The 90,851-nt window shown below is 60.3% G+C and carries 81 protein-coding genes and 5 pseudogenes (1 of these 86 only partly in view); 37 read left to right on the forward strand and 49 right to left on the reverse strand.

The features are described from left to right. From FHT29_RS08025 to FHT29_RS08060, 8 genes are all read left to right on the forward strand, one after another. Positions 1 to 127: the 3' portion of an aldehyde dehydrogenase gene (locus FHT29_RS08025; protein WP_037192230.1), read on the forward strand. Its footprint begins 1,325 nt before the window's first position; only the last 127 of its 1,452 coding nucleotides appear in the window; its start codon lies off the left edge, out of view; the stop codon is at positions 125 to 127. Between the two features lie 79 nt (positions 128 to 206). Then, entirely contained in the window at positions 207 to 1,520 is a 1,314-nt protein-coding gene (locus FHT29_RS08030) for an ABC transporter substrate-binding protein (protein ID WP_037192228.1), read from the forward strand. A gap of 7 nt (positions 1,521 to 1,527) precedes the next feature. Continuing rightward, on the forward strand, positions 1,528 to 2,280 hold the full coding sequence (locus FHT29_RS08035) for an ABC transporter ATP-binding protein (protein WP_047638507.1): 753 nt from the start codon (positions 1,528 to 1,530) through the stop codon (positions 2,278 to 2,280). After that, a complete protein-coding gene (locus FHT29_RS08040) occupies positions 2,277 to 3,005 on the forward strand; it encodes an ABC transporter ATP-binding protein (RefSeq protein WP_168597373.1) in 729 nt (242 codons plus the stop codon). Before FHT29_RS08035 ends, FHT29_RS08040 begins: the two co-directional genes overlap by 4 nt. Next, the gene (locus tag FHT29_RS08045) at positions 3,002 to 3,898 is read left to right on the forward strand and encodes a branched-chain amino acid ABC transporter permease (RefSeq protein ID WP_168599529.1); all 897 of its coding nucleotides are present in this window, start codon (positions 3,002 to 3,004) and stop codon (positions 3,896 to 3,898) included. Before FHT29_RS08040 ends, FHT29_RS08045 begins: the two co-directional genes overlap by 4 nt. Further along, the gene (locus FHT29_RS08050; protein ID WP_047554798.1) at positions 3,895 to 4,914 is read left to right on the forward strand and encodes a branched-chain amino acid ABC transporter permease; all 1,020 of its coding nucleotides are present in this window, start codon (positions 3,895 to 3,897) and stop codon (positions 4,912 to 4,914) included. Before FHT29_RS08045 ends, FHT29_RS08050 begins: the two co-directional genes overlap by 4 nt. Before the next feature lie 41 nt (positions 4,915 to 4,955). Continuing rightward, a complete protein-coding gene (locus FHT29_RS08055; protein WP_037192217.1) occupies positions 4,956 to 5,741 on the forward strand; it encodes a coniferyl-alcohol dehydrogenase in 786 nt (261 codons plus the stop codon). Positions 5,742 to 5,767: 26 nt separating this feature from the next. Then, complete coding sequence (locus tag FHT29_RS08060; protein ID WP_047554801.1) at positions 5,768 to 7,213, forward strand: aldehyde dehydrogenase; 1,446 nt, start codon at positions 5,768 to 5,770, stop codon at positions 7,211 to 7,213. A gap of 79 nt (positions 7,214 to 7,292) precedes the next feature. Here FHT29_RS08060 and FHT29_RS08065 read toward each other — a convergent pair whose 3' ends face one another. Both FHT29_RS08065 and FHT29_RS08070 read right to left on the reverse strand, forming a co-directional pair. Then, a complete protein-coding gene (locus FHT29_RS08065) occupies positions 7,293 to 8,123 on the reverse strand; it encodes a p-hydroxycinnamoyl CoA hydratase/lyase (RefSeq protein WP_168599530.1) in 831 nt (276 codons plus the stop codon). A 47-nt stretch (positions 8,124 to 8,170) separates the two neighbouring features. Continuing rightward, on the reverse strand, positions 8,171 to 9,742 hold the full coding sequence (locus FHT29_RS08070; RefSeq protein ID WP_168599531.1) for an AMP-binding protein: 1,572 nt from the start codon (positions 9,740 to 9,742) through the stop codon (positions 8,171 to 8,173). A 204-nt stretch (positions 9,743 to 9,946) separates the two neighbouring features. Between FHT29_RS08070 and FHT29_RS08075 the strand changes: the two genes are divergently transcribed. After that, complete coding sequence (locus tag FHT29_RS08075) at positions 9,947 to 10,390, forward strand: MarR family transcriptional regulator (RefSeq protein ID WP_092573624.1); 444 nt, start codon at positions 9,947 to 9,949, stop codon at positions 10,388 to 10,390. 80 nt (positions 10,391 to 10,470) lie between these two features. Next, the gene (locus FHT29_RS08080; protein ID WP_037192206.1) at positions 10,471 to 11,184 is read left to right on the forward strand and encodes a FadR/GntR family transcriptional regulator; all 714 of its coding nucleotides are present in this window, start codon (positions 10,471 to 10,473) and stop codon (positions 11,182 to 11,184) included. Here FHT29_RS08080 and FHT29_RS08085 read toward each other — a convergent pair. After that, positions 11,156 to 12,583: an aspartate ammonia-lyase gene (locus FHT29_RS08085; RefSeq protein ID WP_112440360.1), complete on the reverse strand. Its 1,428-nt coding sequence runs from the start codon at positions 12,581 to 12,583 to the stop codon at positions 11,156 to 11,158. The genes FHT29_RS08080 and FHT29_RS08085 overlap by 29 nt on opposite strands. A 271-nt stretch (positions 12,584 to 12,854) precedes the next feature. Here FHT29_RS08085 and FHT29_RS08090 point away from each other — a divergent pair, with 271 nt between their 5' ends. Together FHT29_RS08090 and FHT29_RS08095 are read left to right on the forward strand one after the other, a co-directional pair. After that, on the forward strand, positions 12,855 to 14,306 hold the full coding sequence (locus tag FHT29_RS08090) for an amino acid permease (RefSeq protein ID WP_037192201.1): 1,452 nt from the start codon (positions 12,855 to 12,857) through the stop codon (positions 14,304 to 14,306). Then, positions 14,303 to 15,265, forward strand: coding sequence for an asparaginase domain-containing protein (locus FHT29_RS08095; protein ID WP_168599532.1), 963 nt, complete (start codon positions 14,303 to 14,305; stop codon positions 15,263 to 15,265). The genes FHT29_RS08090 and FHT29_RS08095 overlap by 4 nt, the downstream gene beginning before the upstream one ends. A gap of 71 nt (positions 15,266 to 15,336) precedes the next feature. Here the strand turns inward: FHT29_RS08095 and FHT29_RS08100 are convergent, their stop codons facing one another. Further along, on the reverse strand, positions 15,337 to 15,582 hold the full coding sequence (locus tag FHT29_RS08100; RefSeq protein WP_037192196.1) for a hypothetical protein: 246 nt from the start codon (positions 15,580 to 15,582) through the stop codon (positions 15,337 to 15,339). Positions 15,583 to 15,609: 27 nt separating this feature from the next. Beyond that, complete coding sequence (gene aceA / locus FHT29_RS08105) at positions 15,610 to 16,899, reverse strand: isocitrate lyase (protein WP_168599533.1); 1,290 nt, start codon at positions 16,897 to 16,899, stop codon at positions 15,610 to 15,612. A 208-nt stretch (positions 16,900 to 17,107) separates the two neighbouring features. Between aceA and FHT29_RS08110 the strand changes: the two genes are divergently transcribed. The 7 genes from FHT29_RS08110 (at position 17,108) to FHT29_RS08140 (ending at position 24,554) form a co-directional block, all read left to right on the forward strand. After that, a complete protein-coding gene (locus tag FHT29_RS08110; RefSeq protein ID WP_168599534.1) occupies positions 17,108 to 18,520 on the forward strand; it encodes an XRE family transcriptional regulator in 1,413 nt (470 codons plus the stop codon). 168 nt (positions 18,521 to 18,688) lie between these two features. Beyond that, on the forward strand, positions 18,689 to 19,525 hold the full coding sequence (locus FHT29_RS08115; protein WP_037192190.1) for a transporter substrate-binding domain-containing protein: 837 nt from the start codon (positions 18,689 to 18,691) through the stop codon (positions 19,523 to 19,525). Between the two features lie 29 nt (positions 19,526 to 19,554). Then, positions 19,555 to 20,304 (forward strand): amino acid ABC transporter permease, encoded by a 750-nt coding sequence (locus FHT29_RS08120; protein WP_168597385.1) that lies wholly within the window; start codon positions 19,555 to 19,557, stop codon positions 20,302 to 20,304. After that, positions 20,301 to 21,074, forward strand: coding sequence for an amino acid ABC transporter permease (locus tag FHT29_RS08125; RefSeq protein ID WP_112440354.1), 774 nt, complete (start codon positions 20,301 to 20,303; stop codon positions 21,072 to 21,074). Before FHT29_RS08120 ends, FHT29_RS08125 begins: the two co-directional genes overlap by 4 nt. Positions 21,075 to 21,083: 9 nt before the next feature. Next, entirely contained in the window at positions 21,084 to 21,872 is a 789-nt protein-coding gene (locus tag FHT29_RS08130) for an amino acid ABC transporter ATP-binding protein (protein ID WP_047554828.1), read from the forward strand. Between the two features lie 11 nt (positions 21,873 to 21,883). Continuing rightward, complete coding sequence (locus tag FHT29_RS08135) at positions 21,884 to 23,224, forward strand: MmgE/PrpD family protein (RefSeq protein ID WP_168599569.1); 1,341 nt, start codon at positions 21,884 to 21,886, stop codon at positions 23,222 to 23,224. 31 nt (positions 23,225 to 23,255) lie between these two features. Next, the gene (locus FHT29_RS08140) at positions 23,256 to 24,554 is read left to right on the forward strand and encodes an LLM class flavin-dependent oxidoreductase (RefSeq protein WP_168599535.1); all 1,299 of its coding nucleotides are present in this window, start codon (positions 23,256 to 23,258) and stop codon (positions 24,552 to 24,554) included. A gap of 45 nt (positions 24,555 to 24,599) precedes the next feature. Here FHT29_RS08140 and FHT29_RS08145 read toward each other — a convergent pair whose 3' ends face one another. The 14 genes from FHT29_RS08145 to FHT29_RS08210 form a co-directional block, all read right to left on the reverse strand. Then, entirely contained in the window at positions 24,600 to 26,321 is a 1,722-nt protein-coding gene (locus FHT29_RS08145; RefSeq protein WP_168599536.1) for an ABC transporter ATP-binding protein, read from the reverse strand. 224 nt (positions 26,322 to 26,545) lie between these two features. Further along, on the reverse strand, positions 26,546 to 27,505 hold the full coding sequence (locus FHT29_RS08150; protein WP_168599537.1) for a sugar kinase: 960 nt from the start codon (positions 27,503 to 27,505) through the stop codon (positions 26,546 to 26,548). Between the two features lie 64 nt (positions 27,506 to 27,569). Then, a complete protein-coding gene (locus FHT29_RS08155; RefSeq protein ID WP_037192174.1) occupies positions 27,570 to 28,385 on the reverse strand; it encodes a carbohydrate ABC transporter permease in 816 nt (271 codons plus the stop codon). Position 28,386: 1 nt separating this feature from the next. Next, positions 28,387 to 29,322, reverse strand: a complete 936-nt coding sequence (locus FHT29_RS08160) for a sugar ABC transporter permease (protein WP_168599538.1) — start codon at positions 29,320 to 29,322, stop codon at positions 28,387 to 28,389. After that, complete coding sequence (locus FHT29_RS08165; RefSeq protein ID WP_037192170.1) at positions 29,322 to 30,653, reverse strand: sugar ABC transporter substrate-binding protein; 1,332 nt, start codon at positions 30,651 to 30,653, stop codon at positions 29,322 to 29,324. Before FHT29_RS08165 ends, FHT29_RS08160 begins: the two co-directional genes overlap by 1 nt. Before the next feature lie 51 nt (positions 30,654 to 30,704). Continuing rightward, positions 30,705 to 31,364 carry a GntR family transcriptional regulator gene (locus tag FHT29_RS08170; RefSeq protein ID WP_037192168.1) on the reverse strand — a complete coding sequence of 220 codons (660 nt, stop codon included), beginning with the start codon at positions 31,362 to 31,364 and terminating at the stop codon, positions 30,705 to 30,707. A gap of 21 nt (positions 31,365 to 31,385) precedes the next feature. Beyond that, positions 31,386 to 32,270 carry a dihydrodipicolinate synthase family protein gene (locus FHT29_RS08175; protein WP_168599539.1) on the reverse strand — a complete coding sequence of 295 codons (885 nt, stop codon included), beginning with the start codon at positions 32,268 to 32,270 and terminating at the stop codon, positions 31,386 to 31,388. A gap of 227 nt (positions 32,271 to 32,497) precedes the next feature. Next, entirely contained in the window at positions 32,498 to 33,790 is a 1,293-nt protein-coding gene (locus FHT29_RS08180) for an amidohydrolase family protein (protein WP_168599540.1), read from the reverse strand. A gap of 15 nt (positions 33,791 to 33,805) precedes the next feature. After that, on the reverse strand, positions 33,806 to 34,747 hold the full coding sequence (locus FHT29_RS08185) for an ABC transporter permease (RefSeq protein WP_047554847.1): 942 nt from the start codon (positions 34,745 to 34,747) through the stop codon (positions 33,806 to 33,808). Then, positions 34,744 to 35,793 (reverse strand): ABC transporter permease, encoded by a 1,050-nt coding sequence (locus FHT29_RS08190; protein WP_037192159.1) that lies wholly within the window; start codon positions 35,791 to 35,793, stop codon positions 34,744 to 34,746. The genes FHT29_RS08185 and FHT29_RS08190 overlap by 4 nt, the downstream gene beginning before the upstream one ends. After that, complete coding sequence (locus FHT29_RS08195) at positions 35,783 to 37,309, reverse strand: ABC transporter ATP-binding protein (protein WP_047554851.1); 1,527 nt, start codon at positions 37,307 to 37,309, stop codon at positions 35,783 to 35,785. Before FHT29_RS08195 ends, FHT29_RS08190 begins: the two co-directional genes overlap by 11 nt. Next, a complete protein-coding gene (locus FHT29_RS08200; RefSeq protein ID WP_037192155.1) occupies positions 37,306 to 38,730 on the reverse strand; it encodes an amidase in 1,425 nt (474 codons plus the stop codon). The genes FHT29_RS08195 and FHT29_RS08200 overlap by 4 nt, the downstream gene beginning before the upstream one ends. A gap of 12 nt (positions 38,731 to 38,742) precedes the next feature. Beyond that, a complete protein-coding gene (locus tag FHT29_RS08205) occupies positions 38,743 to 39,729 on the reverse strand; it encodes a BMP family protein (protein ID WP_037193134.1) in 987 nt (328 codons plus the stop codon). A 194-nt stretch (positions 39,730 to 39,923) separates the two neighbouring features. Next, positions 39,924 to 40,505 (reverse strand): TetR/AcrR family transcriptional regulator, encoded by a 582-nt coding sequence (locus FHT29_RS08210; protein ID WP_037192153.1) that lies wholly within the window; start codon positions 40,503 to 40,505, stop codon positions 39,924 to 39,926. A 69-nt stretch (positions 40,506 to 40,574) separates the two neighbouring features. Here FHT29_RS08210 and FHT29_RS08215 point away from each other — a divergent pair, with 69 nt between their 5' ends. From FHT29_RS08215 to FHT29_RS08225, 3 genes are all read left to right on the forward strand, one after another. Further along, the gene (locus FHT29_RS08215; RefSeq protein WP_047555054.1) at positions 40,575 to 41,006 is read left to right on the forward strand and encodes a VOC family protein; all 432 of its coding nucleotides are present in this window, start codon (positions 40,575 to 40,577) and stop codon (positions 41,004 to 41,006) included. Between the two features lie 118 nt (positions 41,007 to 41,124). Then, positions 41,125 to 41,331: a KTSC domain-containing protein gene (locus FHT29_RS08220; RefSeq protein WP_034506791.1), complete on the forward strand. Its 207-nt coding sequence runs from the start codon at positions 41,125 to 41,127 to the stop codon at positions 41,329 to 41,331. 194 nt (positions 41,332 to 41,525) lie between these two features. Then, positions 41,526 to 42,836 carry an MFS transporter gene (locus FHT29_RS08225; protein ID WP_037192147.1) on the forward strand — a complete coding sequence of 437 codons (1,311 nt, stop codon included), beginning with the start codon at positions 41,526 to 41,528 and terminating at the stop codon, positions 42,834 to 42,836. A 114-nt stretch (positions 42,837 to 42,950) separates the two neighbouring features. Here FHT29_RS08225 and FHT29_RS08230 read toward each other — a convergent pair whose 3' ends face one another. The 5 genes from FHT29_RS08230 to FHT29_RS08250 all read right to left on the reverse strand — a co-directional run bounded on the left by FHT29_RS08230 (position 42,951) and on the right by FHT29_RS08250 (position 50,112). Beyond that, positions 42,951 to 44,138 carry a galactarate dehydratase gene (locus FHT29_RS08230; RefSeq protein WP_047554856.1) on the reverse strand — a complete coding sequence of 396 codons (1,188 nt, stop codon included), beginning with the start codon at positions 44,136 to 44,138 and terminating at the stop codon, positions 42,951 to 42,953. A gap of 97 nt (positions 44,139 to 44,235) precedes the next feature. Beyond that, positions 44,236 to 45,957: an ABC transporter ATP-binding protein gene (locus FHT29_RS08235; protein ID WP_168599541.1), complete on the reverse strand. Its 1,722-nt coding sequence runs from the start codon at positions 45,955 to 45,957 to the stop codon at positions 44,236 to 44,238. 7 nt (positions 45,958 to 45,964) lie between these two features. Beyond that, positions 45,965 to 47,086 (reverse strand): ABC transporter permease, encoded by a 1,122-nt coding sequence (locus FHT29_RS08240; protein WP_168599542.1) that lies wholly within the window; start codon positions 47,084 to 47,086, stop codon positions 45,965 to 45,967. A 9-nt stretch (positions 47,087 to 47,095) separates the two neighbouring features. Next, positions 47,096 to 48,082, reverse strand: coding sequence for an ABC transporter permease (locus tag FHT29_RS08245; RefSeq protein ID WP_112440394.1), 987 nt, complete (start codon positions 48,080 to 48,082; stop codon positions 47,096 to 47,098). Positions 48,083 to 48,168: 86 nt separating this feature from the next. Further along, positions 48,169 to 50,112 (reverse strand): ABC transporter substrate-binding protein, encoded by a 1,944-nt coding sequence (locus FHT29_RS08250; RefSeq protein ID WP_168599543.1) that lies wholly within the window; start codon positions 50,110 to 50,112, stop codon positions 48,169 to 48,171. Positions 50,113 to 50,324: 212 nt separating this feature from the next. On the opposite strand from FHT29_RS08250, the gene FHT29_RS08255 reads away from it, so the two are divergent. The 4 genes from FHT29_RS08255 to FHT29_RS08270 all read left to right on the forward strand — a co-directional run bounded on the left by FHT29_RS08255 (position 50,325) and on the right by FHT29_RS08270 (position 53,822). Then, entirely contained in the window at positions 50,325 to 51,038 is a 714-nt protein-coding gene (locus FHT29_RS08255) for a FadR/GntR family transcriptional regulator (RefSeq protein WP_047638529.1), read from the forward strand. 83 nt (positions 51,039 to 51,121) lie between these two features. Next, a complete protein-coding gene (locus FHT29_RS08260) occupies positions 51,122 to 52,042 on the forward strand; it encodes a dihydrodipicolinate synthase family protein (protein WP_168599544.1) in 921 nt (306 codons plus the stop codon). Positions 52,043 to 52,068: 26 nt separating this feature from the next. Then, positions 52,069 to 52,524: an amidase family protein gene (locus tag FHT29_RS08265; RefSeq protein WP_280518145.1), complete on the forward strand. Its 456-nt coding sequence runs from the start codon at positions 52,069 to 52,071 to the stop codon at positions 52,522 to 52,524. 164 nt (positions 52,525 to 52,688) lie between these two features. Next, the gene (locus FHT29_RS08270; protein ID WP_168599545.1) at positions 52,689 to 53,822 is read left to right on the forward strand and encodes an NAD(P)/FAD-dependent oxidoreductase; all 1,134 of its coding nucleotides are present in this window, start codon (positions 52,689 to 52,691) and stop codon (positions 53,820 to 53,822) included. 307 nt (positions 53,823 to 54,129) lie between these two features. On the opposite strand, the gene FHT29_RS08275 is transcribed toward FHT29_RS08270, so the two are convergent. Beyond that, positions 54,130 to 54,723 carry a class GN sortase gene (locus FHT29_RS08275; RefSeq protein WP_246703011.1) on the reverse strand — a complete coding sequence of 198 codons (594 nt, stop codon included), beginning with the start codon at positions 54,721 to 54,723 and terminating at the stop codon, positions 54,130 to 54,132. Positions 54,724 to 54,743: 20 nt separating this feature from the next. After that, the gene (locus FHT29_RS08280) at positions 54,744 to 57,002 is read right to left on the reverse strand and encodes a marine proteobacterial sortase target protein (RefSeq protein WP_168599547.1); all 2,259 of its coding nucleotides are present in this window, start codon (positions 57,000 to 57,002) and stop codon (positions 54,744 to 54,746) included. Positions 57,003 to 57,171: 169 nt separating this feature from the next. Here FHT29_RS08280 and FHT29_RS08285 point away from each other — a divergent pair, with 169 nt between their 5' ends. Beyond that, positions 57,172 to 57,939 (forward strand): helix-turn-helix transcriptional regulator, encoded by a 768-nt coding sequence (locus FHT29_RS08285; RefSeq protein WP_168599570.1) that lies wholly within the window; start codon positions 57,172 to 57,174, stop codon positions 57,937 to 57,939. 119 nt (positions 57,940 to 58,058) lie between these two features. On the opposite strand, the pseudogene FHT29_RS34425 reads toward FHT29_RS08285, so the two are convergent. Then, positions 58,059 to 58,265 (reverse strand): annotated as a pseudogene (locus FHT29_RS34425) (type II toxin-antitoxin system VapC family toxin); the annotation flags it as partial. A gap of 404 nt (positions 58,266 to 58,669) precedes the next feature. Between FHT29_RS34425 and FHT29_RS08295 the strand changes: the two are divergent. Next, positions 58,670 to 60,487, forward strand: a complete 1,818-nt coding sequence (locus FHT29_RS08295; RefSeq protein WP_168599548.1) for a GGDEF and EAL domain-containing protein — start codon at positions 58,670 to 58,672, stop codon at positions 60,485 to 60,487. Positions 60,488 to 60,544: 57 nt separating this feature from the next. Then, positions 60,545 to 61,912 (forward strand): LLM class flavin-dependent oxidoreductase, encoded by a 1,368-nt coding sequence (locus FHT29_RS08300; protein ID WP_168599571.1) that lies wholly within the window; start codon positions 60,545 to 60,547, stop codon positions 61,910 to 61,912. 157 nt (positions 61,913 to 62,069) lie between these two features. Here FHT29_RS08300 and FHT29_RS08305 read toward each other — a convergent pair whose 3' ends face one another. Continuing rightward, entirely contained in the window at positions 62,070 to 62,429 is a 360-nt protein-coding gene (locus FHT29_RS08305; protein ID WP_037200491.1) for a chemotaxis protein CheW, read from the reverse strand. A gap of 249 nt (positions 62,430 to 62,678) precedes the next feature. Here FHT29_RS08305 and FHT29_RS34430 point away from each other — a divergent pair. After that, positions 62,679 to 63,007: pseudogene (locus FHT29_RS34430) on the forward strand (LysR substrate-binding domain-containing protein); the annotation flags it as partial. Between the two features lie 108 nt (positions 63,008 to 63,115). Here the strand turns inward: FHT29_RS34430 and gabD are convergent. Together gabD and FHT29_RS08315 are read right to left on the reverse strand one after the other, a co-directional pair. After that, positions 63,116 to 64,576, reverse strand: coding sequence for an NADP-dependent succinate-semialdehyde dehydrogenase (gene gabD, locus FHT29_RS08310; protein WP_047554882.1), 1,461 nt, complete (start codon positions 64,574 to 64,576; stop codon positions 63,116 to 63,118). 119 nt (positions 64,577 to 64,695) lie between these two features. Beyond that, positions 64,696 to 65,031 (reverse strand): hypothetical protein, encoded by a 336-nt coding sequence (locus tag FHT29_RS08315; RefSeq protein WP_047554885.1) that lies wholly within the window; start codon positions 65,029 to 65,031, stop codon positions 64,696 to 64,698. A 79-nt stretch (positions 65,032 to 65,110) separates the two neighbouring features. On the opposite strand from FHT29_RS08315, the gene FHT29_RS08320 reads away from it, so the two are divergent. From FHT29_RS08320 to FHT29_RS08330, 3 genes are read left to right on the forward strand one after another with little or no spacing between them, the layout of a single operon-like run. Continuing rightward, the gene (locus FHT29_RS08320) at positions 65,111 to 68,386 is read left to right on the forward strand and encodes an adenylate/guanylate cyclase domain-containing protein (RefSeq protein ID WP_047554888.1); all 3,276 of its coding nucleotides are present in this window, start codon (positions 65,111 to 65,113) and stop codon (positions 68,384 to 68,386) included. Between the two features lie 23 nt (positions 68,387 to 68,409). Next, positions 68,410 to 68,628: a hypothetical protein gene (locus FHT29_RS08325; protein WP_131511906.1), complete on the forward strand. Its 219-nt coding sequence runs from the start codon at positions 68,410 to 68,412 to the stop codon at positions 68,626 to 68,628. Between the two features lies 1 nt (position 68,629). Beyond that, positions 68,630 to 69,310 carry a peroxiredoxin-like family protein gene (locus tag FHT29_RS08330; RefSeq protein WP_037200486.1) on the forward strand — a complete coding sequence of 227 codons (681 nt, stop codon included), beginning with the start codon at positions 68,630 to 68,632 and terminating at the stop codon, positions 69,308 to 69,310. A 94-nt stretch (positions 69,311 to 69,404) separates the two neighbouring features. Here FHT29_RS08330 and FHT29_RS08335 read toward each other — a convergent pair whose 3' ends face one another. The 9 genes and pseudogenes from FHT29_RS08335 to FHT29_RS34435 all read right to left on the reverse strand — a co-directional run. Further along, positions 69,405 to 69,737, reverse strand: coding sequence for a cytochrome C oxidase subunit IV family protein (locus FHT29_RS08335; protein WP_047554890.1), 333 nt, complete (start codon positions 69,735 to 69,737; stop codon positions 69,405 to 69,407). A gap of 10 nt (positions 69,738 to 69,747) precedes the next feature. Beyond that, a complete protein-coding gene (locus FHT29_RS08340; RefSeq protein ID WP_037200512.1) occupies positions 69,748 to 70,470 on the reverse strand; it encodes a heme-copper oxidase subunit III family protein in 723 nt (240 codons plus the stop codon). A gap of 12 nt (positions 70,471 to 70,482) precedes the next feature. Continuing rightward, positions 70,483 to 71,187, reverse strand: a complete 705-nt coding sequence (locus tag FHT29_RS08345; RefSeq protein WP_047554892.1) for a cytochrome c oxidase subunit 3 — start codon at positions 71,185 to 71,187, stop codon at positions 70,483 to 70,485. Further along, entirely contained in the window at positions 71,184 to 72,962 is a 1,779-nt protein-coding gene (locus tag FHT29_RS08350; protein WP_037200480.1) for a cbb3-type cytochrome c oxidase subunit I, read from the reverse strand. Before FHT29_RS08350 ends, FHT29_RS08345 begins: the two co-directional genes overlap by 4 nt. A gap of 56 nt (positions 72,963 to 73,018) precedes the next feature. Then, complete coding sequence (locus tag FHT29_RS08355; protein WP_037200479.1) at positions 73,019 to 73,834, reverse strand: cytochrome c oxidase subunit II; 816 nt, start codon at positions 73,832 to 73,834, stop codon at positions 73,019 to 73,021. Between the two features lie 234 nt (positions 73,835 to 74,068). After that, positions 74,069 to 74,455, reverse strand: a complete 387-nt coding sequence (locus tag FHT29_RS08360) for a cytochrome c family protein (RefSeq protein ID WP_037200477.1) — start codon at positions 74,453 to 74,455, stop codon at positions 74,069 to 74,071. Between the two features lie 103 nt (positions 74,456 to 74,558). Beyond that, positions 74,559 to 75,374, reverse strand: a complete 816-nt coding sequence (locus tag FHT29_RS08365; protein WP_047554895.1) for a DUF2189 domain-containing protein — start codon at positions 75,372 to 75,374, stop codon at positions 74,559 to 74,561. A gap of 218 nt (positions 75,375 to 75,592) precedes the next feature. Then, entirely contained in the window at positions 75,593 to 76,744 is a 1,152-nt protein-coding gene (locus FHT29_RS08370) for an ROK family transcriptional regulator (RefSeq protein ID WP_168599549.1), read from the reverse strand. Between the two features lie 218 nt (positions 76,745 to 76,962). Beyond that, positions 76,963 to 77,085: pseudogene (locus FHT29_RS34435) on the reverse strand (pyrroline-5-carboxylate reductase); the annotation flags it as partial. A gap of 247 nt (positions 77,086 to 77,332) precedes the next feature. On the opposite strand from FHT29_RS34435, the gene FHT29_RS08375 reads away from it, so the two are divergent. Continuing rightward, complete coding sequence (locus FHT29_RS08375; RefSeq protein WP_244655269.1) at positions 77,333 to 77,704, forward strand: hypothetical protein; 372 nt, start codon at positions 77,333 to 77,335, stop codon at positions 77,702 to 77,704. Between the two features lie 133 nt (positions 77,705 to 77,837). Here FHT29_RS08375 and FHT29_RS08380 read toward each other — a convergent pair whose 3' ends face one another. The 7 genes from FHT29_RS08380 to FHT29_RS08410 are packed head-to-tail and all read right to left on the reverse strand — an operon-like array spanning position 77,838 to position 85,145. Beyond that, a complete protein-coding gene (locus FHT29_RS08380) occupies positions 77,838 to 78,338 on the reverse strand; it encodes a DUF995 domain-containing protein (protein ID WP_047554901.1) in 501 nt (166 codons plus the stop codon). A 32-nt stretch (positions 78,339 to 78,370) separates the two neighbouring features. Beyond that, the gene (locus FHT29_RS08385; protein WP_047554906.1) at positions 78,371 to 79,309 is read right to left on the reverse strand and encodes a glycosyl hydrolase; all 939 of its coding nucleotides are present in this window, start codon (positions 79,307 to 79,309) and stop codon (positions 78,371 to 78,373) included. A 15-nt stretch (positions 79,310 to 79,324) separates the two neighbouring features. Then, entirely contained in the window at positions 79,325 to 79,864 is a 540-nt protein-coding gene (locus FHT29_RS08390; RefSeq protein WP_168599550.1) for a DUF995 domain-containing protein, read from the reverse strand. A 1-nt stretch (position 79,865) separates the two neighbouring features. Next, on the reverse strand, positions 79,866 to 81,278 hold the full coding sequence (locus tag FHT29_RS08395) for a UDP-glucose/GDP-mannose dehydrogenase family protein (protein WP_168599551.1): 1,413 nt from the start codon (positions 81,276 to 81,278) through the stop codon (positions 79,866 to 79,868). A gap of 29 nt (positions 81,279 to 81,307) precedes the next feature. Next, complete coding sequence (locus FHT29_RS08400) at positions 81,308 to 83,149, reverse strand: glycosyltransferase family 2 protein (protein ID WP_047554915.1); 1,842 nt, start codon at positions 83,147 to 83,149, stop codon at positions 81,308 to 81,310. Continuing rightward, positions 83,146 to 84,132 carry a UDP-glucose 4-epimerase GalE gene (gene galE, locus FHT29_RS08405; RefSeq protein WP_047638545.1) on the reverse strand — a complete coding sequence of 329 codons (987 nt, stop codon included), beginning with the start codon at positions 84,130 to 84,132 and terminating at the stop codon, positions 83,146 to 83,148. The genes FHT29_RS08400 and galE overlap by 4 nt, the downstream gene beginning before the upstream one ends. Continuing rightward, positions 84,132 to 85,145: a UDP-glucuronic acid decarboxylase family protein gene (locus FHT29_RS08410; protein ID WP_168599552.1), complete on the reverse strand. Its 1,014-nt coding sequence runs from the start codon at positions 85,143 to 85,145 to the stop codon at positions 84,132 to 84,134. Before FHT29_RS08410 ends, galE begins: the two co-directional genes overlap by 1 nt. A 337-nt stretch (positions 85,146 to 85,482) precedes the next feature. On the opposite strand from FHT29_RS08410, the pseudogene FHT29_RS08415 reads away from it, so the two are divergent. Next, a pseudogene (locus FHT29_RS08415) lies at positions 85,483 to 85,945 on the forward strand (IS5/IS1182 family transposase); the annotation flags it as partial. Positions 85,946 to 85,973: 28 nt separating this feature from the next. On the opposite strand, the gene FHT29_RS08420 reads toward FHT29_RS08415, so the two are convergent. After that, positions 85,974 to 86,270, reverse strand: a complete 297-nt coding sequence (locus tag FHT29_RS08420; protein ID WP_092573558.1) for a hypothetical protein — start codon at positions 86,268 to 86,270, stop codon at positions 85,974 to 85,976. 443 nt (positions 86,271 to 86,713) lie between these two features. On the opposite strand from FHT29_RS08420, the gene FHT29_RS08425 reads away from it, so the two are divergent. After that, positions 86,714 to 87,724, forward strand: coding sequence for a FecR domain-containing protein (locus tag FHT29_RS08425; protein ID WP_168599553.1), 1,011 nt, complete (start codon positions 86,714 to 86,716; stop codon positions 87,722 to 87,724). Between the two features lie 35 nt (positions 87,725 to 87,759). Here the strand turns inward: FHT29_RS08425 and FHT29_RS08430 are convergent, their stop codons facing one another. Next, positions 87,760 to 89,931 (reverse strand): adenylate/guanylate cyclase domain-containing protein, encoded by a 2,172-nt coding sequence (locus FHT29_RS08430; protein ID WP_174157170.1) that lies wholly within the window; start codon positions 89,929 to 89,931, stop codon positions 87,760 to 87,762. 638 nt (positions 89,932 to 90,569) lie between these two features. Between FHT29_RS08430 and FHT29_RS34440 the strand changes: the two genes are divergently transcribed. Continuing rightward, the gene (locus tag FHT29_RS34440) at positions 90,570 to 90,731 is read left to right on the forward strand and encodes a hypothetical protein (protein ID WP_348644859.1); all 162 of its coding nucleotides are present in this window, start codon (positions 90,570 to 90,572) and stop codon (positions 90,729 to 90,731) included. A 13-nt stretch (positions 90,732 to 90,744) separates the two neighbouring features. On the opposite strand, the pseudogene FHT29_RS08435 reads toward FHT29_RS34440, so the two are convergent. Next, positions 90,745 to 90,851 (reverse strand): annotated as a pseudogene (locus FHT29_RS08435) (IS5/IS1182 family transposase); the annotation flags it as partial.

Consider the following 90,851-nt stretch of genomic DNA (forward strand, 5'->3'; position numbering starts at 1 on the left):
GCAAATGCCGTTCGGCGGTGTCAAATCGAGCGGCTACGGCCGCTTCGGCGGCAAGGCGGCCATCGATGAATTCACCGAGTTGCGCTGGATCACGCTTGCATCCGGCAAACGGGAGTATCCGATCTGAACGGTCGCAAGACGGCAGGTCGGCAAAGACAAAGGCATGCGGAGTAAGAGGGCTCCGACAAAAAAGGGAGGACTATTTCATGACTGGTAATTTCAACAGACCTATATCCGGCGCCGCACTGACGCGTCGCAGATTCATGACCGCCACGGCAGCGGGCACCGCCGCGCTGGCCTTCGGCGGACGGTCGGCATTTGCCGCCGACGATACGCTGAAGGTCGGCTTCATCAGCCCCCGCACGGGACCGCTTGGTGGCTTCGGTGAGACGGACGGCTACGTTCTGGAGTTGGCGCGCAAGGCGCTGGCAGGCGGATTGCAGGCCGGCGGCAAGACGTGGAAGGTGGAAATCCTCGATCGCGACACGCAATCCGATCCGTCGCGCGCCGGGCAATTGGCGAAGGACCTGATCAACAATCAGGCTGTCGATCTGATGCTGGCGGTCTCGACGCCGGAGACGATCAATCCAGTCGCCGATGCCTGCGAGGCGGCGGGCGTGCCCTGCCTGTCGACGGTCATGCCGTGGGAGGCCTGGTATTTCGGCCGTGGTGCCAAGCCCGGCGCGCCGTCGCCGTTCAAGTGGACCTATCACTTCGGCTTCGGCGTCGGTGAATTCCTCAAGACCTATATTTCGCAGTGGAACCTCATCGAGACCAACAAGAAGGTCGGCGTCATGTATCCGAACGATGCCGACGGCAACGCGATCCGCGCCAATCTGGCACCGGCGCTTGCCAAGGCGGGCTTCACCATCGTCGACCCCGGTGCCTATGAAACCGGAACGACCGACTTCTCCTCGCAGATCGCGCTCTTCCGGCAGGAGGGCGTGGAGATCTTCAACAGCTTCCCGATCCCGCCGGATTTCGCAGCCTTCTGGCGGCAGGCGGCGCAGCAGGGTCTTACCCAGCAGATCAAGATCTGCCAGGTTGCCAAAACAGGCCTCTTTCCATCTGACATTGAGGCGCTGGGCGACCTCGGCATGAACGTCAGCAGCGCCGCCTATTGGCACAAGGCCTTTCCTTACAAGTCGTCGCTGACGGGTGTTTCCGGCAATGAGCTGGCCGATGGCTATGAGGCGGCAAGCGGCAAGCAGTGGACGCAGCAGCTCGGCGCCAGCCTGTCGCTGCTCGACGCCGGCTTCGATGTGCTGAAGGCAGCGTCCGACGTCAAGAGCAAGGCAGCGGTTGCCAAGGCGATGAGCACGCTGAAGACCACGACGATCGCCGGCAAGGTGGATTTCACCAGCGGCCCAGTCGCCAACGTCTCTCCGGGGCCGATCATCGGCACGCAATGGGTCAAGGCGCCGGCCGGCTCGAAATTCGCGCTCGACTATGTCGTGACCGAGCACGCTACCGATCCGAACGTGCCCGTCGGCGCCAAACTCATCGCTTACAACGGGTAACGGCATCGTGCAGGTCAAAGAGCAACAGCGGCCGGGACAGGACTTTCTGGCGGCCAAGGGGATCCACAAGCGCTTCGGGGCGCTTGTGGTTCTGGAAAACCTCGATTTTTCAATGGGCGATGGCGATGCCGTTGGCATCGTCGGCCCGAACGGGGCTGGCAAGACGACGCTTCTCAGCGTGCTGGCCGGTGCATTTCCACCGAATGCCGGAACCATCACCTTCGGCGGACAGAACGTCACGGCGCTGACGGCGGCCGACCGCTGCCGCTCCGGTCTCGTCAGGACGCACCAGATCCCGAAGCCCTTCAGCGGCATGACGACGTTCGAGAACGTCTTTGTCGCTGCTTCGCACGGCAAGACATCCGGTCGCGACGAGGCCTATGGACGCGTCGTCGATTCCCTGCGGCTCTGCGGCATGCTCGGCGTTGCCAATCGCCGCGCCGATACGCTTGGCCTGCTCGATCGCAAGCGGTTGGAACTTGCGCGAGCCCTCGCAACCGGTCCACGGCTGCTGCTGCTCGACGAGATCGGCGGCGGGCTGACCGATGGCGAGGCGAGTGAGCTGGTGGAGACCATTCTCGAATTGCGCCGCCGCGGCATCGGCATCGTCTGGATCGAGCATATCGTCCATATCTTGCTGCAGGTCGTCGAACGGTTGATCTGCATGGATGCCGGCAAGATCATTGCCGACGGCAATCCGAAGACTGTCATGAGCGATGCCGAAGTCGTGCGCGCCTATCTTGGAGGAGCGCCCGTATGAGCACGCTTTCCATTCGAGATCTGGATGTTCGCCATGGTCTGTTGCAGGCGGTGCGCGGCGTGAGCTTCGACCTTGCCAAGGGCGACGTGCTCGCGCTCGTGGGTGCCAATGGCGCCGGCAAGACGACATTGCTGCGCTCCATCGCCGGTGCTCATCTTCCGGTCGGCGGCCAGATCCTTCTCGACGGCGAGGATGTCACCGCCGTTCCCTCACACAAGCGCATCGTCAGGGGCATTGCCCTGGTGCCGGAGGGACGGCGGCTGTTTTCGCAGATGACGGTGGAGGAAAATCTGCTGCTCGGCAAAAGCGCCGGCCGCAAGGGGGAGTGGACGGTCGAGCGGGTCTTCGACGCCTTTCCGAACCTCAAACCGCGCCGCCATGCCAAGACCGGACATCTCTCGGGGGGCGAGCAGCAGGCGACCGCGATCGGCCGGGCGCTGATGAGCAATCCCGACATTCTGCTGCTTGACGAAGTGTCGCTCGGCCTGTCGCCGCTGGTGGTCGACCGCGTCTATCAGCAGCTTCAAAGCCTGTTGTCGTCGGGCACGACGATTATTCTCGTCGAACAGGATCTGACCCGGGCAATGAGCGTCGCAAGCCGTGTCATCTGCATGCTCGAAGGCCGCATCGTGCTCGACAGGCCGGCAGCCGGCGTGACGCGCGAGGATGTCACCCGGGCCTATTTCGGACTGCATCGGGCAGCCGCTGAAAGGAGCGCGTCGTGATCAACACCTTGCTTCAAGGCGTCCTGCTCGGCGGCTACTACGCCGTCATCGCCTGCGGACTGTCCTTTATGTTCTCGGTCATGCGCATCATCAATCTCGCGCATGGCAGTCTTGCCGTCGTTGCCGCCTACGGTCTTTGGCTGCTGGCGTCCAAACTCGCGATCCCACCCTTTGCCGGCCTGCTGATCGTACTGCCCGTCATGGCCATGCTTGGCTGGCTGTTGCAGAGGTTCGTGCTGGAGCGCAGCTCGCGCGGCGGCACGCTGCTGCCGATCCTGACGACCTTCGGTCTGTCGATCGTGATCGACAATCTGCTGTTCGAACAGTTCGGAGCCGACACGCGCTCACTCGCGCCGTTCATCGGCAATCTCTCCTACGCCTCCTGGCAATTGCCCGGCCATATCTTCGTCGGCAAGCTTGCCGTGCTGATGATGGTGACCGCCATCGTCATCCTCGGCGGCCTTCAGCTCTTCCTCAGCCGTTTCGCGCTCGGCCGTTCGATCCGGGCCACGGCGGAAGATCCGGATACCGCAGGGCTTGTCGGTATCAATGCCCGTAGGGTCAACGCGGTTGCGACCGCGATCACCATGGTCACGGTCGGCATCGCCGGCGCATTCCTGGCGATGCGGGCGACCTTCAATCCCTATTCGGGCGGGCCGCAATTGCTGTTTGCCTTCGAAGCGGCTGTCATCGGTGGCGCCGGCTCGCTATGGGGAACCCTGCTTGGCGGCATCGTTCTCGGTCTGGCGCAATCGATCGGCGCCCAGATTCATCCGCAAGGCTTCCTGATCGGCGGCCACATCGCCTTTCTGCTCGTCCTCTTCGTTCGGCTCCATCAGTTCGGCATGCCCGGACTCGGCAGGATCCGCGCTCTTCTTCGGAGCCCGACATGACCGTGATCGCACCCGGAATATCCGTCGAACGCTGGACGGCTTCGTCCCGCCTGACATTGGCTGTGATGACAGTCGTGGCGATCCTGCTGGCGGCCTCGCCTGCCTTCATGGGAGCCGGTGTCATCGACCGGATGACGGCTCTCTTCATCTACGTGATCCTCGCCGCCATGTGGAATGCCCTGGCGGGCTTCGGCGGCCTCGTTTCCGTCGGCCAGCAGGTCTTCTTCGGTCTCGGCGCCTATTTCACCATCCGCCTGGCTGATGCAGGGCTCGATCCCTTCGTTTCGCTCTTCGTCGCTGCGATCGTCACCGGCATTCTTTCGGTTCCGCTTTCATGGTTCATGCTGCGGCTGAAGGGCGGGGAGTTTGCGATCGGCATGTGGGTGATCGCCGAGCTCGCCCATCTGCTCGTCAATCTCGACCGGCTCATCCAGGGGGAAACGGGCACCTCGCTCATTGCACTGAACGCCTATGACAGCGGCACGCGGCGGGTGACGATCTACTGGCTGGCGCTTGCCGCCATGATTGCCCTGCTCGGCGCCCTCTTTGCCCTCATGCGCAGCCGCGCCGGCGCTGCGATGCAGGCGATCCGTGACAATGAGGATGCGGCAACCTCCGTCGGCGTGCGGGTTGCCGCCACCAAGAGATTGCTCTTTGTGCTGGCTGCCTTCGGGATCGCCGTCGCCGGCGGCCTCTGGCTGGCAACGGCCACCACCTTCCAGCCGAAGACCTATTTCAGCGTGCAGTGGACCGCTTATATGATCTTTATGGTCCTCGTCGGCGGCATCGGCAAATTCGAGGGGGCAATCCTCGGCGCTGTGCTCTTTTTCGTCATCGAGACCGTCTTCGGCGGAACGGGGGTCTGGTATCTGGTCGGCCTCGGGGCCGCAGCGCTGCTCTTCTCCCTCTATCTGCCACAGGGCCTCTGGGGCGCGATCGAGCGACGGTTCGATCTGCAACTGCTGCCCGTCGGCTACCGGCTGACGTTTTCAGATCTCTTCAAGGACAAACAGTAGCGGCGACGTCCGTCGTCGCATTTCATGAGAAAGGTGAAATCATGCTTTTCGGCAAGACCATCCTCGTCACTGGGGTCGCTTCGGGTATCGGCGCGCGCACCGCCGAACTTGCGGGGCAGATGGGCGCTGACATTATCGGCGTCGATGTCCGCGAGCCGTCGTCGGGCATCAGTTCCTTCATCAAGGGCGATATCTCGACCGCCGAAGGCGTAGCGGACATCGTCCGCCAATTGCCCAACCGCGTCGATGCTCTGGCCAATGTCGCAGGGCTTTCCGGAAGCACCGGCGTCGCGGCAACGCTTGCAGTCAATTTCTACGGTTTGCGTACGCTTTCCGAGGCGGTCGCACCCCGCCTGCGCGAGGGCGGGGCGATCGTCAATGTCGCCTCGATCGCGGGCTATGGCTGGCGCGCCAATCTGGAGCGAGCAAAGAAGCTGACGGCAATCGAAGGCTTTCCTGATGTCGCCGGTCTCGTCGCGGAGCATGGTTTGAAGAACGAAGAGGGCTATCCGCTGTCCAAGGAGCTGCTGCTGCTCTGGACCATGCGGGCCGCACATCAAGCGCTCTTCAAGGATCGCGGCATTCGCGTCAACGCCGTCAGCCCTGGTCCCGTCGAAACGCGGATCCTCAAGCAGTTCCGCGCCGTGCTTGGCGACGCCCGCGTCGACAGCGATATCACGCGCGTCGGCCGGGCGGGTACTTCAGCCGACATCGCCCCTGCCATCCTGTTCTTGTGCTCGGACGGTGCGCGCTGGATCAATGGCGCCAATCTCCCCACCGATGGCGGGCTTGAAGCCTCCATCAATGCCGACGTGCTCGGCTTCTAGATATCATTCGCATCAGGAGACAAGAGATGAACATTTCCCTTCTCATCAACGGCGTCGACAGGCCGGCCGCCAGCGGCCGGACCTATGACCGTCTGGACCCCTTTACCGAAAAGCTGGCAAGCCGAGCGCCGGCGGCCGGCCTCGAGGACGTGGCGGCTGCGATCGAAGCCGCATCCAACGCCTTCCCAGCCTGGGCGAGCACGGGCCCCGGCCAGCGCCGCGCGATCCTGGCAAAAGCGGCCGATATCATGGATGCCAAGGTCGGCGAGTTCACGACGCTGATGATGGAGGAGACGGGAGCGACCGCGCCTTGGGCCGGCTTCAACGTCATGCTTGCCGCCAATATCCTGCGCGAAGCGGCCGCCATGACGACGCAGATTGGCGGCGAGATCATTCCTTCCGACAAGCCCGGCACGCTCGCCATGGGCATCCGCCAGGCGGCCGGCGTTTGCCTGGCGATCGCGCCCTGGAATGCGCCTGTCATCCTGGCGACGCGGGCCATTGCCATGCCGATCGCCTGCGGCAACACGGTGATCCTGAAGGCTTCCGAACAATGCCCCGGCACGCAGCGGCTGATCGCGACGGCCCTGACGGAAGCAGGCCTGCCGGCTGGCGTCATCAACGTCATCACCAATGCGCCCGAGGATGCGCCCCGGATCGTCGAGGCCCTGATCGCGCATCCCGCAGTGCGCCGTGTCAATTTCACCGGCTCGACCAAGGTGGGCAAGATCATCGCTGAACTCAGCGGCAAGCATCTGAAACCGGCTCTGCTGGAACTCGGCGGCAAGGCGCCGCTGGTGGTGCTGGAGGATGCCGATATCGATGGTGCCGTCAACGCGGCAATCTTCGGCGCCTTCATGCACCAAGGCCAGATCTGCATGTCGACCGAGCGCATCATCGTGCATCAGGCGATCGCCGACGCCTTCGTCGCCAAGCTTGCGGCGCGCGCCAGCGCGCTGCCGGCGGGCGATCCGCGCGGCCATGTGGTGCTGGGTTCACTGATCAGCCTCGATGCAGCCAAGAAGATGGAGGAGTTGATCGCCGACGCGCAGGCCAAGGGAGCCAAACTGATAGCCGGCGGCAAGCGCAGCGGAACGGTGGTGGAGGCGACGTTGCTCGATTTCGTCACACCGGATATGCGCGTCTATGCGGAAGAATCCTTTGGGCCGGTGAAGCCGATCATTCGTGTGGCAAGCGAGGATGAGGCGGTACGGATTGCCAACGACACCGAATACGGCTTGTCGTCGGCCGTCTTCAGCCGCGACGTACAGCGCGCGCTTGCCGTTGCCGGACGCATTCAGTCCGGTATTTGCCATATCAACGGCCCGACTTTGAACGATGAAGCGCAGATGCCGTTCGGCGGCGTCAAGGGCAGCGGCTACGGCCGCTTCGGCGGTAAGGCTGCGATCGCCGAATTCACCGATCTGCGCTGGATCACCATCGAAGATTCCGCGCAGCACTATCCCTTCTGATCAAACGACGTTGCGGCGGCCAGTTCCCGCTGGCCGTCGCGAATTATAGCATCAATCCATGTATTCGCGCCGACAACGGCTACCGCTTGTAGGCACCGAGACCCGGCCGATAGGCCTTGTCGTCGAGGAACTGCTTGAGGCCCTCGTCGCGTCCTCCCGTTTTGTCGAGAAACAGCATCTGCTCGAGCTTGGCATAGATGTAATCATCGGCCAGATCCCAGGGCAGATTGCGCACGCGCTTGAACGTGTCCTTGGCGGCTTTGAGCACGACCGGGTTCTTCTTGAGGAGGATAGCGCAAATAGCGCGCACGCGGATTTCGAGCTGTTCCAGCGGCACGGACTCGTTGACGAGGCCCATGTCGCGGGCCTTCTGTCCGCCAAAGGTTTCTCCGGTCATGATGTAGTAGAGGGAGTCGCGGTGGTTCATTACTTCGGCAACGGCGCGGGTAACGTTGCCGCCGGGCAGGATGCCCCAGTTGATTTCGGAGAGGCCGAAGGTTGCTTCGTCGGCTGATATCGCGAGATCGCAGGCGACCAGCGGCGTGAAGGCGCCCCCGAAGCACCAGCCGTTGACCATGGCGATCGTCGGCTTTTCGAAATACATCAGCCGGCTCCACCAGCCGCCTGATTGCCTGCGGCTCTTCAGCGTCGCATCGCGCGGCTTGCCGTCATTGTCGCGGAAGTATTCCTTGAGATCCATGCCGGCCGACCAGGATGAGCCTGCTCCGCGCAGGACCAGAACGCCGCACCGCTCATCGCCTTCAAGATCGTCCAGGACTTCGAGCATGCGCCTGTTGAGCGCAGGATTCATCGCGTTGCGTTTATCGGGGCGATTCAACGTCACGAAGGCGATGCCATTGTCGAATTCGACAAGCACCGGATCGACCGTGGTCTTCTCAATTTCCGTCATCTGTCTCTCCTGCTCATCTTTGTTGTTTCAGTCATGCCTGCCGACCGTCAAAACGGCTTCGGATCGGTGTCGGTATGTGATTGTCTGAGGATATGCTTTTGCGCCTTGCCGGATGCGGTGCGCGGAATGGCTTCAAGGAAGATGACGCGTAGCGGGCGCTTGTAGGTAGCAAGGCGGCTGGCGCAATGGCTGAGAATGTCCTCGGCAAGCGCTTCGGGGGAGGCCGGTACGACGAAGGCCACGCCGCTCTCGCCCCATCGCGGATCGGGAATACCGATGACGGCGACATCACGCACGGCCGGATGCGTTGCGATGACAGCTTCGACCTCGGCCGGGAAGACATTCTCGCCGCCGCTGATATACATGTCCTTCAGCCGGTCGGGTATGTAGAGCAGACCGGTTTCGTCGCGCCTGCCGAGATCGCCGGTTCGATACCATCCGTCGACGAAGGCGCTGGCCGTTTCCTTCGGCTTGTTCCAGTAGCCGGGTGTCACCGCCGGCCCGCGCAGCCAGATCTCGCCGACGTCGCCATCGGCGGCATCGGTTCCATCCGATGCCATGAGGCGGATCTCGGTGAGCGGGGCGGCGAAGCCGACGCTGCCGGGATGGGCCGATATCAGGTCCTTGTCGAGCGGCATGTGCAGGACGGTGCCGGCCTCGCTCATGCCATAGCCGTTGACGAGGGCAACGCCGTCTTCGAGGAAAGACTCAATCAGGGCCGGCGAAAGCGGAGCGCCGCCGATGAAGATCGCTTTCAGAGCCTTCAAGGCAGCGGGATTCCAATGGGGCGATGCGCGCAATGCCGAGGCCATCTGGGGAATGGCGAAATAATGCGTTATGCCGAGGGCCGTATCGCCGAGGACAGAGAGGGTTCGCTCAGGCTGGAAGCGGTCCGAGATGACCAGCCGTCCGCCCATGAGAAGCGTCGTTCGTGCGATCGCGATGATGCCGATCGTGTGGAAGAACGGCAGGTCGCAGAGGGTGACGGATTGCGACGTCACTTCTCCGACTAGCGCGAAATTGATTGCCGAGAAGAAGGCGTTGCGCCTGGTGATGATCACGCCCTTCGGAGTACCGGTCGTGCCTGACGTGTAAAGGATGATGCAAGGCGTATCCGCCGCAATTCGCCCGCCGGCACGAGGGCGCGCGCCCTGCAGACGAGCAAGAAAACCAGCCTCACCCTCCACGACCAGTTTTGGTGGCAGGAGGGGACCGGTTTCGCCGGCGATTTCGCTGAATTCCCGATCCACGATCAGCATGTGCGGGCGGCAATCCGCGAGGATCTGCTGAAGTTCGGTTGCGCTCAAACGCCAATTGAGCGGCACGAAGACCGCGCCGAGGCGCTGGCAACCGAGGCATGCGATGATTTCGGCAATCGAGTTACGGCCGAGATAAGCGATGCGCGGATGATCCTCGCCGCCCGGCAGGACCTTTGCCAGCCACCCGGCGCAGCGTGAGCCCAGTTCATTCAGCTCGCCATAGCTCAAATGCCGGCCTGTCGCCACCTCGATCACCGCTGGCCGGTTCGGGCTGACTTTGGCCCGAAAGATAAGCGGATCGTCGGTCTCCAGCCCCACCGCGCCGATTGCCTCACCTATGTGCTGCGAGACCTGTTGCATTTGCTCCTCCACCTCGCCACTCCCATAGCGAAATTTGTATGCAACACATACAATATTTTACCTGCTCTCCTCAAGGGAAATTTGCTGCCGGCATGGAATTGTGCTTCTAAGACTGCCAGGCGCATTGACTGTGCCGGGCAGGGAGGAGTGATGGCGGTCGGAAATCGTGGGGAAAAGGCGCAGAGGCAGGATGGCGCTGACGACATGCGCCGGATTGACACCAGCTCCTTGGAGGACATCCTCGGATTTCACCTGCGCATGGCCAATGTTGCGCTCTATCATGATTTCTCGCGAGCCATGGAAGACCTCGGCCTGACACAGAAACAGGTCGCCGTGCTGGAACTGATCGCGCAGAACGAGGGGGCGAGCCAGATCGATATAGCGGCAACTCTCGGCATGGATCGTGCGACGATGATGTCGCTCGTCAATAGGTTGGAGGATCGCAACCTGGTTGCGCGCCGCCCGTCTCCCGTCGACCGCCGTCGCCAGCAGCTGATCCTGACGGGCGAGGGTCAGGAGATCCTTGCAGCGTGCCGCGATCTGATCGCGGCCCACGAGCGGAAATTCACCGGGCGCTTCTCCAAAGAGGAGCTGAAAACCTTTGTCGGCTTTCTGAAACGCGTCTATGCCGGCGACAGTTCGGGTTGAGGCTGGCGCGCCGGGACAGGGGCTGTCTTTCCAAGCCTCGTTTGTTGACAAGCATGGAATGTTTATAAAGGTTGGGTGTCATGAGTGAGGTGGCTGATTGGTTATCTTATACAAGGCCGATCAGTCGGAAGAACGCCGCTGAGGCGGTGTTCGACGATATTCGTTCGGCAATTACATCGGGACGGTTGGCGGTCGGGACGCGGCTGCCCGCCGAGTCGCAGCTTGCCGGACACTATGGGGTGAGCCGCCCCATCGTCCGCGAGGCGCTCCGCTCGCTGCAGACCTTGGGTTTCACGCAAACCCGCACCGGCAGCGGCACCTTTGTGGTCACGTCCACGCCCAGTCCGGAGTTGCACTATGGCGGCTATTCGGCGCGTGATCTGATCGAGGCGCGGCCTTTCATCGAGGTGCCGGCGGCCGGTTGGGCGGCGCTGCGGCGCACGGACGCGCAATTGGCGCGATTGCTGGGACTATGCGACGAGATGGACAGGCAGGAAGACCCCTATAAATGGGTGCAGCTCGACTCTGAATTTCACAGCATGATCGCAGAGGCCTCCGGTAATGCCGTGTTTGCAAAGATCGTTGCGGATGCCCGCGACGCGCTGATGCGCCAATCGGAACTGGTCAACATGATGGCGCAGCGGCGTGTGGCCTCGAATGTCGAGCACCGCCAGATCGTCGAGGCGATCGTGGCGGGCTCGGAGCAGGCGGCCATCGCAGCGATGGAGGCCCATCTCGGTCAGGTCGAGCGCGTGGTGACGACCATCATCGGCGAGGATCAGCCGCAGCGTTGACCACAATGGGCAGGTTGGCGAGCCTTTCCGGCCGGAGCGCCTCGAAAAGTTGCTCGGCGGTCAAATGGCCATGCTGCAGCACGATTTCCGGCACGGTACGGCCGGTTGCCAGCGCCTCACGGGCAACCTGTGTCGCCGCCTGATAGCCGATTAGTGGGTTGAGCGCTGTCGCAAGGCCGAGCGATTCCTGCAGACGCTGTGCCATGATGGCGGGATTGGCGGTGATGCCGTCGACGCAACGTTCGGCAAGGATATGGCAGGCCGCCGTCAGATGCGTGATGCTCTCCGACAGCGAGCGCACGATGATCGGTTCGAAGGCATTGAGCTGCAGCTGACCTGCCTCTGCAGCCATGGTCACGGTGATGTCGTTGCCGATCACCGAGAAGGCGACCTGATTGACCATCTCCGGGATCACCGGATTGATCTTGCCCGGCATGATGCTCGATCCGGCCTGCATGGCCGGCAGGTTGATCTCGCCGATGCCAGCTCGAGGGCCGGAAGACAGCAGACGCAAATCATTGCAGGTCTTCGACAATTTGACGGCCACGCGCTTCAGCACACCCGACAGATGGACGAATGCGCCGGGATCCTGCGTGGCTTCGATCAGGTCGCTAGCTGTCACAAGTGGACGTCCGGTCAATCGCGCGAGATGAGCGCAGGCAAGTGCTGCATAGCCGGCCGGCGCATTGAGGCCGGTGCCGATGGCGGTCGCGCCGAGGTTGACCTCGTGCAGAAGGGCAGCGGATTCGATGAGGCGGGATCTGTCTTCGCCGAGCATCACGGCAAAGGTCCGGAACTCCTGGCCGAGCGTCATCGGCACGGCATCCTGCAATTGGGTGCGACCTACCTTCAGGATGCTGTCGAATTCCTTGGCCTTGCGTTCGAAAGCCTCCTGCAGCATCTGCATCGCCGCCGCAAGCCCGTCGATCGCTTCGATCAGCGCGACATTGACCGCCGTCGGATAGGCGTCGTTGGTCGACTGGCTGAGATTGACGTGATCGTTCGGATGAAGGCGGGCATAGTCGCCCTTGGCGTGGCCGAGGAGTTCGAGCGCTCGGTTGGCGATGACCTCGTTGGCGTTCATGTTGGTGGAAGTGCCAGCGCCGCCCTGGATGACATCCACCACGAATTGCTCATGAAGCTCGCCGGCACGAATCTCGCGGCAGGCCCGCACGATGGCGTCGAGCCTTTCCTTGTCGAGCAGGCCAAGCTCGTGATTGGCAAGGGCGGCGGCCTCCTTGACGAAGGCAAGGCCACGGATGAGATGCGTGTAACGTCCGATCGGCGTGCCCGTCACCTGGAAGTTTTCCAAGGCTCTGGCGGTATGCACCCCCCAATAGACAGTGGCCGGAATATCCTTCGAACCCAGTAAATCATACTCGCTTCGCGTCGTGTCCACATTATCCTCCTATGGCGTAGATCGAGCTAAATCTGTCAAGCTGTATGACAGATTTAGGGAGCTGTTATCTGCTGCGGCAAACAACGTCAATAAGCCAGTGCGCGACTTGACCTCCGCCCCACAAAATGTCTATGAGGAAAATCTGTCATACAGCATTACAGGATGGCTGGCGATCATAACCTGCCGATCGATGGTCTGATCAACTGAAAGGCATCCTGTCGGGTACGAGACCCGGAACTGTCTACGGAAAAAATGGCTCAAGGGAGGAGCAATGTCAGTCGAACCTATTCAGAATGTGCCGGCGGACCGCCGGCCACCGGTCGATGAAGATCTCGGCTACCACAAGGCGCTGAAGCCGCGGCAGATTCAGATGATCGCCATCGGCGGCGCGATCGGCACAGGGCTTTTCCTCGGTGCTGGCGGCCGGCTCGCCGCGGCCGGTCCGGCCCTGATCTTCGTCTATGCGATCTGCGGCTTCTTCGCTTTCCTGGTGCTGCGTGCGCTCGGCGAATTGATCATGCACCGTCCGAGCTCCGGCTCCTTCGTTTCCTATGCCCGCGAGTTCTATGGCGAGAAGATGGCATTTGCGGTCGGCTGGATGTATTGGCTGAACTGGGCCATGACCTCGGTTGCCGATGTTACGGCCGTTGCCCTCTATATGAATTTCTTCAAGCATTATGTGCCCTGGCTCGCCGGCATCGACCAATGGGTATTCGCGCTGATTGCGCTCATGGTCGTGCTGTTCATGAACCTTTTGTCGGTCAAGGTCTTCGGCGAGCTGGAATTCTGGTTCAGCCTGGTCAAGGTCCTGGCGCTCGTCAGCTTCCTGATCGTCGGCATCTATTTCGTCGTCTCCGGAACCCCGATTGCCGGTCATTCGGCAGGCTTCAGCATCATCCGCGATAGCGGAGGCTTCTTCCCGAGCGGCATTCTGCCGGCCTTCGTCATCATTCAGGGCGTGGTCTTCGCCTATGCCTCGATCGAACTGATCGGCACGACTGCGGGCGAGACGGAGGATCCGCGCAAGGTCATGCCGCGTGCGATCCGCACGGTGGTCGCCCGCCTTCTCGTCTTCTACGTCGGTTCGGTGCTGCTCCTATCGCTGCTTCTGCCCTATACGGCCTATAAGGCAGGCGAGAGCCCCTTCGTCACCTTCTTCGGCGCCATCGGTGTCGAAGGTGCCGATATCATCATGAATCTCGTCGTACTGACGGCCGTGCTTTCCTCGCTGAACGCCGGCCTCTATTCGACCGGCCGCATTCTGCATTCGATGGCCGTCTCCGGTTCGGCGCCGGCAGCGCTTGCCAAGATGAACAAGGCCGGCGTGCCCTATGGCGGCATCGCGGTCACCGCCGCCGTCACCGTCATCGGCGTCGCGCTCAATGCCGTCGTTCCGTCGTCGGCTTTCGAGATCGCGCTGAACCTTTCGGCTCTGGGCATCATCTGCGCATGGGGCGTCATCGTGTTGTGTCAGCTCAAGCTGTGGAAGCTTTCGCAGCGCGGCGAGATGGCGCGGCCGGATTTCCGCATGTTCGGTGCGCCCTATACCGGCATTCTGACCCTCGTATTCCTGTTTGCCGTACTGGTGCTGATGGCGCTGGATTATCCGGTTGGCACCTGGACGATCGCCTCGCTTGTCCTGATCGCCCCGGCCCTGGTGATCGGATGGTATCTGCTGCGCGACCGTATCCAGCAGCTGGCGGTCGAGCGGGGTGAGGCGTGACCGCAGGAAAGACCAATCCGCTGGTGGTGGTCATTGCCACCGGCGGCACCATCGCAAGCGAGCGTGCCGACAACGGCGCCAGCAAGCCGTCTCTGACGGGAGAAAGCCTGCTGTCGCTGCTGCCCGACATGCCGGTGATGCTGAGGCCCATCGAGCTGATGGCGAAGGATTCGGCGAGCCTCACGCTCGCCGACATGCAGGAGATCAGCGACAGGGTCGGCGATTTGCTTGACGACGCCGATGTGAGCGGCATCGTCGTCCTGCACGGCACCGATGCGATGGAGGAAACGGCGCTGCTCGTCCATTTGCAGCATGAGTTGAACAAGCCCGTCCTGTTCACCGGCGCGCAATTCACGGCGGACCATCCCAAAGCTGACGGGCCTGCCAATCTCACAGCCGCCATTGCGGCCGCCGCCGATCAGGCCAATATGGGGCGCGGCGTACTCGTCTGTTTTGGCGGCAGGCTGCTGCCGGCCTGGGGGCTCTATAAATATTCCTCCGATGTCGTGGATGCTTTCCGACAGGCGCGACCAATCGACAATCCGGCAAGTCCGCGCTTCGCGACATCGCTCGGCAAAGTTCGCGTCGACATGGTTGCGATCTATCCGGGTTGCGATTCCGTGCACGTGGATGCGAGCCTGAGGGCAGGGGCCGACGGCATCGTGCTTGCGGCCCTCGGCTCGGGCAATGCCAATTCCCGCCTGGTCGAAGCCGTCAAGCGTTGCGAGGGCGCCGGCGTTCCCGTCGTCGTGTCGAGCCGGGTGCCGGATGGCCTGCTGATGTCGAGCTATGGCGGCGGCGGTGGCGGACATGATCTTGTCGAAGCCGGAGCTATCCATTCCTCGACGTTGAGACCCGGGCAGGCCAGGATCTTGCTTGCCGCTCTTATCGCTTCCGGCGCAACGGCCGAATTCACGGCGCAGGCATTCGATGATTTCAATCCGGGCGCAACCGTATAGGGCGCCAATGGTAAGCGGGCCGGCCCTCGGATGAGGTCACAGCCCGCAGATGGTTGACCGATGCTCCTGACCTAAGCCGGCCGTGCCGCGTTGGCGACGACGACGGGGATCAGCAGGTCGCCCCAGTTGCCATCGCCGCCATGGTGGCGGGCCGAGCGGACGAGCTCGACGGAGACGCCGGCGTCGACCGCATTCATGACCGCCTGGTTGAGGCGATGCAGCTCGTTGGCCAGCATGCGGATAACGGCCTGCTGGTCGGCATTCATGGTGAGAGATTGCTCCTCGGCTCTCTCGCGAACGCGTGCTATGGATGGCATGTCATTCTCCTCCTGTTGAGCTCAATATTACTCTGCTGCCGGCTTGAACTGGGCGTGTTCGGTCGATCCGTGCATGGCCGTAGTCGATGACTGGCCGCCGGTGATTGCCAGCGACACTGCATCGAAATAACCGGTGCCCACTTCTCGCTGATGCTTGGTTGCGGTGTAACCATTAGCCTCGGCGGCGAATTCGGCCTGCTGCAGTTCGGAATAGGCGGCCATCTGGCGGGCCTTGTAGCCGCGGGCGAGTTCGAACATGCCGAAGTTCAGCTGGTGGAAGCCGGCAAGCGTGATGAACTGGAATTTGTAGCCCATCGCGCCGAGTTCGCGCTGGAACTTGGCGATCGTTGCGTCGTCCAGGTTTTTCTTCCAGTTGAAGGACGGCGAGCAATTATAGGCGAGAAGCTTGCCCGGATGGGCGCGATGCACCCCTTCTGCGAACCTGCGCGCCTGTTCGAGATCCGGCTTCGACGTCTCGCACCAGATGAGGTCGCAATGCGGTGCGTAGGCGACGGCGCGGGCGATGCAGGGGTCGATGCCGTTCCTGACCTGATAGAAGCCTTCGACCGTGCGGCCGGCATCGTAATCGACGAAGGGCTGGTCGCGCTCGTCGATATCCGAAGTCAGAAGCTTGGCGGCCTCAGCGTCGGTACGCGCAACGACCAATGTCGGCACGCCCATGACGTCGGCAGCCAGGCGGGCGGCGTCGAGATTGCGTATATGGGCTGCCGTTGGGATGAGAACCTTGCCGCCGAGATGGCCGCATTTCTTCTCCGACGCCAGCTGATCCTCGAAATGGACGCCTGCGGCCCCGGCCTCGATATAGGCCTTCATGATCTCGAAAGCGTTGAGGGGACCACCGAAGCCTGCCTCGGCATCGGCAACGATCGGTGCGAACCAGGTGTCGACAGAAAGACCCTTGCCCTCGGCGGTCTCGATCTGGTCGGCCCGTTGCAGGGTCCGATTGATGCGCTTGGCCAGTTCCGGGCCTGCATTGGCGGGGTAGAGGGACTGGTCGGGATACATGGCCGAGGCAGTATTGGCATCGGCTGCGACCTGCCAGCCCGAGAGATAGATCGCCTTCAGCCCGGCGCGGACCATCTGCATGGCCTGATTGCCCGAGAGCGCGCCGAGCGCGTTGACGAAATCCTCTTCATGAATGAGCTGCCACAACCGGTTCGCTCCCGTCTCTGCTAGGGAATGGCGAATGGTGATCGATCCGCGCAGCCGCTTCACATCCTCGACCGTATAGGGCCGCTCAACACCATCGAAGCGTCCGCCAGGCGCGTTCGGAACCAGTTTGTAAAAATCTGTCATGCGAATCTCCCAAGGCTGTTCTGCTGATCGTTTGATCGATGTGGATTGCGTGACGATTTTTACAAGATAGCAGCGCCAGACACCAGAAGAACCGGAAGAACGCATTAGATAAAAGGGTTATGATGTGCTATCGTTGACGGCGGCTGTCAGTAAATTTGTAAATTTTGTAAAATTTGGGTGAAGCGAAAATTTGTAAAGGGAATGACAAATGGCTGAGCGCAAGATCTTTGCCGGGCCGCGGGTTCGGCGCATCCGCATGGGTCTCGGCCTGACGCAGACGACCATGGCGCAGGCGCTGGATATTTCGCCGTCCTATCTCAATCTCATCGAGCGCAATCAGCGGCCGCTGACCGTGCAGTTGCTTTTGAAGCTGTCTGGTGTCTACAAGATCGACCTTGACGAATTACAGGGCGAGCAGGGCGGTAGTGCCGGGCAATTGCGCGAGATCTTTGCCGATCCGCTGCTGGTCGGCGAGATTCCCGCCGATCAGGAGTTGATCGAGCTTGCTGAGGCCGCGCCAAACGCGGCAAACGGTATGATCCGGCTCTATCGCGCCTATCGCGAGCAGGCGGCCAGGCTGTCCGATCTCGCCGAACTCCTGGCCCGCGAAGGCCGGGTTGCTGATGTCGCCGGCCCGCGTCTGCCGCTCGACGAGGTGCACGACCGGTTGCAGGGGCGGCCAAATTTCTTTGCCCGCATCGAGGATGCCTCAGAAGCGTTCTACTCACGTCTTGCACCCGGCGACGACATGGCGGGCACCCTGAAAACGTGGCTGAAAAGCGAGCACGGCATTGCCGTGCGTCTGCTGCCGGTGCGCGCCATGCCGGGCCTGCGCCGGCGTTACGACCGCCATTCGATGCGCCTGTTTCTTTCCGAGCGCTTGTCGCCTTTCGACCAGCTACGGGAGATCGCAACCGAGGTCTCGCTGCTGGCATTGCGTGACGAGATTGCCGCTGAACTGGACTCGCTCACTCTCTCGACGCCTGAAGCCAAGCGGATCGCCCGTTTCGAGCTGGCGCGCTATGCTTCGCATGCTCTGCTGATGCCTTATGGCGCCTATCTTTCGGCAGCGCAGCGCCTGCATTATGACATCGATGGGCTCGGCACCCGCTTCGGGGTTTCCTACGAGCAGGCCGCCACGCGTCTGACGACCTTGCAGCGCCCCGGCGCCTCGGGCGTCGCCTTCTTCCTGATGGAAATCGACAGCGCCGGCCATCGCCTGCGCAAGGCGGGTGCGCAGGGCTTTCCGCAGGCTCGTTTCGGCGGAGGCTGTCCCAAGCTCAATATTCACGCCGCCTTCGCCCAGGCAGGGCAGATACTGGTCGAGGCGACGGAAATGCCCGATGGTGCAGGCTTTCTGACGATATCGCGCACCGTTGAAGGTCCTCAGGCGGACTTTGGCGAAAGGGTGCGCCGCACGGCACTTCTCATCGGCTGCGACATTGCCCATCGCGATGAGGTCATCTATGGCAAGGCGCTAGGTTCGACACCGGTGACGATCGGTCCGGCCTGTCGACTGTGTGAGCGTCAGGGCTGTCTGGCGAGAGCCGAACCACCCGTGACGCGCCCGCTTGGCCTCGACGAAATGGCGGCGGGCCTCAGTGTCTTTGATTTTCAATGATCGCATTGGCTGTCGTTATCGGCGCCGGCGTAATGGCAAAGGAAGCATGTTAAAATCTATGGTTTATATAGGCAATTGTTGCGCCGATCCCTCTATAAATAGCATTTGATTCCTCGCGTGGTGCGCTCGCCCTCTCTAGGTTCCGCGCAGACAAGGAGCCTGACATTCATGAATTTTGCCAAGCGAACATCTGCTGCCATTTTTGCCGCTGCTCTTTCCTGCGGCGCGCTTTTTACCACGATCGCCCACGCTGATGCGACGCTCGATCGCATCAAGGGGCGCGGCGCGCTGACGGTCGGCGTCATCCTGTCAGGTGCGCCTTTCGGCTATATCGATCCGGCAAGCCAGGAGCAGAAGGGGTATAACCTCGACATCGCCAAGGCGCTCGCCGACAAGCTCGGCGTCAAGCTGGAAACGGTGACGGTGACGCCGCCGAACCGGGTGCAGTTTCTGCAGCAGGGCAAGGTCGACATCCTGATTGCCAACATGCAGTACACGGAAGAGCGCGCCAAGATCCTTGATTACGTGCCGACGCCCTATGACCGAAGCGGCGGCGCCGCCGTCGGCCGCAAGGACAGCGGTTTGAAGGACTGGAGCGACCTGAAGGGCAAGCCGGTTTGTGTTTCTCAGGGCTCGAACTACACCCAGCCGCTGATCGAACAATACGGCGCCGAAGTGAAGGCGCTGCCGAGCCAGCCGGAATCGCTTCTGGCGCTGCAGGGCGGCAATTGCGTTGCGGCCGTGCATGTCGGTGCGACGGTCGGCCTGCTTCTTCAGGATCGCCCGGAAGACTGGAAGGACTACAAGATCCTATTCCCCACTGAGCTCGTTCCGTCGGATTCGGTGATCTGGCTGCGCAAGGGCGAAGGCGACACGAGTGCTGCGCTCGACAAGGCAATCCTTGAGCTGCATGCCAACGGCAAGCTTCTCGACTATGCCAAGGCGAACCGCCTGCTCAACACGACCTTCCTGGAAGAAGAACACAAGAAGCTCGAGGCCAAGTGACCTTGTCGGTCGCTTGAGGAGCTGATTGCATGGGGAATTCGATTCTTCAGACCTTCATCGACTGGACTGGCAAGATTGGGCTCCACTACGAGTTCCTGGCCAGCGGCTATGAATCGCAGATCTGGCGTGGTGGTTTCATCACCACGCTTTATCTGATTGTGCTGCTCATTCCGATCAGCCTGCTTTTTGGCCTGATTTTTGCCGCCATGCTGACGTCCGGCCGCAAGGCCTTGTCCGCGCCGGTCAGAGCTTTCATCGAAGTCACCCGCAATACGCCGACGCTGGTGCAGCTGATGTTCAGCTTTCTCGTGCTGAACACGCTCGTTTCCAATGGGCTCGGCGGTGCGCAGCATAATCCTTTGACGCCGTTCTTCTGGGTGGTCGCGGTCGTTGGGCTGCATGTGGCAGCGCTTCATGCCGATGCGCTTCGCGCCGGCATCGAGGCGGTGCCGGAGCAGACGGTGGAGGCAGCCCGCGCGATCGGCTTTACCCGCCTGCAGATCCTGCGCTTCGTAGCCATACCGCTTGCCGTCAGGGCCTCGCTGCCGGCGATCGTCAACAACATGATCAATCTGGTGAAGCTGACCACCGTCGGCAATGCGATCGCGGTAAGCGAGATCACCTATGCCTCGATCATGGTCTGGACCCAGCGCGACAACGTCGTCGAGCTGATGATCGTCATTCTGCTGTTCTTCAGCGCCATCAATCTTGCGGTAGCCAGGATCGGGCGCTGGGTCGAGAAGCGGCTCGCTGTGCCGGGCTTCGGGGTCGGCACATGAGCGTCGCAAAACTCTCCTCCGCTCCTTCGAGCAACTGGTTGGTCTGGGCGTTTGGCGCTCTGGTCGTGGCGGCTGTCGTTTGGCTGCTTGCCGATCTCTCGCTGCTGCATGTGCTGATCGAATGGCTGCCCTACCTCGGCAGCGGCTTCCTGATGAATATCCTCATCAGCCTACTCGCTATGGCGGGCGGGACCTTATTGGGCGTGGCGCTCGGCATTCTCGAGCTGACGCCGCTGAAGATCGTCCGCTATCCGGTCGTTCTCTATGTGCAGGTCTTCCGCAACGCGCCGCACTTGGTGCTGATCTTTGCCACGACCTATATCTTTCCTTTCGAAATCGTCGTGTTCGGCCACTATCTGCCCTTTCCCGACTGGCTAAAGGCGGTGATCGGACTTGCCATTCCGGCCAGCGCCTATGTCGCCGAGATCACGCGCGGGGCCATCCAATCGATCCCGACGACGCAATGGGAAGCGTCAAAGGGGCTCGGCTTTTCCCGGCTGCAGGCGCTGCGCTGGATCATCCTGCCGCAATGCGCCCGCCGCTCGCTGCCACCCTGGATGAACCTCTTTGCCTCGATCACCATGGCGAGCGCGCTCGCCTCGCTGGTCGGCGTGCATGAGTTGCTGCATGCCGCGACAGACGCCAGTACTGCCGTGCGCCGGTTGGATTTTACCGTTCTTGCCTATTTAGTAGTGATGACGGCGTTCTTTGCCCTCTGCTATCCCATTTCCAGCCTGACGCGCCGCCTCGAGCGTCGCCTCAAAGCATAAGGAGCCGGCATGAGCCAAGCTCAGACCAATCCGATCGTCGAACTGGCTAACGTGCATCTCGCCTTTGGATCCACCGAGGTCCTGAAAGGCATCGACCTGACGGTCGCCCGGGGACAGACTGTTTCGATCATCGGTCCTTCCGGATCCGGCAAATCGACGATCCTGCGCTGCATCAACGCGCTGGTTGCGCCGCAGACCGGACACATTACGGTCAACGGCGTGCGCGTCGATCAGATGCGCAACGAGGCCGAGCGCATCAAGCTGCGGCAGAAGATCGGGATCGTCTTCCAGCAGTACAATCTCTTCCCTCATCTGTCCGTGCTCGACAACATCACGATCGCGCCGATCCGCATCCTCGGCGTCGATCGGGCAGAGGCCGAACGTCACGCCAGGGATCTTCTGGCACGCGTGCGCCTATCCGAAAAGGCGCAGATGTTTCCGGGGCAGCTTTCCGGCGGGCAGCAGCAGCGCGTGGCGATCGCGCGGGCTCTTGCGATGCGGCCGGATCTCGTCCTGTTCGACGAGGTAACCTCCGCGCTCGATCCTGAAACTGTCGGCGAGGTGCTTGCCGTCATTCGCGATCTCGTCAAGGAGGGCATGACCAGCATCCTCGTCACGCATGAAATGCGCTTTGCCGAAGAGATCAGCGATGTCGTTGTTTTCACTGAGAACGGCCTGATCGTTGATCAGGGGTCTCCGGAGGATATCTTCCAGAAGTCCACGAACGCGCGTATCCGCCGTTTCGTCAACGGACTTGCCGGCGGGCGTGCCTCGCTGGAAGACGGCGAAGGCATCTGAAGGGATCGATGATGGAAAAGACCTTTCCGCTGACCACAGCTTTCGCCGAGGCCATCGTATCAGCCGAACCGCTGAGCGATGGAGCCGCCGTTGCGGCGGCACGCAAGGCGATCGTCGATTGGCTGGCCTGCGCTTTCGGCGGCGCATCCGATCGCACGACGCGCATCCTGCTGGAACAGCTGCCGGCGGGTGCGGGCGAGGCCGTCATTATCGGGCAGGGGCGTCGCACCGATGCGCTGACGGCGGCGTTGATCAATGCCCATGCTGGCCATGTGCTCGATTATGATGATGTGCATGCGAGCGTCCGAGGTCATCCGACGACCGTCATCGTGCCTGTGCTGCTTGCGCTGGCATCGGAAGAGCGCCTGTCGGCCGACCGATTGATCGCCGGCTATATCGTTGGTCTGGAAGCCATGGCGCGCCTCGGCCTCTCGCTCGGGATGCGCCATTACGAGAACGGTTTCCACGCGACCGCGACGCTCGGCACCATCGGCGCTGCGGCGGCCGTTGCTCATGTGCTCGGCTACTCGGTCGCCGAGACCGCCACTGCACTGGGACTTGCCGCCACCCATTCGAGCGGCCTGCGCCTGCAGTTCGGCCATGATGCCAAGCCCTATCACGCCGGCATGGCGGCTCGCTCGGGCCTGCTGTCGGCCAGGCTTGCCAAGGCCGGCTTTGGCGGCGCCAGGGATTTCCTCGACAATCCGATCGGCTTCTTTTCGGCCTTCGCGTTTGGCGAAGAGCGGCCGCGGATGGCGGTGGAGGGATGGGGTTCGCCATGGCAGATCGTCGCTCCGGGTCTGACGCTCAAGGCGTTCCCATGCTGCACCGCAAGCCATCCCGTCGGCATGATCGGTCTTCAGCTTCATGGGGAAAAACTGGATGCCGGATTGATCGACGAAGTCCTCCTTACCTTTCCGCCGGGCGGTGATGCGGCGCTGGTCGTCATAAACCCCACCACTGGCATCGATGCCCGCTTCAGCGCCGAATATGTCTTTGCCACGGCATTGGTCGATGGTGCGCTGAAGATCAGCCATTTCGGTGAGACGCCGGTGCGCGACGACCTGATTGCGATCGCGCGGCGTGTTCGCCGCCGGCACCATGAGGCGGCCCCGCGCATGTCGAATGATCCGAAGACACGTTTCGTGATTGCCGAGATCAAGCTCAAGGATGGAAGCCGTCTGGTCCGCGAGTTCAAGGGCTTGCCGGGCTTGAGCGATCCGACCGAAAAATTCCGCGATGCGACCGATAACCATCCGTCCGTATCGGCTATTCCCGACCTTGTGAGGACCATGCGCAGCGAGGACGATCTTCATCGCCTTATCGCGCTTTTGGCCCACAGTCTGAATTGATCTTCTTCCAAGAAACGCAAGGCATGTATCCATGAGCACGACACGCAAGATCCATCTCGGCCTTTTCCTACAAGGTGCTGGCCATCACGTGTCCGGCTGGCGCCACCCGGAGGCGGAAGCCGGCAGCGAGAACTTCGATCTCCTGCGCCGGGTCGCGCAGATTGCCGAGGCTGCCAAGTTCGACATGCTGTTCCTGGCCGACGGCCTGACGAGCGGCCTCGATGCCCATCCGTCGATGATCGCCCGTTTCGAGCCGCTGACCCTGCTTGCCTCGCTCGCCATGGTGACCGAGAAGATCGGCCTCGCCGCGACCGCCTCCACCACCTATGGCGAACCCTACCATCTGGCTCGCGCCTTTGCCTCGATCGATCATCTGAGCCATGGCCGCGCCGCCTGGAATATCGTGACGACGTCCTATGCGCGCACGGCCGCCAATTTCTCCAAGAGCCACCCGGAGCATGACGAGCGCTATGCTGTGGCCGAAGAGTTCGTCGACGTCGTGCGTGGCCTCTGGGACAGCTGGGCAGACGATGCCTTTCCGAAGGACAAGGAGAGCGGCGTCTATGCCGACCCCGCCAAGGTGCGCGTGCTCGATCACGCCGGCAAATATTATTCGGTCAAGGGTCCTCTCAACATCCCGCGCTCGCCGCAGGGCCATCCGATCCTGATCCAGGCCGGATCCTCGGGTCCAGGCCAGGATCTTGCCGCCCGCACGGCCGATATCGTCTTCACCGCCCAGCAGAGCCTCGACGAGGCGCAGGCCTTCTACAAGAGCCTGAAGAGCAGGGTGGTCGGCTTTGGGCGCAGCCCCGATGACGTCGCCGTCATGCCGGGCTTCCTGCCTGTCATCGGCAGGACCGTTACCGAAGCGCGTGAGAAGCTCGACGTGCTAAACCGCTGGACTGACATCAAGAGCGCCATGCCGCTGCTGGAAGAACGGATTGGCCATAGTCTGGCCGAGTATGATCTTGATGGCCCGCTGCCCGACCTGCCGATCTCGGACCAGCTGCGCAGCCGTGCGGAGCTCTTGACCGAGCTTGCCCGCCGCGAAAAGCTGACGATCCGAGAACTGGCGCTGCGCGTTGCGGCCGGCCGCGGCCATCACATCGTGCTCGGCACGGCCGAAGAGATCGCTGACCGCATGCAACTATGGTTCGAAAACGGCGCTGCGGACGGTTTCAACGTCATGCCGCCATTCTTCCCGGCCGGCCTTGAGGATTTCACGCGCGAGGTTGTGCCGATCCTGCAGGACAGAGGCCTCTTCCGCCGTGAATACGAAGGTACGACGCTGCGCGATCATCTCGGTCTCACGCGGCCTGCCTGGGCGTGACGGTCGCCGAGGCATAAAGCCTCGGCTCCAGGTTACATCGACAAGTCAGGCATAGAGGCCAAACTGCGCGTTATGCAGTCGGGCATAGGCGCCGCGACGGGCCAGTAGCTCATCATGCGAGCCCTGCTCGATAATCCCATTGTCGCCCATGACGATGATGCGGTCCGCATTGCGGATGGTCGACAGCCGGTGCGCGACGACCAGCGTCGTGCGGCCTTTCGCCAGCTCCAAAAGCGCCTGCTGGATCGCATATTCCGTCGCCGTATCCAGCGCCGAGGTCGCCTCATCAAGGATCAGGATGGGCGGATCCTTGAGGAATATGCGGGCAATCGCCAGGCGCTGCTTCTGTCCGCCCGAAAGTTTGACGCCGCGCTCGCCCGTCGGCGTATCGAGCCCAGCGGGCAAGGACCGGACGAACTCGTCGAGCGAAGCGCGCTGCAACGCCTTCATGATGTCCTCGTCTGTCGCGCCGAGCCTTCCATAGGCAATATTCTCGCGAATGGTCGAGCCGAACAGGAAGACGTCCTGCTGCACGATGCCGATCTGGCTGCGCAGCGAGGCCTGGGTCATGTCGCGGATATCGACGCCATCGATGGTGATGCTGCCAGCCGTCACGTCATAAAAGCGTGGCAGCAGCGAGCAGATGGTCGTCTTGCCAGTGCCGGAGGCGCCGACGAATGCCACGGTCTCGCCAGCCGCGATCGTCAGATTGAGATCCTTGAAGATCGTGGTCTGATCGGAATAGCCGAAGGCGACGCCGCTATAGGCGATATCGCCCTTCAGATGGTCGACCGCAATCGCATTTGGTCTGTCGGCAAGGTCCGGTTCCGTGTCGATCAAGGAGAGGAAGCGTTTGAAGCCGGCAATGCCCTTGGGGTAGGTCTCGATAACAGACGTGATCTTGTCGATCGGGCGGAAGAAGACGTTGATGAGCAACAGGAAGCTGACGAAGCCGCCATAGCTCAGCTCTCCCGATATGACGAACCAGGTTCCGGCCATCATGACGACGAGCTGCACCAGGCGCGTGCTGAAATAGCTGAGCGCAATGCTCGCCGTCATATAGGCATAGCCATCGAGCTTGGTCGCCTTGTAATCCTCGTTGTCGCTGGCAAACAGCTGGCTTTCGTATCTCTCGTTGGCGAAAGCCTTGACCACCCGGATGCCGCCTACGGTTTCCTGCATCCGTGTGTTGAAGTTGCCGACCTTGCCGAACAGGCTGCGCGAATTCAGGGTCATCTTGGAGCCGTAGCGGCTGACCAGCCAGGTCATGAACGGCACGATGGTCGTCGTCAGCAGCGCGAGCTTCCAGTGCACGCTGAACATCAGCAGGAAGGCGCCGACGAAGGTCATGATCGCGATGAACAAGTCCTCGGGGCCGTGATGGGCGATTTCGCCAACTTCCTCGAGATCCTTGGTGACGTGGGTGATCAGGTGACCGGTGCGGTTGTTGTCGAAATAGCGGAAGGAGAGCTTCTGGATATGGTCGAAGGCTTGGCGGCGCATATCGGACTCGATCGAAATGCCGAACGCATGGCCCCAATAATTGACCACTGCCGAGAGGCCGGTGTTCATCGCGTAGACGACAAGCAGCAGCGCGGCGGTGCCGAAGATCAGGCCCCAGTCACGGCTTGGCAGCAGCTGATCGATGAAAAGCTTGACCGCCAAAGGAAAGCCGAGTTCCAGCAGGCCGGCAAGCACGGCGCAGCCGAAGTCGAGGAAAAACAGCTTTCTATAGCGCGCATAATAGGAAAAGAAGCGACGAAGCATGAATGCCCTCCATGGGCACTGAAGAGGATATGAAAGGACAAGAAGGGACTGAACAGCAGCCCGAATTCGGCGTCGCCGTTCAGCGCTAGTGGGTGCTGAAATTTCTCATCTGGCGATCCTCCTGCTTGAGTCGCGGGAATTCATATAATCCACGCGTGCATCGGTGTCACCCTATAAACAAGGGGTGGCGGAGCTCTATCTCAAGAAGTGAGCGTTGCGATCTACTAGAGGCTTGATGCTTCATGTGAGCCCAAGCGCGCGATGACATCAGTGCGGGTCGGCGCCCCTGATCGCCCTCCAAATGCCTCGCATTTGATAGCCGCAGCTATGGAAGAGAGCTGGATGGCCTCCGCGGGCGTTTTCCCCTCGGCGATGGCAAGAGTGAAGGCGCCATGGAAAATATCGCCGGCGGCCAGCGTGTCGACGGCCTTGATGGCAATAGTCGGGCTGTGTCTGACGTCATTGCTGTGATCGTCGCACCAGAAGCTGCCGGCAGCACCCGCCGTGACGCAGATGAAGGAATTGCCGAACCTTCGCTTCAACAGACGCACCATCTCAGCGAAATCTTCGATTCCGGTGAGACGTTGTGCTGCGGGTTCGGAAAAGACGATGTGAGTGGCTTCAGGCGCCAACCGCTCGATGATGCCATCCGGCGCGACATCGCCGTCGAGGATGGCTGGCTTACCCATGCTTCTTGCCGCTTTCAAAACCCTGAGCGCCAATGCCGGCCAGCGGACATCGACGAGGACGGCATCGACGTCGGCCAAATCTTCCGGCGTGAAGGCTTTCGTCATGTGGTGCAGTTTCGGATCGTAGAAAGGGACGATCAGCCTTTCCCCGTCGTCATCGATCAGAATTGTCGAGACAGCGGAGCGGGCGCCTTCGACGCACAGCATGCCTCCGGTGACAATCCCGGCACTCGCGAGTTCGCGAATGATCCGTTCGCCGGTCTCGTCATTGCCGACGGCTCCCCATAGGCTCGCCTTGCCGCCGAGGCGTGCGACTGCGTAAGCAGCACTTGAGGCCATGCCCTCGGCGATCTGCAGCATATCATACGGCAGCACCTTACCCTGGCCGGTTGGAAGCGTGTGGACGCGAAAGAGGGTGTCGAGAACCGCGGCGCCGACACAGAGGACATGCTTCGGGGCGCCTGCCGGCGGATCGAAAACAGATGAGGACGTCAAGGCCGCTCCCCGCTCCCTATGTCTGCGGATGCCAGGAAAGGGATGCTGTCAAAAGGAAGATAGGTCATTTGACGGCGCCGGCGGTCAGGCCCGCGATGATCTGCCGTTGTGCGAACATTGTGAGGACAAGGACCGGCAGCGTGACGATCAAGGCGGCGGCCGCAAGCGGTCCCCAGCTCACCTGTTCGAAGGAGAGCATGTTGTAGACGGCGACAGGCAGCGTGCGGGTCTCGCGGCTGGCAAGCACGATGCCGAAGACGAAGTTGTTCCAGGAGAAGATGACCGAGAGGATGAAGGCAACGACGATGCCGGGCCGCGCGATCGGCAAGGCGATGAGGCGAAAGACCTGCCAGGGGGTGGCGCCATCGATGCTTGCGGCCTCCTCCAATTCCATCGGGGTGGTCTCGAAATAGCCGATCATGATCCAGACGACGATCGGTACGGTGACGACGAGATGGATGATGATTTGCGGCCAGAGCGTTCCCAACAGATTGAGCCATTGGAATAGCAGAAACAGCGGAATGAGGAAGGAAAGGCCCGGCGTCATGCGGGCGATCATGATGACGATCGCGGATTTTTCCGCCTTCAGCCGCGCGATGCCATAGCCTGCCGGCACGCCGATGATGAGCGCGAGCAGGGTGGCCGCACCCGTCACCAATACCGAGTTCCAGAAGTAGAGGAAGAAGTTGTTTTCCTGGAATACCTGGACGTAGTTCGACCAGGCGAAGCGATCCGGGATGAGGATCGGCGGATAGGCGCCGTTGTCGATCTCGTATTTCAGCGACAGCGAGATCATCCAGAGGAAGAACAGGACGACCGGCGAAACCATGACCAGGGCCACGAAGAGTAGGCCGATGCGGTTGAGTGTCGAGCGTTTCATGTCAATGCCCCTCCGCGTCGGTCCATTTTGTGCGCTGGCGCATCATCAGAAGCATGAAGGAGAGCGCGACGATGACGATGAAGAACACCACCGCCATGGCCGAGCCGTAGCCGATGTCGTAATAGGCAAAGGCGGTGTTGTAGAGATAGATGTTGATGGTCTCGGACGCCGTTCCCGGGCCGCCTTGCGTCATTGCATAGATGATGTCGAAGCTCTTGATCGCATCGATGCCGCGGATGATGACGGCGATCATCAGGAAGGGTGATATCATCGGCAGCGTCAGATAGCGGAACTTCTGCCAGGCGTTGGCGCCGTCGATCTCGGCGCTCTCATAGGGTTCGCGCGGCACGGAGGCGAGACCCCCGAGCACGATCAGCATGACCAGCGGCGTCCATTGCCAGACCTCGACCAGAACGAGCGAAGGAATGACGCTCACCTGATTGTAGATCCATTCCTGCGGCCCAATGCCCACAAGCGACAGCAGGTAGTTGAGCACGCCGAGCTGCGGATGAAACATCATCGTCCAGACCAGCGCCACGGCGACCGGCGTCGCCATCATCGGCATGACGAAGACGCCGCGCAGGAAGCCGCGCAGCGGAAAATTCGTATCGAAGATCAGGGCCGCCAGCGTTCCGAATATCAGCGGAGCGACGACGGAGAGTACGGTATAGAGGACCGTGTGCCAGAGCGATTCCCAAAAGCGCTGATCGGTCGCCAGCCGGACGTAGTTGTCCCAGCCGATGAAGCTCTGCGATTGGCCGAGCGTCCACTTGTTCACGCTCATCCACAGGGTGAAGACCCAGGGGAAGACGATGACGGCGGCGATCACGATCAGTGCGGGAATGACGAAGGGCCAATAATTTGGAACAAGCCTTTTCGGCTTGCTCCTCTTCTCAGCCTTCGTCGCCCTCGTATCTTCGATGCTCACGGAGGCCATTATCCCTCGCTTCGTGCCAGTACCGGCTCGAATTGCGCCGTTGCCGTTTTCAGTTCGCTTGCCGGGTCGGCGCCGCCGATCATGTTGGTCAGCGCCACGCCGTAGATGTCGCGAAATTCCGTGACCGGAATGATGACGGGCAGGGCGAGCTGCGAGACCTTGGCGGAGCCGGCGACAGCGTCCAGCCATGGGCCAGGCATCTTGACGCCCTCGCGGACCTTCTGATCCTCCAGAATGGACTGGCGGAACGGAACGCCGGCGCCGGCCTGCAGCAGGCGTGCGCCCATGTCATGGGAGATCGCCCATTGGCAGAAGAGATAGGCGGCTTCCTTTTTCTGGCTGGCGGCGGTCACGCCGATACCGTCGCCGGTCGTTGCCGCAGCCTGCGCGCTCGGTCCCTTCGGCATGACGCCGTAGCCGACCTGGCCGACCACGCGGGACTTTTCCGGATTTTCGATCGGCGGCGCGAAGCCGACGCCATCGAGCCACATGCCGATCTTGCCCTGCAGGAAGGCCGACTGTGCCTCGGCCCAGTTGAAGCCGGAAACGCCGGGAGGAGCCGATTTCGTCATCAGGCGCTGATAGAGCGTCGCAGCGTCCACTGCTCCCTGCGATGTCGTCTGCAACTTGCCGTCGGCCGAGAGGGGCGTTGCGCCATAGCCGAGCATGAAGGTCGTCCAGACCGGCGCATTGGCATTCTTCAGGCCGCGGGCGACGAAACCGTAGGTATTGGTCGACTTATCGGTCAGCGCCTCCGCGGCTTTCGCCATGTCCTCGAAGGTTTCGGGATAGGCAAGGCCCTTCTTTTCGAACAGGGTCTTGTTCCAGTAGACGATCCAGTAGTCCACCGAGAAGGGCAAGGAGCGCATGACGCCGGCGGGGTCCTTGGCGAATTTCAGGCCGGCCTCGGCAAAATCGCTTTCCGTGAGCGACGGATCGGTCAGCGACGGGTCCTTCAGGAAGCCGCTGATATCGGCAAGCCAGCCGCCTTTTTCGAACTGCCGTTTCTGGACGTGATAGCTCAGATGGACGACGTCGAAGCTTGGCTTGCCGGTGCTGAGTTCGATCGTCGTCTTCTGGCGCTGCTGCTGCTCAGGCGTCGCCTCGGCGTTGACCTTGATCCCCGTCAGCGCTTCGAACTCGCTCAGATATTTGAGGATCGTGTCGCTGCGCGGGCTTTTGATCAGGTTGACTTCGAGCGTCGTGCCGGAAAAGCGCTTCCAGTCGACGGCCGCCGATGCGGAGCGCACGCCCAGAAGGCTTGCCGCTCCAAGGGCAGCCGTGCCGGCCATGAAGCCGCGACGCGTCGGATTGAAAAATGATGATGACATCCTGTTCCTCCTCCTTTGGCCGAAAATCTCCTCATTTGCGGCCTTGTTTATTCAAATCTTCAATGCGCGGTCCCGTGCTCCGTTGATGTGGGAAGCGAGAGCGGCAACCGCCTCCTCGGCCGAGCGTCGCTGGATCGCTTCGAGCACTTTCAGATGTTCGTGCATCACGGGGCCCACATGTCCGTTGATGCGGAACCTGTCCTGGCTGATCAGGCGCATCTTGATGGAATTGACCCGGTAGGCGTTCGAAATGATGGTATTGCCGAGTGCGTCGATGAAGGCGTCGTGCATGCCCCAATCGACCGACTGCGCATGCAATTCGAGCTCCGGCGACGCGTCGCCGGCCCGGATGGCGTCGGCGATGTCGCGATGTTCCTTCATAAGCTTGGCAATCGTCTCGTCCGAAGCCGAATAGGTGAAAAGTGCGACCGCTTCCTTCTCCAGGAAGATGCGAAGCTGGAAGGCCTCGCGGATGAGGTCGAGATCGATGTGGGCGATCTGCAGCCCGCGCTGTGGAACCGTCTTGATCAACCCTTCCGCCTCCAGTCGGGGGATCAGCTCGCGGATCGCTCCGAGCGTCAGTCCCGTCAGCTCGACGAGCCGTCGCTGCGAGATGAACTGGCCCGGCCGAACGTCGCGCGCCAGCAGATGGCGCGTGAAGCTCTCATAGGCCTTCTCTCTCAACGTCGGCTGTTCGCCAGTTCCATCCATCGGCGGCTCCGGGCAATTCGGCTAGGCGGCCTTAGCGCGAAACAAGGCGCCGAAGACAGCAAAGAGCTTGTCAAAATCGTCCTTGCTCATTGGCACAAGGGGCGGGCGCACGGCAAGCCAGCTTTCGTCACCCGTCATGCGGGCGAGGATCGCCTTGATGGACGGGATGACGGGATAGCGCAGCAACTCCCCAACGAAACGTTCGACATTGGCATCATCGACCCCCTTTTCCGCCATGGCCTGCACTTCGCGGGGAAGCAGGTTCGCCATGCCGGAGATGGCGCCCTGTCCGCCGAGACGTACCCCGCGTGCCAGATGCCGCTCATCGCCAATGAGAATAATGAGATCGCCATGGGTCTTCAGCAGCGTTTCGGTATAGGGCCAGTCGCCGGAGGAATCCTTGACGCCGACGACGGTATCCGGAAAGGCGGCGCGCAAACGGCCGACGAGAGAAATGGAGAGCGACACCATCGTCACGGAAGGAATGTTGTAGACGATCACGTCGCGCGCATGTGTGCCCAGCATGGCGAAGACGGCCGCGAACCACTTGAAAAGCCCATCGTCGCTGACGTTCTTGAAATAGGAGGGGGGTGCCAAAAGAATGTTGCGGACACCATGCGCAAGAGCCTCCCTTGCCTGCGCGGCAGCATCCTCGGCTGCATCGACCAACACACCCATGACGATCTGCGAGGGAGCGATGCCTGCAGCCATCATCGCAGCCAGCACCTGCTGGCGCTCCTGCATGCCGATCGAGGCGCCTTCGCCGGTTGTGCCGAAAAGGGTGACGCTCTTGCAACCATTGGAAAGGCAGTGCCTGGCCTGCGCGATCACGCCCGAAACGGCAATCTCGCCATCGGCGTCAAAGGGCGTTGCCAAGGCGGCCGACAGGCCAAAACTCTCTCTCATCCAATCCTCCCGATCTTGTGAGATCAGGCGTATCACGCTGACATGTTAGTTGTAAAGCAAAGTTTGGTTCAGTTGGTCATGGCTGAGTTTCACTTTGTGAATAAGCATGCCGATACCAGTGCCGACCATGTGAATTCGGCCAGGGATTTCGGCGATCCGACTTGTGAGCAGCAGAAGGCGCGTCGGAAAGTAAGGTTTCCCACGCCTGCCGCGATGCAGCTAGCGCGCTACTTCTGAACGGGCACGTAGTCGATCCCGCCGTCGATCCGCGACGGTCTGCCGTCGAGGAAGAGTTCGCCAATGCGTGGCGCCGAGCGGGCGATCACCTTGCCGCCCTTGATGACGGCCAGACGATTGGGCTTCAGGCGCAGCGCCTCCACCGTGTCGACCGCCTGCAGCACCACGAGATCGGCGTTGCAGCCCTTTTCCAGCCCGTAGCCTTCGAGGCCGAGCGTTTTGGCGGAGTTCACAGTCAGCGCGTCGAAGATTTTCTTCTTGTCCTCGATGCCGGCCATCTGGGCCACGTGGATCGCCATGTGACCGACTTCCAGCATGTCGCCCGAGCCCATCGAGTACCAGGGATCCATCACGCAATCATGGCCGAAGGAAACGTTGAGGCCGGCGTCCATCAGTTCGCGCACGCGCGTCATGCCGCGGCGCTTCGGATAGGTGTCGTGCCGGCCCTGCAGCATGATGTTGATCAGCGGGTTGGGGATGACGTTGATCTTCGCTTCCGCCATCAGCGGGATGAGTTTGGAGACATAGTAATTGTCCATCGAATGCATCGAGGTCAGATGCGAGCCGGCGACCCGGCCCTGTAGGCCGAAGCGAATGGTTTCGGCGGCCAGCGTCTCGATGTGGCGTGACATCGGATCGTCGGTTTCGTCGCAATGCATATCGACGGGAAGGCCGCGGTCGGCGGCAATCCTGCAAAGCGCTTCCACCGAGGCCTTGCCTTCGTCCATTGTGCGCTCGAAGTGCGGGATACCGCCGACGATGTCGACGCCCATGTCGAGGGCGCGCGCCAGCGACGTCACACCGTCCCTGGCGCGATAATAGCCATCCTGCGGGAAGGCGACGAGTTGCAGGTCGATATAGGGCTTCACCTTCTCCTTGACCTCGAGCAGCGCCTCGGCCGTCACCAGCTTCGGGTCGGAGGTATCGACATGACTGCGGATGAAGAGCAGACCTTGCGTCACGGCAAGGTCGCAATAGCGCAGAGCGCGCTCAACGAGCTCTTCCTTCGTGACGATCGGACGCAACTCTCCCCAGAGGGCGATGCCTTCCAGAAGCGTGCCTGACACATTCATGCGCGGCAGGCCGAGCGACAGGGTCGCGTCCATATGGAAATGCGGATCGATGAAGGGCGGGCTCACCAGCCGATTGGTCGCATCGATCTCGTCCTTCGCCTCGGCGGCAATCGAGGCTTCGATGGCGGTGATCTTGCTATCCTTCACCGCGATATCGAAGCCCTTGCGGCCATCTGGCAGATTGGCGTTGCGAATGATCAGGTCGAACATGAAAAGCTCCTCGGATTATCTTTCGCCGCGGCGGTAGGGCTGCATCAGTGCCTGCGGCACACGGGCGCGCCGGCTCATGACGGCGAGCGCAACGATGGATAGGATATAGGGTGTCATCAAAAAGATCTGGTAAGGCACGCCCTGCACTGCAGTCTGCAAGCGTAGCTGGAAGGCATCGAAAAAGGCGAAAAGCAGCGCTCCGAACAGCGCTCGACCCGGCCGCCACGACGCAAAGACGACGAGCGCGATGCAGATCCAGCCGCGCCCCTGCACCATGGTCGGAAAGAAGCTGTTGAAGGCCGAAAGTGTCAGGAATGCACCGCCCATTCCCATCAAGGCGCTGCCGGCAACAACGGCGCCGTAGCGAACTTTCATCGGGTTGACGCCCTGGGCTTCGGCGGCATGCGGATTTTCGCCTGTCATCCGGATGGCAAGCCCGACCGGCGTGCGAAAGATGATGTAGGCCATGACGAGCGCCACGAGGATCGCAAGATAGGTCGGCGCGGTCTGCGTGAAAAGGGCAGGGCCGATGAAGGGCAGGGTCGAGAGCCCCGGAATAGCGATCGGCTGGAACGGCGTGATCGTCGGCGGCGTCCCGGCGACCGGCACGATCAGCCGGAAGACATAATAGCTGAAGCTGGAGGCGAAGAGCGTCACACCAAGGCCGGACACATGCTGCGACAGGCCGAGCGTCACCGTCAGCGCCGAATGCAGCAGGCCGAAAATGCCGCCGGCGAGCGCGGCGATCAGAAGTCCGGTCCAGAGATCGGCGCCGTGATAGACCGAGAGCCAGCCGATCATTGCGCCGAAGGTCATGATGCCCTCGATGCCGAGATTGAGGACGCCGGCGCGCTCGCACAGGAGCGCTCCGAGCGTGCCGAAGATCAGCGGTGTGGCTATGCGCAGTACGGCTGCCCAGAGCCCGGCGGAAGCGATGATGTCGACCAGCGTGCTCATCGGCGGATCCTGTATTGCGTGAAGAACAGCGCGATCAGCATGGTCAGCAGCGACAAGGCAACCGTGACGTCAGCGATATAGGTGGGAATGCCGAGGCTGCGGCTCATCCCATCGGCGCCGACGAACATCATCGCCGTGAAGATCGCGGCCAGCACCACGCCGAGCGGATTGAGATTGGCAAGCATGGCGACGACAATACCGGCATAGCCGAAACCCGGCGACAGATCCGTCGTGACATAACCCTTGACGCCCAGCACCTCGATTGCGCCGGCAAGGCCCGCAAGGCCGCCCGAAAGGCAGGCGACCTTGACCAGCGTCGATCCAAGCCGGACGCCGGCAAAGACGGCACCCGACGGATTGAGGCCGGCGGCACGAGACTGCATGCCGAAGACGGTGCGTGACTGGATGAAATACACGAGTGCTGCAAGCGCGATGGCGATCGCAAAACCGATATGCAGGCGGGAGCGGGCGATCAGTTTCGGCAGCATGGCATGATCGACGACGGCCTGGGATTGCGGCCAGCCGAAAGCGGTCGGATCCTTCAGCACGCCATCGATCAGCATGGACACGAAAAGCACGGCGATGAAATTGAGAATGAGGCTGGTAACGACCTCGTCGACGGAAAAGCGAAGTCTCAGCCACAGGGGAATGAGGATCAATACCATGCCGGCAATGGCGCCGATGACCAGAAGCAGCGGAATCAGGATCGGAGCCGGCAGGCTGGCAAGCAGTTTCGAGCCAAAGGCTGCGACCGCGATCGCGCCGAAATAGAACTGTCCCTCGGCGCCGATATTCCAAAGGCGGGCGCGAAAGGCGACTGCGGCCGCCAGCCCCGTCAGGATCAGCGGCGTCGCGCGTGTCAACGTCTCGGTCGCGGAAAGCCGCGAGCCGAAGGCACCCATCAGGATGCGCCAATAGGCTTCGAGAACGGGCGCGCCGGCAATGGCGATGAGTATCCCCGCCAGCGCCAGAGCCGCGACGATCGCCAGCAACGGCGCGAGGACCATCATGTAAAGAGGGCGATGTTCGCGCCGTTCAAACCGCATGGCCGGCCTCGCTCCCGCTTTTCCATTCTCCGGCCATCATCAGCCCCAATGCGCGCGCATTCGCCTCGTCCGCATCGATGGGCGCTGAGAGCTTGCCGCCGACGATCGCCTGAATGCGGTCGGCCAGGGCAATGACTTCATCCAGGTCCTCAGAAATCAGAAGCACGGCCGTTCCCTGCCGGCGCGCCTCCAATATGCGGCCGTGAACGGCCGCCACCGCCCCTTCGTCCAGGCCGCGTGCCGGCTGGGCGGCGACAAGGACGCGCGGCCGTTCATGTAGATTGCGGCCGAGGATCAGCTTCTGCATGTTGCCGCCGGACAGAAGCCGGGTGCGGCTCGCCGGGTTGCCGCCGCGCACATCGAATGTATCGATGATCTCCTGCGCAAAGGCCATGCCGGCCCTGCGGTCGACCAGCCCGTGCTTCGAGAAAGATGGCAGGCGCTCCAGCACGGCATTTTCCCAGATCGCCATTTCGCCGATCGCGCCGTCCCGGTTTCGGTCTTCGGGAATACGCCCGATGCCGGCGCCAATGATCTCGGCCACATCTGGATTATCGATGGGCTCGCCAAAGAGCAGAAGCTCGCCTGATGTGCGGGCCAGCGTGCCGGACAAGATTTGTCCCAGCGCCGCTTGGCCATTGCCGGATACGCCGATAATGCCGAGAATCTCGCCGGCGCGCAGGTGGAAACTGATCTTCTTCAATCGCTCGACATCGCCGATCTTCACGGTGATATCGCGCGCCTCCAGCGCAATTTCGCCCGGCGTGCTCGCTTCGCGGGTTGGCCGAGTGACCCGGTGGCCAACCATGAGTTCCGCAAGCTCTGCCTTGTTGGTCTCGGTCGCCCGCCGTTCGGCCTCAACCTTGCCGCCACGCAGGACGACGATACGATCGGCTGTCGCCATGACTTCATCGAGCTTATGCGAGATGAAGATCAATGACAGGCCCTGTGCTGCCATCTCCTTCAGCGTTGCGAATAGCCGTTCCGCTTCGATTTGTGTGAGCACTGCCGTCGGTTCGTCGAGGATCAGGATACGCGCATCGTTATAGAGCGCCTTCAGGATTTCCACTCGCTGTTGCTCGCCGACCGAGAGGTCACCGAGGCGTGCGTCCGGATCGACCTTCAGGCCGAAGCGCTCGGCAATCGCCATCAATTTTCTGCGCGCGGCCCCGGTCTGCGATCGCAGGGACCAGAGCGTCTCCGTGCCGGTCATGACGTTTTCGAGCACGGTCAGATTGGGCGCGAGTGAAAAATGCTGGTGCACCATGCCGACCCCGGCCCGAATTGCGGCGCGAGGTTTGCCGCGCGGCAGCTCGGCGCCATCGACAAGGATGCGCCCGGCGTCCGGCACATAATGGCCGAAGAGAATGCTCATCAGTGTCGTCTTGCCGGCACCGTTCTCCCCGAGCAGGGCGACAATTTCGCCTTTGGCGAGCGTCAGCGAGATATTGTCATTGGCAACGGTATTGCCGAACCGTTTGCTGACACCTTCGATCGTCAGAACAGGCGTGTTCATGCGGCCAGCCCCGCGATCGGATGGCGGTGTTGCCAGCGCCCATCGGCTTCAAGCTGAGCCGCAAGCGAGAGAAGCAGCGCGTCTTCGCCCATCGGCGCCACGAGCTGGATCGGCAATGGCAGGCCATTGGCATCGGCGCCGAAGGGAAGCGTAATGGCCGGAAAGCCGGAGACGTTGGCAAGCGACGCAAGCGGCGCGAAAGCCGTCATCCGCTCGAGATGCAGGTCCGTATCGCCATGATCCGTTGGAAAGGATCCTATCGGTGGAGCTGCCTTAGCCAGCATCGGCATGACGATGACATCGACCTTCTCGAAGAGGTCCCACAATGTGCGGCTTGCTCTTACCGCGCCATTGAGGGCGCTCCAAAGTGCCGTCGCCGGCATGGCGCGTCCGCGCATGATGAAGGCCTGCGTCATTGCCTCTGTCGCCAGAATATCCAGTTTGAGGTCGTCCATCAGGCCAGCGATATTGACGGAAACGATGTGGCCGAAGGCGCGGGCGCCGGCTGCGACCGCTTCGTCGACATCAGCCCAGGCGAGCGGGACAAGCCGGTGCCCCTGCTTTTCGAGGAAGCCGGCGGCCGCTTCGACCGCCTCCAGCCGATCGGCCGCGGTCGGGTAACGCTCGCCGGTATCTGCGAGCAGACCGATGCGAAGGCTCCCCGGCTTGGCGGCAGGCTCCGCGATGTCGGCAAAGGGTCCCTTCGTCATGCCGCGCAGGGCAGCGAAGATTCGGGCTGTATCGCGTACGGAACGGGTGATGGCAAGCTCGCTGGCAATGCCGCCGAGATGATTGCCGAAGGCCGGGCCGGCGGGCATAGCACCCCGGGTCGGCTTCAGGCCAACCAAGCCGCAGCACGCGGCAGGCACGCGGATCGATCCGCCCGCGTCCGTGGCATGGGCAATCGCCACGATGCCGGCGGCAACGGCGGCCGCCGCACCGCCGGAGGAACCGCCTGCGGTGCGGCTCGGATCCAACGGATTTCGGCAGATCGGACCCATGGCCGGCTCGGAGGCGAGCGATAAGCCGAACTCGGGGCTGGTGCTCAGCCCGAACGCGCAGAGGCCAGCCTCGCGAAATCGTCTTGCCAGATCGCTGTCGGCCTCACTGCCTTTACGCTCGAAAAGACGTGAGCCGGCCGTCACCGGCAGCCCTGCAAAGGGGCCACCGAGATCCTTGGCGATGGTCGGCACGCCCGCGAATGATCGCGCCGCAAAACGCTCGGGCCGCTCCAACGCTTCTCCATCCATCACTTGCGCGGCAGCAAGACCCATCCCGGCGTCGAGATAGGCTATGGCACCGAGATCCTCATGGACTGCGCAAGCGGCAAGAGAGGCCTGCATGGCTTCCGTGCAGGTGAGCTTGCCGGATTTGATGGCGTCGGCGAGGTCCGTGGCGTCGGCCGATGACGGGCTGCTCATGACCAGGCCGAATTACTTCGGCTGATCCATCATCTTCGGCACTTCAAAAGTGCCGGCCTTGATGTCGGTGCGGACCTTCTCCATCGCGGCTTCGGCGTCCGCCGGCGCGACACCCTTGACGTAGACGATATCGCTGCCGCCTTCCTTCATAAGGCCATAGGCCGTGTAGCTGCGGCCGACCGGCTTGCCGGCGGCGGCATCGGCGATGGCGGCATTGAGAATGGGACGGAAGTACCACATGGCGTTGGCGAAAACCGTGTCCGGATAGCGCGGCGTGTAGTCGATGAGCGACCCCACGGATTTGATGTGGCGCTCCTTGGCGGCGTCGGCTGTGCCGATGCGCTCGCCGAAGAGAACGTCGGCGCCCGCATCGATCTGCGCAAGGCCTGCCTCGCGCGCCTTGGGTGGATCGAAGAAGGTGCCGATGAAGGAGACCAGATGCTTGCAGTCGGGATTGACCGCCTTGACGCCTGCTGCAAAGGCGTTGATCAGCATGTTGACCTCGGGGATCGGGATCGCGCCGACGGAGCCGACGACGTTGGATTTGGTCATCTTGCCCGCCAGCATGCCGGCGAGATAGGCACCGTCATGGTTCCATGTGCCGAAGACGCCGAAGTTGCTGCCGGCCGCTTCGCCGCTCGATCCAAGCACGAAGGCCGTGTCCGGGTAGTCTGCGGCGACCTGGCGTGCTTCCTTCTCCACCGCATAGGCCTCGCCGATAATCAGCTTGTTGCCCTGCTCGGCATATTCGCGCATGGCGCGAGGATAATCGGTGCCCGAAACGCCTTCGGAAAAGACGTATTCGATAACACCCTCCTTGGCCGCGTCCTGGAGCGCCTTGTGAAGACAGGAATTCCAGGCGTTTTCGACGGGAGAGGCATGAATGCCGGCCACTTTGAGCGGCGCTGCGGCACGAGCGGCCGGCGCAAGCGCGCTTACCCCCAGCGCGATGCCCGAAGCGATGACGGCACGACGTGACAGTATGATTTCATTGGTCATTTTTTTGATCCCCTGCTTTTTGATCATTTGGTAAAAATCATAGGTGGGGGCTAAAAATGTGTCAAGCAATCGGCATGCTTAAATAATATGCGCGCAACCAGCGCCTTCTTGTCACGATCAGTTTCCGACCCTCTGAGACAGCTTATATCCACCCGGCACTGTGGTATCCGATGGGACGGCCGACGCGAGTAAAGTCAGCCAGTTATATGCTCGATCATATGGGCAATGGCGGCACGATAGCGCGCCGCGTCCCCGCCGGCATCCACGGCAAGGGCCGCACGATCAAACGCGGCAGAAAGAATGTCTGCCAATGCATCGACGGGAATGCGTGAGCCGTTCCCCGGGCCGAGCGCGGCTTCAAGGCCATGTTTCAAGGTGAGGGCGGTGGTTTCCTCGTCCAGCTGCTTCATTTCCACAAAGCCAAGCACGGTCGGTCCCTCGATCAGGAGAAGCCTGGTGCGGCCGACAACCCGCATCGCGTCGAGATAAGCGTTGCCGCCGGCAATCAGCGCGTCGAGCGGCGCGAGGCGCTTCGGGGCGGCCCGCTCTATCTCACGAGTCACCGCAAGGGCTTCCTCTCGCACGACGGCGCGAAACAGCGCGCGCTTGTCTTCGAAATGATGATAGAGCGCGCCGCGGGTGATGCCGGCCGCGGTGACGATCTCCGGCGTCGATGTTTCGGCATAGCCCTTTTCCACGAAGAGCGTCCGCGCGGCTGCGATCAGCGCCGCCTTGGTCTTCTCGGTTCTTTCCCGATTGGAGCGATAGTCTTGCATGCATGCAGCCTGTATGTTATTTGCTGAAATACAGGCAGACTGTATGTTATTTTAAGGGAGATGGGAAGCATGAAGGTGACGAGCTATTATCCTGTCATCATGACGGAGCGCGTTGAGGAGACCGCAGCCTTCTACATCGAGCATTTCGGTTTCCAGCAAAATTTCGCCAGTCACTGGTATGTGCATCTGCAGTCAGCGCAGGACAGTGGTATCAACCTTGCCATCCTGGACGGGCGGCACGAGACGATCCCGGCGGAAGGGCGTGGTCGGGTCGCCGGGCTATTGCTTAATTTCGAAGTGGAAGATGTGGACGCTGTTTATGAGCGCACACGCGAAGCCGGCCTGCCGATCCTTCTTGCCATACGCGACGAAGCTTTCGGTCAACGCCATTTCATTACCGCCGATCCGAATGGTGTGCTGATCGACATCATCAAGCCTATATCGCCGAGCGCCGAGTTTGCGGCGCTCTATGCGGATGACGCCTTGCCGAAGGGGGAATAGGGCGGGCAAACCGCAATGTATAAAATCCGTCGAAGCAATTCTATCTTTCGTTAACTAGGTCATTTCACTCAATGTTTTCAGTTTTTGTGCAACAAAGCGAAACAAAGGTAGGTGACCCATGCAAGAGCTTCCAGTTTCGTCAAAGATCATTAAATCCGTCTTCTTCCGCCCCGATGACGGGCGCCTTTTCATTCGCTTCAAGAATGGCGAGGAGCGCCAGTTCACCGGTGTACCGCAAAAGGCTGTGGCCGCCATGGTGAAGGCGCCTTCGCCGGGCCAGCACTATATCGAGCATATCCGCACGCAGTTCGAGCGCGTCGCTTAGGCTTTCCTGCCGGTATGGACGATGGAACCATGATGCGTTCGCCGCTTCATGAGCATGGTACTCTCGGTAGGCTTTTTTCGGATGGCAAAGCATGGGCTGCCGCCCGTTGCCGACTTTTCGCCGAAACCTGCATTGATAAACGCTGAGTTGCACTATCTACATCCCTCAATATCGTCTTGCAGGGAGGAAGAGACGTGGTTGATGAGAAGCAGCTTATCTCCAAGATTACCTGGAGGCTCATGCCATTTCTGGGGATTCTCTATCTGATCGCCTACATCGATCGCCAGAATGTCAGCTACGCAAAGCTGGAAATGGTCGGTGACCTTGGGATGAGCGAATATGCCTATGGCCTTGGCGCGTCGCTGTTCTTCATCGGTTATTTCCTGTTCGAAGTCCCGAGCAACCTGCTTCTCGACAGGTACGGTGCCAGCAAATGGTTCGCCCGCATTCTGGTGTCCTGGGGGATCGTCACGGTCGCCTTGGCCTATACGCAGAACGCGACCATGTTCTACATCCTGCGCTTCCTGCTCGGCGCCTGCGAAGCGGGCTTCTTTCCCGGCGTGCTCTATCTGCTGACCCTCTGGTATCCCTCGGCCTATCGCGGCACCATGGTCGGCCTTTTCATGATCTTCAGCGCATTCGCCAATGCGATCGGCGCGCCGCTCGGCGGCGTCCTCCTGGATCTGAATGGGCTCTATGGTCTCGCCGGATGGCAATGGGTTTTCCTCGTCACCGGCATTCCCGCCATCATTGCCGGCATCATCACGTTTTTCTATCTGCCCGATCTGCCTCTGAAGGCTTCGTTTTTGAGCGATGCGGAAAAGACCTGGCTCAAGGACAGGCTCGCGGCGGAAAATTCAGGCATGGAGCAAAACGCTTCCGACGGTTTCCGCGCGCTCATCAATCCCCGCGTGCTGCTGATGGCTCTTTGCTATGTCGGTTTCCCGCTGGCCGCCTATGGGCTAAGCTACTGGCTGCCGACCATCGTCAAGAATTTCGGCGTCAGCAACACGACCAACGGCTTCCTGAACATCATCCCCTGGCTCCTCGTTGCCATTGCGCTCTATGCCGTGCCAGCTGCGGCTGACAAGGCGACCTCGAAGACGCCGTTCATCGTCATTCCTGCTCTCGTCGGCGCCGCGTGCCTGGTTCTCTCAGCTGTTGTCCCCGACCATACATTGCAGTTCACCTTCCTGTGCATTGCAGCAGCCGGCATCTTCGCAGGTCAGCCGGTGTTCTGGAGCCTGCCGTCGCGCTTCCTGCAGGGCGCAGGTGCCGCGGCAGGCCTCGCCGCCATCAACTCCGTCGGCAATCTCGGCGGTTTCGTCGCCCAGAACGTCGTTCCCTGGATCAAGGATTCCACCGGGAGCACCATTGCGCCGATGTTCTTCCTTGCCGCCTGCCTGTTTGCAGCGGCTCTGTTGGTTCTCGTGATCGGGCGCATGGCGCCAAGCACGCCGAAGTCGCACGACCTTGGCAGTCCAGGTGCCGCACGGGTCAAGTAATCGCAGTGGCTGCACTGCTTGTTGACTGAGACGGGCGGCCATAGAGCCGCCCGTCTCGTTTAAGGTGAGCGAATTGTCGTCACTGCATCCGAGGAGCCGCTCTCCGACGAACGGTCAGGCGAAAGCGTAGGAGCCGTCCGGGCGCTTGGGCACGCGCCGCTGCCAGTGAATATAGCCCTCTTCCTCCATCGCCTTCTCGTCCATGTCGACGCCCCAGCCGGGTCTGTCGGGGCGCAGCTCGAGGTAGCCGTCCTTCGGCAGATAGGGATCGACGACATAGCGGGTCTCGCCCTGGCGCTTTTCGATATTGTTGCCGCCATAGACATAGGTTTGCCCCTTCGGCAGTCGGTATTCGAGGATCTTGAAGTTCTGGGCGGCGGCCGAGAAGTGGACATTGACGGCGGTTGCCAGCGGCCCCATCGGATTGTGCGGGGCGACGCCGACGAAGTGAGCCTCGGCAAGCGTTGCGATGCGCCGCATCTCGCTGATGCCGCCGACGACGCAGATATCGGGCTGGATGAGATCGGCACCCTTCACCTGCAGCAGGCGCAGGAACTCGTTGCGATTATAGAGCGACTCGCCCGTCGCCAACACGCAGTTGAGCCCCTGTTTCAGCTCGCCCCACATTTCGATGTTTTCCGGGCGCAGCGGCTCTTCGTAGAAGAGGGGGTCGTAGGGTGCGAGTGCATTGCCGAGCTGGCGCGCGGCAATCGGCTCGAAGATCTTCGCGTGGGCGTCGAAGGCGATCTCGTAATCGTCGCTCACGGTTTCGCGCAGCGAGCGGAAATAGTCGGCCGAAGCCTTGACGACATTGCCCCAGCGATGGGCATGCATGTCGATGCGCCACGGGCTGAGCTTGAAGGCGGTAAAGCCCCATTCGGCGTTCAGGCGGTCGAATTCGTCCCGCGCCGCCGGCGCATCCGGTGCGGTATAGACGCCGGCATAGACCTTGATGCGATCACGCACCGCGCCGCCGAGCAACTTGTAGACCGGAACATTGAGGGCTTTGGCTGAGAGATCCCACAGGCAATGGTCAAGCGCGGAAATCGCCGAAAGGCCAAGCGCGCCGGGCGGGAACCGGCTTTGCTGGATCAACAGGTTGACGAGATAGTCGATGCGGGTCGGATCCTGACCGGCGATGAAGGCGTAGAGATAGTCGAGCAGCGGCGGAAGCGCCTTGTCAGGGCCGTGATTGTAGCATTCGCCCCAGCCCGTCAGCCCATCATCCGTGTCGAGCGCGACGATGACGCGCGGGCGGTCCTTGTCGCGGGTCATGAACACCCGCATGCGGTCGATTTTCATCTCTATTTCCTTCTATCGATGCTTATGGATGCGGCGTGGGACGTGCCGCAGGTTTGGAAATCGTCGCCGTGGCGATCCGGTGCCCGACTGATCATCATCACGCTGCGCTTCCGTTTTTCAGGACTTCCGGCTCGACATAGCGGAAGCGTCCTGAACGATCCCGATCGCGCGGATCGGGGCGGGGGATGGCCGATATCAGTGCCTGGGTGTAGGCGTGTTCCGGGGCGTTGCAGACCTTCGCGGCATCGCCGACCTCAACAAGGCGGCCTTTGTACATCACGCCGACGCGGTCGCACATGTAACGGATGACGCCGATATCGTGGCTGATGAAGATATAGGCGAGGCCGAGCTCATCCTGCAGCCGCATCAGCAGATCGAGCACCTGCGAACGGACGGAGACATCGAGCGCCGACGTCGCCTCGTCGGCGACGATGATGCGGGGGTTGAGCGTTATTGCGCGGGCGATACCGATGCGCTGGCGCTGCCCGCCGGAGAAGGCATGCGGATAGCGCTCGCGCGTCTTCGGGTCGAGACCGACCTGCTCCATCAGGCGGCAGACCCGCTCATCGAGCGCCCGGCCGCGGGCAATGCCGTTGACGAGCAGCGGTTCGCCGATGATCTGCGCGACGGTCATGCGCGGATTGAGCGAGCCGAACGGGTCCTGGAAGACCATGCGCAATTCGCGTCGCGCCGCCGCAAGCGCGGATCCCCTGGCCGTTGCCAGATCGATGACTTCGCCATCCGTACGACGATAGAGGATTTCTCCGGCACTGGGGTCGATGAGGCGCATGATCGAGCGGCCCATCGTCGTCTTGCCGGATCCGCTCTCGCCAACGATCCCGAGCGTTTCGCGTGGCAGAAGCGATATCGAGACGTCGTTCAGGGCGCGGACTTCGCCGAAGGCCATCGATACGTTGCGCAGTTCGAGAATGGGGGCGACGGTCCGGTCGAGCGGTGGCCGCGCCAGCCGGATTTCGGCCTTCTCCTCGAGCTTCAAGACGGAGCCGATCAGCATGCGCGTATAGTCGTCCTTCGGCGCATGGAAAATCTGTTCGACCGGGCCGTACTCCTTGACGAGGCCATTATGCATGACGAGCACATCGTCGGCGATCTGGGCAACGACGCCCATGTCATGGGTGATGAACAGCACGGCCATGCCATAGGCTTTCTGCAGGCGGGCGATCAGGTCGAGGATCTCGGCCTGCGTGGTTACGTCCAGCGCAGTGGTCGGTTCGTCAGCGATCAGAAGCTGCGGCTTGCAGGCGAGCGCCATGGCGATCATCGCGCGCTGGCGCATGCCGCCGGAATATTGGAAGGCATAGCGGTCGATGGCCTTTTCCGGCGACGGGATTTCCACCTGCTTCAGAAGCGAGATCGCCTCGGCGCGGGCCTCCTTCTTGCTCATTCTCGTATGCAGGCGAAGCGCTTCCATGATCTGGTCGCCGACCGTGTGGACCGGCGAGAGCGAGGCCATCGGCTCCTGGAAGATCATGGCGATGTCGCGCCCGCGGATTGCCCTGATCTCGCGGCCGCGCGGATTGAGCTTGACGAGATCGATGGAGGTGCCGTTCGCGGTATTCAGGATGATCGAGCCGCTGCTGATGCGCCCCGGAGCATCGACGATCTGCAGGATCGAGCGTGCGGTTACCGACTTGCCGGAGCCGCTTTCGCCGACGACGCACAGTGTCTTGCCCGGTTCAATGGCGAAGGAGAGGTTGTCGACCGCGCGAAAGGTGCCTGTTCGCAAAGGGAAGTCGACGGTCAGGTTCCTGACCTGCAGCAGCGGGCGGGTGGTGGCCATGGAAACGATATCGGTCATACCCGCCTCATTTGTTGTAGGGATCGGCCGCGTCGCGCAGGCCATCGCCAAGAAGGTTCAGCGCCATGACGGCGACGACGACGGCGACGCCGGGCAGGAACAGCCATGGCGCCGTGGCAATCGAGCGGATGTTCTGCGCCTCACGCAGCAACACGCCCCAGGAGATGGTCGGCGGCTGCAGCCCGAGCCCCAGGAAGGAGAGGGATGTTTCGGCGAGGATCATCGCCGGCACGGCAAGCGTGATGGAGGCGATGATATGGCTGGCGAAGCTCGGCAGCATGTGGCGGAAGATGATGCGTCCTTCGCTCGCGCCGTCCAGTTTGGCGGCTGCCACGAATTCCTCGGTGCGCAGCGACAGGAAACGGCCACGCACGACGCGGGCAAGCTGCGCCCAGCCCGTCAGCGACAGAATGATGGTGATCATCATATATTGAAGTGCGGCCGGCCAGCCCTGCGGCAGTGCGGCAGCCATGGCGAGCCAGATCGGGATCGTCGGCAGCGACAGCACGAAGTCGATCAGGCGCTGGATGAAGAAATCGAGCTTTCCGCCGTAATAACCTGAGATGCCGCCGAGAACGATGCCGAGCAGCAGGGAGAAAAACACACCGACAAGGCCGATCGACAGCGAAATCTGCGCGCCCTGTATCGTGCGGCTGAAGACGTCACGCCCGAGCCGGTCTGCTCCGAACAGCAGCAGAGGCGTCGATTTGTCGGAGGATGCGAGCAGATGGATGTTGGTCGTAAAGAGGCCCAGCACCGAATAGTCGTAGCCGCGTCCGAACAGGCTGATGGAGACCCGCTTGGTCGTATCCTCCTTAAAGATCGCCGCGAGCGTTTCCGGATCGCGGGTAAGCTTCAGCGGATAGTAATGCAGGCCGAGGGAGACGCCGTTGTCGGTGTCGATGAAATGCACCCTCTGCGGCGGATGGAAGGTTGCCCGCGCATTCTGCAGAGTGGGATCGTTGATGGCGAAAAACCCTGGCACGAGGGCGACGATGTACATCAGTACTGTGACGATGAGAGCGACCATGGCAAGCCGGTGGCGGCGGAATGCCCACCAGATCAGCTGCCATTGCGATGCCACCGCAGCACGATCAGGGCGGAGGTTTGTGACGGCGATGTCGGCCATGGGCTGCTCCTACTCCAACCGTATGCGGGGATCGACGAGGGCAAGCAGGATGTCGCTGATCAGCGACCCGACCAGCGTCAACGCGCAGATCAACAGCACGAAGGCGCCGGCGAGGTACATGTCCTGTGCCATCAGGGCCTGTAGCAGCAGCGGTGCTGCCGTCGGCAGGTTAAGGACGATTGCGACGACGACGGACCCCGAGATGAGATTGGGCAGCAGCCAGGCGATCGTCGAGATGAATGGGTTGAGCGCGATGCGCAGGGGATATTTCACCAGAAGCCTGAACTCCGACAGGCCCTTCGCCCGCGCCGTCGTCACATAGGGCTTCGGCAGCTCGTCAAGCATATTGGCGCGCATGACGCGGATGAGGCTTGCCGTCGAGGAGACGGCGAGAATGATGACGGGCAGCCAGAGATGCGACAGCAGGTCCAGCATCTTGGCGATGCTCCAGGGCGCGGTCTCGTATTCGGAGGAAAACAGGCCGCCCACATCCTGGCCGAACTCCACCGCGGCGACATACATCAGCACCAGCGCCAGCAGGAAAGACGGGATGGCAAGGCCGAGAAAGGTGAAGGCGGTGAAGAGGTAATCGCCGATCGAGTATTTCTTGACTGCGGAATAGACACCGATCGGTAGCGCGATTGCCCAGGTGGCGATCAGGGCGGCGAGCGCCAGTATGAGCGTCAGCGCCATGCGCTCCCAGATGAGGCCGGAGACGGGCTGCTGCCATTCGAACGAAATACCGAAATCGCCGCGCGAAAGAATGCCCCACATCCATTTCAGATATTGAACGAGCATCGGCTGATCGAGACCGAAGCGTTCGCGCAGCTGGGCTGCCGTGTTCTGGTCGACGACCTCGTTCGAAGAGGCGAGGGTGGCGATATAGGTCGTCACATAATCGCCGGGCGGCAGCTGGATCAGCACGAAGGCGAGGAAGCTGATGGCGAACAGGGATGGGATCATCCACAAAAGGCGTTTTCCGATGAAGACGAGCATAGCAATCTCTCGCATTGAGCGCGGTCGCAGGCAGCGCCGCACGAAGGAAAGCGCCGCCCACGGAAGGCGGCGCTTGATCAGTCCAATCAGCTGGTGAAGAAGAACTGCTGCGGCATGGCAGGTCCCGGATTGGGCCATGACCAGCTGTCCGGCTGCTTTTCCGGGACGTTGCGCAGATTGTTGCGGATGATGCCGAAGCCGCCGACGGCAAGGCAAAGCCCAACGGTTTCGAATTCATCTGCGGCGATGTCGAAGATCTGCTTCATGACGGCGCCGCGCTTATTGAGATCAGCCGTCGAGCGCGCTTCGTCGAAGAGCTTCATGCGCTTCTTCTGGCTTTCCGGCGGTTCTTCGCCTTGCTTGCCGTTCGACGTGTACCAGACCGACCAAGGAATGGCGTAGCGCGAGCCTTGCGGATGGAAGGCGAAGAAATCGCGCGGATCGAGCATCGGGTCGAGACCACCGGGTCCTGGCCAGACCTGGGCGTCATGGGCATTGTCGTCGCCGCGCGTGTAATACAGCGCCCGCTCGATCGTATTGACCTTCATGTCGACGCCGATCTGCGCCCAATGCGCCTTGACGAGTTCCAGCGCGTCGACAAGGTCGGGATAGAGGGTCGGAATGACGTCGACGGCAAAGAAGATCTTCTGGCCGTCGGGCCGCAGGCGAAAGCCGTTCGCATCCTTCTTGCCGTAGCCGGCCTGATCCAGCATGGCGCCGGCCTTGTCGGGATCGTAGTCGGTGAATTGACGTGCCAGCTTTTCATTGTACCAGGGATGCTCAGGCCGGGGGCCGGCCTGATAGCCCTGGCTCTGGCCGAAATAGACGATGTCGATTATCTCCTGCCGATTGATGCCGAGCGAGAGCGCCTGCCGGACCGATTTGTCGGCAAACATCTTGCGCATGGCCGGATCTTTGTGGGTGATGTTGAAGTAGATCTGGCACTGCTGCGAGGTCGAAGGGATCAAGGTTAGAAGGCGATAGTCGCCCTTCTTCATGTTTTGCGACAGCGTCGGCTTGTTCGCGAGCACACTGATATGACGCTCCTGAATATCGATCTTGCCGGAGATGACGTTCAACATCAGCGATTCCACATCCTGTGAGATGCCGAAGTTGATCTCATCGACATAGGGAAGCTGGTTGCCTGATGTATCGACCTGCCAGAAGTACGGGTTGCGGGTCATGACGACGCGTGTGGCGCCGCCGGCATAAGGTTCCTTGACGACCCAGGGATCGAGCGTCGGCTTGTCCGGATTGCCCCAGCGCGACGGGATCTCGATATCGCCGCAGCGGGCGCGGAAAAGTTCGGGCCAGCTGTTGGAACCTGCCTTCTTGGCGTCGTCAGCGACATTCGGATTGTATTTCGGCAGGAACTGGCTGCAATAGTGCTTGGGAAACAGTGTCGGATGCTGGCCAAGCGGGGTCGCCAGGTTTTCCAGATAGAGCGCATTTGGCGCCGCAAAGGTGAATTTCACCGTATAATCATCGATCTTCGTGACATCAACGGCCTTGCCGGCGACGGAGAGTTGTGCCGGCGTCGCGCTGTAAAGATCTGTGTTCTTGACGCAATCCTCGATCGCGAAAACGACGTCGTCGGCGGTAAACGGATGGCCGTCCGACCAGCGGACACCCTGGATCAGGTGGAAGGTGAACTGCGAGGCGTCGGCATTGACGTCCCAGCATTCGGCAAGATTGGGCAGGACTTCGGTGAAATCGAGGTTCCAGCGCACCAGGCTCTGGTTGCCCACCATGCGCAGAATGCCGTTATGATCAGACGAGCCCCTGAGGCCGCGCCGCAGCGTGCCACCATAGGTTCCGACCTTTTCGTAAGGGGTGACGACCATGGGCTTTTTCGGCAGCCGGTCGGCGAGTGGCGGCAGTTTGCCTGCCTTGACCAGATCAGCCAGTGCCGGAGCTTCACCGCCATCGGCGGCGCTGACGCGGCCAGCTAAAGACAAGGCTGCCATACCCGCCATGCCTCCAAGAACAGCACGCCTGCTCACACCGCGAGACAATATCTTATCGCGCATCGAATCCCTCCCGTTGAACGCCGGCCCGACTTTGTCTGAACCGGCGCGACAAGCTCCCAACCCGTCGCAATGCACCGTCCTGGCGCAGCGGCACGACCATAAGTTCGTTCTCAGATAATTACAAGAGTTGACAGATATTTACAGATTATATAGCCCTAACGCGCAGGAAGTGCGCTATTGCTTGCCATCCGGCAACATCAAGAAGGACGATAATGACACTCTCGGTCGCCAACGATTCCAGCGCGGGCCCGACCCGTTTTGGCGACATCATCTACGAGAGGATCGTCGCCATGATCGCCGATGGCAAATTTCCGGTGAACGAGCGCTTGCCGTCCGAGGCCAAGCTTGCCGAAACCTTCGGCGCGTCAAGGCCCGTGGTGCGCGATGCGCTGGAGCGTCTGCGTGCCGACGGCCTGATCGTCTCTCGTAAGGGATCAGGTTCCTACGTTCGACAACGACCGGATTCGTCGGTGTTGAACATGGTGCCTGTGGGGTCGCTCGCGGATGTCCAGCGCTTCTTCGAATTCCGGGCAGGGCTTGAAGCGGAGGCAGCCGAGCTTGCCGCGCGCAATTGGCAGCCTGCCGATAAAGAGCGCATCACAGCGGCGCTCCAGAAGCTTGAGCAATGTCTTGGTGAAGGCAGGCTTGGTGCCGAGGAGGATCAGGGGCTGCACGATGCCATTGCGATCGCGACCGGCAATCAGTTTCACATTACCGTTCGCGAATGGTTCAAGCCGCATTTCGCCATCGGGCATTCGGTGACGCGCAGTCTGAGCCTCAAGCGCACGCCGGAGCAGATCCGCAGCGTGCAGGACGAGCATGCGGTGATCGTGGAGGCGATTTTCGCACGGCAGGAGGCCGAGGCCCATGACGCCATGAAGAGGCATATTTTGAATGCACGCGCCCGTATGTTCCAGGGCGTTTGATGGGATGTTCGAAGCGAGGAAGGTGAGGCGGTTGACGCCCCCTTAGAGCTTCGATTGACGATGAAGAGGTAAAGGGTAGGACCATGAGTATTGCAATCATGCGCCAGGCGCTGACCGGTGTGTCCGGAGTTCCCGTGACGGCCTATGACGGAAACGGCGAGGTGGAGCCACGCGTGACCGCTAAGGTCTATGAGCGGGTTGCCGTCGCCGGCATTCACAATATCGTCGCGGCTGGAAATACCGGCGAGTTCTATGCGCTGACGCCGGAAGAGATCCGCCGCGTCCACGAAGCTGCCATATCGGGCGTCGACAGCAAGGCGCCGGTGACGGCGGCGATCGGCCGCTCCCTGCACGAGGCGATCCGCATGGCCAAGGACGCGGCCGCGATCGGCGCCACCGCCGTCATGTCTCATCAGCCGGTGGACCCTTTCGCCGCCCCTGCTTCGCAGATCGACTATTTTCGCAACCTGGCGGAAGCCTCGCCGCTGCCGCTGGTCGCCTATGTCCGGGCCGACGGCTTCAGCGTCGACGACATGGTTCGCCTGGCCGGTCACGGCAACATCGTCGGCATCAAATTCGCCACGACGGATCTCATGCTGCTTTCAAGGGCGATTGCAGCTTCCGATCCGAACGGCGCGCTCTTCGTTTGCGGCCTCGCCGAAAGCTGGGCGCCGAGCTTTACGGCGGCGGGAGCGCGCGGCTTCACCTCCGGCCTCGTCAACGTCGCGCCGCGACTGTCGCTCGCAGTTCATGCGGCTTTGGCCAAAGGCGATTTCGCCTGTGCGCGCGCGATCGTCAACAAGCTCGAGCCCTTCGAGCGCATGCGCACGAAGTTCCGCAACGGCGCCAACGTCACGGTCGTCAAGGAGGCGGTCACCTATTCCGGCCTTGATGTCGGCCCAGTCCGCGTTCCGGGATTGCCGCGCCTCGACCAAAAGGATCGCGAGGAGTTGTTCGCGCTGCTTTGCGGTTGGCAGGAGACGGGCGATGCATTTACCCTCTAGTGCTTTGAGTTCCGCCGTTCATATGTTTGCGGCGTGCTGCATCAAAATCTGATTGCTCGTTCGATGATGCGCCGATCCCTCGGATAAGTGCAAACGCGTCAAGGGATTGGCCCTGCGCTGACTACGCGTCTTTTGACCGGGACTACAAGCGAGTGGAGCTGCTCCGCACCTCGATGTGGCGGGATATGGCAAAGCTTTTCGAAAGCTACGACGCGCTGCTGTGTCCGACCTGCTCGATCACCGCTCCACCATTGAACGAATGCGACGACGACTATGTCGCGACATTGCCGGACGGCAGCTTCGCGGGCCTTGATATGACCTGTCTATTCAACCTGCTGCCCCAGCCTCCCGCTCTATCGCTGCCTGCCGGACGCGCGTCCAACGGCTTGCCGGTCGGGCTTCAAATCGTCGGCCGACGCTTTGCGGACGAACAAGTCTTGTCTTTGGGCGCAGCAATGGAATCCTCTCTGTCACCGCCATGATCATTGGCGTCGTGTCCAGCCGCGATAGCTGATGCCGTGGACCTTGCCGGCGATCCGCACCGGGAGAGCACATTGCGCGGCGGTCATGGGAACCCCTGTCTGGTACTCAGACGATGATGTAGCCTCCGACGATGAGTGCAAGGACTCATACGGAGGAACTGTGCATGGCTATCGAGGAGACAATCATCATCGGTGCAGGCCCGGCGGGGCTGGCATGTGCCTCGGCACTTCGCGCAAAGAGCTGTCCTTCGGTCGTCCTTGAAGCCGCTGACAAGCTCGCAGCTTCGTGGCGAAGGCACTACGATCGGCTCCATCTACATACGGAAAAAAGGCACTCGGCACTTCCGGGAAGGCCGATGCCGACGGGTTTTCCAAAGTATCCGTCACGACTGCAGATCATCGACTACCTCGAGGACTACGCGCGTGCGAATGACCTTCACGTAATTGCTGGAAAGATGGTCACATGCGTTCGCAAGAAAGCGAATTGGATCGTCGAGACCGCGGACGGCGATGTACTCGAAGCGAGAACCGTCATAATCGCTACCGGACTGTCAAACTCGCCAGTCCGACCACACTGGACTGGCCAGGACACGTTCAAGGGGAATATCATCCACTCTTGTGAATACCGGAATGCGTTTGACCTCAACGCAGGTCGAATACTGGTGGTCGGCTTTGGAAACTCGGCGGGAGAGATCGCGCTCGAATGCGCCGAAGCGGGTCTTGAGGTCGCCATGTCGGTTCGCGGTCCGGTCAATATCGTTCCGAGGGAAATGTTCGGCGTGTCGACCGCGACAATCGCCATTGCTCAACAACACCTGCCGTACAGATTGGTCGATGCAGTCAATGCGCCTCTTCTGCATTTGCGCTACCGCGATATCGAGGGAATGGGGCTCACGCGCTCCAAGCAGGGACCTCTGACCACGATGATAGAGCGAGGCCGAACGCCCTTGATCGACATCGGTACGATTGCAAAGATGAGAGATGGCCGGATAAAGGTGTTCCCCAGCATCGAAATATCGGACGGTTCGAGCGTGCTCTTCACGAACGGCCAATCCGCGGAATTCGATGCGATTGTGCAGGCGACGGGCTACACGCCGTCTCTCGACACGCTATTGCCCGACCTGGCTGAACGACTTCCAGATGGGGGCAAGCCGGCAAGGAGCGAGCTACACCCGGCAAAGGATGGCTTGTATTTCTGTGGCTTCAATGCCGCCACAACGGGCCTCCTACGCCAGATAGGTATCGAGGCGCGGTTAATCGCGAACTCGATCGCCGAGACAAAGTCCGCGAGCATTTGATTGCGACATACGGCGTCGCCTCGACCCCTGCACGGCCTTTCTCTAGTCGACAGACGTCTCGTCTTTCGCGGATATCCTATGGCAATTCGCAGAAGGATGGCGCCACATTATAGTGCTCGGCCGTGGCACACACGTTGCAAGCAAACCGATGCGAACTGCCACCGGCGAGTTATGAAACGGCCTCGGTGATCTTCAATGTATTTCCGTAGTGGTCTTCAGCACCGAAAATGTCTCGCCTTTTCGCTCTTCTCCTTCTCTCGCTCGCCAACGTGGTCTTCCTCAGCGCGATAAATTGGCACGTTCTTCGTCACGGCGCGGCAGTATGGTCAAGATCGGCATAAACCAGATAGCGCAGCGGACCCGATGTCATGGCATCGAAGGGAAAGCACGTCGCGAGAACGAGATGAACGCCGCGCGCGTTCGGGTCGATCTCAGCTTCATCCCAACGCGCAACGGCCATGCGGGTGACGCGGAACGTGAAAACCTGACCGTCACTGCGCGAGATGCGGATGCGATCGTTCTCCTTTATGTTTTTCAGGAAGGCGAAATGCGTGTCACGATGTGCGGCGTAGACCGCCGTGCCCTCCTCGCCCGCCTCCGGCGTATTGTCGAGGTGGCCGGGACCGAAGGCCAGCGCCTGGCCGCTTGCACCCTTGAGCGCTATCGCGGAAGCTCCAAGCCGTGGAACCTCGATACGGGCCACGGGCCAGGTGTCGGCCCAGCTCCAGGGTTTGACCGGCGAACCTGACGTGAGGGTTTGCGCAAAGGCGCGCTCCAGCAGGATCTGCGCAACACCCGCCTTGGCATATATCCATCCTCCCTGGGCCGCGAGGAACAGACCTGTCGCGATGAGGATGCATGCTGCGAAGGCGGAGAGGGAGCGCGCTGGCGCGCTCCCCATGGCTTGGCGAGTACCGGTGGTCATGCTTTGCTCCTTCGTGACGCGCAGGCCAGAAGCGAAGCGCCGAGCAACAGAGCAAACAACCCCTGAAGAATGAGAAGCATCGCGGGCGTTGCGGTCTGTGGCAGCGGAACATTCGCCGAAGCCGGTGCCGAGATCGCCTCAATGTCCGCATCGCCGTCGAGGCTGCGTGGCTTGTCGGCCGCCTGATGGCGCTTGGTGTCCGCGTTGGCATCACGGGTAGTCCCGATGCCGAGAAGCGTCTTGTAATCCCAGCCGGCGGGAAGCTGCAATGGAATGTCGGCCTCAGCCAGCGGTGCGTTTGTCGGGCGCAGACGCTTGGTATCGACCGCAACAAGGCTGGTCAGGCGCGTGACCAGGTGATGCTCCAGGGCCAGCTGAAGGATGCGCTTGTCGGCGTCTGCCTGCGTGATCTTGCCAAGGGTCAGATTGACCTCCGCATCATCGATCTGGCGACGCGCCCAGATCTTGGAAATGCCTTTGGCACTGCTTGCCCGGTCAAGCGGCAGCGAAAGTGTCCACGGACGATCGCCAACCATCCCGCTGACGGTCAAAGTGCCCTCTGCCTTCCCCACACGGGCAGCCAAGACAAGCGGTTCACCGTGATAGATGTCGGGAAGGAGGCTCGGCGACAGGCTGACATTCTTTTCCGGAAAGACCGCCGCTATATCGGTGACGGCAGGGTTCTCCAGCTTGTCAAAGAGTGCGCGCATGCGTTCGTTCACCTCGGCCACTGATCCGATGTGGGTGAAGCTGCCGCGACCAAGTTCAGCGGCACGGCTCATCAGATAGGTGTTGGGCGCGGAGCCGATGCCGACCATGAAAATGCGCGAGCGTCCGCGCGATGCAGCGATCGCATCGAGAAGCTGCTGCTCGTTGTTGACCTCGCCATCGGTGAGGAAAACGACCTGACGTAATCCGCCCGCCTGATGGCTGTCATCGAGCGCGGCATGGAGCGGCGGCAACATTTCCGTTCCGCCGGCAGCCTCCAGGCCGGTGACGAAGCGGCGTGCCGTGGCAATATTATCAGCCGTCGCCATGACCGAATCCGGGAAGAACTTGGTCATCGTGTTGTCGAAACGAATGACGTTGAAACGATCATTCGTTTCGAGCCGGGACAGAGCGTAGTCGAGGCTCGCCCTTGCCTGCTCGATGGAGGTACCGCCCATGGAGCCGGAATTGTCGATGACGAAGACCACTTCGCGGCCGGCCTTTTGCGGTGTCGTCACTGCCGGCGGCGTCACATAGGCGAGCACGTAATCATCCTTGCCGACATGCTCGCGAAACAGGCCGACGCTCGGCACATCACTCGCGATGGTGTTCCATTCGAGCACGAAGTCGCGGTCGGCCGTCGTGTCACCGTCAAGAACGATCCGCCGCGCAGTATCGTTCAGCCTATCGATCTTGACCGTGTGGTAGAGGCTTTTGACTTCGTCAAGCGGAAAACCGGCATTGAGATTGATTTTCAGCGTGACAGAATTGGTGCGGTTGCTGCCCGGTGCCATCAACGGGGCAGAGACGGGCGTATCGCCGGAGTTGCGCGATGGGCTGTTTTCCGTCCGTCCCCAGCCGGCTTTCAGGTCAGCATGCTGTGTGATGGCGGAGGCATCCTGCGGGGAATAACGCGGCGCAACGACCAGCGGAACCCGCAGGGAAAAGCGGCCATCCGTCAGGCGCACCGCCTGTTGATATTCGATCTGGACGACGACCTTTTCATGCGGACCTATGTTTGCGACCGTGTTGGTGAACACGTTCGGTCGCTGCTGCTCCACGAGAGCCGCCTTCTTGCCCTGCCTGCGGGCTTGCTCGTAGACGGCGCGCGCCGCCTGCTTTTCCTTGATGTCGGCGACAACAACCCGATTGCCGACGATCATCTTGAGGGAATAAACGGCGCTATCTTCCGGAAGCGGGAAGACATAGAGGGCTTCGACCCACTTGTCGCTCGGGTTTTCGAAAGCCTGCGTCAGAACCGCCCGCGCCGTCGGACCATTGACGTCGATGTCGACATCGGTCGCAAGCCGCGGCGCCTCGACATACTGCCCGGCTTGCGTCGCCTGAAGGAGCAGGCTGCCTGCACCCACCTCGTTCGGCGTGACGAATGCTGCCGGCTGAGCATGTGACTCTAAGGGGTGCAGCAGCGCGAAGATGACCGCAAGCACCGGCAGCAGGATCGCATGGCTGAACCATAATAGCTGGCCGAATCTTGTGAGGACAGTCTCCCGGTATCGGCGAGATGAAATGCTTAGCGCGGCTGACATGACAGGCTCCTTATTCGCTGTGGAATGACAGAAGCCATTGTGAATAAAGGCTATTTTCTTGCCAGCGTAAGCTTTGCCCTGTTTCGTCCGCATCTTGCCGTAAACGGTATTGTCGGTGGCGGGTATGTGTGGAATTGTGAAGAAAATTACGCAATCAGGAAATGAACGAATGGTCCAGGGCGACCCGTATTTGTCGGACAGTCAAAATAGTGCCGTGGCGGCGCGGGTTCGCGAAGAAATTGCCCGACGGCGCATTTCCAGGCAGCGCCTGGCCAACGATGCACGCATCAGTCTTTCGACATTGGAGAAGGCTCTTTCCGGACATCGCCCTTTCACGCTTGCGACCATCATTCGCCTGGAGCAAGCGATGGGCGTTGTTTTGCGCGAGTCGGCAGGAGCGCAGCCGGCATCGGGCAACGAGAAGTCCGGGCATGCCCCGGAAGAGCTTGGTGCCTATTCGCGTGCTTCGGTTTCATGGCTCGAGGGGGTCTATCTCACGCTTCGGCCATCCTTCGGGGATCAGAATGCGATTTTTGCCTATTGCACCGAGATCGCCTGGAATAGCGAAAGCACGCGCCTGAGTTTCAGGGAGCGCGAGCGCAGCGACGCCTCATTTTCACAGCAGGGCTCGGTATCGGTTCCGCATCTATCGGGGCATATCTATCTCGTCACGAATTCGTCCGGGCAGTATCGTATGGCGATATTGTCCCGCCCAAGCATCACCGGCGAGATGTTCGGTCTTCTGACGACGTTGCGCGCCGGGCAGGGCTCCCACCTCACTCCTGTCTCAACGCCACTGGCCCTGTTGCCGATATCGACCTTTGAGAAACCGTCCTATGGTCGCGTTTCGACCAGCGACCAAAATCACGCGGTCTATTCTTCCATTCTAAGCAAGGCTATCGCTGAGAAGTATGCGGGATTTGTTGCGCTAGCCTGAATCGCCGTATTTCGCGCATGAAAATAGAGAACCGCGGAGTCGGCAAGCGTTCGATGGGCGTCGCACGCGCCGCAGTCGTGATGTGCTCCGATGGCAGGATGCCAGCGGTCGTTTTCTGTTGCCGCTCGAATGTCTGTTTCGGAAAAATCATTGCCCTTGAACGGCAAGGGCTCGCTGGTCAGCTTGGCTAGGGCTATGGTCGGCAGAGACCGCCACGATCTCGGCGTTGAGCCGATGGAGCCAAAGATCCAGCTCACTTCCCCCTGCTCTCCGAGTCGGCTTTCAAGCACCATTGACGCTTCAAAGACGGTCGCCGCCGAGATCAGTTCTCGCGCACGGGTGCAGAGTTGCCGGGTAGGGCAGGGAGGTATCCAATAAAAAGCAAAAGCGGTCCAGTTTAGGGAAATAACTGGGCCGCCTTCTGCTGGACTGGAGGTTAATCAAATTCAGCACGCTAATAATAAGCTTAGCTTATCAAATGTCAACGGAGATAAAACAGCGGGATGTATCCGCGCATCGAGCATTGGACTCTATCGATCGTCGAGGGTGCTGCCTGGCGGTGCCGGATCCGTTGCTGCTGCTTGCATTGCCGAACATTTGGGCGTCTAGATCTCTCCTGTACCTTGTCGCACGAACGCTGAGAAACGAACGGATAGGTAGAATACTAACCTCTCGATCTACAGCGGCTTAAGGCTTTGGCTGTATTGGATTGTGTGGAGGAACGCCCCCGATGCTCGTCAAGCTGCAGAACCAAATACTTGAGATGATTGCTTCCGGTCGGCGACTGGATACCACGCTTGACCGTCTGTGCCGCCTGATCGAAGAGCAGGTTCCTGGTATCGCTTGTTCGGTCTTGCTCGTGGAGGACGGTGTGGTTCGTCCGCTCGCCGGTCCGAAGCTTCCGGCGGCCTATACGCGCGCCCTCGACGGTGTCGAAATCGGCCCAAATGTAGGCTCCTGTGGAACAGCCGCATATCTTGGGCGACCAGTGGCGGTCCATGACGTTTTCCTGGATGAAAAGTGGGAGGCGTTCAGGGATTTGATCGAACCGCTCGGCTATAGAGCGTGCTGGTCGAGCCCGATAAAGAAGAGTGATGGAGCCGTTGTTGGCACCTTTGCCTTTTATTATGAGGAGGCACGCGGCCCATCCAAGATGGAAGAGAAGCTCGTTGAAGCCTCGGTTCATCTCTGTGCCATTGCCATAGAACGTCATACTCGAGCGATGGAGCGGCATCGGCTTGCCTACCACGATGTTTTGACCGGCCTGCCGAACAGAGCGGCCTTCGATCGCCATGCGAGCCAGATCACCCGAGACGGGCTGGGCCTCATACTGCTTGATCTCGATAATTTGAAATTTACGAACGACACCTTTGGCCATCGCGCCGGCGACGATTTGATCAAGGAAGTGGCAGTAAGATTGCGAGGCGTTGCCCACCGTCTGTTCCGCGTCGGAGGCGATGAGTTCGCAATTATATGCCGGGCCCGTAACGCCAACGACCTCAGGCAGGTAGCTGAAGCATGCCTCCAGGTTCTCAAGGCGCCGGCATGCTGCGGCGGGCACACCGTGCTGCCGCTCGCGACCGCCGGCGGAGCCTTGTGCCAGGCTGGCATGAGAATGGATGTTACGCGACATCAAGCGGATATTGCACTTTATCATGCCAAGGACGTCGCGAAGGGACTGTTTCAGATCTTCGACGATACGGTTGCAACGGCAATCACCGCCCGCTTTGACGCGATCCGTGATGTTACGCTCGCTCTGGCAGAGAACAGAATCGTACCGTTTTATCAGCCTGTCGTGGACCTGGAGACCGGGACGTTTGTCGGCGCAGAGGCGCTCTGTCGCATCAGACGGCCTGACGGAAGCCACGCATCAGCCGCTGAATTCTTTGAGGCGATGCATGACGCTCATATCGCCTCGGAAATCACGAGTCGCATGCTTGATCAGATGGTGTCCGATCTCGTCGGCTGGCGCAGGGGAGGCATTGACATCGGCCACATTGCCATCAACGTAACCGCGGCCGATTTTCAGGCAGGCGTTCTCAAGGAACGACTATTGCGTTTCGCTGATCGGGCCGGGCTTGAGCCGCAAAAAGTAATCGTCGAAGTGACGGAGACCGTCTATCTCGAACAAAGGGCGGAATCTATTCGCAACGCCATCATCGATCTGAGGGCGATAGGCTTCAAGATTGCTCTCGACGACTTCGGGACGGGATATGCGGCGCTTTCACACCTGTTGAAGGTCAAGGTTGACATCATCAAGATCGATCGATCATTCACCAAGCTAATGCAGAGTGACAACGGTGCTGCTGCAATCGTCGAAGGAATGGTCGGTATCGCACGACGTATGGATATCGATGTGATCGCAGAAGGCGTCGAGACATCTGTGGATGCTGCGCTGTTGAAAGAGATGGGATGCAAGCTGGCGCAAGGATATCTTTATTCGAAAGCCGTTGATGCCAAAACTTATGCTACGCTCTCCTTGCCGGCAAACTCGGGCAATTGGCACCAGCCAACAAGACATAAAGCGAGCCGCTCCTCAAGACGCTAGCGATTGCCGAGAAGAGACCCGCGCCAGGCGGCGATCCAGATCGGAATGACGGACAATATGGTGACCAAGAAAAAACAGATCCTGCTCAACACCTTCAACATGAACTGCGTTGGTCACATCAATCACGGATTATGGGCTCACCCACGGGATCAATCCGATCGCTATAAGACATTGAGTTACTGGACCTCGCTCGCCGCCACTTTGGAGCGCGGCCTCTTCGACGGCATATTCCTTGCCGACATACTCGGTGTCTATGATGTCTACCAGAGCTCGGTCGATCTGACATTGCGCGAGTCCATCCAGCTGCCGGTCAACGATCCATTGTTGCTCGTTTCCGCGATGGCGGCGGTGACGCAACATCTCGGTTTCGGCGTTACCGTCAATGCCAGCGCCGATGCGCCCTATATCTTTGCCAGACGCATTTCGACGCTCGATCACCTGACGAATGGGCGCATAGGCTGGAATATCGTTACCGGCTATCTCGATAGTGCAGCGCGAGGACTGGGCCTGGACGCCCAAGTCGAGCATGACAGCCGCTATGATCGCGCCGATGACTATCTCACCGTCCTCTACAAGCTCTGGGAGGGCAGCTGGGAGGATGATGCGGTTCTGGCGGATAAGCAGAAGCGTGTCTATGCCGACCCGACAAAGGTCCATCCGATAGACCATCAAGGGCAATTCTATCGCTCACAAGGCTATCACCTCGCCGAGCCGTCGGTGCAGCGCACCCCGGTTCTCTATCAGGCCGGTACCTCCGGTCGCGGTCGGCAGTTTGCCGCCCGTCATGCCGAATGCATCTTCATCACCGCGACCGACAAGAATGCGGCACGCGCAACCGCCCGCACATTGCGCGAAGCGGTCGCCGCTGCCGGACGAAAGCCTGACGACGTGAAGATATTTCTCGGCATGACCGTCGTAACCGACCATTCTGCCGCCGCGGCGCAGGAAAAACATGCCGAGTATCTGCGCTACGCCAATCCGGAGGCGGGTCTTGCACATTTTTCGGCGAGCACGGGCATCGATTTCTCGCGCTACGATCTTGATGAGACCATCGCCTACGGAGCGTCCAACGCCAGTCAGTCGGCTACGCAAATCGCGCAGCAGCGCGGCTGGACGAAGCGGCAGCTGCTGCAAGAGCTCGCCATCGGTGGTCGCTATCCGGTTGTTGTCGGCGATGCCGCAACGGTCGCCGACGAGCTCTCGGCATGGATCGACGAGGGCGAAATCGATGGCTTCAATCTTACCCGCACCGTAGTGCCGGAAAGCTTCGAGGATTTCATCGATATCGTCGTGCCGGCCCTGCAGGATCGCGGCATCTACAAGACAGCCTATGCGGAAGGCGCGCTTCGGCGAAAACTCTTTAGCGAAGGCGACCGGTTACCGGATCGGCATATAGGCGCGTCCTATCGCCGCCCCAGAGGATAACACGCCAGGAAGGGTCTGCCCGAAGCCAGACCCTTCCTGATTGCCAGAGCTCCCGATTGATGGTGCCTGGCGCTAGCCAAGCTCATCTCCGCTCAAGTCGCGGCTATCCGATGCCCACCGCTCGGCCGCCTTCTCGTCGGTAGTTGCCGAGGCGGCCTCACGCCGCCTCTTGCACGCGGTGGAAAATGTCGAGGTGCGAAAGACGGATGGTGTCGTCGACGGCCGAAATGCTTCCGATATATTCGTCAACCACAAACGCAACATATCCTTCCTTCATTTTCACGATGACGATCTGACAACTGTTCGAGGGCTCCCGGCCCAGCATGACCGCCAAGTCATAGACCGGTACCAATTCGCCGCGATATGAGGAGTGACCGAAGGCACGGCGCTTATCGTGGGTTTTGCCGAGCGGTCGCCAATTGTCCGCGCGAGCGACAATGGTTCCGTCAACGAACATATACAGAGTGTCGTGCACGCGCACGGCTGTGGCTGCGCGAAAATAGCCTGATAGAGGCATGGAAAACACCTGGACCTCTTTTGAGATTATCCGGTCAAAAGTGCAGCCGACTGAGGCAACCCTGCTTAAGGGCGCCTAGGCACAATCATGATGCCGCCGAACTTGTATCGGCCAGACACGCTCAAAATAGAATGCCCGCATTGATTAGTGTTTTATAATTTACATAGAAGTTTAACGACTGATTGCCTTTTCGGAAACGACCCGGCACATCGTCCCGGATAGTGGCCAAATCCTTCGGATCGACGATGCGTCCACCTCGTTCTCACCGATAGATCAGAGCTGTCGGCGGGTCGCGAGTTCGGCGTCATGTCGTCAGCGACATGGCGCCTCGCCGACCTTTTCGCCAAGAACGCTTTTCTTCTCAATGGGCTGGGTTGGGGCGGCATGCCGCTGCATACCGTTCAGCGCGATATCGCGAAGGCCGTTTGGTGGAGCTGTCGATCGAGGACGTGCCGCAGGGCAGTCTCAACTTGCCGATGTCTGCCGTCTATCCGACATCCGCACCGCCAGGGCCTGCCGGCCGCTGGCTCGTCGAGCGGCTCAAGCAGTGCCCGAGTAAAATGGCGAGCCTGCCCTAAAAGGACCGAGCCCGGTTCGTTGTGAAAAAGCATCCAAAAGTGCCACGATCCCGGCGGTTGGAAGCTATTTCGAGCCGTATTGCGGGTGAAGATTAGCCAGCCTTAGATTCAGGCGATGCCGCCGAGGCAGACATATTTGATTTCGATGAATTCCTCGATGCCGTAGCGGGAGCCCTCGCGGCCCAGGCCGGAGAGCTTGACGCCGCCGAAGGGGGCCTCGGCAGTCGAGATCAGCCCGGTATTGACGCCGACCATGCCGTATTCCAGTGCCTCGGCGACCCGGAAGACACGGGCAAGGTCCTTGGCGTAGAAATAGGAGGCGAGACCGAACTCGGTATCGTTGGCCTGGGTGATCACATCGGCCTCGTCCTTGAAGCGGAAGAGGGGAGCGACCGGCCCGAAGGTTTCTTCCTTCGCGACGGCCATGGCCGGCGTGACGTCGGCAAGTACGGTCGCCTCATAGAAGCGTCCGCCGAGCTGGTGCCGATGGCCGCCGGCAACGATGCGGCCGCCCTTGGCGAGCGCATCGGCGACATGCTCCTCGACCTTGGTGAGAGCCGCCTCGTCGATCAGCGGGCCGAGATTGATGCCTTCGTCGAAACCGTTGCCGGTCTTCAGCGTGGCGACGGCCTTCGAGAGCTTGTCGGCAAAGGCGTCGTAGACGCCGTCCTGAACATAGAGGCGGTTGGCGCAAACGCAGGTCTGGCCATTGTTGCGGAACTTGGCAATCAGCGCGCCTTCGACGGCGGCATCGAGATCGGCGTCGTCAAAGACAATGAAAGGCGCGTTGCCGCCCAACTCCAGCCCGAGTTTCTTGATGGTCGGCGCGCTCTGCTTGTAGAGCTCGGCACCGACTTCGGTCGAGCCGGTGAAGGTCAGCTTGCGCACAACGGGGCTTGAAGTCATCTCCGCGCCGATGGCACGCGCCGAACCCGTGAGCACGCTGAAGAGGCCCTTCGGCAGGCCGGCACGCTCAGCAAGGATGGCGATGGCGATCGCCGAGAACGGCGTCTGCGAGGCCGGCTTCAGCACCATGGCGCAGCCGGCGGCAAAGGCCGGACCGGCCTTGCGGGTGATCATGGCGTTCGGGAAGTTCCAGGGGGTGATGGCGGCAACGACGCCGATCGGCTGCTTCATGACAAGAATGCGCTTGTCCTTCTGGTGGCCGGGAATGATATCGCCATAGACGCGGCGCGCCTCTTCGGCAAACCATTCGATGAAGCTCGCCCCATAGGCGATCTCGCCCTTGGCCTCTGCGAGCGGCTTGCCTTGTTCGGCTGTCAGGATGCGTCCGAGATCATCCTGGTTTTCCATCATCAGCTCGAACCAGCGGCGCAGGATGCCGGAGCGTTCCTTGGCGGTACGGCCGGCCCATTCCTTCTGGGCGATCTCGGCCACGGCAATCGCCTTCTTGGTCTCGTTGGCGCCCAGATTGGGAACGAGGCCGATGATCTCGCCGGTCGCAGGATTGTCGACCTTGATCGCATTGGAGGGATCGGCTTCGATCCACTCGCCGCCGACCAAGGCAGCTTGCCGGAACAATGATGAGTCATTGAGATGAGAGAGCATTCTTCCTCCTCTGGGCGCTCCAGTTCCATGGAGCCTATTATGAACCGGGCGGCGGCAATCTGTTTGCCAGAGCCTTGCCGGACTTCATCAAATGCAGTGCTTGCCAAGTTTTGCCGACTTTACGCAGCTCTCTCAAGATGTCGAGCGGCACGTTGCCGGATGCCCTTGGCGTCCTGTTCATACTGGGCATATAGATGGGTTGTCGGCGCCATCAAGCTATATTCGTCCCAGATGCCGTGACACGTCAGCTTCGTCGGCATGCCTTCACTGGCGATCACCTCTGCAACCGCGTCTCCATGACCGCCCCGCACATTCGCAGCAGGGATGCAAAGTGCACGACCCAGTGATGGATCCGAATGATCGACGCCGATGCCGCGCTCGGCCATCATGTCCTTCAGGTCGCGCACGCACAACAACATCACAGGATTCTTGCCAGCCCGACGCTGGAGGTTCATTCTCGATGCAGACGTAGGCCTGCCAGAAGCGCCGAGGAATTGAGCCGGCGCTCCATGGGTCTTCGGGAGATTGGCTTCGATGGATTGCTCCGCCTGCGGTTTTGCGATTGAGAGCGGCTTTGCGTTTTGCCCGAAATGCGGGGCAAGGCAGCCGATCTCTTGCGCCAGCTGCGGCCAAGCCTGCCTGCCGGACTTTGCCTTCTGCCCGAAATGCGGCAATGCCGTTGCCGGTGGCGCACGCGCGCAATCCGTGGTTCCCGCCGAGGTCACAACGTCCACCTCGTCCGTTGGCCCCCTGCAACGGGCGGCGGCGTCCGACACGGAAGCCGACCGGCGCCCGCTCACCGTTCTCTTTGCGGATCTCTGCGGTTTCACCACGCTGAGCGAGAAGCTCGACCCCGAGGTCATGCGAGCTCTGCAGAACGAACTCTTCGACGAGCTGACCGAGGCGGTCGAAAGCTACGGCGGCTTCGTTGACAAGTTCGTCGGCGATGCATTGCTTGCCCTGTTCGGCGCGCCGGTTGCTCATGAAGACGATCCGGAACGGGCGCTGCGCGCCGGCCTCGACATGATCGTGCGGGCGGGACGCGTCGGGGATCGCTGGCAGTCTCGCGCCGGCGTACCGTTGCGCCTGCATGTGGGGATCAACACCGGGCCAGTGGTGACCGGCGGCTTCGGCGCCGCCAACGCCCGTTCCTATTCCGTGACGGGCGATACGGTGAACACGGCCCAGCGACTGCAATCCATGGCTGGACCGGATGAAATCCTCGTTGGCCCCTTGACGCACCGCCTCGCCCGTCATGGCTTCGCATTCGAAAGCCTCGGGTCTCAGGTCCTGCGGGGCAAGAGCGGCAACGTGCTCGTCCACCGCCTGCTTGCACCGCTGGAGGCGCCGAACACGGCACGCGGCCTCGAGAGCTATGGCCTCCAGGCGCCGATGATCGGGCGGGACACGGAGCTCGCGCGGATGCTCGGCTGCCTCGATCTTGCGTGCAACGGCAACGCCCAACTCGTCCGCTTGATCGGTGAGGCCGGTATCGGCAAATCGCGGCTTGTCGACGATTTCGTCGAGGCGGCGGCAAAGGACGAGCGCTTTCAGGCGGTCGTGGTGCGGCGCGCGACCTGCTCCCCCCTCGGCGAACAATCCTATGGCGCCTTGGCCGCTGTTCTGCGCAGCGCGTACGGCATTGCAGAACGGGACACGGCGGCGAGAACCGAAGAGCTGCTCGCGGCCGGTCTTGGAGAACTCGGCTTCGGCGTGGAGGATGTCGCCCGGCTGACGCCCCTGTTCTTCCACGTGTTGGGCTTAGGCGACCCGAGCGGCGCACTCAAGCATGTCGAACCCGAACAGCTGCGGCGGCAGATCCTCTATGCGACAAGGACGATTTTCGAGCGGCGCCTGTCCCGCAGCCCGCTGCTGCTGATCGTGGAGGACATGCATTGGGCCGACGCGGCATCGCTGGTGGCGTTGCGATTCATGCTCGACCGGCTGGAACGCAGCCGGCTGATGATGCTGACGACCTGTCGGCCGACGCTTGAAAGCGACGGGCTTGAATCGAACCGCACCAGCCTGACATTCCTGCGCCTTGCTCCCTTGCGCCATCAGGATGGCGAAGGACTGCTGAAGGCCTTCTTCCGTGGGGCGAACGGCATCCCGGCCGCAACGCGCAAGCGGATTCTCGATCGGGCTGGCGGTAACCCGCTGTTCATCGAGGAAATCGTCCGCGGATTGATCGAAACCGAAGCCTTGCGTTTCGATGGCAAAAGCTGGAGCGCGACAGCCGCCGATATCGGCAACGAGATCCCAATGAGCCTGCAGGCGATGTTGCTGACCCGCGTGGACCGCTTGCCGCCCGCGGTGCGGCGGATGGCGCAGGAGGCGTCGGCGATCGGCCCGCGCTTCGACAAAAAGCTCCTCGGCGCCATCGCGGCGGACCCGGCATCGCTCGACACCAGGCTCGATTTCCTTTGTCAGGCCGAGATTATCGATGAGGTAGCCGAGACCTCGGCGCAATCGTCGCCCGGCTATCGCTTCACGCAGACGCTGCTGCACGATGTCATCTACCACAACCTCTTGCTCGAACGCCGCAAGGAGCTCCACGGTCGCATCGCCAGCAGCCTGGAGCGTCTACATCGTGGGGCACCGGATCGGCTGGAAGACCTGGCGCAGCTCGGCCATCATTTCTGCAAGGCCGCTCAAACGCGCAAGGGCGCCGGGTATCTGATGGCGGCCGGCGATTTGGCCCGCAAGATCTATGCGAATGACGATGCGATGCGACTCTATCGCCAGGCGCTCGCCGCCTTCCCCGAGCAACCGGAGAGGATGCCCGAACAAGCGGCGCTCGACGAGCGGCTGGCCGATCTCTGCGGCCCCAACGGCGAGCGCGACGCTGCTCGTGATCACTACGGCCTTGCGCTGGCCGTCCATCGTGCTGCCGGTGACCGGGCCGCTGCCGCCCGGATCTTGCGCAAGCTCGGACGTCTCAACCTCGACACCGGTCGACGCGACCTGGCGGATGCCTTGTTCGCCGAGGCTGCCGGCCTGCTCGACGGCACCGACGAGCCGATCGAGCGCGCGCATCTGCTGCAGGAGCGCGGCCACCTCGCCTTCCGGATGGGAGACCAGGCGGTTGCGGCGCAGTGGGCGGACGAAGCCTTGATTTGCCTCGGCGCCGTATCCGCAGAGGCCTCGAGCCCCGTGGGCCTCGAGGCAGCACGGGCCGGTGCCGAGGCGTTGAACACCAAAGGCGTGGCGCTGGCCAGACTTGGCCGTCATCGCGACGCCGTGGCAGCCGTCGAGAAAAGCCTTGTGGTTGCCGAGGCTGCAGGTCTGCTGAGCGCCGCGTGCCGTGCCTATTCCAATCTCGGCGTGCTCTACACGATCGTGGACCCCAAGCAAGCGATCGCCGTGTGCCGACGCGGATTGGAGGTCGCCATCCGCATTGGCGATCTCGGCTTCCAGGCCCGCCTCTTCGCCAATCTTGCCGTTGCCTGCTGCACCTTCACCGACAATTGCGCCGGGGAGGGCATCCCCGCAGCCGAGAAAGCGATCGAGATCGACCGCGCTCTTGATCAGCGCGACCATCTCGCCGTGCCGTTGATCGTGCTCGGGCAAATCCACCAATGCCACGGTCGGCCGGATCTAGCCCGCAGGTATTACGAGGAGGCCCTCGACCTGGCTCGTGAAATTGGCGAGCCGCAACTGTTGTTTCCATGCTATGATGGCTTGGCGACATTGAATCTCGAACACGACGACATGGCCGAGGCCGAGCGGTATTTTGCCCTGGCGCAGGAGGTGTGCAGCCGACATCAGCTCGACCCGGGCGCGTTGGTCGTGTTGCCGTTTCTCGACTAGAGCCGACGGGACCTTGGGATCGAATGGACCTCGAAATCCTCATCGGATCTGGAATGAAAGAAATAGCGCATGGTGGCGTGCGAAACCGCTTCGTAGAGTTCGACATCATGCTCAAGACCGCCGTCGAGAGCCATTGCGTTCGGGCGGCATCACCCGCGGCGAATGATTTCGCCTCGATTGGAAGAGCTGGAGCGCCGTTTCCAAGATCATTTGAACAGGCGGCGCTCGGAGAGGGAGGATGACATGCCGGACAGCTTCACTGATAGGCCCCTGCAGCCGGGCGATCACGCGCCCAACGTCGTACTTGACGCAATTACCCGCCAGGGGAAGGTCTCAATCGACGAGTTTCGCGGGCAAAGGCCCGTGCTGGTCGGCCTGTTTCGCGGGCTTCATTGCCCGTTTTGCCGGCGCCAGATCACGTCCATGGCGAGCCTTGCCGGCGACCTGCGTGAGCTGGGCATCGACAGCCTGACCGTTGTCAACACGCCGATCGAGCGCGCACGTCTGTATTTCCGCTATCATCCGTTGCCCAACCTGTTGGCCGCATCCGATCCGGACCGTATCTCGCACAGGGCATTCGGACTGCCGAATGTTGAATTCACCGAATCTGAAACCGCGTGGCCGCACAAGGTGGGAATGGATGTGCTGACGTCGATGAAGATCGACATGCCGAAGGAACTTCCCGAGCCGATGGGCGTGATGGCTGCGACCGAGTATCTCGACAAGGCCGACGGCTACGAATTCACCGAGGACGACCGGCAGATGATCGCCGGCGGCGAAGGCCAGCTCGTCGGCGAATTCCTGCTCGATCGCAATGGCGTCGTCAGGTGGTGCTTCACGGAGGTTGCCGACAACGGTCGGCAGATGTTCGGCGTGCCGGCGGCGCAAGATTTGATGTCGGCCGCGTCCAACGTGGCCGCGTAGGTCATGGGGACTCTGGGGATTTCCAAAGCTGAACAAATCGGATTCAAGACTGTTTTTTAGGGGCAGTCACGGGTGTGTTGGATCGTCTGTCATGTTACGGACCGCCCCCAAGAAAGGCCAGTCGGGTGAGGAATGTGTAGTGCGATTCCGACACCATCAATGCGGCGAAGACAAGCACGAGCACCGGGGGGAGCAGGATGGCGTAGATCAACGCCAGCCGCTCCCAGGCCATGTGCATAAAAATCGCAACGATCAGCCCTGCCTTCAGGACCATGAAAAGGAGGATCAGAGACCATCTGAGATAGCTCTGGATGCCGAGGTAGTCGACGAGGTAGGAGAAGGTGCTGAGGACGAAAAGCAGCCCCCAAACGACCATATAAAGTCTTATCGGATGCTGTTGTCCCGAATGCGCCTGTTGTTGTGCCATGATGCCATCCTCACCACAGATAGAAGAATGCAAAGATGAATACCCAGACCAGATCCACGAAGTGCCAGTAAAGCCCCGTTATCTCCACGATCTCGTAATGACCCTTCCGGCTGGTGAAAAATCCCCGCCTTTCCTGATCGAAGTCCCCCCGCCACACCTTGCGTGCCATGATCAGGAGGAACAGGACCCCGATCGAAACATGGGTGCCGTGAAAGCCCGTGATCATGAAGAAGGACGACCCGAATTGCGCCGCCCCCCAAGGGTTCTCCCAGGGACGAACGCCTTCCCTGATCAGTTTGGTCCATTCGAATGCCTGCATTCCGACGAATGTCGCGCCGAGGGCTGCCGTCGCCAACATCAGCGCGGCAGTCTTGCGGCGATCGTGGCGGTATCCGAAGTTGACGGCCATGGCCATTGTGCCGCTGCTGCTGATGAGGACGAAAGTCATGATGGCGATCAGGATCAGCGGAATTTCCTTGCCTCCGATCGTCAGGGCGAAGACCTCGCTCGGATTGGGCCAAGCAACGGTGGTCGACATGCGCGCCGTCATGTAGGCCAGCAGAAAACACCCGAAAATGAAGGTGTCGCTCAGGAGAAAGATCCACATCATCGCCTTGCCCCAGGAGACGTTCTTGAACGCCCGCTGGTCCGATGACAGATCAGCGGCAACGCCTCGCAGTCCCGCGGACCGCAGATGCGGATCACTTACCGGTCTTTCCATGGATTCGGTCATCATCGAAACTCCTCAGGTGACCAATTGACGGCAGAGATCGACGAAACTATTCGCCCAGCCGGCAAAGAGCGCAAAAAGGATCAGCCAGACAGCGAGCATGAAATGCCAATAGATGGCGCATAGATCCACGCTCAGGCGAACTCCAGTCAGCACAGGACTGATCCGGGCGCGAATTACGGTCCGTCCGAGTACGAAAAGCCCGCCCAGAATGTGCAGACCATGCAATCCGGTGATCATGTAGAAGAAGCTGTTTGATGGGTTGTCGGCGAGCAGATAGCCTGCCGACACCAGTTGTCGCCACGCCAAAACCTGCCCGGCGAGAAAAAGAACGGCCAGCACGAACGCCACCGCAAGAGCTGTGTTCAGCATCTCGCCGCGATCAAGGCGGGCTTCGGTTTTCGCCCATTGCAGCGCCACGCTGCTGGCGGCGAGGGCCGCCGTATTCACCCATAGCAGCCGCGGGATCGGGATGGCCCACCAGTCGGCGCCGCCCATGCGGCTGAGATAGGCGCTGATAAGGAGCGTGAACAGCGCACCGATGACGGCAAGAAAAATGCCGAGCCCGAGTTTCGCTATTGTCGCCGATGATCCCTGCATCTCCGGCGCATCGCCTGCCAGACCCACTTCCAGCCAGGGCTTGGAGGTCAGCCGCTGCCTTGCCATCCACCAGGCAATGATGCCGGCGACCCCGGCCAGAAAAATGAGAATGGCGCTCATGGCGACACTCTCTCGGACGGCTCGCCCAAAGCCGGCTGGTTTTGCGGCAGGAAGTCCTGGTCCGCTCCGGGAACGCTATAATCATATGGCCAACGATAGACGATGGGCAGCTCCTTGCCCCAATTTCCGTGAACCGGCGGCGTTTGCGGCGTTTGCCATTCCAATGTCGTTGCCCGCCACGGGTTGCCGCCCGCTGGCCTGCCCCAGCGAAGGCTCCAGGCGAGGTTGAACAGGAACAGAATTTGAGCGGCGCCGACGACCAGCGCGGCGACGGTGATGAACATGTTCAGCGTGTGCGCCGATGGTGGAATGAAAGCAGTTTCGCCCAGCTCGTAATAGCGGCGCGGCACGCCCATCAGGCCGAGATAGTGCATCGGGAAGAAGATCGCATAGGCGCCGAGAAAGGTGATCCAGAAGTGGATATGACCCATCACCACGTTCAGCATGCGACCCGTGACTTTCGGATACCAATGGTGGATTGCGCCGAAGATCACCAGGATCGGTGCGACCCCCATCACCATATGGAAATGGGCAACGACGAACATGGTATCCGAAAGCGGCACGTCCACAACGACATTGCCGAGAAATAGACCGGTCAATCCGCCATTGATGAATGTGACGATGAAGGCCAGGGCAAACAGCATCGGCAATGTCAGATGGATATCGCCGCGCCAAAGCGTCAGCACCCAGTTGTAGACCTTGAGCGCCGTCGGGATGGCAATGATCAACGTCGTGGTCGCGAAAAAGAACCCGAAGTTCGGATTCATGCCGCTCACATACATATGATGTGCCCATACGACGAAGCTTAGTGCTGCGATGATGACGATCGCCCAGACCATCATCCGGTAGCCGAAGATGTTCTTGCGCGCATGGGTGCTGATCAGATCCGAGACGATGCCAAAGGCAGGAAGTGCGACGATATAGACTTCAGGGTGGCCGAAGAACCAGAACAGATGTTGGAACAGGATGGGACTGCCGCCCCCTTGCTTCAACTGTTCGCCCATCTCGACGATGGCGGGCATGAAGAAACTGGTACCCAGCAACCGGTCGAACAACATCATGACAGCGGCGACGAAGAGGGCCGGGAAGGCAAGCAGCGCCATGACGGTCGCAGTGAATATACCCCATACTGTCAATGGCATTCTCATCAGCGTCATGCCCCGGGTGCGTCCTTGCAGCACGGTGACGACATAATTCAGCCCACCCATGGTGAAGCCGATGATGAACAGGATCAGCGATGACAGCATCAGGATGATGCCCCAATCACGCCCTCCCGGCGTCCCCGATAAAAGAGCCTGCGGCGGATACAGCGTCCAGCCGGCGCCCGTCGGCCCGCCGGGCGCAAAGAAGCCGACGACCAGGACGATGACTGCGAGCAGATAGAGCCAATAGCTCAGCATGTTCGCATAGGGGAACACCATGTCGCGGGCGCCGAGCATCAAGGGGATGAGATAGTTGCCGAAACCGCCGAGGAACAGTGCCGTCAGCAGGTAGATCACCATGATCATGCCGTGCATGGTGATGAACTGATAATAATGTTCCGCGTCGATAAACGAAAAGTAGCCGGGAAACCCGAGTTGCAGCCGCATCAGCCAGGACAGCACCAACGCCACCATGCCGATCGAGATAGCGGTCAAGGAATACTGAATGGCGATGATCTTGGCATCTTGGCTGAAGACATATTTCGTCCACCAGCTTTTCGGATGATAAAGCTCCACGTCCTCGACTTCAGCGGGCTGGATGACCTGCCCAGCGCCGGATCCAATGTCGACCATATTCCATCCTCCCTGTTCCCTCCGATGCGGCTTTTCCCCTCAAGTACGCATGGCATTTATTTGGCCGCCGACTTTTCCGCCGACGCCAGTGATTTCGAGAAAGTCGGTTGCTGCTGCAGCCAGGCTTGATAGGCGGTCTCGGTATCGACGATAACGGTGCCGCGCATCTGCGGATGACCGACGCCGCACAATTCTGCACAGAGAACCTCGAATGTTCCTGTCCGTGTCGGCGTGAACCAATAATAGGTGACCGTACCAGGGATCATGTCCATCTTGGCCCGGAATTCCGGCACGTAGAAATCGTGCACGACGTCGATCGAGCGCAGAAGCATTTTTACCGGCTTGTCTGCGGGCAAATGCAGTTCACCGCCTTCGACGATGACGTCGTCCATTCCGGCGGGATCGCTCTTGTTCAAGCCGAGCGGATTGTCCGGGGTCACATCGCGCGTGTCCGCCCGACCGAGCCGCCCGTCGGCGCCCGGCAGCCGGAAGCTCCATTGCCATTGCTGAGCGACGACTTCAACCTCGCTGGCATCGGCCGGGACCGTAACGAACTGTTTCCACACGAAGAGCCCCGGCGCGAGCATTGCAGCCACCCCGATCGCAGTCCCCGCCGCGAGCCACCATTCCAACCGCTTGTTTTCGGGCTGGTATGCCGCCTGATTTCCGGCGCGGTGTCTGAAGCGGAGGACGCAATAGGCTATGAACAACACGACAGCCGTGAAAACAAAGCCGGTGATCCAGAACGTGATGACAATCGTATTGTCGATGTAGCTCCAGTTCGACGCGATCGGCGTCCACCACCATGGGCTAAGCAGATGGAACGCAATCGATCCCACCACCAGCAGAACGAGAATCACTACGACAGCCATCGTCTCCTCCGTGACCCGGCAGCGAATATTTCCACAATCCCATCGCGAAGCGTTTTAGTATTATCTCATGAACAAGTCAGGCGAGCAATTGCGGTAACGGCAGCGGTTCATCCCGGCAAAACGCCCGGGGCATATCGGCGCCGCGGGAACGGATCGGCGGCGTCAGGTTGCTGAGCCGAGCCCCCCGATCCAACCGGCAACGCGGGAAACAGCTCGTCCACGCTTGGCATTTCGCTATTTGGAGTACTGCTTCAGATAGGCGATCAGATTGGTAATCTCGGTATCGTCCTTCAGCCCGACGAAAGTCATTTTCGTGCCCTTCACTTTCGCCTTGGGGTCGTGCAAATAATCGCGGAGCGACGTCTCGTTCCATACGAGGCCGGCCTTGCCCGCCTCCTGCATCGCCGGCGAATAGGCGAAATTTGGATGTGTTCCAGCGGTTCTGCCGAACAGACCGTTCAGCGAAGGGCCGACCTTGTTCTGGTCGGTTTCGGCTATATGGCAAATGGCGCATTTCTTGAAAACGGTGGCCCCTGCGGTAGCGTCGCCCTCCTGCGCCGTAGCGTCAAGCGGGATGGCAATGGCGAAAAGCAGACAGATCGGAAGAAAACGGTAAGACATGGCAATCCTCATTCTCTTCATCGCTAACCCAACCAACACGACTCCCATCATGCAGATCGCAACGGCTCGGACGATGATCTCTGGGTAAATTTCCTTTGTGAATTCAAGGCATGCGGTTCGGATAGACGGGTGCAATCAATTTTCGATACAGGTGCCAGGTCGAATGCCCGAGGATTGGCATGACGACCGCAAGGCCGGCAAAAATCGGGATAGTGCCGACGACGAGCAGCGCCGCGACAATCAACCCCCAAAGTGCAACTGGTCCTGGATTGCTAAGCGTAGCGCGTATGCTCGCGTCCACGGCTGCAATTGCGCCGACATCCCGATCCAGCATCAGCGGGAAGGTCACTACCGTCGTCGCCAGCACTATTATTGCGAAAATGAAACCGGCCAGATTTCCCCAAAGCATAAGTGAGAGGCCTCGCGGGGTCGTCAGCACGTCTGACAGGAAGGTCGAGATCGAGGTGAGGCCTGCCTCGTCGAAGGTCATGGTGTAGATGCGCTGTGCGATAATCAGCCAGGCGACGAAAAGCGCCAACAGCATGAGGCCTACCGCAATGATCGACGGCAGCGCCGGCGAGTGACGGACCTCCAGGGCGTGATGCCATGAGCTATCCAATCCCTGCTCGCGGCGTCGACTGATTTCATAAAGGCCGAGGGCCGCAATCGGACCAATGAGCGCAAAGCCTGATATCAAGGGATAAAGCAGCGGCAGCAGGTCAGCGCCGGAACTCCACATGGCCAGAAAAATGCCCGCGATCGGATACATAAGACAGAGAAAAACGTAATGAGATGGCTTCTCTCCAAAGTCATTAAGCCCCGACTTCAGCGCATCGACAAGATCCGCGACACCTATCTTCCGGACTTCCGGGCGCGTAAATTCACCGCTCGCACCGGCCATGACATGGAATGTCGCCATAGCGTCTCTCCTCCTACGCCATAATCCGGCTAGCGGTGCAAAGACGCCCGGCAAATTTTTATCTACACGCCAAACCGCAACCGGCTATCGTAAATCTATCAAATCTTGTTGCCTTTGTCGCCTATTCTTTAAATTAGAAAAATTAAATACTCATCATTTCTTGCGCTGCTACAACTGGCGATTTCCGGCGTGGATACCTGGAAGACGATGCTTGCCTATCACAAGACGGTCTCGAATAGAGGGATCAAGGCCGCTCCGATTGCGCCAGGGGCATCAATTACCTCCGCCACGGCAAGCTTGGGGACGTCGCGTAAGGCGCCATGCCGAGGTAGATTATTAAATTCAGTCCGTTCGATAAGCATTCTTGCCAGTGAATGCGGGAGTTCACCGCCAAGGACGATCAAGGCGGGGTCAAATACCGCGCAGAGCGCGTTGACGGTGCGATTATGCGCCGGTGCGACGCGGTCGACCCACTCCGCAACACCCTGCCATTGCGCCAAATCTTCGCTTTTCAAGTCCTTCAGCGTCAAGTCCGGGCGGCCGTTGGCGTGAAGATGCCGAAGCAAAAGGCTAGGAGCAGGACGCTCCTCGTAGTCGTGCTGCCCAAAGAGAACGGAAAATTCGCCCGCGTTTCCGAAACTGCCGCGAAATGGCATGCCTCCGGAAACCAGGCCGCCGCCGTAGCCATGAAGATGGGCAATATAAGCGAAATCCGCGACCTCACGGCCGACACCGAAGATTGCCTCCGCTAAAGCTGCTGTTCTGGCGACATTGTCCGCCCAGATCGGCAAGCCGAGTTTTGCTCCAAGCAAAGGAGCCAGGTCGATCAGTGACCAATGGGCGAGCGGCAGGGGGCAATTAAACGCCGACTCCAGCATACGGTGACCGGCGACGGCAAGACCGACGCCGAGGACATCCCGCCGATTGGCGCTTCGGCGGGCGAGAATGTCTTTGACCGCCGCGCCTATTCGGTCCATCTCCTCGGACAGCGAGGATCCAGCCTGTGGAATTTCCGTGTTCTCCAAAGGCTCTCCGAATCCCATGAGGCAGAGGCCGATCGAACCGACATTTATGGAGATGCCGAGCGTCAAACACCAATCCTTTTGCAGGCTTAGCTCCGGACTGGGTGGTCCAGGGCGTCGGTTCTCTGACGGGGAAAAAGCAATCATTCCTCGGTCGTGAAGCCGCGCGACAATCCTGTGCAGAGATTGCTGGGTAAGGTCGAGCGGTTCGGTCAGGTCAGAACGCTCAATCCCGGGAGATTTCCAGATCAGCCGCAACAGGTCGCGTTCGTTGCGAGAGGCAACCCGTCTAGGTTGTAAATCCCGCAAAAAATGTGCCGCAACGTGGTCTAACGGATCATACTTCATTTTCAGATCATTTTGATTTACACGGCAAGCGTGAAATCCGCCTGGAGGTGTCTTGCTTCTATCAAACTGACGAATTCAATCGCTAATTTGATGGTCCTGCTTACCTCATCAAGAACGGCCGATCCAGCCGCGATGACTGCATTTTACGGATGGCAGAGGGGATGCTGTCCGAGTGTTGGGAGCTCGATATCGGCGTTGCGGCGATCTCTGGCTTTCGTCTCGAGATCCGACAGAACCTGCTCATTCAGGCCGCCCCTTGTGGCGAACTCTCGGCTGAGCATGCTGAACGTTTCCGCGTTTGGCCGGTTCGCCCGCTGTGCAAGACTTTCGAGAAGCGGAGAAAATGAGGAGATTTATCGAAAAACTTGCTGTAAGGACCAGTGGGGCGGTGGCATCGGGTCGGCGATTTCCCCGCCGGCGGGCCGATGAAGGCGCGCTGGTGGTCGTCACAGATGCCAAAGCTGTCACTGCAGTGGAAGTCGCGGCAACTGTCGAGGCAGGCGGCTGCGATTGCTTCCAGCTTGAGGCCTACACAAGAAATCAGGCGAATTCATTAATTTGTTCAGGGTATTTATGGCGTTCGCATCAATGATTTTTGTCAGGATTGGTGAAGAAAAGCGATTAACCGAGGGGGAGCTTATGAATTCCAATCGAAATTTCTGTAATGCACGCCGCAATCGTCATTGGATTAAACGTTCCATATCAGCAATTTTTCTGATTGCCTTCCCGTTAGCTCTGTCTGCCAATGCGAACGCGTCTGAACTTGCGCATGCAAAGCAGAAGACCATTCAACTGTATATGAAGAAATACGAAAAGAATAATGTCGTCTTCTATAGTGGAAGTTCACTGGCAAAGACGACCAAAATTTCTTCCGAGGAATACTTTAAGGGTGCGCCGTATGTTTGCACGCCTAGCGGCTTCGGCAGAACATCGCATTGTCACAATCGCAGTGCTTTTTGAGGTAAGCCCAGCGCTCCCGCAGACTGCTCTCGAAAGAGAATAGGGGTTGCTTCTCGGATGGTACTCGGACAGAACTGATAGCGAGCAGGCTGTCCATCTATCCTAGCGATGGCCCCTATTTGAGTATTCAACTTCAACCGGGCAGATGTTTGCGGACATTATCGCCCCGTCGCAGTTTCAGAACCTCGTCGTCATGCTTGATTGGATTATGACGGAACACATACCATTTTCCGCCTGACGCTCGTTTCTGATAGATTATCCCGGCTTTCTCACGATGCAGAAAGCAGGAAACATTGCGTGCAGCAGTTTTTCCGCTGTACCATAAGGCACTCATGCAGAGCTTGCCGCGATCGGTCACATACCAGGTGCCTTTTGCATAGGATTTTTGGGAACCCTTGTGCGACCAGGCGGTAAAATGGTTGTGGTTACGAGAGAAGAACCCTGCACCATCCTTCCAGATCCAGGAGCGCCCCGAATAGAGTCTTTTTAGAGCGGCGGCGCTCATCGGATCTGCTTGACTGGCCGCGCGTGCGGTCAGTCTATCGATTTGATGTTGTGTTGCGGCGTTTGCCGGGCCGGTCAGCAACAACATCGAGATCGCGGCGTTCAAGATGACGAAACGGAACGAAAACATTTTGTTTCTCCTTCAACTGTTCGCCGCGGCAGTCAGTTCAACAGAGGGCTGGCAACGCGCCAGTCCGGCCGACCCAGGCCATCCGGCCAGGGATAGACTTCACGGTCGTTGAAATAGACGACTGCTGTCAGGTCGGGAAATTCGGCGTGCGGTTTGGCGGCTTCCTCAGCCCATGCGTGAACATAGGCCTCATTTCCCTGATAACCCAACTCGGCAATAACGATCGGCTTCTTGAAGGCCTTGACGCGGTTGTAGCCGGGCTTGGTTGCTTCCACGAACGTCGAATCCCGTCCGAGCTTGCGTTGATCGAACGGTTGGTAGCCGAACACCGAAAGCCCGATGACATCAACATATTGATTGCCGGGATAGTAGGCTTCGAGCCCCTCTTTTCCCATTGGCGACCACATGTACTTGGCAGACGGAAGATATTGGCGGCATACGGTGATGGCGTGCCGATATGCTTTTATATAGCCGTCCGGCTTCCAGTAGGCCCAGGTGAATTGCCCGTTCTTTTCATCCATTTCCTGAGCCCAGCGGATGGTGACGGGCCTGTCGAGCTTGGCTGCCGTGGAGCATATCGCTGCCATGTTGGCATCGTAGCGACCCGCCAGAATTCCGTTGAGAAGATCGTCCGGTGCCACGCGCCAGTCGCGGGCCCAGGACCAGGGCTCAACCGTAATCAGCAATGAACGGCCGCGCTTGCGTGCATAGTCATTTGCCGTGCTCAGGGTTGAGAGATCGACATCCTCCCAAGGGAGGAAGAGATGCTCGATCTTGGGGTCGGGGTCATTGGTAAAGTCCCCATTTGGGTCATAGGCACCGGAAGCAAGCGATTGCGGTGTGATGATCGGCCTCTTGTCGTGGAACAGGCTCTCGGCCCGTGCGTCAAGAACATCGCCGGCCGCGTAGACCACGCCGCAGAGCGCGACGGTGCCAAGCATAGCTGCCGTTAGTTTGGTTAGGGTTCTCATTGGATTGACTCCTCCTTATTCGGTCTTGTGCGCGTCTAAGGTGGCTTTCACCACCTCTAGTCGCTGCGAGACCAGATCGTCGGCGATTAATTTCGCCGCCTCATCGGTTTGTTTGGCTACAGCATGGCGAAACACGTACCAGGCTCCGCCCGCCTCACGCTTCTGGTAGATAGTCCCATCCTGAATTCGATGAATGAAGCAGGTTTTGGCTGGAAACTTGCCGTTTGTCGCATGCCAGGCCGCCTCGAAGCACAAGAGGCCTGTATCCGTCACGATCCACCGACCTTCAGCCCAGGATTGGCCTCCTGTTCCGTCGACCCAGGCGGAAAACCGGCGATCGGTATTCTGCATTCGCCCGGCGCCATCGGGCCACTGCCAGGTTTTGTCACGATAGAGCGTGTAGAGTTCGAACGCCGTCATGAGCCTTGTACCTTCAGGCAGTTTTGTGCCTGCCACGGCGGCGGTAGCATTGCTCCACCCTGCAATTCCCATGGCGATAGCGAATGCCGTCGCTGTTACACGGGCAAAGGTGATCTTTTTGTTTGATGGCTTCATCTTATTTCCCCCGCATTGCAATTGAGACGAGCTCTACCGTTTCTGTTTTGACTGCCTGCTGTCTGTCTCGTCGCTTGACGATTTCCTGTAGGCTGCCGTCGGTACTGGCAGGCCGGCCCACGGCCGAAATGTGAAATCCGAGTTCTTCGGCGGCGTCCGCGTCCAAGGCGTTTCTCAGGTCTATGAGGACCGGCTGGCGCAGGTGATGTTTGAGCTGAACCAGGTCGATTTTCTTGATGGTCTCCCACTCCGTCACGATGACGGCAGCATCGGCATTCCATGCGCATTCATAGGGATCTTCAAAGAAGTCGACTCCGTCGAGAACCTTTGCAGCATTCTCGATGCCGACGGGATCGTAAGCCCGGATGCGGCCTCCCATACGCTGCAGCGCTTCGATGAGCGGCACCGAAGGTGCATCACGCATGTCGTCGGTGTCGGGTTTGAAGGTGAGGCCAAGGACAGCGATGGTCAGACCGTCTATGTCTCCGCCAAATGCCTCTGCTACCTTTAGCGCCATGCGCCGCTTGCGTGCGTCATTGGCAGCAACGGTTTCCTCTACGATACCAAGTGTTACCCCGTAATCCTCCGCCGTCCGCAGAAGCGCCAGGGTATCCTTCGGAAAGCAGGAGCCACCATAGCCGGGCCCGGCTGTGAGGAAGCTCGCGCCAATGCGTTTGTCGAGCCCCATGCCGAGCGCCAGGTCGCTCACATTGCTGCCCACCTGTTCGCACAGATCGGCCAGCTCGTTGATGAAAGTGATCTTGGTGGCCAGAAATGCGTTCGCGGCATATTTGATCAGTTCGGCAGTGCGCCGCATGGTGATGATAACGGGCGTATTCTGTAGCGTGACCATGCTCTCATACAGTTCGATGAGGCGCTTGCCTGCCCGCTCGTCTTCGACACCAATGACGACGCGATCCGGTGCGAGGAAATCACTGACGGCGACGCCTTCGCGCAGGAATTCCGGATTGGAGGCAATGGAGAAGGTGTCGGCCTTGCGGACCGAGCCGATGATCCTCTGCACCACATCCCCGGTTCCGACAGGCACCGTCGATTTCACCACCACAACCGTGTCGTCGGCAATGAGCGACGCGAGCTCGCGCGCTGCCATATAGACGAAGGAAAGGTCGGCATCCTCGTGACCGGCGCGTGTCGGCGTGCCGACGGCTATGAAGACGATGGCGGCTCCTTTGACTGCTTCGGCCAGGTCGCAGGTGAAGTCCAGCCGTCCCGCGGCGTAGTTTCGTTTGACCAGGTCGTCGAGGCCGGGCTCATAGATCGGCATCCTGCCTTGTCGGAGGCCGGCAATCTTTTGAGCGTTCTTGTCCATGCAGACGACATTGTTGCCCCATTCGGCAAAGCATGTGCCGCTGACCAAGCCTACATATCCAGTTCCAATAACAGCTATTTTCATCTGAGTTCGCGCCAGTGGCGTCCTTCTTGTCATGAACCGTTGTTGTCGGTGTCGCTCAGCCGCCAGCGCGGATTGAACGTCAGCCTGTGCAATCCGCGTCCGCCGATTCCGGCGCCCGCTACTGAGAAGCGATCTTCGAACAGCATGTAGCCGTCCGTATTCCAGGCCAGCGACCGGATGCCGTCATGGCCATGTTCGATGGTGCCCACACATGGCAAGGCGATCAGGGCGAGCAGACTGCTGGCGAGCACCGGACGATAGAAACGCCTGCTCACGCACACGGTGTTTTCGCGCGTGTGCTGTAGGATGATGACGAGCAGGAGCAGCGTGTAGATGGCGGCATTCAGCGTGGCGAAGATGTAAAAGCCGCCGGTTTCTTCCGCTGTAGCGACGGATAGTACCGGGAGGATGGAAATCAGCGACAGCAGACCGTAAGCCGCCAGGATTCGCAGAGGCAGCGGATCAACTTCGGACGTGCCCTTCGGCGTGACGCGAAAATCCACGAAAGATCCCGTTGCCCAGTCGCGAACGGCTGCCAGGCCTCCGGCGAGCGCCCACGGCCAGCGGGCGAACAGAAACAGCGTCATTTCCCAGCTGAGGATCTTGGCGTCCACCGGCCTGAACGTGCCGGTGCTGCGCCAGCGATAGGCGAACAGGATCAGCAGGACCGACTGCGGTACGAAGTGCAGCAGAAAACCGGGGTAGGAGACGTCAACGAAACTCCTTCCGCGGAAAAGCGCAATCACGGGCAGGATAAACATCAGCCCCATGAACAGCGAAAAAAGAGAATACCAGAGCTGGGAAAACAGGAACTGGGCCTTGAGGCGCAGCGGCAGTCGTCCGATCAGCTTCGGCGAATATTGCAGCAAGATCATCATCAGGCTGCGCGACCATTGGAACTCTTGCGTAATGAGATCGGCGAAGGTGCGCGGACCGTCGCCATGGGCTATGGCATCGAGCGCATGAACGCCGCGCCAGCCGTGGGCATTCATCATCAGCGTGGTCGAATGATCCTCGGCCAGTTCAGGGCCAAGGCCGCCGATGTTCTGCAGGGCGACGGTGCGAATGGCATAGTGCGAGCCGATGCATAGCGGCGAGAGCCCGCCATTGAAACCAGCCTGGAGCGATCCATGCATACTGGCTTCCGCGTAGAGGCGCCCACGCGCCGACCAGCTTTCCCGTGCGTTGTAATCGCAAATGCTGGGCGCGGACACATAGCCGACCGCCGGATCGGCGAACGGGCGCAGCATCTGGAAAAGATACCCTTGTTCGGGCACATGATCGGCATCGAGCTGGACGACGAAGTCATAGCCTTCATAACCGTAATGATCGTAGAAGAAGGCGAGGTTGCCTTCCTTGCATCGGGTGCGCCGCGGCCATGTCTGACGGTGATAATCTTCACGCCCCTTGCGGGTGGAAACATGAACGCCATGCCTATGGCACCAATCGAGCGTCGCGGGCGAAGGATCTTCGTCGGCAAGCCAGGTGTCGTGCGGCACCTCTTGCTCCAGCATGGCGCGCAAAGTCCGCGCCACCACGGCAAAAGGCTCCGATGGTGCCTTCGTCACCACCATGGCGACGCGGCTGCCAGCGGGCAGGCGCAAGCGCCCGTGTGGCTTCCGGGCACGATAGAATACCACGATAAAATAGGCGGGAATGATTGTGACCCAAGCCAACACCAGGGTCACCAGAATGGAGCCGGAGAGGTCCACATAATGTGCTGGTTCGAACCACCAACGCCAGAAATAGACGAGCGCAGCAGCCCATAATGCGGCGCCGACCAAATATTCGGCGCGTCGATAGCCTTGCAGGATCGGTGTCATCAAGGGTTCGTCCTGCGGGGCTTGAACCTGTGTTTTGTAAGGGTTCATTGCCGCACCTCCAGTCCGAAGAAGGGGGCAGCAGTTCGAATGATCGTCTCTATATCCGAATAGAGAGCCCGGAAGCCGAGCTTCTCGGCGGCAAGGTCCGAAGCTGCATAAAGTGCGGGTGGATCGCCTGCCCGACGGGCACGCATTGCGACAGGGACCGGGTACCCGCAAACGCGTCCGATCGCATTCACAATTTCCTTGATGGAGGTTCCGTGTCCGGTGCCCAGATTAACGGCAAGGTCGGCGCCGCCGGCCAGCAGATATTCAACCGCCAGCACATGGGCCCGCGCAAGATCTACGACATGAATGTAATCGCGGATGCATGTGCCATCTGGCGTGTTATAGTCATCACCGTAAACTTCAAGAACGTCGATGGAGCCGGATGCCGCCAGCAGTGCGCGGGGGATGAGATGTGTCTCCGGATCATGCCATTCACCGAGTTCCCGCTCCGGATCCGCTCCGGAAGCATTGAAGTAGCGCAGCGCCACATAGTGCAGCCCATAAGCCGCCGAATAATCGGCGAGCATGTGCTCCGCGATCAGCTTCGTCCGGCCATAGGGATTTATCGGGCGCCTGGTCTCGCATTCGCGGATCGGCAGATGATCAGGAGTGCCGTAGACCGCGCAGCTCGACGAAAAGATCAGTTTGTCCGCACCCGCGCGCCGGCAGGCCTCCAGCAATGAATGCGTGCCGTTCACGTTGTTAGCGTAGTATTTTGCCGGGTTTTCGACAGACTCGCCGACATAAGCCGAAGCAGCGAAATGTATGACCGCTACAGGGCGATAGGTCTCGATCGTCTCGGCAAGAGACTGCGTGTCGAGAATATCCCCCTCGATGAAAGGCCCCCAGCGCACCGACGACAGATGGCCCGTCGAAAGATTGTCATAGACAATCGGCTCGAAGCCTTGCTTGTACAGGAGCTTGGCGGTGTGGCTGCCGATGAAGCCGGCGCCACCCACAACGAGTACTCTGCGTCTGGACATCACGCAACCTCGACAAGCTCGCCGCTGGGCCGAACCAGTTGACGTTCGAAATAGGAAACGGTGGACTTCAGGCCATCTGTCAACGCAACCGACGGCTCCCAGCCCAATTCCCGTTTCGCAACCGTGATATCGGGGCGACGCTGGCGGGGATCGTCGATCGGCAGTGTCTTGTAGACAATTTTCGACGAGGATCCCGTCATCGTGACAATCTGTTCGGCAAGCTCGCGCACGGTAAATTCGACCGGATTGCCAAGATTGACCGGGGTATGAATAGCCGACTGGTCACCCATCAACCGGACGAAGCCCTTGATCAGATCATCGACGTAGCAGAAGGAGCGTGTCTGCGAGCCGTCGCCATAGACGGTAATATCCTGCCCCTTGAGGGCTTGGACGATGAAATTGGAGACAACGCGGCCGTCGTCAGGGCGCATGCGCGGCCCATAGGTATTGAAGATGCGCGCAATCCGGATATCGACGCCATACCTTACGTGAAAGTCGCGGAAAAGCGTCTCTGCAGAACGCTTGCCTTCGTCATAGCAGGAGCGTGGACCGAAGGAATTGACGTTACCCCAGTAACTCTCCGGTTGCGGGTGCACCTGCGGATCTCCATAGACTTCCGAAGTGGAAGCCTGGAATATCCGCGCTTGATGACGCGCGGCGAGCTCCAGAAGATTCAGCGATCCGAAAACGCATGTTTTCATGGTATGGATCGGGTCTGCCTGATAGTGCGGCGGCGAGGCCGGGCAGGCTAGATTGTAGATCTCGTCCACCGGCACATCGAACGACGAGATGATGTCGTGGCGGATGAAGCTAAACGTGTCGAAGCGCAGCAGATGCCATAAATTTTCCATCCGTCCGGTCGAGAAATTATCTACACAAATGACTTTGTGACCGGCATGTAATAGTTGGTCGCAAAGGTGCGAACCAAGAAACCCTGCGCCTCCTGCAACAAGAATTGTGCGTGTTTCTGTATTTTCCAGAGACAAAGTCGTAGATTTGAACGCGATGTTCATCAAACCCTCCCAACAAACTTAACTATCGACCAGAGATCACAGGAAAAAAGACTTGATAGTCTTCACCTATATGTATCCGTGGCGGGAAATTATTGTCTCAATTTCCGATTATAATTTACTAATATTTAAGGAATGTGTCGTTATCCGGGAATTCTAAAAGTTTGCAATCTGTCCATTTATTTGTCTGGATTTGACTTAATTTAGATAGCCGCTTGAGCCGCATCAGTGCAATTTTATTGCAATTTTCGATGGTTAAAATGATAGCACATATTGAATTTATTATATAATTAGGAATAATTCGAATTTTTTACTATGAAATAGATCAATATTATTGCGTGACGTTTCTCAAGTTGAGCCACTACTCGATCAGATTGGCAATCCGATCGGACAATTTACTGTTCGACGGTGCCTATGACGGAAAACCGACATACGACGCAATTATCGATGATAGCGGGGCGGCGGCCATCGTCATTCCGGCCTCGCGCCAACGTGGTCAACCAATCGACGATGGACGTCTTGGACAAAGGGACCGGCATATCGCTGCTATCAGCAGCGGCGGCCAGATGAAATGGCAGGGTTCCCGCGGCTAAGGAAAACGTTGACTGCCCGAGACGGCAATAGGGCGATACAAGTCCGTCATCGGTTGCCGTCTGCGGGCGCGGTCGCTGACTGGTGAGCAGACCGAAATCGCCATCGGCTGCGCCGCCCTCAACCGAATGCTTGACTGCGCGCGCCCGAAATCCGTCCGTCGTAGGGTCGATTGCATAATCAGCCGTTTCAAAGGTCGCCATTCCCCTTAAGCCCCGATCCGTGCACCAGCGACCGGGACTAGGCAAATACCGCGACGAGAACGGACAGCCAGATCAGGACGACTCCCAGCGCCAACGCTCGCCTGGCGGCTACGACCTTCTCCTCGCCCTCTTCGGCAACAGGGGTCGTGACAATCCAAGGGACCGAGCCAAGCGCTGCAAATCCGATGAGCGCCAAAATCACGACGACATAGTCGAAGCTGCGCCAGTGCCCGGGCTCATACACACCCCAGTAGCCAAGGAACGCCATCCCTACCGCGAACATGGTGGCGGAGGCAGAACAAAGCCCCGTAACAGAACCTGACGGCGCGCGCATCTCGTATCCTTTCCGTGCCGGTCAATCCATGAGACGATTTCCATGACGGCGCAAATCGCTTTCGCAGATCGGTCCCTCATGCACTCTCGCTTGATACATCTGCTTCAACGAAGAAAGGCCTATAGGGCGCTGGGAGCATATGGATCATTGAAGAAAGTGTCATCAGCGGTACATCGGAATTTTGATGCCCTGTTCTGACAAAACGCTAAGTACAGGTCTCCTCAGACGGGCGTTGCTGAAGAACTTTGGCATGTCACGCCATCGGCTAGGGTGTGTAGACCGTTCGTCGAGAAGATTCAGTGAGAATACCAGCGGTGAAATACACGCGATTTTTGGCCAAACCCGATCTGGCAATAACTCAGTCTACGCCCTTTATACTCAGAAAGGATGATGAGCATTCCGGAATTACCTATGCTAAAACATAGATAAGCCTGGAGGGTGGGATGTTGTATCTGCGCCACGCCGCGACCGTTGTGCTGAGCGTCATGCTGCTCGCACCGTTGTCTTCGAAAGCCGCCGAGAAGGTCGGCCAGGCTGTGCTGATTAATACCGAAGTTACGGGCGCAGGCGGTCCGCTGGCGGTCGACGACCCCGTCCACCGGGACGAGCAAATTCGTACCTCCCTTTCGGGCCTTGGACAGTTCACATTTCGAGACGGCACGAGACTGGCTGTCGGAGCGGGGTCGTCCGTTATCATCGACAAATTCGTTTTCGATGACTCGGGCTCAGTCAAAAAACTTACCATAAATGCCGCAAAGGGCACTTTTCGCTGGATGAGCGGACATTCAAACTCTTCGGCGTATCAAATCGTGACGCCCGCCGGAACGATCGGGGTGCGCGGGACGGTATTTGATTTTTATGTTGGGGCTAACGGCACGACGGCGGTCGTTCTTCTGAATGGCGCCGCGCAGTTTTGCGGCGCGGGTGGCTGCAGGCAGTTGAAGCAGCAATGCGACTGCGTTGTCGCTAAACGCAATGGTCAGATAAGCGATCCCCGCCGGGTCAACCGCGACATTCTCAAGACGCTCGGCAACCAGCGAGCTTTGCCGTTTCTGTCCGGGGATCAACAACTTTCGGGACGAATGGGGTTTGGCGGCAACTGCGGTCTGTCGACGGCGATGAAAGATCGGCCCAACGGCGTATCTCCACGCAGCGTTCCGGCAAACAATCCTGCTCCGGCACAGCCCGATACGCCCAGCGTATCCCGTACGCCGGAATCGCCACGCACCGAGGCGCCTGCTGCTCCGCAGGAAACTCCCAGCACGCCGAATGTTCCAAATCCGCCAAGCACGCCTGACAAACCGCAAAAGCACGACGATGACGGCGATCATCATCACGATCATCATCATGGCAGAGGCGACCACGGATGGGGTGATCACAATCCGGGCGACCGAGACAGCGATGGCCATGACGGCGATCATGGCGATCACGACGGCGGGCACCACCGTCGGTAGCACAGGCGGAATTGCGGACGACGGCTGCAAATCAGCTAAATATCGGCCGCCTTGTCTGCGGGCTCGTCGACGAAGTGTCCGGCTCGGCGCGAAATCTGGCCGTAAAACTCCTGCAACAGTCCTGTCGTCACGACCTGCGCCTTGAGTTTTGCGGCGCCGACAAGTTTGCGGCTGCTCGTCGACCGTGTTCGCAGGGCAGCGACAAGTCGCCTGTGCATGGCCTCAAGTTCGACGAAATCAGCAGATTTTGCCAGGCGCGCATCACCGACCACCGCAAAAAGTTTGGTTCGCATACTCTTACCCTTCAGCATCAGCGCTCCCGCCTCGAGCAGGGCGCAATCGGGCAGCAGGCGTGCTGTCGGTTCGGATACCAGAATGTCGAAATTGATGTCCTTGCAGGTAGATTCGATACGCGCGGCAATATTGACGGCATCGCCGACCGCGGTGTAGTTGAAGCGTGTCTCGGCGCCCATATTGCCGACGCATGCAAGCCCCGTATGTATGCCGATCCCTATTCCGACCTGCCGCGCGTCTCCGAAACCGAATGCATCGCTGTTGTTGAGGCGGGCGAGCGTTTCCCGCATGCCCAGGGCTGCACGTACGGCCTTGCCGGCATGGTCGGAGACGTCGACGGGAGCGTTCCAGAAGGCCATGATCGAGTCTCCGATGAATTTGTCGAGCGTGCCTTCGTTGACGATGACATGGTGGCTCAGCGCATCGAGCAGTGTGTTCAGAAACGCGACGACGGCGCTCGGTGTCATCTCCTCGCTGATCTGGGTGAAGTTTCGCACATCGACGAACATGACGGTCAGCTCGCGCTCGTCTCCTCCAAGGCGCAGGGCATTGCGCGTATGCTCGATGCGATGGAGCAGCGATGGTGAGAGATAGTGGCCGAAAGCTCGCCGCACGTCGCGCCGTTCCCGATCGATCACGAGAAAGCGGAATCCCGTCGCAGCGAAATGCGTGATCGATCCGGCGACGATCGGTGCCAGCGGGTCGAAGAGAAGCCCCCCATAAAGGAAGGCAAGCCAGGAGGCCACAAGGGCAAAAGAGGTAATCAGCAGGCCGCACGCAAGTGCGACGGCCGGATTGACGAAGGTGGTGAGGATCACCAGAAGGCCGCCCAACACGGCGATGGACAGGATTTCCATCCCGTCTGCCCAATCCGGCCGGGAAAGGAAGCGGCCTGAAAGGATCTGCTCGACGATCTGCGCGTGGATGGAGACACCCGGCACGTTTTCACCAAGGGCCGTCGTGCGGACATCCTGGAGCCCGGAAGCAGAGGTTCCGACGAAAACGATACTGCCTTCGATAGCGGTTCTGATATCGGCGGAGGCGTCTCCGGTCGCGAGTACCTTGCTTGCCGAAATATACCGCTTTGTGGTGTCGGGGCTGACATAGAGCCACAGCTCTCCCGCCGCCGTTACCGGCACCACGAAATCCCCGATCTTGACCCGGGTCAATGTATTCGGCCTGTCCGGCGCGGCGTCGAGTACGTAGGTGGAGGCCCCCTGTGCGACGCGGAGCGCTTCGAGCGCTAGATTGGGGTAGAGCTGCTTGCCGTCGCTGAGGAAAAGCGGAACTGCGCGCACCACTGCCGATGATGCACCCGGATTGAGGCTGATATGACCGAGTCCGGCGGCATTGGCTTCCAATTGCGGCTGCAGCGGCGTCGCGGCCTTGATTGCGGGCGGCGCACCGAATGGACTTTCGCCGGTATAGGCAAAGCCTGCCTTCACCGATGGCAGATAGTTTCCCTGGTTGGAGAGGCCGAAACCCAGCACCATCGGCCTTCCCGACAGCGATCGGGAAAAAATCTCATCGTTGTCCGGTAGCTTGCCCAGCAGTGAGGGATCAATGCCGGTGACATCGCGAACGACATTGCGAGGCGACAGGCGGTCGGGCTCGGCGAAGAGGATATCGAAAGCGATAGCCGACGCGCCCATATCGGAAAGCCTGTCCACAAGAGCGGCAATCCGGTTTCTCGGCCAAGGCCATTGACCGAACTCGCGCAGTGACGCTTCGTCTATGTCGATGACCCGGACAGGCTGGTTCTCAAAGGTCCGGGGCACCAGGCGCTGATACTGGTCAAATGTCAAATCGCGGGCGAGCCTTAGCAACGGAGGATCGCTTGCCCGCAGGATCGTCAATGCTGTGACGAAGGCCAGGCCGATAACGACGCCAATTTGCTGCGCACGCGTCACCATTATGGTGTCAGCCCCTTTGCCCTGCACCCCTCGGCAATAAGTAGCGATTAGAAGAAATACGAAAATCTATTGGTCTGCTGCTGCGCCAAGGAAGAATATGCTGCCTTGTTCCAGGGAACGATGCAATGATCAAAGTATCGAAGGGCATCGTAAAGTTATCCGGTCGGCGATTGATCTGCGCGAATCTTTTAGCATGACACAAGCCGCGAGTGATCCACTTTATCGCTACCATCGGTTTCCGACTGATCGCACCAGACTATGTGTCTCTGAGCGGAGAAATCCCGCCGGCACTTTGCCGGAGAAATCCGCATGCGATCCGCCGGTCGGTTTGGCGACAAGTGGCACATTGATGGGGCCATCATCCGCCCCGGATGGGAAGAGAGTGCAGTTCGTCTCGTCGATGTTCTGCTCGCCGAACTATCCCGCAGGACGGCCGAGGACAGTGTCAGCTGTCGGAACGGTCCCGTCGGTCGAAAAAGCTTGTTGCCGTGTGCCGGCCCATGCATTTCAGTAGGACGGAGTAACGTGACGCAAGGCCGTAACGGCGGTGCGGTAGTAAACGCCGGTGAGCTGCGGCGGCAGCCGCGCAAAGGACGTCGAATGGATAGCTTGCCCCGAAGGATATACTCGTTCCCGCCGTGTTCGGTGTGTCGCTTGTCGTTCTCGCGCTGCTGGGCGCCATTGGCGCTGGGGCTGGAGGCGTCCAGATAGTAAAACCCACAGTCCGCGTTGCTTTCTGGGGTGCTATCGCGATGGCCGTTACCGCGGGTGTCGGTGCGCTGATAGGCAACTCCGTGTAACGCCGCTATTGAACTAGGTGACCGCCTCATAAGATCGGAGCCAAATTCGAATTGAGGCTAGCTGGACGGATGCGAGGAAGTTGTCGTCGCGTTTGTCGTATCGGGTTGCGACTGCTCTGA

This window comes from Rhizobium sp. SG741, assembly GCF_012275435.1.
GTDB lineage: Bacteria > Pseudomonadota > Alphaproteobacteria > Rhizobiales > Rhizobiaceae > Rhizobium > Rhizobium lusitanum.

Bases quoted from the DNA above. Each gene is read 5' to 3' on its own strand.
- FHT29_RS08030 (WP_037192228.1), top strand. From the start codon at position 207: ATGACTGGTAATTTCAACAGACCTATATCCGGCGCCGCACTGACGCGT.
- FHT29_RS08040 (WP_168597373.1), top strand. From the start codon at position 2,277: ATGAGCACGCTTTCCATTCGAGATCTGGATGTTCGCCATGGTCTGTTG.
- FHT29_RS08050 (WP_047554798.1), top strand. From the start codon at position 3,895: ATGACCGTGATCGCACCCGGAATATCCGTCGAACGCTGGACGGCTTCG.
- FHT29_RS08055 (WP_037192217.1), top strand. From the start codon at position 4,956: ATGCTTTTCGGCAAGACCATCCTCGTCACTGGGGTCGCTTCGGGTATC.
- FHT29_RS08060 (WP_047554801.1), top strand. From the start codon at position 5,768: ATGAACATTTCCCTTCTCATCAACGGCGTCGACAGGCCGGCCGCCAGC.
- FHT29_RS08065 (WP_168599530.1), bottom strand. From the start codon at position 8,123: ATGACGGAAATTGAGAAGACCACGGTCGATCCGGTGCTTGTCGAATTC.
- FHT29_RS08070 (WP_168599531.1), bottom strand. From the start codon at position 9,742: ATGCAACAGGTCTCGCAGCACATAGGTGAGGCAATCGGCGCGGTGGGG.
- FHT29_RS08075 (WP_092573624.1), top strand. From the start codon at position 9,947: ATGCGCCGGATTGACACCAGCTCCTTGGAGGACATCCTCGGATTTCAC.
- FHT29_RS08080 (WP_037192206.1), top strand. From the start codon at position 10,471: ATGAGTGAGGTGGCTGATTGGTTATCTTATACAAGGCCGATCAGTCGG.
- FHT29_RS08090 (WP_037192201.1), top strand. From the start codon at position 12,855: ATGTCAGTCGAACCTATTCAGAATGTGCCGGCGGACCGCCGGCCACCG.
- FHT29_RS08100 (WP_037192196.1), bottom strand. From the start codon at position 15,582: ATGCCATCCATAGCACGCGTTCGCGAGAGAGCCGAGGAGCAATCTCTC.
- aceA (WP_168599533.1), bottom strand. From the start codon at position 16,899: ATGACAGATTTTTACAAACTGGTTCCGAACGCGCCTGGCGGACGCTTC.
- FHT29_RS08110 (WP_168599534.1), top strand. From the start codon at position 17,108: ATGGCTGAGCGCAAGATCTTTGCCGGGCCGCGGGTTCGGCGCATCCGC.
- FHT29_RS08115 (WP_037192190.1), top strand. From the start codon at position 18,689: ATGAATTTTGCCAAGCGAACATCTGCTGCCATTTTTGCCGCTGCTCTT.
- FHT29_RS08120 (WP_168597385.1), top strand. From the start codon at position 19,555: ATGGGGAATTCGATTCTTCAGACCTTCATCGACTGGACTGGCAAGATT.
- FHT29_RS08125 (WP_112440354.1), top strand. From the start codon at position 20,301: ATGAGCGTCGCAAAACTCTCCTCCGCTCCTTCGAGCAACTGGTTGGTC.
- FHT29_RS08130 (WP_047554828.1), top strand. From the start codon at position 21,084: ATGAGCCAAGCTCAGACCAATCCGATCGTCGAACTGGCTAACGTGCAT.
- FHT29_RS08135 (WP_168599569.1), top strand. From the start codon at position 21,884: ATGGAAAAGACCTTTCCGCTGACCACAGCTTTCGCCGAGGCCATCGTA.
- FHT29_RS08140 (WP_168599535.1), top strand. From the start codon at position 23,256: ATGAGCACGACACGCAAGATCCATCTCGGCCTTTTCCTACAAGGTGCT.
- FHT29_RS08145 (WP_168599536.1), bottom strand. From the start codon at position 26,321: ATGCTTCGTCGCTTCTTTTCCTATTATGCGCGCTATAGAAAGCTGTTT.
- FHT29_RS08155 (WP_037192174.1), bottom strand. From the start codon at position 28,385: ATGAAACGCTCGACACTCAACCGCATCGGCCTACTCTTCGTGGCCCTG.
- FHT29_RS08160 (WP_168599538.1), bottom strand. From the start codon at position 29,322: ATGGCCTCCGTGAGCATCGAAGATACGAGGGCGACGAAGGCTGAGAAG.
- FHT29_RS08165 (WP_037192170.1), bottom strand. From the start codon at position 30,653: ATGTCATCATCATTTTTCAATCCGACGCGTCGCGGCTTCATGGCCGGC.
- FHT29_RS08170 (WP_037192168.1), bottom strand. From the start codon at position 31,364: ATGGATGGAACTGGCGAACAGCCGACGTTGAGAGAGAAGGCCTATGAG.
- FHT29_RS08175 (WP_168599539.1), bottom strand. From the start codon at position 32,270: ATGAGAGAGAGTTTTGGCCTGTCGGCCGCCTTGGCAACGCCCTTTGAC.
- FHT29_RS08180 (WP_168599540.1), bottom strand. From the start codon at position 33,790: ATGTTCGACCTGATCATTCGCAACGCCAATCTGCCAGATGGCCGCAAG.
- FHT29_RS08185 (WP_047554847.1), bottom strand. From the start codon at position 34,747: ATGAGCACGCTGGTCGACATCATCGCTTCCGCCGGGCTCTGGGCAGCC.
- FHT29_RS08190 (WP_037192159.1), bottom strand. From the start codon at position 35,793: ATGCGGTTTGAACGGCGCGAACATCGCCCTCTTTACATGATGGTCCTC.
- FHT29_RS08195 (WP_047554851.1), bottom strand. From the start codon at position 37,309: ATGAACACGCCTGTTCTGACGATCGAAGGTGTCAGCAAACGGTTCGGC.
- FHT29_RS08200 (WP_037192155.1), bottom strand. From the start codon at position 38,730: ATGAGCAGCCCGTCATCGGCCGACGCCACGGACCTCGCCGACGCCATC.
- FHT29_RS08205 (WP_037193134.1), bottom strand. From the start codon at position 39,729: ATGACCAATGAAATCATACTGTCACGTCGTGCCGTCATCGCTTCGGGC.
- FHT29_RS08210 (WP_037192153.1), bottom strand. From the start codon at position 40,505: ATGCAAGACTATCGCTCCAATCGGGAAAGAACCGAGAAGACCAAGGCG.
- FHT29_RS08215 (WP_047555054.1), top strand. From the start codon at position 40,575: ATGAAGGTGACGAGCTATTATCCTGTCATCATGACGGAGCGCGTTGAG.
- FHT29_RS08220 (WP_034506791.1), top strand. From the start codon at position 41,125: ATGCAAGAGCTTCCAGTTTCGTCAAAGATCATTAAATCCGTCTTCTTC.
- FHT29_RS08230 (WP_047554856.1), bottom strand. From the start codon at position 44,138: ATGAAAATCGACCGCATGCGGGTGTTCATGACCCGCGACAAGGACCGC.
- FHT29_RS08235 (WP_168599541.1), bottom strand. From the start codon at position 45,957: ATGACCGATATCGTTTCCATGGCCACCACCCGCCCGCTGCTGCAGGTC.
- FHT29_RS08240 (WP_168599542.1), bottom strand. From the start codon at position 47,086: ATGGCCGACATCGCCGTCACAAACCTCCGCCCTGATCGTGCTGCGGTG.
- FHT29_RS08245 (WP_112440394.1), bottom strand. From the start codon at position 48,082: ATGCTCGTCTTCATCGGAAAACGCCTTTTGTGGATGATCCCATCCCTG.
- FHT29_RS08250 (WP_168599543.1), bottom strand. From the start codon at position 50,112: ATGCGCGATAAGATATTGTCTCGCGGTGTGAGCAGGCGTGCTGTTCTT.
- FHT29_RS08255 (WP_047638529.1), top strand. From the start codon at position 50,325: ATGACACTCTCGGTCGCCAACGATTCCAGCGCGGGCCCGACCCGTTTT.
- FHT29_RS08260 (WP_168599544.1), top strand. From the start codon at position 51,122: ATGAGTATTGCAATCATGCGCCAGGCGCTGACCGGTGTGTCCGGAGTT.
- FHT29_RS08270 (WP_168599545.1), top strand. From the start codon at position 52,689: ATGGCTATCGAGGAGACAATCATCATCGGTGCAGGCCCGGCGGGGCTG.
- FHT29_RS08275 (WP_246703011.1), bottom strand. From the start codon at position 54,723: ATGGGGAGCGCGCCAGCGCGCTCCCTCTCCGCCTTCGCAGCATGCATC.
- FHT29_RS08280 (WP_168599547.1), bottom strand. From the start codon at position 57,002: ATGTCAGCCGCGCTAAGCATTTCATCTCGCCGATACCGGGAGACTGTC.
- FHT29_RS08285 (WP_168599570.1), top strand. From the start codon at position 57,172: ATGGTCCAGGGCGACCCGTATTTGTCGGACAGTCAAAATAGTGCCGTG.
- FHT29_RS08295 (WP_168599548.1), top strand. From the start codon at position 58,670: ATGCTCGTCAAGCTGCAGAACCAAATACTTGAGATGATTGCTTCCGGT.
- FHT29_RS08300 (WP_168599571.1), top strand. From the start codon at position 60,545: ATGGTGACCAAGAAAAAACAGATCCTGCTCAACACCTTCAACATGAAC.
- FHT29_RS08305 (WP_037200491.1), bottom strand. From the start codon at position 62,429: ATGCCTCTATCAGGCTATTTTCGCGCAGCCACAGCCGTGCGCGTGCAC.
- gabD (WP_047554882.1), bottom strand. From the start codon at position 64,576: ATGCTCTCTCATCTCAATGACTCATCATTGTTCCGGCAAGCTGCCTTG.
- FHT29_RS08315 (WP_047554885.1), bottom strand. From the start codon at position 65,031: ATGAACCTCCAGCGTCGGGCTGGCAAGAATCCTGTGATGTTGTTGTGC.
- FHT29_RS08320 (WP_047554888.1), top strand. From the start codon at position 65,111: ATGGATTGCTCCGCCTGCGGTTTTGCGATTGAGAGCGGCTTTGCGTTT.
- FHT29_RS08325 (WP_131511906.1), top strand. From the start codon at position 68,410: ATGGACCTCGAAATCCTCATCGGATCTGGAATGAAAGAAATAGCGCAT.
- FHT29_RS08330 (WP_037200486.1), top strand. From the start codon at position 68,630: ATGCCGGACAGCTTCACTGATAGGCCCCTGCAGCCGGGCGATCACGCG.
- FHT29_RS08335 (WP_047554890.1), bottom strand. From the start codon at position 69,737: ATGGCACAACAACAGGCGCATTCGGGACAACAGCATCCGATAAGACTT.
- FHT29_RS08340 (WP_037200512.1), bottom strand. From the start codon at position 70,470: ATGACCGAATCCATGGAAAGACCGGTAAGTGATCCGCATCTGCGGTCC.
- FHT29_RS08345 (WP_047554892.1), bottom strand. From the start codon at position 71,187: ATGAGCGCCATTCTCATTTTTCTGGCCGGGGTCGCCGGCATCATTGCC.
- FHT29_RS08350 (WP_037200480.1), bottom strand. From the start codon at position 72,962: ATGGTCGACATTGGATCCGGCGCTGGGCAGGTCATCCAGCCCGCTGAA.
- FHT29_RS08355 (WP_037200479.1), bottom strand. From the start codon at position 73,834: ATGGCTGTCGTAGTGATTCTCGTTCTGCTGGTGGTGGGATCGATTGCG.
- FHT29_RS08360 (WP_037200477.1), bottom strand. From the start codon at position 74,455: ATGTCTTACCGTTTTCTTCCGATCTGTCTGCTTTTCGCCATTGCCATC.
- FHT29_RS08365 (WP_047554895.1), bottom strand. From the start codon at position 75,374: ATGGCGACATTCCATGTCATGGCCGGTGCGAGCGGTGAATTTACGCGC.
- FHT29_RS08370 (WP_168599549.1), bottom strand. From the start codon at position 76,744: ATGAAGTATGATCCGTTAGACCACGTTGCGGCACATTTTTTGCGGGAT.
- FHT29_RS08375 (WP_244655269.1), top strand. From the start codon at position 77,333: ATGATTTTTGTCAGGATTGGTGAAGAAAAGCGATTAACCGAGGGGGAG.
- FHT29_RS08380 (WP_047554901.1), bottom strand. From the start codon at position 78,338: ATGTTTTCGTTCCGTTTCGTCATCTTGAACGCCGCGATCTCGATGTTG.
- FHT29_RS08385 (WP_047554906.1), bottom strand. From the start codon at position 79,309: ATGAGAACCCTAACCAAACTAACGGCAGCTATGCTTGGCACCGTCGCG.
- FHT29_RS08390 (WP_168599550.1), bottom strand. From the start codon at position 79,864: ATGAAGCCATCAAACAAAAAGATCACCTTTGCCCGTGTAACAGCGACG.
- FHT29_RS08395 (WP_168599551.1), bottom strand. From the start codon at position 81,278: ATGAAAATAGCTGTTATTGGAACTGGATATGTAGGCTTGGTCAGCGGC.
- FHT29_RS08400 (WP_047554915.1), bottom strand. From the start codon at position 83,149: ATGAACCCTTACAAAACACAGGTTCAAGCCCCGCAGGACGAACCCTTG.
- galE (WP_047638545.1), bottom strand. From the start codon at position 84,132: ATGTCCAGACGCAGAGTACTCGTTGTGGGTGGCGCCGGCTTCATCGGC.
- FHT29_RS08410 (WP_168599552.1), bottom strand. From the start codon at position 85,145: ATGAACATCGCGTTCAAATCTACGACTTTGTCTCTGGAAAATACAGAA.
- FHT29_RS08420 (WP_092573558.1), bottom strand. From the start codon at position 86,270: ATGCGCGCGCCGTCAGGTTCTGTTACGGGGCTTTGTTCTGCCTCCGCC.
- FHT29_RS08425 (WP_168599553.1), top strand. From the start codon at position 86,714: ATGTTGTATCTGCGCCACGCCGCGACCGTTGTGCTGAGCGTCATGCTG.
- FHT29_RS08430 (WP_174157170.1), bottom strand. From the start codon at position 89,931: ATGGTGACGCGTGCGCAGCAAATTGGCGTCGTTATCGGCCTGGCCTTC.